The sequence below is a fragment of the Escherichia sp. HH091_1A genome, from assembly GCF_030295175.1.
Classification (GTDB): domain Bacteria; phylum Pseudomonadota; class Gammaproteobacteria; order Enterobacterales; family Enterobacteriaceae; genus Escherichia; species Escherichia coli_F.
In genome coordinates this window covers 5,003,041-5,118,383 of sequence record NZ_AP025747.1, presented here as the reverse complement: position 1 = coordinate 5,118,383, position 115,343 = coordinate 5,003,041, and the positions used below count along the sequence as shown (strand labels likewise).

Genomic DNA, 115,343 nt, shown 5'->3' with positions numbered 1-115,343 from the left:
GCCAGCTGGATAACCACGCCCTGGGACTCAAGGGCGTGAATCAGCGGCAACAGACGTTTATCTTCACGGCCTTTTAAAATAAAGACTTCCTGAAAACGTTCAGGGGCGCGCTCCAGCAGGGCCTGCACTGCGTGGATGCCGTAAATCATTTCGCTCATTAATGTACTCGTTGTTTACGTTTTGCCTGATGCGCTACGCTTATCAGGCCTACATGATCCCTGCAATGTATTGAATTTGCGTGATTATGTAGGCCGGATAAGGCGTTCACGCCGCATCCGGCATGAACAAAGCGCATTTTGTCAGCAATCTGACCCTCTTCTGTTTGAAGAGGGTAATGATCACTCTGCCACTTTTTTCTTCGCCGCACGCTTCGCTTTGGTCGCTGCGGCTATTTTCTGCGTTTTCGCCGATGGCTTTTTCGCTTTTCTCGCGTCTTTCTTCGCCGCTTTCGGCTTCGTTTTTTTCTCGCCGCGGAAAGCGCTGTCTGGCTCAAAGTTTACCTTTTTACCAACCTGACGACGCTTGCCGCCTTTTTTGCCTGCATCGCCTTTTTTCGCTTTCTCGCGCGCGGTTTTACCGACGTTGCGCGGTGCGCGTTCGCTGGAGATCAGGCTAAAGTCGATTTTGCGCTCGTCCATATTAACCGCTTCGACGCGCACTTCCACGCGATCGCCCAGGCGATAAGTCTGACCGCTGGATTCTCCCATCAGGCGTTGTCCCACTTGGTCAAAGCGATAGTAGTCGTTGTCCAGCGAAGAGACATGGACCAGACCATCGATGAACAAGTCATCCAGGCGAACAAAGAAGCCAAAGCCGGTAACGCTGGAAATTACGCCTTTAAAGACGTTACCTACCTGGTCGAGCATGAAGTCACACTTCAGCCAGTCAGCCACATCGCGCGTTGCTTCGTCGGCACGACGTTCCGCCATCGAACAGTGCTGACCCAGTTGCAGCATCTCTTCCATCGAATAATGGTAGCCGCCGGTTTCAGTGGTATTCCCCTGATGCCCCTGCTCTTTCGCCAGCAGATACTTAATGGCGCGGTGGAGCGTCAGGTCAGGATAACGACGAATCGGCGAAGTAAAGTGCGCATAGGACTGCAATGCCAGACCGAAGTGACCACGGTTTTCCGGATCGTAAATCGCTTGTTTCATCGAGCGCAACAGCATGGTTTGCAGCATTTCTGCGTCAGGACGGTCAGCAACCGATTCCAGCAGTTCCGCGTAGTCACGCGGTTCCGGCTTGTTACCGCCAGGCAATTCCAGCCCCAGTTCCGCCAGCACTGAACGGAAAGAGGTTATCGCTTCGGTGCTCGGCTTGTCGTGAATACGGAACAGTGCCGGTTCTTTGGCCTTCTCAACGAAACGCGCCGCCGAGATATTCGCCAGAATCATGCACTCTTCAATTAACTTGTGTGCGTCGTTACGCTGGGTCTGTTCGATACGCTCAATACGGCGTTCAGCGTTGAAAATGAACTTCGCTTCTTCGCTCTCAAACGAGATCCCGCCGCGTTCTTCACGGGCTTTATCCAGCACTTTATAGAGGTTATGCAGCTCTTCGAGGTGCTTAACCAGCGGGGAGTACTGCTCGCGCAGATCCTGATCACCCTGCAGAATATGCCAGACTTTGGTGTAGGTCAGACGCGCGTGAGAGCTCATCACCGCTTCATAGAATTTGTAGCCCGTCAGGCGACCTTTCGACGAAATGGTCATCTCACACACCATACACAGGCGGTCTACCTGCGGGTTGAGCGAGCACAGGCCGTTAGAGAGCACTTCCGGCAGCATCGGGATAACCTGCGAAGGGAAGTACACCGACGTACCACGGTTACGCGCTTCTCTGTCCAGCGGTGTTGGCGGACGCACATAGTAACTGACGTCGGCAATTGCGACCCACAAACGCCAGCCGCCGCCGCGTTTTTTCTCGCAGTAAACTGCATCGTCAAAGTCACGGGCGTCTTCGCCATCAATGGTGACCAGCGGTAAATCGCGCAGATCGACACGGCCAGCTTTCGCCTCTTCCGGTACTTCTTCTTTCAGCCCGGCAACCTGTTGCTCAACAGCCTGCGGCCAGATGTACGGAATTTCATGGGTACGCAGGGCGATATCAACCGCCATGCCGGTGCCCATATTATCGCCCAGCACTTCGACGATTTTACCCACCGCTTTGGTACGGCGAGTCGGGCGTTGGGTCAGTTCAACCACCACCACAAAGCCCATCCGCGCGCCCATGATCTGATCGGGCGGGATTAAAATATCGAAGCTCAAACGACTGTCGTCAGGAACCACAAAGCCGACACCCGCTTCGGTAAAGTAGCGACCAACAATCTGGCTGGTTTTTGGTACCAGTACGCGGACAATACGCGCTTCACGGCGGCCTTTACGGTCAGCGCCCAGCGGCTGTGCCAGCACCTGATCGCCATGAATGCAGGTTTTCATCTGCTCGCTGGAGAGATACAAATCATCTTTACGCCCTTCAACCCGCAGAAAGCCGTAGCCATCACGGTGGCCAATAACGGTACCTTTCACCAGGTCGAGGCGTTCCGGCAGCGCATAGCACTGACGGCGAGTGAAGACCAGTTGACCATCGCGCTCCATCGCGCGCAGGCGGCGACGCAGGCCTTCAAGCTGCTCTTCGCCTTCAATGTGCAGTTCTACCGCCAGCTCATCACGGCTGGCCGGTTTTTCACGTTTGGTTAAATGTTCGAGGATAAATTCCCGACTAGGGATGGGATTCGCGTATTTTTCAGCTTCGCGTTCCTGGAAAGGATCTTGTGACATCTCGGTTCCTCCGTTGTCATCTCTGATGAAGATTTTCGTCACTCCACCAGCAATAATTTATAAAGCGGTTGATTCTCTTCAACCAAATCGGCAAGCGTGTAGTTATCCAGTTCCATAAGAAAACTTTGCACGGCCTTAGAAAGTGCCTGTTTCAACCGACAGGCAGGTGTAATGTGGCAAAACTCACTGCTGCAATTCACCAGCGATAAAGGTTCCAGCTCGCGCACCACATCACCAATACGTATCGCACTCGCCGGTTTCCCCAGGCGAATGCCGCCATTTTTTCCACGAACAGCAGTCACGTAGCCGGCACGACTAAGTTGATTGATTATTTTGACCATATGATTACGGGAGACGCCGTAGACGTCAGTCACTTCAGAAATACTGGTCATCCGCCCTTCTGGCAATGACGCCATGTAGATCAGCGCACGTAATCCGTAATCAGTGAAACTCGTTAACTGCACATCAACCTCAAAAGGGAAATCGGGAAAAAATACATTTATATTGATGATAAACCAGCCACAAGCTGTGTCGCTAATTTATTTCAGTTCGGGGAAGGAAAAAAGCGAGGATTTAACACTGTGTCGGATAGCATAATGGCTAACCCGACACAGCAATGTATCACACTGTTAGCCCGGCAGGCAAAATATCTGCCAGGCGTACCAGAATTACGCGTCGAACGGGTCGCGCAGAATCATGGTTTCAGTACGATCCGGGCCGGTAGAGATGATATCGATCGGCACACCGGTCAGTTCTTCAATACGCTTGATGTAGTTCAGTGCCGCCTGCGGCAGACCGCTACGATCTTTCACGCCGAAGGTGGATTCAGACCAGCCCGGCATGGTTTCGTAAATCGGCTCTACACCTTTCCAGTCATCTGCTGCCAGCGGAGTGGTAGTCACTTCGCGACCATCCGGCATACGGTAAGCCACGCAGAGTTTCACCTCTTTCAGGCCATCCAGAACGTCCAGTTTGGTCAGGCAGAAGCCAGACAGGGAGTTCAGCTGTACCGCACGACGAACGGCAACGGTGTCCAGCCAGCCGGTACGACGACGACGACCCGTAGTTGCGCCGAATTCGTTACCCTGCTTGCAGAGGAACTCACCAGTTTCATCAAACAGTTCGGTCGGGAACGGACCTGCACCTACACGAGTGGAGTAAGCTTTGAGGATACCCAGAACGTAATCAACATAACGCGGGCCCAGGCCGGAACCGGTCGCCACGCCACCTGCAGTAGTGTTGGAAGAAGTTACGTACGGATAAGTACCGTGGTCGATATCCAGCAGCGTACCCTGCGCACCTTCGAACATGACGAAATCGCCACGCTGACGCGCCTGGTCGAGCAGGTCAGAAACGTCAACCACCATAGAAGTCAGGATGTCGGCAACAGCCATCGTATCATCCAGAACTTTCTGGTAATCAACCGCTTCAGCTTTGTAGTAGTTAACCAACTGGAAGTTGTGATATTCCATCACTTCTTTCAGTTTTTCAGCGAAGGTTTCTTTGTCGAAAAGGTCGCCAACACGCAGACCACGACGTGCCACTTTATCTTCATAAGCAGGCCCGATACCACGACCCGTGGTGCCGATCGCTTTCGCGCCGCGCGCTTTCTCACGCGCGTTATCCAGCGCAACGTGATAATCAAGGATCAGCGGACATGCTTCAGACAGCAGCAGACGCTCACGAACGGGGATGCCACGGTCTTCCAGTTCTTTCATCTCTTTCATCAGCGCGGCCGGAGACAGCACAACACCGTTACCGATGATGCTGGTTACATTCTCGCGGAGAATACCTGATGGAATAAGATGGAGAACGGTTTTTTCACCGTTGATTACGAGAGTATGGCCTGCGTTGTGACCGCCCTGGTAGCGTACAACATATTTAGCCCGTTCAGTCAGAAGATCGACGATCTTACCTTTACCTTCGTCACCCCATTGGGTGCCCAGTACGACGACGTTGTTACCCATTTTTCAAAATCACCGTTTGCTTAAAAATGGATTCTACCATCGCTTTTTCAGAGTTACAGCACTTTTTGCACTCAAAAATGACCTCGATCAGTCTGTTTTTTGTTCAGCCAATCGTTTTCCTCAACATGTAGTAGACCACAACGCCCGCAACCACAAGTCCACCGCCAAAACGACGTAAAATATTATCGGGCAAATTGGTCATCGCAGCGATCATCTTCTTCCATGCCTTCGGGTAAAGCATCGGCCCTAAACCTTCCAGCACCAAAACCAGGGCAAGCGCCAGCCAGATTGTCGAATTCATTCATTATCCTTATAGAAAAAGAAAACCACCGACATCCCTGAGGATGCGGTGGCTTTATTGACCTGTACCGCAGTCGTTATATTAACGCGTTGCGGAAGTCGGCGTCTTCATGTAGCGGAAGAAATCGCTGTCCGGGCTCATGACCATCACGTCCTGATTGCCAGAGAAGCTGTTCTCATAAGCACGCAGGCTACGGATGAATGCGTAGAAGTCCGGATCTTTACTGAATGCATCAGCAAACAGTTTGGCTGCTTCTGCATCGCCTTCACCACGCATGATGCGGCCCTGACGCTCAGCTTCTGCCAGCGTTCTGGTCACTTCATAGTCGGCAGTCGCGCGCAGTTTTTCCGCTTCTTCCTGACCTTGTGAACGGTGACGACGTGCTACCGCTTCACGCTCGGCGCGCATACGGTTGTAGATCGCTTCAGACACTTCGGTCGGCAGGTTGATCTGCTTGATACGCACATCGACAACTTCAATACCCAGCGCCGCCATACTGTTCGGGTTGATGACCGGTACTTTACCCTTCGTCTCAGCCGTTACGCGCTCTGCCGCTTCGGCAATGGCGTTATCTGCAGCCGGAGTAGTAACTTCATCTTCTGTACCCGCAGAACCGGAGTTTAGCGCGTCACGCACTTCCAGGGTCAGACGACCACGAGAATCGGTGACGATGTCTTTCACGTCCAGGCGACCAATTTCAGAACGCAGACGGTCAGAGAACTTACGTTTCAACAGCACTTCCGCTTGCGAAATGTCGCCACCGCCCGTTGCCAGGTAGTAACGGCTGAAATCACTGATGCGCCATTTGATGTAAGAGTCGACGATCAGGTCTTTCTTCTCTTTAGTCACAAAGCGGTCGGCCTGGTTGTCCATGGTCTGAATACGTGCATCAAGCATTTTCACCGTTTCAATGAACGGTATCTTGAAATGCAGACCCGGCTCATAAACCAGAGGTTTGTTGTCATCGTCACGCAGTACCTTACCAAAACGCAGCGTAATACCGCGCTCACCTTCTTTGACGACAAAGACAGACATGTAAAGCACTACCAGCACGATGATGATAATCGCGATAACTGACTTACGCATCGTTATTCCCCCTGACGCTGGTAGTCGTTACGCTGCGCGTTAGCGCGGCGTTGGTCCATAATATCGCCCTGACTGGTGGACGACGTGTTGCTTGCTCCACTGGTTGTGGAGGAAGAGGCTGGCGGCAGACGCAGCAGATTGCTGGCACCGTTATCGCTCTTCGCCGCAGGGGCGTTACCACCTTTCAGCATCTGGTCTAACGGCAGAACCATCAGGTTGCCACCTTTATCGTTAACCAGCACTTTGCGGGTGTTGCCCAACACTTTTTCCATCGTCTCGATATACAGACGCTCGCGGGTAATTTCCGGCGCAGCTTTATATTCCGGCAGAAGTTTAGCAAAGCGTGCCACTTCACCCTGAGCTTCCAGGATAGTCTGAGCCTTGTACGCACGCGCCTCTTCGAGGATACGTTGCGCCTGACCGTTCGCACGCGGCTGAACTTCGTTGGTATACGCTTCTGCTTCACGAATGTATTGCTGTTCGTTTTCACGCGCGGCAATCGCATCGTCAAACGCCGCTTTTACTTCTTCCGGCGGACGAGCTGCCTGGAAGTTGACGTCCAGCAGAGTGATACCCATGTCATACGGACGAATCGTCTCTTCCAGTTCGCGCTGAGTATCGCTACGAATCACGGTACGACCTTCCGTCAGAATGCGGTCCATGGTGTATTTACCGATAACCCCACGCAGGGCGCTGTCGGTAGCCTGACGCAGGCTGTCATCCGGGCTGGTCACGCTATATAGATATTTTTCCGGATTGGTGACGCGGTACTGTACGTTCATCTCAACGCGCACCACGTTTTCGTCCGACGTCAGCATCACACCGGAAGCAGCCAGTTCACGCACGGCTTCCACGTTCACCGGTTTGACTTCGTCGATAAACGTCGGTTTCCAGTTCAGACCCGGCTCAACCAGATGGCTGAATTTACCAAAGCGTGTTACCACGCCGCGTTCGGCTTCTTTAATGGTGTAGAAACCACTGGCCGCCCAAATAATGACAATCGCTGCCGCTGCGATGGTAACGACACGACCGCCAAGCTGCGGGCGCGGGCCTTGCGATGAATTACCACCGCCAGATCCGGTGCCTTTACCGCCGCCCAGACCACCGAGCTTTTTGCTCAGTTTGCGGAAGATATCATCTAAATCAGGTGGCCCTTGATCGCGACCGCCTTTGTTTCCATTTCCCTCAGAGTTGCCGCCAGGTTTGCTGCTTCCCCACGGGTCGCGGTCTTGTCCGTTATTACCGGGCTGATTCCACGCCATGTTTGTGCTCCATATTTGTTATGCGGTGATCCCTGTTGTCTTTCGACGCCAGAGGATATGACTCCACGCTTCAGACGCTACGCCGTTAGATCAAGTAATCGATCAACGCCGGTTCTTGTTTGCAGAGGCGACGCCAGTCAACGATCGGCATACGAACTTGCAGACTTACACTGCCGTCCTCCTCCATCCACTCTTTTTCTATTGCCTGAAGCTGATAAAAACGACTTCTCAGACGCCCTTCCTGCGGCGGCAGACGCAATGTATGCTGCGCCACCTCGCCGGAAAGACGCTCCGTCAAAGCCTGAAAAAGCTGTGGTATCCCCGCTCCGGTCTGCGCAGAAAGCCAGACACGGATCGGTTTGTTCTCTTCGTCCCGATCAATACGCGGTTCAAAATCTTCCAGCATATCGATCTTGTTCATCACCAGCAGGGTTGGGATCTCGTGAGCATCGATCTCTTCAAGAACCGTATTCACCGCTTCGATGTTTTCTTGTACTCGCACATCTGCCGCGTCAATGACGTGCAGCAGCAATGTGGCTTGCCGCGTCTCTTGTAACGTGGCTTTAAATGCCGCCACCAGATCGTGCGGCAGGTGGCGAATAAACCCTACGGTATCTGCCAGCACGGTTTCACCGACATCCGCGACGTCAATACGCCGCAACGTCGGGTCGAGGGTGGCAAACAACTGGTCTGCCGCATAGACCCGCGCTTCGGTGATGCGATTGAAAAGGGTAGATTTACCGGCGTTGGTATATCCCACCAGCGAAACAGTAGGAACGTCGGCTTTGATACGCGATTGCCGCCCCTGCTCACGCTGTTTTTCAACTCTTTCCAGGCGCGACTGTATCTGCACGATGCGATTACGCAACAAACGACGGTCGGTTTCGAGCTGGGTTTCACCCGGACCACGCAAACCGATCCCGCCTTTCTGTCTTTCAAGGTGGGTCCAGCCACGCACCAGGCGCGTAGCCAGATGGCGCAACTGCGCCAGCTCAACCTGCAACTTACCCTCATGGGTACGCGCACGTTGGGCGAAAATATCTAAAATAAGGCCGGTGCGGTCGATAACACGACACTCGCACAAACGCTCCAGGTTACGCTCTTGCGCCGGGCTCAGGGCATGGTCAAAAAGAACGACCGAAGCACCCGTCGCTTTGACAGCTTCCGCAATTTCAACTGCTTTACCTTCACCTACAAAATACTTTGGGTGCGGCGCTTTACGGCTACCGGTAATCACCTGCAATGCTTCGACACCGGCGGAAGAAACCAGAGATTCAAACTCCTGGAGGTCTTCCATATCTTTGTCTTGCGTAAAATAGATGTGTACCAGTACCGCCTGCTCACCAGCATCATAACGGTCAAACAAGCGTATAACCCTCTAAATAGATCAGCGGGGAACGCAGGATCGCTGGCTCCCCGTGTAAAAAAACAGCCCGAAACCTTATTCGGTTTCTTCGCTGTCCTGTTGCGCGGAAGTATTCTGCGCGCTGCTACCATGATGATAGTTACTGCTGGTACCGCCACCGGCGTTGTTACTGTGATGAGAAACCGGGCGAGACGGGACAACAGTAGAAATCGCGTGCTTGTAAACCATCTGGCTGACCGTGTTTTTCAACAGGATCACGAACTGATCAAAAGACTCGATTTGTCCTTGCAGCTTAATACCATTCACCAAATAAATAGAAACTGGAACACGTTCCCGACGCAGTGCGTTCAGGAACGGATCTTGTAAAGATTGCCCCTTAGCCATTCTCTCTTTTCCTTATATGCTTATTTGTACTTTGAACCTTTCGATTCTGAAAAAATTGCGCACGATACGTCTCAATTGTACACATTCAGCCTGCGATAGCACCAACAACCTGTAATACTTCGTCACGTGCCTGTTCTGGTTTTTCACTGTCAAGCCAGTGAACCCCTTCCCAACCACGCAGCCAGGTTATCTGCCGCTTCGCCAACTGTCTCGTGGCGCAAACACCTCGATAAACCATTTCATCGTATGAGATTTCGCCTTCAAGGTAAGACCACATCTGGCGATAACCCACACAACGAATGGAAGGCAAGTCCGTATGCAAATCTCCTCGGGCAAAAAGCGCCCGGACTTCTGCTTCAAAACCTGAAGCCAACATCTGATGAAAACGCTGCTCAATTCGTTGATGGAGCAGTTCACGGCTCGCCGGGGCGATGGCGAACTGATGCACCTGATACGGTAGAGCGTCTCCTGACGTTTGCGTCAGTTCCGTTAAAGTTTTACCCGAAATGAAAAAAACTTCCAGTGCCCGGGAAAGCCTTTGTGGATCATTTGGATGAATCCTTGCTGCCGCAACCGGATCGATCTCCTGAAGTTGACGATGCAATGACTCCCAACCTTGCTCTGCCGCCTGTTGCTCAATTCTGGCCCGCACTTCAGGGTCTGCCGACGGTAGCGGCGACAACCCTTCCAGCAATGCCTTGAAATACAACATCGTACCGCCCACTAATAGTGGGATCCGCCCCGCCGCGGTGATATCGGCCATTTCCGCCAGCGCATCGCGGCGAAAATCAGCGGCCGAATAAGCCTGCGACGGATCGCGAATATCCAGCAATCGGTGCGGCGCGGCGAGTAACTCTTCAGCGTTCGGCTTCGCCGTCCCGATATCCATCCCTTTGTAAATAAGGGCAGAATCAACGCTTATCAACTCTACTGGTAAAATTTTACGCAGCTCAATGGCTAACGCCGTTTTACCGGAGGCCGTCGGCCCCATCAAAAAAATCGCCTTAGGCAGGCTCGCCTTACTGATATCACTCATCTTTCAGGGCTTTTATCGCCGGATGTAAATCAACAGATTGTAACAGACCACCCGGCGGCGTTTTCACAAGTTGCGGACATAACCGTTCCACGTCCGCCAGCAGGGTGATGGCCTGTGCCATTGACCACTGCGCATGTTCGCTCATCAGATTTCGTGCAATCCACTGCGCAATATTGCCAGGTTCGAATACGGACTGCTTCGCCAGGTAGCCTATCAGTTCAGGAATCAAGATTTGTAAATTTTGTTGGCGTAAGGGTAAAGGCACGGCCCTGATGGTCACATACTGTGCATCGGACTGGAAATCAATACCCAATTCCGCCAGGGCAGACTGCGCTTTTTCTAATGCCGATTTTTCTTCGCCAGAAACTTTTAGCCGCAACGGAATAAGCAACGGCTGGGCGCAAACTGGCGTTTCACCCGGCGTCAACTGCGCCTGACGCAGCCAACGTTCTGCCACTGGCAGGGCTAAAAGTGAAATGTTGCCGTCGCGCTCCAGCAACGCACAGTCGGAATGGACGATAGTCAGTACCCGACCAAAACTCTGACTGTTCGCCGCAAGCGCTGGCTCCTGCGGTTCAGGTGCTTTTGGTTTTTGCATCGGCGCAGGCGTTTGCAAAAGCTGGCGATACACTTCACCTTGCTGTTTCTGGTAGCCTGGCTGCGCATTTGGCCAGGGGGCAGCCGGACGACTGCCTGAGGCGGGCGCAGGAGTGTAGCGCGGAGCTACTGGCTCACGAACTGCCGGTTCAGCAAAATGATTGCGCCCCGCCGCCACGCGGTTTTCCGGGATGGCGCGCGGTGCGGGTTGTGGTTCATCGTCCAGCGGTAGCGGCGTTTCCAGTTGCTGTTGTAGCACGCTCAGCACGCCCTGATAGATAAAGTCATGCACCAGACGCGACTGATGGAAACGCACTTCGTGTTTGGCAGGGTGCACGTTGACGTCCACCTGATGTGGGTCGATCTCCAGATACAGCACAAATGCCGGTTGCTGATCGGCCCCCAGTTTGTCTTCACAGGCCTGGCGGATCGCGTGATTGATCAGGCGATCGCGCATCATGCGACCATTCACGTAGCAATACTGAATTTCTGCCAGTGTGGGCGTGGTGTGGTTTGGATCTGCCACCCAACCGCGCAGCGTGAGATCGCCGTGCTGCCATTCAATCGCCAGCGCATGTTCGAGAAAAGCGGTGCCGCAAATCGCGCCTAAACGCCGTTCTTTTTGCCCGCCTTCCGGCACTGCGCGGTACTGGCGAACTATTTTGCCGTTATGCGACAGATTGATAGTGACGTCGAAACGCGCCAGCGCAATGCGGCGGATGATTTCATCAATATGGTTAAATTCGGTTTTCTCGGTACGCAGGAATTTGCGCCGCGCCGGGGTATTGTAGAACAGATCCAGCACTTCCAGCGTCGTTCCCACCGGATGCGCCGCAGGTTTAACCGTCACGTCCATATCGCGCCCTTCGGCATACGCTTGCCATGCCTCCTGCTGTTCTGCGGTGCGTGAAGTGAGCGTCAGGCGGGAAACCGAACTGATACTCGCCAGCGCCTCACCGCGAAAGCCCAGGCTGATAATGGCTTCGAGATCGTCCAGAGAGGCGATTTTACTGGTGGCATGACGAGCCAGCGCCAGCGCCAGCTCATCTTTTTTGATACCGCAGCCGTTATCACGAATGCGGATAAGTTTCGCCCCACCGCGTTCGATATCAATATCAATACGCGTCGCACCCGCATCGAGGCTGTTTTCCACCAGTTCTTTGACTACCGACGCAGGTCGCTCGACCACCTCACCTGCGGCAATCTGGTTCGCCAGTTGTGGCGGTAAGACCTGAATTGGCATCAATCATCCTTAGTTTGGCAGCGTGCGATCTGGCGTCGTCACCGTGCTGGCCGTTTGTGCCGTTGCCCCCTGCGGCGCAGATTGCATCGGATGCGCAAGGAAATAATTGCGCAGGCCTTTGTAAATGGCTTCTGCCAGCTGTTGTTGGTAATCGTCGCTCGCCAGCAAACGTTCTTCGCTGTTATTGCTGATAAAACCGGTTTCGACCAGTACTGATGGGATATCCGGCGAACGCAGAACGCCAAGGCTGGCATGTTCTGGTCGACGTTTATGTATTTCGCCAATGCGTTGCAACTGACTGATCATACTGGTCGCCACATCATACCCTACCCGCTGGGAATGACCGAACTGTAAATCCAGCACCGCCTGGCTTAAATAGGGGTCAGACTGACTGTTCGCCAGCACATCGCCCGCTCCGCCCAGCAGCTCCGACTGTTTCTCATGCTGCTCCAGCCAGCTGGCCATTTCGCTGTTGGCGCGACGGTTAGAGAGCACCCATACGGAAGCGCCAGTCGCACTGCGGTTCGGTGCGGCATCAGCGTGAATCGAGACGAGGAAATTGGCGTTTTGCTTACGTGCCACATCGCTGCGCCCCATTACCGAGATAAAGTAATCCCCGTCACGGGTTAAAACGCCCTTAAACATCGGATCATCATTGAGTAAAGTACGCAATTTACGTGCGATGGCGATGGTGACATTTTTCTCCCGCGTACCACTAGGGCCGATAGCGCCAGGATCCTGACCGCCGTGTCCGGCATCAATAGCGATGATAATTTTATCGCCTGTGTTAGCCGTCGCGCGCGCTGCCGGACGCGTTACCGTATTACTGCTGATAACACCCGTAGTGCGGTTACTTTCCGTTTTAAACGGATTGCGCGCCGGTTCGCTGACGCGCGGTGCGACAACCGCAGGCGTTTCAACGCGCTTCGCAACCACTGGCGGCGGTGGAGGCGGTGGCGGCGCATCAGCGTTAATCGTAAAGACGACAGTGTAATTGCTACCATTCTGCCGCTTCACCGCTTCGGTTTTACCGTTTTCGGTGAGATCGACCACCAGCCGTAGCGTTTGTGCATCTTTAGGCGTTCCAGAGCGAATCGCCTTCACCAGATTATTACCGCTGAACAACAACGGTAGCCCCTGAATCACGCCCGTTTGTTTGATATCGAGCGCCACGGTGCGTTTGTTTTGATGGCTAAACGCGTAATCAGGATCGCCAGTAAAACTCAATGTTATTCGCGCCTGTTGATTACCGTTAGAAACCTGAATATCAGAGAGCGTAGCGGCGCCAGCCTGCGCGCACAGCAGCAGCAACGTCGCTACCAACCAATTTCTGATGCGATACATCATCCCGCCACCTTTCAAAGGTTAACCGGCTAAACGCGCCAGCAACAATTCACCCGCAGAGGAAACCGCGCTCACGCGCGCCTCACGGCCTTGTGCCTGATAATCAATGTGTATTTCGACATCCGGGTCAGGAAGAACACCTGTACCTTGTTGTGGCCACTCCACCAGGCAGATGGCATCGTTGGCAAAATAATCGCGGATCCCCATAAACTCCAGCTCCTCGGGATCGGCAAGGCGGTATAAATCAAAGTGATACACCATTAAGTTTTCGAGCGTATAGGGTTCGACCAGCGTATAAGTGGGGCTTTTGACATTACCCTGATGGCCCAAAGCCTGTAAAAAGCCCCGACTAAAGGTGGTTTTACCTGCGCCTAAATCGCCATACAGATAGATTACGGTTGCGCCATCGCAGGCTTTCGCTACCCGCTCGCCCAGGTCTAATGTTGCCTGCTCATCAGGGAGCGGAATTACTCGATTCATCATGGTTTTTATCAGTCACTTCCGGGTTAACAATACGCTGTAGCGTGGAAAAGAGATCGGTTGCCAGCATCCCGCGCGTTCCAAAACGCGCCGCCAGTACGTCAGCTGCCGTACCGTGTGCGACACAGCCCGCGCACGCTGCATCATACGGCGACAGTTTTTGCCCAAGCAATGCGCCAATAATACCAGAGAGCACATCACCCATCCCGCCGCTCGCCATGCCTGCATTTCCGGCATCAATAATGCCTAAAGCGTCAGGATGCGCGGCCACTACGGTTCCGGCACCTTTCAGCACCGCTACGCCGCCATAACGTTGTACCAGACGTTGGGCGCAATGTAAGCGGTCACTTTCAATTTCTGCTACGGAACAGCCCAACAACCGTGCGGCCTCGCCAGGATGCGGCGTGATCACGCGATTGTGACGCTTATCAGGATTGATTGCCAGCAGGTTCAATGCATCGGCATCCCATAACATCGGTTTGCGAAAATTCTCAACTTTTTGCAGGGCTTTTTTCCCCCACTCTTGCTGGCCCAGACCGGGACCAATCACCACCACATCGGCCCATTCCAGGCTTTCGGTAAGAGAGTCCATAGTCAGTTCATGCACCATCAATTCCGGTCGTGCAGTCAGCAGCGGCGCAATGTTCTCACTGCGGGTCAGTACTCGGACTAAACCAGCACCAGCACGCAGTGCCGCTTCCCCCGTCATACGAATAGCCCCCGCCGTGCCGTGATCGCCACCAACAATCACCAGCCGCCCGTGATCGCCTTTATGCGAAGTCGGGCGACGCGGTTTCAGCCAGTGAGAAAGTTGTTCTGCCGAAAACCGCTGAATTTTCGTCTCCTGACCTGCCAACCAATTGTCCAGCCCCAGCGAGTCAAAATGCAGTTTTCCGGTAACATCCCGTGCTTTCCCGGTGAGCAAGCCAGGTTTCAGCGCAATAAAAGTGATGGTGTGATCGGCGTTGATTACCGCGCCTGGCGTAGCGCCGGTTTCAGCCAGCAGGCCGGAAGGGATATCAACCGCCACAATCGGCGCAGGGTGAGTATTAGCGTGGTCGATTAACTGGCTAATGGATACGCGGGGCGCGTGCTGCAATCCGGTACCGAGCAGCGCATCAACAATCAGATCTACCGACTCAGGCCAGACAATATTCGAAGCATGGATCTCGCCTCCCGCGTTTAACCATGCATCGCGTGCCTGCGCGGCCTCTTCCGGTAACGATTTGTCACTTTCCTGGGCCAGCAGCGTGACCTCAATGCCGACCGCTTTTGCCAGCCGCGCAATCACATAACCATCGCCGCCGTTATTGCCATGACCGCACAGCACCAGCCAGTGGAAGGCATCAGGATAAGCCGAACGACACACCTGAAATGCGGCTTCACCAGCGCGAAGCATCAGTTCATAGAGTGTAAGCCCCAACGAATCTGCCGCCTCGCGTTCGCCGCGGCGGATATCGTCGGCGTGCCAGACGGTGTGTGGTATACTTACGGGGTTTTTCTTCATTGTATGGTCCGTCATGTCAGAGCCCCTCGATCTCAATCAGTTAGCGCAAAAAATTAAACAGTGGGGGCTGGAACTGGGCTTTCAGCAGGTAGGTATTACCGATACCGATCTCAGCGCGTCCGAGCCCAAACTGCAAGCATGGCTGGACAAACAATACCACGGCGAAATGGACTGGATGGCGCGTCACGGTATGCTGCGCGCTCGCCCCCATGAGTTATTGCCTGGTACGCTGCGCGTCATCAGCGTGCGGATGAATTACCTTCCTGCTAACGCCGCATTTGCCAGCACGCTGAAAAACCCCAAACTCGGCTATGTAAGTCGTTATGCGTTGGGCCGTGACTATCACAAACTTCTGCGCAACCGACTCAAAAAGCTGGGCGAGATGATTCAGCAACATTGTGTTTCGCTGAATTTTAGACCGTTTGTCGATTCTGCGCCTATTCTCGAGCGCCCGTTAGCTGAAAAAGCAGGTCTTGGCTGGACAGGTAAGCACTCACTTATCCTCAATCGCGAGGCCGGTTCGTTCTTCTTTTTAGGTGAATTACTGGTCGATATTCCGCTGCCCGTGGATCAACCGGTCGAGGAAGGATGCGGTAAATGCGTGGCCTGTATGACGATTTGCCCGACCGGCGCCATCGTCGAGCCATATACCGTCGATGCTCGCCGCTGTATCTCTTATCTCACCATTGAACTGGAAGGGGCGATCCCGGAAGAGCTGCGTCCATTGATGGGAAACCGTATTTACGGTTGCGATGACTGCCAGCTTATCTGCCCGTGGAATCGCTATTCGCAACTCACTAAAGAAGACGATTTCAGCCCGCGCAAACCACTACACGCACCGGAACTCATTGAGTTATTCGCCTGGAGTGAAGAGAAGTTTTTAAAAGTCACGGAAGGTTCGGCGATTCGCCGTATAGGTCACCTGCGTTGGCTGCGTAATATCGCCGTGGCATTAGGCAATGCCCCCTGGGATAAAACGATTTTGACAGCGCTGGAAAGTCGTAAAGGTGAGCACCCACTTCTTGATGAGCACATAGCGTGGGCGATTGCGCAGCAAATCGAGAGGCGAAATGCGTGCGTCGTAGAGGTACAACTACCGAAAAAACAGCGTCTGGTTCGGGTGATTGAAAAAGGGTTACCGCGTGACGCCTGATTCATCCACAGCTTGTGAATAAAAATAAAAACGCATTGCAATTCAAGGCGAATAAAATCGTCAAGTGATCGACTCGACAAAACGAGATCTTAATTTTCAACCTATATATCAATAAGTTAAAAAAATACTATTCACCGTGCGAAGTTTCTTTGAAATTAAGATTACGACATGAGGCTGTGGATAACTCTGTTTACAAGAGTTTGTCAGAGACAACAAAAACCAGCAATAACGCATCGCGTCGCTGTGGATATTTTATTGAGAGAAGAATTTGGAGCGGGAAACGAGACTCGAACTCGCGACCCCGACCTTGGCAAGGTCGTGCTCTACCAACTGAGCTATTCCCGCTTGGGTGGTCTGTGCTTTGCAGCACTTTCAAATTTTGGAGCGGGAAACGAGACTCGAACTCGCGACCCCGACCTTGGCAAGGTCGTGCTCTACCAACTGAGCTATTCCCGCTTAATCTTCGTCTTTCGAACCGCTACTGCCTTGGCTGCCTTCACTCACCTTAGTCACTTACTTTTGTAAGCTCCCAAGGATTCGTTCAGTTGCCGCCTTGTCACAATTCGAAATACTGCGATTGGGTGGTCTGTGCTTTGCAGCACTTTTCAAATTTTGGAGCGGGAAACGAGACTCGAACTCGCGACCCCGACCTTGGCAAGGTCGTGCTCTACCAACTGAGCTATTCCCGCGTACTGCTTAATTTTGCTTTCGTAATTTTCGCATTTCTGCGTCGTTACGGGAGGCGCATTATACGAGAAATCTTTTCCTCTGCAACCCCCCTAAAAATTTTTTTTTGAGTTTTTATCTCAAGTGCTGAAATTATCAGCAAGACGTTCAATTTAGCGTCAAAATCACGCCGCCGCAAGTGGATTACGGCGCTTACGTGACCAGAACAAATTTTACAGCTTGATAAAATGCTCGCGGTAGTAAGCCAGCTCCGCCACCGACTCACGGATATCATCCATCGCCTGATGCGTCCCCTGCTTGGTAAAACCATCAAGAATTTCCGGCTTCCAGCGGCGCGCCAGCTCTTTCAGTGTGCTGACATCCAGATAACGGTAGTGGAAGTAGGCTTCCAGCTCCGGCATGTATTTAAACAAGAAGCGACGATCCTGGCCGATGCTGTTACCGCAAATCGGCGATTTTCCCGCAGGCACCCACTGTTTTAAAAATTCGAGCGTTGCCAGTTCAGCTTCCCGATCGCCCATCGTGCTCGCTTTCACGCGCTCCACCAGCCCGCTGGCGGTATGAGTACGGACATTCCAGTCATCCATCAGCGCCAGTTGTTCATCGGACTGGTGTACTGCAATGGTCGGCCCTTCTGCCAGAATATTCAGGTTGGCGTCGGTCACCAGCGTGGCAATCTCAATAATGCGATCGCGCTCGGGATCCAGACCGGTCATCTCAAGATCGATCCAAATCAGGTTGTTTTCATTGGCACTCATGCTATTTTCCACCCATTCACAGTGACTATATTGATCCACAATTGCGTGTATCATAGATGTTTTGCCCAACAGGGGCGACCAGGAGTCAGTACGATTGAGTAAAAATAAACTCTCCAAAGGCCAGCAGCGCCGCGTGAACGCCAATCACCAGCGTCGTCTTAAAACGTCTAAGGAGAAGCCCGACTACGACGACAATCTGTTTGGCGAGCCTGATGAAGGTATCGTCATCAGCCGCTTTGGTATGCACGCTGATGTGGAATCTGCCGATGGCGACGTTCACCGCTGCAATATTCGCCGTACCATCCGTTCGCTGGTGACCGGCGATCGCGTAGTCTGGCGTCCGGGTAAACCGGCGGCAGAAGGCGTAAATGTCAAAGGGATCGTGGAAGCGGTGCATGAGCGCACCTCAGTGTTGACGCGCCCGGATTTCTACGACGGTGTGAAACCCATTGCTGCCAACATTGACCAGATTGTCATTGTCTCCGCGATTTTGCCGGAGCTGTCGCTCAATATTATCGACCGTTACCTGGTGGCCTGCGAAACCTTGCAGATTGAGCCGATTATTGTGCTCAACAAGATAGACCTGCTGGACGACGAAGGCATGGAATTCGTCAACGAGCAGATGGATATCTACCGCAATATCGGTTATCGCGTATTGATGGTTTCCAGTCATACTCAGGATGGACTGAAACCGCTGGAAGAGGCGTTGACCGGGAGCATCAGTATTTTTGCCGGGCAGTCTGGCGTCGGCAAATCCAGCCTGCTGAACGCGTTGCTGGGGCTGCAAAAAGAGATCCTGACCAACGACGTCTCGGATAACTCGGGGCTTGGTCAGCACACCACGACTGCCGCGCGGCTGTATCACTTCCCGCACGGCGGTGATGTGATTGATTCCCCAGGTGTGCGTGAGTTTGGTCTCTGGCATCTGGAACCGGAACAAATTACTCGGGGTTTTGTCGAATTCCATGACTACTTAGGTCTGTGTAAATATCGCGATTGCAAACACGATACCGATCCGGGCTGCGCTATCCGGGAAGCGGTTGAGGAAGGGAAAATCGCGGAAACCCGTTTCGAAAACTATCACCGTATTCTGGAAAGCATGGCGCAGGTAAAAACGCGTAAAAACTTTTCTGATACGGATGACTGACAATTAAGCTAACCGTCGTTAGAATCGTCCCCTTTTTTTCAGGATCCGGCATGTAGGCCGGATCAGGAACGACAAAACAATGGCCTGGAGGCTACCTTGTTAAATTCATTTAAACTTTCGCTACAGTACATTCTGCCGAAATTATGGCTTACTCGCCTGGCGGGTTGGGGCGCAAGCAAGCGGGCAGGATGGCTGACAAAACTGGTTATCGATCTGTTCGTTAAATACTACAAGGTCGACATGAAAGAGGCGCAAAAGCCGGACACCGCCAGCTACCGCACCTTTAACGAATTCTTTGTCCGTCCGCTGCGTGACGAAGTACGCCCAATTGATACCGATCCTAATGTACTGGTCATGCCTGCCGATGGCGTTATCAGCCAGTTAGGTAAAATCGAAGAAGATAAAATCCTGCAAGCTAAAGGCCACAACTACAGCCTCGAAGCTCTGCTGGCAGGGAACTATCTGATGGCGGATCTTTTCCGTAACGGTACGTTTGTGACCACTTACCTCTCCCCGCGTGACTACCACCGCGTACACATGCCGTGCAACGGTATTCTGCGTGAGATGATCTATGTGCCGGGCGATCTCTTCTCCGTTAACCATCTCACCGCTCAGAACGTGCCGAATCTGTTTGCCCGTAACGAACGCGTGATCTGCCTGTTCGATACCGAATTTGGCCCGATGGCGCAGATTCTGGTCGGGGCGACGATTGTTGGCAGCATTGAAACTGTCTGGGCGGGCACCATTACGCCGCCGCGCGAAGGCATCATCAAGCGCTGGACCTGGCCTGCCGGAGAAAACGACGGTTCTGTGGCGCTGCTGAAAGGCCAGGAAATGGGTCGCTTTAAACTCGGCTCTACCGTTATCAACCTGTTTGCACCGGGTAAAGTTAATCTGGTTGAGCAACTGGAAAGCCTGTCTGTCACGAAAATTGGTCAGCCGCTGGCAGTATCTACCGAAACCTTTGTTACGCCAGACTCTGAACCTGCCCCGCTTCCTGCTGAAGAGATCGAGGCAGAACACGACGCCAGCCCATTGGTTGACGATAAAAAAGCCCAGGTCTAATCCATCAAAGGAAACGCTGACGTGCGCCTGATTATCACTTTTCTGATGGCCTGGTGCCTCAGTTGGGGGGCGTACGCCGCGACGGCCCCCGATAGCAAACAAATCACCCAGGAACTGGAGCAGGCAAAAGCGGCGAAACCCGCTCAGCCGGAAGTCGTAGAGGCACTCCAGTCCGCCTTAAATGCGCTTGAGGAACGAAAAGGTTCCCTTGAGCGCATCAAGCAATATCAAGAAGTCATTGATAATTACCCGAAACTCTCCGCTACTCTGCGCGCGCAATTAAACAACATGCGTGACGAGCCGCGCAGCGTATCGCCGGGAATGTCTACCGACGCGCTGAATCAGGAAATTCTCCAGGTCAGCAGTCAGTTACTGGATAAGAGCCGTCAGGCCCAGCAAGAGCAGGAGCGCGCCCGCGAGATTGCCGATTCGCTGAATCAACTGCCGCAACAGCAAACTGACGCCCGCCGCCAGTTGAATGAAATCGAGCGCCGCCTTGGAACGCTTACCGGCAATACCCCGCTTAATCAGGCGCAAAATTTTGCTTTGCAGTCTGACTCTGCGCGACTGAAGGCGCTCGTTGATGAACTGGAATTGGCGCAGCTGTCTGCCAATAACCGCCAGGAATTAGCACGTTTACGCTCAGAGCTGGCGGAAAAAGAGAGCCAGCAACTGGATGCGTATTTGCAGGCCTTGCGTAATCAGTTGAACAGCCAACGCCAGCTTGAGGCGGAGCGGGCGCTGGAAAGCACCGAACTTCTGGCAGAAAACAGCGCCGACTTGCCGAAAGATATCGTCGCGCAATTCAAAATTAACCGCGAGCTGTCGGCGGCGTTGAATCAACAGGCGCAGCGGATGGATCTCGTTGCCTCGCAACAGCGTCAGGCTGCCAGCCAGACGTTACAGGTCCGGCAGGCGTTGAATACGCTGCGTGAACAATCACAATGGCTGGGATCGTCCAACCTGCTCGGCGAAGCGTTGCGGGCGCAGGTGGCACGGCTGCCGGAAATGCCAAAACCACAACAGCTTGATACCGAAATGGCGCAGTTGCGTGTGCAACGGTTACGTTATGAGGATCTGCTTAATAAACAGCCGCTGCTACGACAAATCCATCAGGCCGACGGTCAGCCGCTGACCGCCGAGCAAAACCGTATTCTGGAAGCACAGCTACGCACTCAGCGTGAGTTGCTGAACTCATTGTTGCAGGGTGGCGACACGTTACTGCTGGAGCTGACCAAGCTGAAAGTCTCCAACGGGCAACTGGAAGATGCGCTGAAAGAAGTGAATGAAGCGACGCACCGCTACCTGTTCTGGACTTCTGACGTGCGCCCGATGACCATCGCCTGGCCGCTGGAGATCGCTCAGGATCTGCGTCGTCTCATTTCGCTGGACACCTTCAGTCAGTTGGGCAAAGCCAGCGTAATGATGCTGACCAGCAAAGAGACGATTTTGCCGCTGTTTGGCGCGTTGATTCTGGTCGGTTGCAGTATTTACTCACGCCGCTATTTCACCCGTTTTCTTGAACGTTCAGCGGCGAAAGTCGGCAAAGTGACTCAGGATCACTTCTGGCTGACGTTGCGCACCCTTTTCTGGTCGATTCTCGTCGCCTCGCCGCTACCGGTGCTGTGGATGACGCTGGGTTACGGCTTGCGCGAGGCGTGGCCTTATCCGCTGGCGGTCGCAATTGGTGATGGCGTAACGGCCACCGTACCGCTGCTGTGGGTAGTGATGATTTGCGCCACCTTTGCCCGTCCGAACGGCTTGTTTATCGCTCATTTCGGCTGGCCACGCGAACGGGTTTCCCGTGGGATGCGTTACTACCTGATGAGCATCGGGCTTATTGTGCCGCTGATTATGGCGCTGATGATGTTCGATAACCTCGATGACCGTGAATTCTCCGGTTCGCTGGGACGGCTTTGTTTTATCCTCATTTGCGGTGCGCTGGCGGTGGTCACCCTCAGCCTGAAAAAGGCCGGCATTCCGTTGTATCTCAACAAAGAAGGCAGCGGCGACAACATTACCAACCATATGCTGTGGAACATGATGATTGGCGCGCCGTTGGTTGCCATTCTGGCGTCGGCGGTGGGTTATCTGGCAACGGCGCAGGCGCTGTTAGCGAGGCTTGAAACCTCGGTTGCCATCTGGTTTTTGCTACTGGTGGTTTATCACGTTATCCGCCGCTGGATGCTGATCCAACGCCGCAGGCTGGCGTTTGACCGGGCGAAGCATCGCCGGGCAGAGATGTTAGCGCAGCGTGCGCGTGGCGAAGAGGAAGCGCATCATCACAGTAGCCCGGAAGGGGCAATTGAAGTCGATGAAAGCGAAGTCGATCTCGATGCCATCAGTGCGCAATCCTTGCGGCTGGTGCGCTCAATTTTGATGTTGATCGCCTTGCTTTCGGTCATTGTGCTGTGGTCAGAAATCCATTCCGCTTTCGGCTTCCTTGAAAATATTTCGCTGTGGGATGTCACTTCCACGGTACAGGGCGTAGAAAGTTTGGAGCCGATTACCCTCGGTGCGGTGCTGATTGCCATTCTGGTGTTTATCATCACCACGCAGCTGGTGCGCAACCTGCCCGCGCTGCTGGAACTGGCGATTTTGCAGCACCTCGATTTAACGCCGGGTACCGGCTACGCCATCACCACCATCACCAAATATCTATTGATGCTGATTGGCGGGCTGGTAGGTTTCTCGATGATTGGTATTGAGTGGTCGAAATTACAGTGGCTGGTCGCCGCGCTCGGTGTTGGTCTGGGCTTTGGTTTGCAGGAAATTTTCGCCAACTTTATCTCTGGCCTGATCATCCTGTTCGAAAAACCGATTCGCATTGGCGATACGGTGACGATCCGCGATCTCACCGGTAGTGTGACGAAAATTAACACCCGCGCCACCACCATCAGCGACTGGGACCGCAAAGAAATTATCGTGCCGAACAAGGCGTTTATTACCGAGCAGTTTATCAATTGGTCGCTCTCTGACTCGGTCACGCGCGTGGTGTTGACGATTCCGGCCCCTGCCGATGCCAACAGTGAAGAAGTGACGGAAATCCTGCTCACCGCAGCGCGTCGCTGCTCGCTGGTGATCGACAACCCGGCGCCGGAAGTCTTCCTGGTGGATCTGCAGCAGGGGATTCAGATTTTCGAGCTGCGTATTTACGCCGCTGAGATGGGTCACCGTATGCCGCTACGCCATGAGATCCACCAGCTGATTCTGGCTGGCTTCCACGCCCACGGTATCGATATGCCATTCCCGCCCTTCCAGATGCGTCTGGAAAGCCTCAACGGTAAACAAACGGGGAGAACATTAACTTCTGCGGGCAAAGGTCGTCAGGCAGGAAGTTTGTAAGGTCTTTGTGGCCGGATGACCCCATCCGGCTCACAAGCAAAACTGATAGCGCAGAAAAAACTGCCACAACCAGTAGCCGAAAATAGCCAGGGCGGTGGCGTACATAAACCAGCCGCGTTTTTTTCGCCACAAAGCGAACCAGAGAAAAGGGAAAAAGAGCGGTAACGTCATTATCACACCGACATCGCGAGTATCGTCATCTTCGAGATACATCAAAACATCACAGACGTTGTTAATCCCGCGTCCATCAATCATCCACTCTTTGTCCAGCGCGGAGGTAATGGTTATCCAGAGGAACGCCACAATGAACCAGATGCAGCACAAGACAAACATGCGCGCACTCATGAGATAATCGGTCGCTTAATTTCGCTATAGCGCATACGAAATCCCGCTAATTCCCTGTCATTGCGCCCTATCGTCAGGCAGACGATAGGGCATCGGGTTATTCCACCGCCCACTGCGGATTTTTTGCCACTCTGCTGCAATAGTTCTGGTAAATCGCCATCGCTAACAGCGAGAAGAAGACAGGGCCGCCAATCATCCACAATGTGCTGTCCCAGTCTCCGGCTTCAACCACAGGTTGAATGATGGTGAAGACGTTCGCAAATGTCACCACCAGTACGACAACCACTGTCGCAATCATTGCCGACATATGTGTTTTGAAAATCACAAACGGTCTGTCGAGATCCTGACGTGCTTTAAAGAATGGGAAAGCCAGCGCGAGGAACAAGTAAGGAAGCGTCATAGACACGTTCGCCATCAGCGTCAGCTTGTTAAAGAACGCCGATGCGGTACCGCCACCAAACGAAACCAGCAGGATGAAGATAGTAACCAACCCACACTGCATCCACATGGCGATAGACGGCATCCCCATCGCATTCAGGCGCGTCATCGGTTCTGGCCACAACGCTTTCGGCGTCCCTTGGATGATGGCTTTCAGCGGTGAATAGCAAAGCGTAAAGAACGCACCGGTATAAGCGAGGAACATCGAAAGCCCGGTAATACGCGCAAACCATACGCCCAGCGACAATGACGCTTCAGGTGACAAATGCAGTGCGTTACCCAGCGTCATCCCGAGGCTCTTCATCAGCACATAGGTAATATTGCCAAGGTTAACGGAACCATTACTTAATACCTGCTGCCAGTTTGTGCTGACGCCCCATAAAAATATTGCCAGCGAATAACCGATTGAAATAACAATAGCGGCAAAAACAATACCTTTGGCAAAGTTCTTTTCTGGATTTTCCGTTTTATCGACCAGACCACCAACCGCTTCAATTCCGCCATAGGCAAAAATGGCAAATACCACAAACGATAGCATTGCCAGACCGGACTGATAACCTGGATTCGGTGATGTCAGGAAATTAATATCCTGCGCGAAATGCCCACCATTTAATAACAAAATAGTAATGCTTACTAACAGTAATACTAAATTCAGGCACATTACTGCAATACCGCCCACCGCAGTAATGCGGGCAATTTTATTAATCCCTTTTGAAGCAACGACGGTGACCAGAATCATCCATGCCACTGCCAGCAGACCAACCACCTGCGTAGGTTCCAGTCCGGCAATACGCCAGTGCTGGGTCATGTCGCTACCATAGAGGAATGTTGAGAACGGTACCCAAACTTTCGCGGAGGTGCTCACCATCCAGATGATATAAGAGGAAAACCACATAAACGTACCAATGAAGGCAAAACGGGGTCCGACACTATTATTCATCCAGGAATAGATACCGCCTTCTTCTTTGCGATAAGCAGCTCCCATTTCAGCCATCATTAAGGCGAATGGAATAAAGAATAACAATGCAGAAAATATATAAAAGGGAATCGCACTATAACCCATTAAGTAATAAGCCGATGGGCTATTGGCAAATCCAAATACGGAAGTAAAGATCATCAATATGAGTCCTATCAGACTCATCTTTTTTATCGTGTGAGGCATGAAACCATCCTTCATTTCAGCGCGTGTATAAAACGCGCCCACTGAACTGCACTGCCCAACATAGAGCGGGCAGCGTAAAAACCAATACAGAATTGATACCTGGATGATATCAAATATCCAGTCTTAAATTGTGGCCTTTAGCGGAAAAATGAAAACATATGCTACAGAATGGCGCTCATCACGCCATTCTTCGCGGTTAATTCAGTAATTTTTCAGAATTATGCCCGGTCAACGCTAAAGGCGATGACTTCAGCCAGTGTCTCCGCGCCCAGCGCCAACATCACCAGACGATCAACGCCTAATGCCACGCCGGAACAGTCAGGCATACCGACTTTCAAGGCTTCAATAAGATTCTGGTCAATGGGGTGCTGCGGCAAACCGCGCGCCGCGCGCTTACGGTTATCTTGTTCAAAACGTTGTTGCTGCTCACGGGCATCCGTCAATTCATGGAAACCATTCGCCAGCTCAATACCTTTATAATAAACCTCAAAGCGTTCAGCGACCCGATGATCTTCGGTACTGATTTGCGCCAGTGATGCCTGGCTGGCCGGAAAGTGGTACACAAAGGTCGGTTTTTCTTTGCCAATATTTGGCTCTACGCCAAAGGTAAACAGCAGTTGTAGCAGCGTGTCGCGGTCTTCTTCGGTATCGGCAACGTTGCTCAAATCCAGTTTCGCTGCCACTTCCCGCAGTTGCGTTTTGTCGGCAGAGAGCGGGTCAATTTCCAGATAACGCAAGAAAGCTTGTTGATAAGAAAGACTTTCTGCTGCCGGGCAGTCAAGCACCTGTTGTAAGAGATCATCCACCTCGTTCATCAACCGGTACATATCATAGTGCGGTCGATACCACTCAAGCATAGTGAACTCAGGGTTGTGATAACGCCCCATCTCTTCATTACGGAAGCTGCGGCACAGCTGGAATACCGGCCCACAACCGGCAACCAGCAGGCGTTTCATATGGTATTCCGGGCTGGTCATTAACCAGAGATTCATCCCCTGCGAATGCCCGGGGCCAACGAAACGCGTCTCAAACGGGACCAAATGAATATCGGTTACCGTCGCCTGGCTCATACAAGGCGTCTCCACCTCCAGCACTCCACGATCGGCAAAGAAACGACGGATCTCCGCCATAATCGCCGCGCGTTTTAATAAGTTAGGAATGGATGCGCTCGGCTGCCAGGATGCCGTTTCGCTCATAGTTAAATCTCCATTTTTTGACAAGGGCACGAAGTCTACTCGCAACGCGGCGGCGAGACAAATTTTACGCAGGTATCAATCAACGGTGGGCGGTGACTAAAAAAAGCACGATCTGATGGTTTAGTAATTAAATTAATCATCTTCAGTGATAATTTAGCCCTCTTGCGCACTAAAAAAATCGATCTCGTCAAATTTCAGACTTATCCATCAGACTATACTGTTGTACCTATAAAGGAGCAGTGGAATAGCGTTCGCAGACCGTAACTTTCAGGCACTTACCATGAAGTACGGGGCTGTGGGATAAAAACAATCTGGAGGAATGTCGTGCAAACCTTTCAAGCCGATCTTGCCATTGTAGGCGCCGGTGGCGCGGGATTACGTGCTGCAATTGCTGCCGCGCAGGCAAATCCAAATGCAAAAATCGCACTAATCTCAAAAGTATACCCTATGCGTAGCCATACCGTAGCTGCAGAAGGGGGCTCCGCCGCTGTCGCGCAGGATCATGACAGCTTCGAATATCACTTTCACGATACAGTAGCGGGTGGCGACTGGTTGTGTGAGCAGGATGTCGTGGATTATTTCGTCCACCACTGCCCAACCGAAATGACCCAACTGGAACTGTGGGGATGCCCATGGAGCCGTCGCCCGGATGGTAGCGTCAACGTACGTCGCTTCGGCGGCATGAAAATCGAGCGTACCTGGTTCGCCGCCGATAAAACCGGCTTCCATATGCTGCACACGCTGTTCCAGACTTCTCTGCAATTCCCGCAGATCCAGCGTTTTGACGAGCACTTCGTACTGGATATTCTGGTTGATGATGGTCATGTTCGCGGCCTGGTAGCAATGAACATGATGGAAGGCACGCTGGTGCAGATCCGCGCTAACGCGGTCGTTATGGCTACCGGCGGTGCGGGTCGCGTTTATCGTTACAACACCAACGGCGGTATCGTTACCGGTGACGGTATGGGTATGGCGCTAAGCCACGGCGTTCCGCTGCGTGACATGGAATTCGTTCAGTATCACCCAACCGGTCTGCCAGGTTCCGGTATCTTGATGACCGAAGGCTGCCGCGGTGAAGGCGGTATTCTGGTCAACAAAAATGGCTACCGTTATCTGCAAGATTACGGCATGGGCCCGGAAACTCCGCTGGGCGAGCCGAAAAACAAATATATGGAACTGGGTCCACGCGACAAAGTTTCTCAGGCCTTCTGGCACGAATGGCGTAAAGGCAACACCATCTCCACGCCACGTGGCGATGTGGTTTACCTCGACCTGCGTCACCTCGGCGAGAAAAAACTGCATGAACGTCTGCCGTTCATCTGCGAACTGGCGAAAGCGTACGTTGGCGTCGATCCGGTTAAAGAACCGATTCCGGTACGTCCGACCGCGCACTACACCATGGGCGGTATCGAAACCGATCAGAACTGTGAAACCCGCATTAAAGGTCTGTTCGCCGTGGGTGAATGTTCCTCTGTTGGTCTGCACGGCGCAAACCGTCTGGGCTCCAACTCCCTGGCGGAACTGGTGGTCTTCGGTCGTCTGGCCGGTGAACAAGCGACAGAGCGTGCAGCAACTGCCGGTAATGGCAACGAAGCGGCAATTGAAGCGCAGGCAGCTGGCGTTGAACAACGTCTGAAAGATCTGGTTAACCAGGATGGCGGCGAAAACTGGGCGAAGATCCGCGACGAAATGGGCCTGGCTATGGAAGAAGGTTGCGGTATCTACCGTACGCCGGAACTGATGCAGAAAACCATCGACAAGCTGGCTGAGCTACAGGAACGCTTCAAGCGCGTGCGCATCACCGACACCTCCAGCGTGTTCAACACCGACCTGCTCTACACCATTGAACTGGGTCACGGTCTGAACGTTGCTGAATGTATGGCGCACTCCGCAATGGCACGTAAAGAGTCCCGCGGCGCGCACCAGCGTCTGGACGAAGGTTGCACCGAGCGTGACGATGTCAACTTCCTCAAACACACCCTCGCCTTCCGCGATGCTGATGGCACTACTCGCCTGGAGTACAGCGACGTGAAGATTACTACGCTGCCGCCAGCTAAACGTGTTTACGGTGGCGAAGCGGATGCAGCCGATAAGGCGGAAGCAGCCAATAAGAAGGAGAAGGCGAATGGCTGAGATGAAAAACCTGAAAATTGAGGTGGTGCGCTATAACCCGGAAGTCGATACCGCACCGCATAGCGCATTCTATGAAGTGCCTTATGACGCAACTACCTCATTACTGGATGCGCTGGGCTACATCAAAGACAACCTGGCACCGGACCTGAGCTACCGCTGGTCCTGCCGTATGGCGATTTGTGGTTCCTGCGGCATGATGGTTAACAACGTGCCAAAACTGGCATGCAAAACCTTCCTGCGTGACTACACCGACGGTATGAAGGTTGAAGCGTTAGCTAACTTCCCGATTGAACGCGATCTGGTGGTCGATATGACTCACTTTATCGAAAGTCTGGAAGCGATCAAACCGTACATCATCGGCAACTCCCGCACCGCGGATCAGGGTACGAACATCCAGACCCCGGCGCAGATGGCGAAGTATCACCAGTTCTCCGGTTGCATCAACTGTGGTCTGTGCTACGCCGCGTGCCCGCAGTTTGGCCTGAACCCAGAGTTCATCGGTCCGGCTGCCATTACGCTGGCGCATCGTTATAACGAAGATAGCCGCGACCACGGTAAGAAGGAGCGTATGGCGCAGTTGAACAGCCAGAATGGCGTATGGAGCTGTACTTTCGTGGGCTACTGCTCCGAAGTCTGCCCGAAACACGTCGATCCGGCTGCGGCCATTCAGCAGGGCAAAGTAGAAAGTTCGAAAGACTTTCTTATCGCGACCCTGAAACCACGCTAAGGAGTGCAACATGACGACTAAACGTAAACCGTATGTACGGCCAATGACGTCCACCTGGTGGAAAAAATTGCCGTTTTATCGCTTTTACATGCTGCGCGAAGGCACGGCAGTTCCGGCTGTGTGGTTCAGCATTGAACTGATTTTCGGGCTGTTTGCCCTGAAAAATGGCCCGGAAGCCTGGGCGGGATTCGTCGACTTTTTACAAAACCCGGTTATCGTGATCATTAACTTGATCACTCTGGCAGCAGCTCTGCTGCACACCAAAACCTGGTTTGAGCTGGCACCGAAAGCGGCCAATATCATTGTAAAAGATGAAAAAATGGGACCAGAGCCAATTATCAAAAGCCTCTGGGCGGTAACTGTGGTTGCCACCATCGTAATCCTGTTTGTTGCCCTGTACTGGTAAGGAGCCTGAGATGATTAATCCAAATCCAAAGCGTTCTGACGAACCGGTATTCTGGGGCCTCTTCGGGGCCGGTGGTATGTGGAGCGCAATTATTGCGCCGGTGATGATCCTGCTGGTGGGTATTCTGCTGCCACTGGGGCTGTTTCCGGGTGACGCACTGAGCTACGAGCGCGTTCTGGCGTTCGCGCAAAGCTTCATTGGTCGCGTATTCCTGTTCCTGATGATCGTTCTGCCACTGTGGTGTGGTTTACACCGTATGCACCACGCGATGCACGATCTGAAAATCCACGTACCTGCGGGCAAATGGGTTTTCTACGGTCTGGCTGCTATCCTGACAGTTGTCACACTGATTGGTGTCGTTACAATCTAACGCATCGCCAATGTAAATCCGGCCCGCCTATGGCGGGCCGTTTTGTATGGAAACCAGACCCTATGTTCAAAACGACGCTCTGCGCCTTATTAATTACCGCCTCTTGCTCCACATTTGCTGCCCCTCAACAAATCAACGATATTGTGCATCGCACAATTACCCCGCTTATAGAGCAACAAAAGATCCCCGGTATGGCGGTGGCGGTAATTTATCAGGGTAAACCTTATTACTTTACCTGGGGCTATGCGGACATCGCCAAAAAGCAGCCCGTCACACAGCAAACGTTGTTTGAGTTAGGTTCGGTCAGCAAAACATTTACGGGCGTGCTTGGTGGCGACGCTATTGCGCGAGGGGAAATCAACCTAAGCGATCCCGCGACAAAATACTGGCCTGAACTTACCGCTAAACAGTGGAATGGGATCACACTATTACATCTTGCGACCTACACCGCTGGCGGCCTGCCATTACAGGTGCCGGATGACGTTAAATCCTCAAGCGACTTGCTGCGCTTCTATCAAAACTGGCAGCCTGCATGGGCTCCAGGAACACAACGTCTGTATGCCAACGCCAGTATTGGGTTGTTCGGCGCACTGGCTGTGAAACCATCCGATTTGAGCTTTGAACAGGCGATGCAAACTCGTGTTTTCCAGCCACTCAAACTCAACCATACGTGGATTAATGTGCCGCCCGCAGAAGAAAAGCATTACGCCTGGGGATATCGCGAAGGTAAGGCAGTGCATGTTTCGCCAGGGGCATTAGACGCTGAAGCTTATGGTGTGAAGTCGACCATTGAAGATATGGCCCGCTGGGTGCAAAGCAATTTAACCCCCCGTGATATCAATGAGAAAACACTTCAACAAGGGATACAACTGGCACAATCTCGCTACTGGCAAACCGGCGATATGTATCAGGGCCTGGGCTGGGAAATGCTGGACTGGCCGGTAAATCCTGACATTATCATTAACGGCAGTGACAATAAAATTGCACTGGCAGCACGCCCCGTAAAAGCGATTACGCCCCCAACTCCTGCAGTACGCGCATCATGGGTACATAAAACGGGGGCGACCGGCGGATTTGGTAGCTATGTCGCGTTTATTCCAGAAAAAGAGCTGGGTATCGTGATGCTGGCTAACAAAAATTATCCCAATCCAGCGAGAGTCGCCGCCGCCTGGCAGATTATCAACGCTCTACAGTAAAATTTCATCGGGTCCGAATTTTCGGACCTTTTCTGCGCTTTTCCTTGCTGTCATCTACACTTAGAAAAAAACCAGTAAGGAAACATTTATGCGCCTGCTCCCTCTCGTTGCCGCAGCGACAGCTGCATTTCTGGTCGTTGCCTGCAGTTCTCCTACGCCGCCGCGTGGCGTGACAGTAGTGAATAATTTCGACGCTAAACGCTATCTCGGTACCTGGTATGAGATTGCCCGTTTTGATCACCGCTTTGAACGTGGACTGGAAAAAGTCACCGCAACATACAGCCTACGAGATGACGGCGGCCTGAATGTCATTAATAAAGGCTATAACCCTGACAGAGAAATGTGGCAGCAGAGTGAAGGGAAAGCGTACTTTACCGGCGCGCCTACCCGCGCTGCGCTGAAAGTGTCATTCTTTGGTCCTTTCTATGGCGGTTATAACGTTATTGCACTCGATCGGGAATACCGCCATGCGCTGGTTTGCGGCCCGGACCGCGACTACCTGTGGATACTCTCCCGCACGCCAACCATTTCTGACGAAGTGAAACAGGAGATGCTGGCAGTCGCGACCCGGGAAGGGTTTGATGTCAGTAAGTTTATTTGGGTACAGCAGCCCGGTAGTTAGTGAGTGCTAAGTTTCAGGCCAATAATCCCCAATACGATTAACGCCAGACTCGCCAGGCGCATCGGATTAGCGGACTCACCGAGCAGCACAATGCCGGTGATAGCCGCGCCGACTGCGCCAATCCCCGTCCACACAGCATAAGCCGTCCCCACCGGTAACGATTTCATCGCCCAGGCAAGTAACGCCATACTGACAATCATCGCCGTCACGGTAATAACACTTGGCGTCAAACGACTAAAGCCGTGGGTATATTTCAGGCCAACGGCCCATACCACTTCCAGCAGACCAGCAATAACTAAGATAATCCAGGACATATCAGGCTCCGGAGAATTGGGGCCGTCCCCGGTGAAAAGATGCGTTTGCAGGTCGTCCTGCAAAGCTAATGGTTGAACGGGTATTTTGCCAGGTGGCAGGGGAATTTCAACTATTACCTTAGTGACTATCGCAAAAAAACAAACGGCACGACACAGCTGTCGTACCGTTATTGCTTATTGCTGTGCTTTTGTTGCTGCACCAGAAATCGCGTTACCGCCATCAGAGATATCTTCACCAACGCCACGCGTGGTGTTGCAAGCAGTTAATACTGTTGAAAGCACCAGAACAGAAAAGATCGCTGCAATTGTCTTCTTCACCATAACGTCTTCCTTTTAGGTAATGTTATTTATGTTTGCCTATAGCAAATTAATAATAGACAACATCGCCAAAAATGATGGAAATCTGATGATTTTTCGGAAGAGAAGAAAAATTAGCTGGCAGCGCGGGAGATGGAGTTGCCGAGATGTTTGATATCTTCGCCGAAACCGCGAGCGGTGTTACAGCCCGTGAGCAGCGTGCTGGCAAGCAAAACAAGAACGATAAGGCGTTTCATCATCTCTGACCAGAATAAGTGATGGTGCAGCCAACAGGCCGCACCAAAACCGCATTACTTCACGCGAGAGACGTATTCACCAGAGCGGGTATCCACTTTGATGACTTCGCCGATCTGCACGAACAGCGGAACTTTAACCACAGCGCCAGTAGACAGGGTAGCCGGTTTGCCGCCAGTACCTGCGGTATCACCTTTCAGGCCTGGATCGGTATCAACGATTTCCAGTTCAACAAAGTTCGGCGGAGTAACGGAGATCGGCTGACCATTCCACAGAGTTACGATACACTCTGCCTGATCCAGCAACCATTTAGCGTTGTCGCCAATTGCTTTTGCATCAGCAGACAGTTGCTCGAAAGTTTCGTTGTTCATGAAGTGCCAGAACTCACCGTCGTTGTACAGGTAAGTCAGGTTCATATCGACAACATCAGCGCCTTCAGCGGAATCAGTAGATTTGAAGGTTTTTTCTACGCGAGTACCGGTCAGCAGACGACGCAGTTTAACGCGAGCAAATGCCTGGCCTTTACCCGGTTTTACGAATTCACTCGCTTCAACCGCGTAAGGTTCGCCGTCTAACATGATTTTAAGACCAGCACGAAAATCGTTGCTATAGTACGTTGCCATAAGGCCCTCTGAAATTTGTTAATTGGTAGCTAAGCCACAAAATGGCGCATATTGTAACCCTAAATACCCCATCCAGAGAAGATTGGTTAACGCAACTTGCCGATGTTGTGACCGATCCTGATGAACTTCTGCGTCTTTTGAATATAGACGCGGACGAAAAACTGTTGGCCGGACGCAGCGCCAAAAAGCTGTTTGCCCTGCGTGTTCCCCGCTCATTTATCGATCGCATGGAGAAAGGCAATCCGGACGATCCACTTTTGCGTCAGGTACTTACCTCGCAAGATGAGTTTGTCGTCGCGCCCGGATTCTCCACCGACCCGCTGGAAGAACAGCACAGCGTAGTGCCTGGTTTGTTGCATAAATACCACAACCGGGCGCTATTGCTGGTCAAAGGCGGCTGTGCGGTAAATTGCCGTTATTGCTTTCGTCGCCATTTCCCGTATGCCGAAAATCAGGGCAACAAGCGAAACTGGCAGACGGCACTTGAGTATGTTGCAGCGCATCCGGAACTGGACGAGATGATTTTCTCCGGCGGCGATCCGCTGATGGCGAAAGATCACGAGCTGGACTGGTTGCTCACACAACTGGAAGCCATCCCGCATATCAAACGTCTGCGGATTCACAGCCGTCTGCCGATTGTGATCCCGGCACGCATCACAGATGCGCTGGTCGAACGCTTTTCACATTCTACGCTGCAAATCTTGCTGGTGAATCACATCAACCATGCCAATGAGGTAGATGAAACATTCCGCCAGGCGATGGCTAAGTTGCGCCGGGTAGGCGTTACTTTGCTGAACCAGAGCGTTCTGTTACGTGGTGTGAACGATAACGCACAAACGCTGGCAAACCTGAGTAATGCGTTGTTCGATGCGGGCGTGATGCCGTATTACCTGCATGTGCTCGATAAAGTGCAGGGCGCGGCGCATTTTATGGTGAGTGATGACGAAGCACGGCAGATTATGCGTGAGTTGCTGACGCTGGTGTCGGGATATCTGGTGCCGAAACTGGCGCGCGAGATTGGCGGCGAACCCAGTAAAACGCCACTGGATCTCCAGCTACGCCAGCAGTAACTGATTAAACAGGGAAGTTTAATCTTTGCACGTTGCATAACCTTTAATTATTCATATATATTGCTGTTATTACTTTTTATATAACCAACACCAATAATTAACCTTTCTTTTCTGTTTATATAGAGTGAGCACGGCTATTTATGTTATTTTAACAACTATTACTACCAAGCCCATTTATCTGGCTTATAAATTAAAATTAATTATTTAATTGAGAAATGGTTAGGGAGAACCTACATGGCCATAAGCATCAAGGGTGTTAATACCGGTGTTATTCGCAAGAGTAATAATTTCATTGCACTGGCGCTGAAAATTAAAGAGCCTCGCAATAAAGAATCGTTGTTCTTTCTGTCTGTCATGGAACTGCGCGACCTGCTGATTGCGCTGGAAAGCCGTCTGCATCAAAAGCATAAACTGGATGCTGCAGCACGCCTTCAGTATGAGCAAGCTCGCGATAAAGTCATTAAGAAAATGGCAGAAAATATCCCAGAAATTCTGGTTGATGAGCTTAAAAATGCCGATATTAATCGTCGAGTTAACACGCTGGAACTTACCGATAATCAGGGTGAAAATCTTACCTTCGTATTAACGCTACATGACGGTAGCAAATGTGAGTTAGTCATCAATGAGTTGCAGATTGAAATGCTGGCGCGAGCAATCATTCATGCAATTAATAATGCGGAAATGCGTGAACTGGCATTACGTATTACCTCACTGTTAGATTTCCTGCCGTTATACGACGTTGACTGCCAGGACAATGGCAATCTGGAATATGACACCTATTCCCAACCAGAATGGAAACATAACTTGTTCAACCATTATCTGGCAGTGCTTTATCGCTTTAAAGATGAAAATGGCAAAGAGCAATTTAGCGGCGCGGTGGTGAAAACGCGTGAAGCAACGCCGGGTAAAGAAGTGGAGGCGATCACTCGCCGAATGCTTGATTTCAGCCCTAGACTGAAAAAACTCGCGGGTGTGCCATGTCAGGTCTATGTTCGCACCGTAGCGGCAAATAACACCCAACCGCTAACCCAGGATCAATGCTTACGCGCGCTGCATCACTTACGTGTTCAGTCCATCAGCAAAAGTGCACCACAAGCGAAATAATCTCATCTTTGCTAATGCGAGGCTGGAGTCATCCAGCCTCTGAATCACATCAATTCGGGCACTTATATACCTGGCCGATAATCTGGCTATCCGTCGGGACAAAACTGGACAACATTCCCTGCGACGGGCTGCTGATACCATAAATCACGTTACCACCCATTGCCGCTGCCTGGTTGCGCAGATCGTTTGCCGCACCACGCATAGAACCGCCTTCTTCACCGTGTTGCCCGGAAAGCCAGTTACTTTGCTTACCTGTCGCAGTACCAATCAACTGGCACTCTGCGCCTGGCTGCTCGTCCACAATGCGTACACTCTGACCGGCAGCACTCAATTCGTTGCTGGAGCTACAACCCGCCATCAGTAGCGCGGCACCGACAATCCCTGCTAAGTATTTTACGTGCATGTTATTCCCCATAATCAATGAGCTGGACGCCACTCGCGTCGTCCGTGTCTGAATCTTATACTAGAAAGATGACCAAAAGAAAAACCCCCAGACATTTCTGCCCGGGGGTTTGTTTATTTCTGCGAGGTGCAGGGCAATTACATCATGCCGCCCATGCCACCCATGCCGCCCATACCGCCAGCAGCGCCTAAGTCAGCTGCATCGTTTTTCGGCAGGTCGGTAACCATGCACTCGGTGGTGATCATCAGGCCAGCCACAGAAGCCGCGTACTGCAGAGCAGAGCGGGTTACTTTGGTTGGGTCCAGGATACCCATGTCGATCATGTTGCCGTATTCTTCGGTTGCTGCGTTGTAACCGTAGTTGCCGTCGCCGCCTTTAACGGTGTTAGCAACAACAGACGGTTCTTCGCCGCAGTTCAGGACGATCTGACGCAGCGGAGCTTCCATTGCACGCAGTGCAACTTTGATACCTACGTTCTGGTCTTCGTTCTGACCACGCAGGTCTGCCAGTTTAGACGCTACGCGGATCAGCGCAACACCACCACCAGCAACCACGCCTTCTTCTACCGCAGCACGGGTCGCGTGCAGGGCGTCTTCAACGCGTGCTTTTTTCTCTTTCATTTCAACTTCGGTAGCAGCACCAACTTTGATAACTGCAACGCCGCCTGCCAGTTTCGCTACGCGCTCCTGCAGTTTTTCACGGTCGTAGTCAGAAGTTGCTTCTTCAATCTGCTGACGGATCTGAGCAACACGGCCCTGGATTGCAGCTTCTTCACCCACGCCATCGATGATAGTGGTGGTGTCTTTGTTGATCACAACACGTTTAGCCTGACCCAGGTCTTCCAGGGTTGCTTTTTCCAGCTCCATACCGATCTCTTCAGAGATCACGGTACCGCCAGTCAGGGTTGCGATATCCTGCAGCATAGCTTTACGACGATCGCCGAAGCCCGGAGCTTTAACCGCAGCAACTTTCACGATGCCACGCATGGTGTTAACAACCAGAGTTGCCAGCGCTTCGCCTTCTACATCTTCAGCGATGATCAGCAGCGGTTTGCCTGCTTTGGCAACAGCTTCCAGAACCGGCAGCATTTCGCGGATGTTGGAGATTTTCTTGTCAGCCAGCAGGATGAACGGGCTTTCCAGTTCTACTGCGCCAGTTTCCGGCTTGTTGATGAAGTAAGGTGACAGGTAGCCACGGTCGAACTGCATACCTTCAACCACGTCCAGTTCATCCTGCAGACCGGTACCGTCTTCAACGGTGATAACGCCTTCTTTACCGACTTTGTCCATCGCTTCAGCGATCAGTTTACCTACGGTTTCGTCGGAGTTAGCGGAGATGGTACCAACCTGAGCAATCGCTTTAGAGTCAGAGCACGGTACGGACAGGGCTTTCAGTTCTTCAACTGCAGCGGTAACGGCTTTGTCGATACCACGTTTCAGGTCCATCGGGTTCATGCCCGCAGCAACAGCTTTCAGGCCTTCAGTGATGATAGCCTGAGCCAGTACGGTTGCGGTGGTGGTACCGTCGCCTGCAGCGTCGTTCGCTTTAGAGGCAACTTCTTTCACCATCTGCGCACCCATGTTTTCGAACTTGTCTTCCAGTTCGATTTCACGAGCAACGGAAACACCATCTTTGGTGATGGTCGGTGCACCGAAAGATTTATCCAGAACTACGTTACGGCCTTTCGGACCGAGGGTAACTTTCACTGCATCTGCCAGTACGTTTACGCCGCGCAGCATTTTCACACGAGCGTCGTTACCGAATTTTACGTCTTTAGCTGCCATTATCTTTATTCCTTAAATTCGTATGTTCAGTGTCGTGCGCGGATTACGCTTCAACAATTGCCAGAATGTCGCTTTCGGACATGATCAACACTTCTTCATTGTCGATCTTCTCAGATTTCACACCGTAGCCATCGTTGAAAATAACGATGTCGCCAACTTTCACGTCCAGCGGCTTCACTTCGCCATTTTCAAGGATACGGCCATTGCCGACAGCCAGCACTTCGCCACGGGTAGATTTAGCCGCTGCAGAGCCGGTCAGAACGATGCCGCCAGCAGATTTAGTTTCAACTTCTTTACGCTTGACGATCACGCGATCATGCAATGGACGAATATTCATTGATAACTCTCCTTTGAGAAAGTCCGTATCTGTTATGGGTGACGCCGGACCTTAAGTGGTTTCCCGGCTGGTGACCAGAGAAATGGGGGTGAGGCTTCGCCCCTTCAAGGGGGAAAATGAAAAAAAATTCTGATCAGCACAAAATCGGGTGAAAACACTGATTCACCTCACATTTCATCGCAATTTATTCATCGCCGTCATAAGCGAATCTGATTGTGCTACCATCGAAAATCTACGCAGTTGCCCAAGATTTGGGCGCAATCGGACATCAACCCATGAGTGGACTCAAACAAGAACTGGGGCTGGCCCAGGGCATCGGCCTGCTATCGACGTCATTATTAGGCACTGGCGTGTTTGCCGTTCCTGCGTTAGCTGCACTGGTAGCAGGCAATACCAGCCTGTGGGCGTGGCCCGTTTTGATTATCTTAGTGTTCCCGATTGCAATTGTGTTTGCGATTCTGGGTCGCCACTATCCCAGTGCAGGCGGCGTCGCACACTTCGTCGGTATGGCGTTTGGTTCGCGGCTTGAGCGAGTCACCGGCTGGTTATTTTTATCGGTCATTCCCGTGGGTTTGCCTGCCGCGCTACAAATTGCTGCCGGGTTCGGCCAGGCGATGTTTGGCTGGCATAGCTGGCAACTGTTGTTAGCAGAACTCGGTACGCTGGCGTTGGTGTGGTATATCGGTACTCGCGGTGCCAATTCCAGTGCTAATCTACAAACAGTTATTGCCGGACTTATCGTCGCGCTGATTGTCGCTATCTGGTGGGCGGGTGATATCCAACCTGCGAATATCCCCTTCCCTGCACCTGGTAATATCGAACTTACCGGGTTATTTGCTGCGTTATCAGTGATGTTCTGGTGCTTTGTCGGTCTGGAAGCATTTGCCCATCTTGCCTCGGAATTTAAAAATCCAGAGCGTGATTTTCCTCGCGCGTTGATGATTGGTCTGCTGCTGGCAGGATTAGTCTACTGGGGCTGTACGGTAGTCGTCTTACACTTCGACGCCTACGGTGAAAAAATGGCAGCGGCAGCATCGCTTCCAAAAATTGTGGTGCAGCTGTTCGGTGTAGGGGCGTTATGGATTGCCTGCGTGATTGGCTATCTGGCCTGCTTTGCCAGTCTCAACATTTATATACAGAGTTTCGCCCGCCTGGTCTGGTCACAAGCGCAACATAATCCTGACCACTACCTGGCACGCCTCTCTTCTCGTCATATTCCGCGTAATGCCCTCAATGCGGTGCTCGGCTGCTGCGTGGTGAGCACGTTGGTGATTCATGCTTTAGAGATCAATCTGGACGCACTTATCATCTATGCCAATGGCATCTTTATTATGATTTATCTGTTATGCATGCTGGCAGGCTGTAAATTATTGCAAGGACGTTATCGACTACTGGCGGTGGTTGGCGGGCTGTTATGCGTTCTGTTACTGGCAATGGTCGGCTGGAAAAGTCTCTATGCGCTGATCATGCTGGCGGGGTTATGGCTGTTTCTGCCAAAACGAAAAACGCCGGAAAATGGCATAACCACATAATCCGGCGTTTCGGCATTAATCCTGGCGATCGTCTTTATGATCAAGGCGGTCGCGCTCATCATCCTTTCGCTGGTACTCACCATCAAAAGTATTACCGCCACCGGTCCCGGCGCTAAAACCGCCGCCTGGCATGCGAGAAAAGCGCAAATGCGGCATCAACTTCACCGTCAGATGCTTTTGCACCGGCGGTAATAAAAGCAGAAGGCCGAGGAAGTCGGTGAAAAAGCCCGGTAATAAAAGCAGCAAACCGGCAATGATCAGCGAAACACTTTTAATCATCTCCGCCGCTGGGTTTTCACCTGCCGCCATTTTTTGCTGCATCAGCACGAAATTCTTAAAGCCCTGGTTACGTACCAGTGACATACCGATAACTGACGTGAATATAACCAGCACGAGGGTCAGCAATACCCCCAATACATGGGCAACCTGAATAAAGATTGAAATCTCAATATAGACATAAAGGAAAATGGCAATAAAAGGTAACCAGCGCAAAGGTTTCTCCTGTAATAGCAGCCGGTTAAACCCGGCTACCTGAATGGGTTGCGAATCGCGTTCAGCTTATATTGTGGTCATTAGCAAAATTTCAAGATGTTTGCGCAACTATTTTTGGTAGTAATCCCAAAGCGGTGATCTATTTCACAAATTAATAATTAAGGGGTAAAAACCGACACTTAAAGTGATCCAGATTACGGTAGAAATCCTCAAGCAGCATATGATCTCGGGTATTCGGTCGATGCAGGGGATAATCGTCGGTCGAAAAACATTCGAAACCACATATATTCTGTGTGTTTAAAGCAAATCATTGGCAGCTTGAAAAAGAAGGTTCACATGTCAAACAACATTCGTATCGAAGAAGATCTGTTGGGTACCAGGGAAGTTCCAGCTGATGCCTACTATGGTGTTCACACTCTGAGAGCGATTGAAAACTTCTATATCAGCAACAACAAAATCAGTGATATTCCTGAATTTGTTCGCGGTATGGTAATGGTTAAAAAAGCCGCAGCTATGGCAAACAAAGAGCTGCAAACCATTCCTAAAAGTGTAGCGAATGCCATCATTGCCGCATGTGATGAAGTCCTGAACAACGGAAAATGCATGGATCAGTTCCCGGTAGACGTCTACCAGGGCGGCGCAGGTACTTCCGTAAACATGAACACCAACGAAGTGCTGGCCAATATCGGTCTGGAACTGATGGGTCACCAGAAAGGTGAATATCAGTACCTGAACCCGAACGACCATGTTAACAAATGTCAGTCCACTAACGACGCCTACCCGACCGGTTTCCGTATCGCAGTTTACTCTTCCCTGATTAAGCTGGTAGATGCGATTAACCAACTGCGTGAAGGCTTTGAACGTAAAGCTGTCGAATTCCAGGACATCCTGAAAATGGGTCGTACCCAGCTGCAGGACGCAGTACCGATGACCCTCGGTCAGGAATTCCGCGCTTTCAGCATCCTGCTGAAAGAAGAAGTGAAAAATATTCAACGTACCGCTGAGCTGCTGCTGGAAGTTAACCTTGGCGCAACAGCAATCGGTACTGGTCTGAACACGCCGAAAGAGTACTCTCCGCTGGCAGTGAAAAAACTGGCTGAAGTCACTGGCTTCCCATGCGTACCGGCTGAAGACTTGATCGAAGCGACCTCTGACTGCGGCGCTTATGTTATGGTTCACGGCGCGCTGAAACGCCTGGCTGTGAAGATGTCCAAAATCTGTAACGACCTGCGCTTGCTCTCTTCTGGCCCACGTGCCGGCCTGAACGAGATCAACCTGCCGGAACTGCAGGCGGGCTCTTCCATCATGCCAGCTAAAGTAAACCCGGTTGTTCCGGAAGTGGTTAACCAGGTATGCTTCAAAGTCATCGGTAACGACACCACTGTTACCATGGCAGCAGAAGCAGGTCAGCTGCAGTTGAACGTTATGGAGCCGGTCATTGGCCAGGCCATGTTCGAATCCGTTCACATTCTGACCAACGCTTGCTACAACCTGCTGGAAAAATGCATTAACGGCATCACGGCTAACAAAGAAGTGTGCGAAGGTTACGTTTACAACTCTATCGGTATCGTTACTTACCTGAACCCGTTCATCGGTCACCACAACGGTGACATCGTGGGTAAAATCTGTGCCGAAACCGGTAAGAGTGTACGTGAAGTCGTTCTGGAACGCGGTCTGTTGACTGAAGCGGAACTTGACGATATTTTCTCCGTACAGAATCTGATGCACCCGGCTTACAAAGCAAAACGCTATACTGATGAAAGCGAACAGTAATCGTACAGGGTAGTACAAATAAAGAAGGCACGTCAGATGACGTGCCTTTTTTCTTGTGAGCAGTAACTTAAAAATAACAACCTAATATCAACTTGTTAAAAAACAAGGAAGGCTAATATGCTAGTTGTAGAACTCATCATAGTTTTGCTGGCGATCTTCTTGGGCGCCAGATTGGGGGGAATAGGTATTGGTTTTGCAGGCGGATTGGGGGTACTGGTTCTTGCCGCTATTGGCGTAAAACCTGGTAACATCCCGTTCGATGTCATTTCCATTATCATGGCGGTTATCGCCGCTATTTCTGCCATGCAGGTTGCTGGCGGTCTGGACTATCTGGTTCATCAGACAGAAAAGCTGCTGCGCCGTAACCCGAAATACATCACGATCCTCGCACCGATCGTGACCTATTTCCTGACTATCTTTGCTGGTACTGGCAACATCTCTCTGGCGACACTGCCAGTTATCGCTGAAGTTGCGAAGGAACAAGGCGTTAAACCTTGCCGTCCGCTGTCTACTGCAGTGGTATCCGCGCAGATTGCGATCACCGCATCGCCAATCTCAGCGGCCGTGGTTTACATGTCTTCCGTAATGGAAGGTCATGGCATCAGCTACCTCCATCTGCTCTCCGTGGTCATCCCGTCCACCCTGCTGGCGGTTCTGGTGATGTCCTTCCTGGTCACTATGCTGTTCAACTCCAAACTCTCTGACGATCCGATTTATCGCAAACGTCTGGAAGAGGGCCTGGTTGAACTGCGCGGTGAAAAGCAGATTGAAATCAAATCCGGTGCAAAAACTTCCGTCTGGCTGTTCCTGCTGGGCGTAGTTGGCGTGGTTATCTATGCAATCATCAACAGCCCGAGCATGGGCCTGGTTGAGAAACCGCTGATGAACACCACTAACGCAATCCTGATCATCATGCTCAGCGTTGCAACTCTGACCACCGTTATCTGTAAAGTTGATACCGACAACATCCTCAACTCCAGCACCTTCAAAGCAGGTATGAGCGCCTGTATTTGTATCCTGGGTGTTGCGTGGCTGGGCGATACTTTCGTTTCCAACAACATCGACTGGATCAAAGATACCGCTGGTGAAGTGATTCAGGGTCATCCGTGGCTGCTGGCCGTCATCTTCTTCTTTGCTTCTGCTCTGCTGTACTCTCAGGCTGCAACCGCAAAAGCACTGATGCCGATGGCTCTGGCACTGAACGTTTCTCCGCTGACCGCTGTTGCTTCTTTCGCTGCGGTGTCTGGTCTGTTCATTCTGCCGACCTACCCGACGCTGGTTGCTGCGGTTCAGATGGATGACACGGGTACTACCCGTATCGGTAAATTCGTCTTCAACCATCCGTTCTTCATCCCGGGTACTCTGGGTGTTGCCCTGGCCGTTTGCTTCGGCTTCTTGCTGGGTAGCTTCATGCTGTAATGACCAATCGCGGGGCTTCAGGCCCCGCTTTCTTTCCCGCCGACTAACATCCTTCCCCCGTCCGTTGTATAGTGACCTCTCTCTTGCGGTTCCATCTGTTCTTGCGAGGTGTTTATGCTTGATGAAAAAAGTTCGAATACCGCGTCTGTCGTGGTGCTATGTACGGCACCGGATGAAGCGACAGCCCAGGATTTAGCCGCCAAAGTGCTGGCGGAAAAACTGGCGGCCTGCGCGACCTTGATCCCCGGCGCTACCTCTCTCTATTACTGGGAAGGTAAGCTGGAGCAAGAATACGAAGTGCAGATGATTTTAAAAACTACCGTATCTCTCCAGCAGGCACTGCTGGAATGCCTGAAGTCTCATCATCCATATCAAACCCCGGAACTTCTGGTTTTACCTGTTACACACGGAGACACAGATTACCTCTCATGGCTCAACGCATCTTTACGCTGATCCTGCTACTTTGCAGCACTTCCGTTTTTGCCGGATTATTCGACGCGCCGGGACGTTCACAATTTGTCCCCGCGGATCAAGCCTTTGCTTTTGATTTTCAGCAAAACCAACATGACCTGAATCTGACCTGGCAGATCAAAGACGGTTACTACCTCTACCGTAAACAGGTCCGCATTACGCCGGAACACGCGAAAATTGCCGACGTGCAGCTGCCGCAAGGCGTCTGGCATGAAGATGAGTTTTACGGCAAAAGCGAGATTTACCGCGATCGGCTGACGCTTCCCGTAACCATCAACCAGGCGAGTGCGGGAGCGACGTTAACTGTCACCTACCAGGGCTGTGCTGATGCTGGTTTCTGTTATCCGCCAGAAACCAAAACCGTTCCGTTAAGCGAAGTGGTCGCCAACAACGCAGCGTCACAGCTTGTGTCTGTTCCGCAGCAAGAGCAGCCCACCGCGCAATTGCCCTTTTCCGCGCTCTGGGCGTTGTTGATCGGTATTGGTATCGCCTTTACGCCATGCGTGCTGCCAATGTACCCACTGATTTCTGGCATCGTGCTGGGCGGTAAACAGCGGCTCTCCACTGCCAGAGCATTGTTGCTGACCTTTATTTATGTGCAGGGGATGGCGCTGACTTACACTGCACTGGGTCTGGTGGTTGCCGCCGCAGGGTTACAGTTCCAGGCGGCGCTACAGCACCCATACGTGCTCATTGGCCTCGCTATCGTCTTTACCTTGCTGGCGATGTCAATGTTTGGCTTGTTTACCCTGCAACTCCCCTCTTCGCTGCAAACGCGCCTCACGCTGATGAGCAATCGCCAACAGGGCGGCTCACCTGGCGGTGTATTTGTTATGGGGGCGATTGCCGGACTGATCTGTTCACCATGCACCACCGCACCGCTTAGCGCGATTCTGCTGTATATCGCCCAAAGCGGGAACATGTGGCTGGGCGGCGGCACGCTTTATCTCTATGCGTTGGGCATGGGCCTGCCGCTGATGCTAATTACCGTCTTTGGTAACCGCTTGCTGCCGAAAAGCGGCCCGTGGATGGAACAAGTCAAAACCGCGTTTGGTTTTGTGATCCTCGCACTGCCGGTCTTCCTGCTGGAGCGAGTGATTGGTGATATATGGGGATTACGCTTGTGGTCGGCGCTTGGTGTCGCATTCTTTGGCTGGGCCTTTATCACCAGCCTACAGGCCAAACGCGGCTGGATGAGCGTAGTGCAAATAATTCTGCTGGCAGCAGCATTGGTTAGCGTGCGCCCACTTCAGGATTGGGCATTTGGTGCGACGCATACCGCGCAAACTCAGACGCATCTCAACTTTACACAAATCAAAACGGTAGATGAGTTAAATCAGGCGCTCGTTGAAGCCAAAGGCAAACCAGTGATGTTAGATCTCTATGCCGACTGGTGCGTCGCCTGTAAAGAGTTTGAGAAATACACCTTCAGCGACCCGCAGGTGCAAAAAGCGTTAGCAGACACGGTATTACTTCAGGCCAACGTCACTGCCAACGACGCCCAAGATGTGGCGCTGTTAAAGCATCTTAATGTCCTTGGCCTACCGACAATTCTCTTTTTTGACGGACAAGGCCAGGAGCATCCACAAGCACGCGTCACGGGCTTTATGGATGCTGAAACCTTCAGTGCACATTTGCGCGATCGCCAACCGTGAACGACACTTGCAGTGGGAAAGACGGAGGAAAATAGCGTGCAACGTGAAGATGTACTGGGAGAAGCCCTGAAATTATTAGAATTACAAGGGATTGCCAACACCACGCTGGAGATGGTTGCTGAACGTGTGGATTATCCACTGGACGAGCTACGCCGCTTCTGGCCAGACAAAGAGGCAATCCTCTATGATGCGCTGCGCTATCTTAGCCAACAGATAGATGTCTGGCGTCGTCAGCTGATGCTGGACGAAACGCAAACCGCCGAACAAAAGCTGCTGGCACGTTATCAGGCGTTATCGGAGTGCGTTAAAAACAACCGCTATCCGGGCTGTCTGTTTATCGCTGCCTGTACGTTTTATCCCGATCCTGGCCACCCTATTCATCAACTGGCCGATCAGCAAAAAAGCGCGGCCTACGATTTCACCCACGAACTGTTAACCACGCTGGAAGTTGACGATCCGGCGATGGTAGCAAAGCAGATGGAACTGGTGCTGGAAGGCTGTTTAAGCCGAATGCTGGTGAATCGTAGCCACGCGGATGTCGACACCGCACATCGGCTGGCAGAAGATATCCTGCGCTTCGCTCGCTGCCGCCAGGGTGGCGCACTGACCTGACAGAAACACAGAAAAGAAGCGATTTGCCGCAATCTTAAGCAGTTGAATCGCTTTTACTGAAATTAGGTTGACGAGATGTGCAGATTACGGTTTAATGCGCCCCGTTGCCCGGATAGCTCAGTCGGTAGAGCAGGGGATTGAAAATCCCCGTGTCCTTGGTTCGATTCCGAGTCCGGGCACCAAATTCATATAAACGGACCTCCACGGAGGTCCGTTTTTCGTTTCAGGACGCCATGTGATTTAAGCGTTCTGCCTTCAAATCATTTCTAACAATCTCAACCAAATTTTCCCACATCGCCAGCATGTTGCGGGTATACCCCAGCTCTGGGAAATTTATCCCTAAGCTATGAATGACTCTCACGAAATGTCGTGCGGCTGCGTGATGCAGTTGAAAATCAAATGATGTCATCAAGAGCTTAACGGTATCGTTGCCGATGACATATATAAAGCACAACATCGGGCAGAACGCCGACTGATGAGATTTTCTGAATGAGAACAAAGAGAAATGTATCAGTCCGCTTGCTCATGCAAAGACTAACAATCCATTAAAATAGTAAGCGCTCCGGGCAATTTTCCATAGATTATTTTCTGCACATTTTTCTTTGGCAAAGATGATGAATAATGATGGTAAGGTAAATTACTTCTGGTGCTCATTAAACTCCTTTCGTAATACTATGTAATCAAGAAGTTTATGGCGGGTAAAAATAACGTCTTACATTCACCAATAATATGTAAATAAACCCATCTATAGATGGTAAAAATAGGTCATGGCAATTATCATTGCATCATTCCCTTTTCGAATGAGTTTCTATTATGCAACAACCTGTAGTTCGCGTTGGCGAATGGCTTGTTACTCCGTCCATAAACCAAATTAGCCGCAATGGGCGTCAACTTACCCTTGAGCCGAGATTAATCGATCTTCTGGTTTTCTTTGCTCAACACAGTGGCGAAGTACTTAGCAGGGATGAACTTATCGATAATGTCTGGAAGAGAAGTATTGTCACCAATCACGTTGTGACGCAGAGTATCTCAGAACTACGTAAGTCATTAAAAGATAATGATGAAGATAGTCCTGTCTATATCGCTACTGTACCAAAGCGCGGCTATAAATTAATGGTGCCGGTTATCTGGTACAGCGAAGAAGAGGGAGAGGAAATAATGCTATCTTCGCCTCCCCCTATACCAGAGGCGGTTCCTGACACAGATTCTCCCTCCCAAAGTCTTAACATTCAAAACACCGCAACACCACCTGAACAATCCACAGTTAAAAGCAAACGATTCACTACCTTTTGGGTATGGTTTTTTTTCCTGTTGTCGTTAGGTATCTGTGTAGCACTGGTAGCGTTTTCAAGTCTTGATACACGTCTTCCTATGAGCAAATCGCGTATTTTGCTCAATCCACGCGATATTGACATTAATATGGTAAATAAAAGTTGTAACAGCTGGAGTTCCCCGTATCAGCTCTCTTACGCGATAGGCGTGGGTGATTTGGTGGCGACATCACTTAACACCTTCTCCACCTTTATGGTGCATGACAAAATCAACTACAACATTGATGAACCGAGCAGTTCCGGTAAAACATTATCTATTGCGTTTGTTAATCAGCGCCAATACCGTGCTCAACAATGCTTTATGTCGGTAAAATTGGTAGACAATGCAGATGGTTCAACCATGCTGGATAAACGTTATGTCATCACTAACGGTAATCAGCTGGCGATTCAAAATGATTTACTGGAGAGTTTATCAAAAGCGTTAAACCAACCGTGGCCACAACGAATGCAGGAGATGCTCCAGCAAATTTTGCCGCATCGTGGTGCGTTATTAACTAATTTTTATCAGGCTCATGATTATTTACTGCATGGCGATGATAAATCATTGAACCGTGCCAGTGAATTACTAGGTGAGATTGTTCAATCATCCCCAGAATTTACCTACGCAAGAGCAGAAAAAGCATTAGTTGATATCGTGCGCCATTCTCAACATCCTTTAGATGAAAAACAATTAGCAGCACTGAATACAGAAATAGATAACATTGTTACACTGCCGGAATTGAACAACCTGTCCATTATATATCAAATAAAAGCGGTCAGTGCTCTGGTAAAAGGTAAAACAGATGAGTCTTACCAGTCGATAAATACTGGCATTGATCTTGAAATGTCCTGGCTAAATTATGTGTTGCTTGGCAAGGTTTATGAAATGAAGGGGATGAACCGGGAAGCAACTGATGCATATCTCACCGCCTTTAATTTACGCCCAGGGGCAAACACCCTTTACTGGATTGAAAATGGTATATTCCAGACTTCTGTTCCTTATGTTGTACCTTATCTCGACAAATTTCTCGCTTCAGAATAAGTGACTCCCGGGTTGACTCATGCTCGGGAATATTTGTTGTTGATTTTTTGTATGTTATTGTTGGTATAATATGTTGCGGCAATTTATTTGTCGCATATTTTTTATAACAGAAATTTAACCGAAAAACATTTCTTAATTCATTGTAAATATTGAATGTTTATCTTTTCATGATATCAACTTGCGATCCTGATGTGTTAATAAAAAACCTCAAGTTCTCACTTACAGAAACTTTTGTGTTATTTCACCTAATCTTTAGGATTAATCTTTTTTTTTGAGTAATCTTGTCGCCAGTTTGGTCTGGTCAGTAAATAGTTACGCATCATGACCCGGACTCCAAATTCAAAAATGAAATTAGGAGAAGAGCATGAGTTCTGCCAAGAAGATCGGGCTATTTGCCTGTACCGGTGTTGTTGCCGGTAATATGATGGGGAGCGGCATTGCATTATTGCCTGCGAACCTTGCAAGTATCGGTGGTATTGCTATCTGGGGTTGGATTATCTCTATTATTGGTGCAATGTCGTTGGCTTATGTATATGCCCGACTGGCAACAAAAAACCCGCAACAAGGTGGCCCAATTGCTTATGCCGGAGAAATTTCTCCTGCATTTGGTTTTCAGACAGGTGTTCTTTATTACCATGCTAACTGGATTGGTAACCTGGCGATTGGTATTACCGCTGTATCTTATCTTTCCACCTTCTTCCCTGTATTAAATGATCCTGTTCCGGCGGGTATCGCTTGTATTGCTATCGTCTGGGTATTTACCTTTGTAAATATGCTCGGCGGTACCTGGGTAAGCCGTTTAACCACTATTGGTCTGGTGCTGGTTCTTATTCCTGTAGTTATGACTGCTATTGTTGGCTGGCATTGGTTTGATGCTGCAACTTATGCTGCTAACTGGAATACCGCAGGTACTACTGATGGTCATGCGATCATTAAAAGTATTCTGCTCTGCCTGTGGGCCTTCGTGGGTGTTGAATCCGCAGCGGTAAGTACTGGTATGGTTAAAAACCCGAAACGTACCGTTCCGCTGGCAACCATGCTGGGTACTGGTTTAGCAGGTATTGTTTACATCGCTGCGACTCAGGTGCTTTCCGGTATGTATCCGTCTTCTGTAATGGCAGGCTCCGGTGCTCCGTTTGCAATCAGTGCTTCAACTATCCTCGGTAACTGGGCTGCGCCGATGGTTTCTGCATTCACCGCTTTTGCGTGCCTGACTTCTCTGGGTTCCTGGATGATGCTGGTAGGTCAGGCAGGTGTACGTGCCGCTAACGACGGTAACTTCCCGAAAGTTTATGGTGAAGTCGACAGCAACGGTATTCCGAAAAAAGGTCTGCTGCTGGCTGCAGTGAAAATGACTGCCCTGATGATCCTCATCACTCTGATGAACTCTGCCGGTGGTAAAGCATCTGACCTGTTCGGTGAACTGACCGGTATCGCAGTACTGCTGACTATGCTGCCGTACTTCTACTCTTGCGTTGACCTGATTCGTTTTGAAGGCGTTAACATCCGCAACTTTGTCAGCCTGATCTGCTCTGTACTGGGTTGCGTGTTCTGCTTCATCGCGCTGATGGGCGCAAGCTCCTTCGAGCTGGCAGGTACCTTCATCGTCAGCCTGATTATCCTGATGTTCTACGCTCGCAAAATGCACGAGCGCCAGAGCCACTCAATGGATAACCACACAGCGTCTAACGCACATTAATTAAAAGTATTTTCCGAGGCTCCTCCTTTCATTTTGTCCCATGTGTTGGGAGGGGCCTTTTTTACCTGGAGATATGACTATGAACGTTATTGCAATATTGAATCACATGGGGGTTTATTTTAAAGAAGAACCCATCCGTGAACTTCATCGCGCGCTTGAACGTCTGAACTTCCAGATTGTTTACCCGAATGACCGTGACGACTTATTAAAACTGATCGAAAACAATGCGCGTCTGTGCGGTGTTATTTTTGACTGGGATAAATATAATCTCGAGCTGTGCGAAGAAATTAGCAAAATGAACGAGAACCTGCCGTTGTACGCGTTCGCTAATACGTATTCCACTCTCGATGTCAGCCTGAATGACCTGCGTTTACAGATTAGCTTCTTTGAATATGCGCTGGGTGCTGCTGATGATATTGCTAACAAGATCAAGCAGACCACTGACGAATATATCAACACTATTCTGCCTCCGCTGACCAAAGCACTGTTTAAATATGTTCGTGAAGGTAAATATACTTTCTGTACTCCTGGTCACATGGGCGGTACTGCATTCCAGAAAAGCCCGGTAGGTAGCCTGTTCTATGATTTCTTTGGTCCGAACACCATGAAATCTGATATTTCCATTTCAGTATCTGAATTGGGTTCTCTGCTGGATCACAGCGGTCCGCACAAAGAAGCAGAACAGTACATCGCTCGCGTATTTAACGCAGATCGCAGCTACATGGTGACCAACGGTACTTCCACTGCGAACAAGATTGTTGGTATGTACTCTGCTCCGGCAGGCAGCACCATTCTGATTGACCGTAACTGCCACAAATCGCTAACCCACCTGATGATGATGAGCGATGTTACGCCAATCTATTTCCGCCCGACCCGTAACGCTTACGGTATTCTTGGTGGTATCCCACAGAGTGAATTCCAGCACGCTACCATTGCTAAGCGCGTGAAAGAAACACCAAACGCGACCTGGCCGGTACATGCCGTAATTACTAACTCTACCTATGATGGTCTGCTGTACAACACCGACTTCATCAAGAAAACACTGGATGTAAAATCCATCCACTTTGACTCCGCGTGGGTGCCTTACACCAACTTTTCACCGATTTACGAAGGTAAATGCGGTATGAGCGGTGGCCGTGTAGAAGGGAAAGTGATTTACGAAACCCAGTCTACTCACAAACTGCTGGCGGCGTTCTCTCAGGCTTCCATGATCCACGTTAAAGGTGATGTAAACGAAGAAACCTTTAACGAAGCCTACATGATGCACACCACCACTTCTCCGCACTACGGTATCGTGGCGTCCACTGAAACCGCTGCGGCGATGATGAAAGGTAATGCTGGTAAGCGTCTGATCAACGGTTCCATTGAACGTGCGATCAAGTTCCGTAAAGAGATCAAACGCCTGAGAACGGAATCTGATGGCTGGTTCTTTGATGTATGGCAGCCGGATCATATCGATACCACTGAATGCTGGCCGCTGCGTTCTGACAGCTCCTGGCACGGCTTCAAGAACATCGACAATGAGCACATGTATCTTGACCCGATTAAAGTCACCCTGCTGACCCCGGGGATGGAAAAAGACGGCACCATGAGCGACTTTGGTATTCCGGCCAGCATCGTGGCGAAATACCTCGACGAACATGGCATCGTTGTTGAGAAAACCGGCCCGTATAACCTGCTGTTCCTGTTCAGCATCGGTATTGATAAGACCAAAGCATTGAGCCTGCTGCGTGCTCTGACTGACTTCAAACGTGCGTTCGACCTGAACCTGCGTGTGAAAAACATGCTGCCGTCTCTGTATCGTGAAGATCCTGAATTCTATGAAGATATGCGTATTCAGGAACTGGCTCAGAATATCCACAAACTGATTGTTCACCACAATCTGCCGGATCTGATGTATCGCGCATTTGAAGTGCTGCCGACAATGGTAATGACTCCGTATGCTGCATTCCAGAAAGAGCTGCACGGTATGACCGAAGAAGTTTACCTCGACGAAATGGTAGGTCGTATTAACGCCAATATGATCCTTCCGTATCCGCCGGGAGTTCCTCTGGTAATGCCGGGTGAAATGATCACCGAAGAAAGCCGTCCGGTGCTGGAGTTCCTGCAGATGCTGTGTGAAATCGGCGCTCACTATCCGGGCTTTGAAACCGATATTCACGGTGCATACCGTCAGGCTGATGGTCGCTATACCGTTAAGGTATTGAAAGACGAAAGCAAAAAATAATTAGCTCGTACAAGGGAAGTGGCTTGCCACTTCCCTTTTTTGCTCATAAGGAGAACACATGAAAACACCCTCACAGCCGCGCGCGATATACTATATCGTGGCGATCCAAATCTGGGAGTACTTCAGTTTTTACGGCATGCGTGCCTTACTCATTCTCTACCTCACCCATCAGCTTGGTTTTGATGATAACCATGCCATCAGTCTGTTCAGCGCATATGCTTCTCTGGTTTACGTTACCCCTATTCTCGGCGGCTGGCTTGCCGACCGCCTGCTCGGCAACCGCACTGCAGTGATTGCCGGCGCGCTGTTAATGACCCTTGGCCATGTGGTGCTGGGCATTGATACAAATTCAACCTTTAGCCTGTATCTGGCGCTGGCAATCATTATTTGTGGCTACGGTTTATTCAAATCGAACATCAGCTGTTTGCTTGGCGAGCTCTATGCCCCTGACGATCATCGACGTGATGGCGGTTTTTCGCTGCTGTATGCTGCGGGCAATATCGGTTCTATCGCAGCCCCCATCGCCTGCGGTCTGGCTGCTCAGTGGTATGGATGGCATGTTGGCTTTGCCCTTGCGGGTGGTGGCATGTTTATCGGTTTGTTGATTTTCTTAAGCGGTCATCGTCATTTCCAGTCAACGCGTAGTATGGATAAAAAAGCGCTCACTCGCGTGAAATTTGCCTTACCGGTATGGAGCTGGTTAGTGGTGATGCTCTGTTTAGCCCCAGTATTTTTTACCCTACTGCTGGAGAACGACTGGTCCGGATATTTGCTGGCGATCGTTTGCCTTATTGCTGCACAAATCATTGCCCGCATGATGATCAAATACCCCGAACACCGTCGTGCTCTTTGGCAAATAGTATTGTTGATGCTTGTCGGAACGTTGTTCTGGGTACTGGCACAACAGGGCGGCAGCACCATCAGCTTGTTTATCGATCGCTTTGTGAATCGTCAGGCATTCAATATTGAAGTGCCGACTGCGCTATTCCAGTCAGTGAATGCGATTGCAGTGATGCTCGCTGGGGTTGTTCTGGCCTGGCTGGCGTCGCCAGAAAGCCGCGGCAATTCAGCATTGCGCGTCTGGCTGAAGTTTGCCTTTGGCTTACTGCTGATGGCTTGTGGCTTTATGTTGCTGGCATTTGATGCCCGACATGCAGCAGCTGGCGGTCAAGCGTCAATGGGCGTGATGATATCCGGGCTGGCGCTAATGGGCTTTGCCGAACTCTTTATTGACCCGGTGGCGATTGCGCAAATCACGCGTCTGAAAATGTCTGGCGTATTAACCGGTATTTATATGCTGGCAACAGGCGCGGTCGCCAACTGGCTGGCAGGCGTCGTGGCACAGCAGACGACAGAGTCGCAAATTAGCGGAATGGCAATTGCAGCTTACCAGCGATTCTTTTCTCAGATGGGAGAGTGGACGTTGGCTTGTGTCGCGATCATCGTGGTATTGGCCTTTGCTACCCGTTTTCTGTTTAGCACGCCGACGAATATGATACAGGAGAGCAACGATTAACTGTCGTAAAAACAATTTGTTATGAATAAATTAACTTTCAGTTTATCACACTAGCAAATCGAGATTAATAAGTCATTTAAACCATTTTTATGGTTATTTATTAGTGATATCAACTTGAGGTAAGCGTTAGTTTCGATAAGATAAACTGAGTTATTAATAGTCGAGGCAGATAATACAGTGTACCGATCTGTCTCTTTATCTACGCTAAATTGAAAGCTGGATTTAGAGGAACCAAAATGTCTGAACGAGAAACACGGGGAGCCAATGAGGCTATTGATTTTAACGATGAACTGAGAAATCGCCGCGAAAAACTGGCGGCACTGCGTCAGCAAGGTGTGGCGTTTCCTAATGATTTTCGCCGCGACCATACCTCTGACCAGTTGCACGAAGAGTTTGATGCGAAGGATAACCAGGAACTGGAATCCTTAAACATTGAAGTCTCGGTTGCTGGCCGAATGATGACCCGTCGTATCATGGGGAAAGCCTCCTTTGTAACGTTGCAGGATGTCGGTGGCCGTATTCAACTGTATGTTGCACGAGATAGCCTGCCAGAAGGTGTTTATAACGATCAGTTTAAAAAATGGGACCTCGGCGACATTATCGGTGCCCGCGGTACGCTGTTTAAGACGCAAACGGGTGAGCTTTCCATTCACTGTACTGAGTTACGCCTGCTGACTAAGGCACTGCGTCCATTGCCGGATAAATTCCATGGCTTACAGGATCAGGAAGTCCGTTATCGTCAACGTTATCTGGACCTCATCGCTAACGATAAATCCCGTCAAACGTTTGTTGTCCGTTCAAAAATTCTGGCCGCTATCCGTCAGTTCATGGTCGCTCGCGGTTTTATGGAAGTAGAAACCCCAATGATGCAGGTAATTCCAGGTGGGGCATCTGCTCGCCCGTTTATTACCCATCATAATGCTCTGGATTTGGATATGTACCTGCGTATTGCGCCGGAGCTATATCTGAAACGTCTGGTTGTAGGTGGTTTTGAACGGGTATTCGAAATCAACCGTAACTTCCGTAATGAAGGTATTTCTGTTCGTCATAATCCTGAGTTCACGATGATGGAACTCTACATGGCGTATGCGGATTACCACGATTTGATTGAACTGACGGAATCACTGTTCCGCACTCTGGCACAAGAGGTACTGGGTACCACTAAAGTCACTTATGGCGAGCATGTGTTTGATTTCGGCAAACCGTTTGAAAAACTCACCATGCGCGAAGCAATCAAAAAATATCGTCCAGAAACCGATATGGCGGACCTGGATAATTTTGATGCTGCTAAAGCATTAGCTGAATCTATCGGAATTACGGTAGAGAAAAGCTGGGGGCTGGGACGTATTGTCACGGAGATCTTTGATGAAGTGGCAGAAGCACATCTGATTCAGCCAACCTTTATTACGGAATATCCGGCAGAAGTGTCACCGCTGGCGCGCCGTAATGATGTTAACCCGGAAATCACCGACCGTTTTGAATTCTTCATCGGTGGTCGTGAAATTGGTAATGGTTTTAGCGAATTAAACGACGCAGAAGATCAGGCGGAACGTTTCCAGGAACAGGTTAACGCTAAAGCTGCAGGTGACGACGAAGCCATGTTCTATGACGAAGATTACGTGACTGCGCTGGAATATGGTCTGCCGCCAACCGCGGGTCTGGGTATTGGTATCGACCGAATGATTATGCTGTTTACTAACAGTCATACTATTCGCGACGTTATTCTCTTCCCGGCGATGCGTCCACAGAAATAAATTTCATTTTAACGAACGAAGCAGTCAGACGACTGCTTCGTTCGTCGTTCCACAAATCCAGTTTCGAGGAGAGACGCTTCGTTTCAAGATAACCAGCGGGTCCACTCAACTACAGCTCCTAAAAGAGAGAAAAAAGTAATGCCACAGGCAGGCTCATTGGCCAGGTTATTCCGACCAGAAATGCACTAAGTAAACGAATATGTGTTTTCTCATGTGAGATAAACCAGATAATGACAAAGGATATGTTCACACCAATCACATAAAAAATTAATATTTTAGAGAATAGTGCCATTTTTTATGTTCTTCTTATCCTTCCTGACTACTTGTAAAACTGACGGAAATAGTCATCAACTGTCATAATGTTGAGGTCAAAATCAATATCCGGTAAGTCTAAGCATTTGAGCCTGATTAAATCTTCGATTTCACTTGCGGCTAACGATGTCGTTATTGCGAAGGAATTTTCATTCAATTGTCGTGGTATCCCATATTCATCAGCCACGATAGAGGAGAAATTCATATCATACATCAATGATCTTAACCTTAAGAACACTGAGGAATAAGATGATGGATAATCAAAAGAAACAACATAAGTATTGAACTTGTTTTTACCTTCCATAATATGACTCCTATCAATATTAAACGATCTGGGGACGCACAACTTATTAACCCCGATCGATGATTCTCATATAGGAGATATTCTTTTTTTTTTGCTCAGTAAAGGGGATTGGATTTGCCCCTATATTTCCAGACATCTGTTATCACTTAACCCATTACAAGCCTGCTGCCGCAGATATTCCCGTGGCGAGCGATAACCCAGCGCACTATGCGGATGCCATTCGTTATAATGCTCGAACGCCTCTGCAAGGTTCTTTGCTGCCGTTAACCCGTCTGGTTTGGGCATGATACTGATGTAGTCACGCTTTATCGTTTTCACGAAGCTCTCTGCTATTCCGTTACTCTCCGGACTCCGCACCGCCGTGTTCTTCGGTTCAAGTCCCAACATCCGGGCGAACTGGCGTGTTTCATTAGCCCGGTAGCATGAACCATTATCCGTCAGCCACTCCACTGGAGACGACGGAAGATCGTTGCCGAAGCGGCGTTCCACCGCTCCCAGCATGACGTCCTGTACTGTTTCACTGTTGAAGCCGCCGGTAGTGACCGCCCAGTGCAGTGCCTCACGATCACAGCAGTCCAGCGCGAACGTGACACGCAGTCTCTCTCCGTTATCACAGCAGAACTCGAACCCGTCAGAGCACCATCGCTGATTGCTTTCTTTCACGGCCACTCTGCCTGTATGTGCCCGTTTCGATGGCGGTACAGCAGGTTTTCGCTCAAGCAACAGCGCATTCTGGCGCATGATCCGGTAAACACGTTTGGCATTGATCGCAGGCATACCATCAAGTTCTGCCTGTCTGCGAAGCAGCGCCCATACCCGACGATAACCATACGTGGGCAGCTCTCCGATAACATGGTGTATACGGAGAAGCACATCCGTATCATCAGTGTGACGACTGCGGCGGCCATCCATCCAGTCATCGGTTCGTCTGAGAATGACGTGCAACTGCGCACGCGACACCCGGAGACAACGGCTGACTAAGCTTACTCCCCATCCCCGGGCAATAAGGGCGCGTGCGCTATCCACTTTTTTGCCCGTCCATATTCAACGGCTTCTTTGAGGAGTTCATTTTCCATCGTTTTCTTGCCGAGCAGGCGCTGGAGTTCTTTAATCTGCTTCATGGCGGCAGCAAGTTCAGAGGCAGGAACAACCTGTTCTCCGGCGGCGACAGCAGTAAGACTTCCTTCCTGGTATTGCTTACGCCAGAGAAATAACTGGCTGGCTGCTACACCATGTTGCCGGGCAACGAGGGAGACCGTCATCCCCGGTTCAAAGCTCTGCTGAACAATTGCGATCTTTTCCTGTGTGGTACGCCGTCTGCGTTTCTCCGGCCCTAAGACATCAATCATCTGTTCTCCAATGACTAGTCTAAAAACTAGTATTAAGACTATCACTTATTTAAGTGATACTGGTTGTCTGGAGATTCAGGGGGCCAGTCTAGGGATGACTTGGGACAAGAAAACGCTCTCTCTGACCATTCTTTGTGCATCCCCCTACCCTTCAGATTCTCTCCTGCATCACACCGCGGAGAGCATGAAAAATATCGTGACTCTGTACTCTCCCATCAACTGCGAATATCATCATACTCACGCGTTTTATCAAATTCGTGTTTCGCAAAGGGGCATAGTGGGATAATTTTTCGTTTTTCCCGACGCATTTTTTCCACGACTTTCGCAACCAGCTGTTTACCAATCCCTTGCCCTTTCAGGCTTTCATCGACATCGGTATGTTCGATAATCGCTAAATTCTTGCCGGTCGGCACAAAGACAATTTCAGCAATTTGCTTGCCTTGTTCGTCATTAATGTAAAATTTATTGTAGCCTTCGCGTATTTCCATTTTACCCTCGCTTATTTATGACGGTATTTCAGCGCGCCGCTCGGGCACATATCAATCACTTTCACTACAGTGGTGACGTCAACTTCATCCGGCATGATCCACGGCTTACGTTTGAGACTAAATAACCTGCCGTTGCCACGTACGCAATTGCCAGAATTTGTAGAGATGTGATGGGCACCTCTTCCCAAGGTAATCAGAGCCATGCCTTTACTAGCTGCATTAATCCGGGAGTAATATCACTACAGGCCCCTTTTCAGGGGCCTCTCCTTGTCAGAACATATACCGGAAATTCGCGTTTATCGCGTTATCCACGTTGTATTTACCAAAGGCGGATTTCTCAAACTCCAGCCCAAAGCGCATGTTGTCCTTTATCTGTGCGTTCATGCCGACATTGAACAACATCCTGCTGTCCTTCTCCCCTTTAATCCGTTTTTCTCCAGAGGCATCACGAAGAACCGTCTCGCCATTATTCAGCAGGTCAAACTGCCAGCTGGTTCCGGCACGGGCTGTCACACTCCAGTCCTTACCACTGAATGTTTTGCCCAGTTCAATCCCTGTTCTGCCAATCAACGGGCTGAAATCCTTGTTCTTCATACTCAGGTCCATCTCACCGTCTTTCCAGCGGAATGTTTTCCCGGACACGGCGCCGTAAACCAGTTCGGCCTGAGGCTCAATAAATGTGTCTTCCGTCAGGTGATAACGGTAACCCGTTTCCGCTCCGGCATACCAGGAGTGAGTTCCGTAGTGCTTCGTACCCAGACCGGCAAAGTTGCCTGTGTAATCATTGTCATGGTGAATATATTTACCAATCAAATCAATGTAGGCACCGGAGTTAAACAGTGCGGAAGCATACAGACCGCCCCCCACGGATTTTGTTTTCCCGCTGAACGCATCACTGTCTGCACTGCTGTCGGTATAGGTCATCGTGACACCGGTGAACAGGTCCACGCCATCCAGCACATGTTTTTTGTCAAAGCCGACCTGAACGTGAGTGTAATTATCACTGTACCCGCCATCGGCTGAACCGGCGCCGTTCATGATACGGGCCCAGGCACCGGCATCACCGTTCGTATCACGCAGTTCACCCATACGTTTGTTCAGGTTGTTAACTTCCGTCATAAAGTTTTTGTAGCCGGCATTCATGAAACTGTCCGCCTTCGCTGCAGCCGCTTTATCGGCTTCCGTCCTGAAACCATCCAGAATCCACTTCGTACTGCCCCCCGTGGTGTCGACATGCAGCGTCGGCGTCACACGACTGAAGCCAGTCACCCGGGTGCCAGCCTTAAAGATATCTCCTGATGTTCCGGCCGGTGCACTGACCAGCGGAATATTCAGGGACTGCCCCGGAGTCGGGTTCTTCATAAAACTGACGTTCAGGGTGTTATCTGAACCGCTGGCTTTTTTGGTCACATGAATTTTATCTGCATTTTTCAGGTCAGTGCGCAGGACAAAATCACTGCCCGTGGCATCAAGTGTATTAACCGTCAGGGTACGGAAGGCCCCCTTTTCTTCAGACTGAACCCGGCTGTTACGGGTCGTCAGACTGTTGATACCGGAATCTCCGGTCAGCTGCCACAGGCCATTATTCATACTGACGTTTCCCTTACCGCCGGTGATGGCACCGTAGTACGCCGCGTTATACCCGCTGAACACCCCGGCAGCCAGAACAGGGGAGACAGAAGAGGAAACTGAGCCCGGGTTTTCAGAGCCAATACGAATTGTGGATGAACTGGTTGCATGAACATCCCCGGAAACATGCGCCTGCTGGCTGATGTCCAGCGTGGCGTTATCACCGGTTAAATCGTAGCCTTCCGTCATGTATGTCAGAACAGGCATCCAGGTATTATCCGCACCATTCTCCGGCGTGCCGCTCAGGGAAAGCGTACCGTTCTTTCCAATCTGAACCCGGCCATCACTGTAGAGCCCTTTTTGTGCCGTCAGATGACCGCCGTCACGGACAGAAAGGGGGGAATTCACGAAAACACCGCTGTTCTGCAGCACGGCATCCGGTGAGGTGACATTTACCTTACTGTCATAGGCTTCAATCCCGCCAGTGAAGCGGTTGTTGATGTCCAGCGTGGAGCCTTTCTGCAGTGTAATATTGCCCGTATAGCTGCTACTGCCATCATCTGCTGAGCGTCCTTCACGAACGTCCTGGCGGAAGCCAAAACCATTACCGGTAATATTGATGCCATCATACATATCAATGAATACCGGAACATCGCCCCCCAGTTTCAGCGTTGAATTCGATGCGATAATATCACCCTCAACAACTGAGTTACGTGCAGTTGTGAATTCTGCGTTTTCCAGATTCAGTGTCTTAAATCGAAAATGTCGGGTTTCCCAGTCGGGCTGGTCAAAGGAAGCCACCTGGTTATTTGTTTTATAGGCACTGTTATTTTTTTTGTTTGCCTCACTCTCCAGTCTGGCGAAATCAGCGACAAAATCTTTGTCACAAAGGACTCCCGGTACATAGCAGTGCCGGGGACCATCACGAAAAATGGCATGTGTTGTGGCATGTCCCTGTAACCGAAGCTGGGAATTCCGTACAGTAATGTCATTGTGCGTATTAATGTTTCCGTCAATAATCAGGCTACTGTCAGCACTTTTCTGTGTTCCAGTGTGTTCGATATTCGTATTTCCCGTGATACTACCGTGATAGACATAACGGGAAGGGTTTTGTAGAGAAAGGGTCGCTGTTTTATCAGAAGTATTGGTGATAATGGTACCAACATCAGTTGCCGCAATCTTCTTAAACGACTGGCTGAACCCGTTTAAATCCAGAGTCCCTCCACGGCTGGTAAAATAAATACCTCTGTAATCACTATTTTTATCCAGCGCATCGGCCTGCCCCAGTTTGACCGTTCCACGGCCACTGGCAACATAGATAGCATTGAAAGCCTTTTCTGCATTAAGAAAAACGGTACCGTCACCTGTTTTCAGGTTATTCCCCTGGGCCACATTGACATTCAGTGTCCCGGCCCCTGTTTTGTGCAGGTTATCGTTTGCCGCTCCTTTTACCGACCAGTCAACAACCGTACCTTTTCCGATCTCAACACCCGCCCCTTTATAGGTTTTATCTTTCCCAATAACCGAATAATGTTGTCCCTCATCAAAAATCAGTCCTCCGGTTCCTGAGTTCAGATTATCGGTAAGTTCAATGCTCCCGCCACCATGAAATTTCAAATCTTTATTTTTATTATTCCTGGTCAGTTCAATAGCGGTTGTATTACCGTTAACAGTAATATTTTTATTATTGGCGGTCATTTTCTGACCATTGAGGTTCACCTCCTGAGTAAAAGTATTTTTCAGGTTATCGACAGTGTTCTGATCATATCGGGCAAAAAAGGCCCAGGTATCCTTACTGGAGAATGCTTTACCATATGTTGTTCCAAGAATGACCCATTTTTTTCTCTGATTGTCATAAAGATAAAATCCGGAACCGCTGTCTCCTCCTGTCACTTCATTATAAAATCCACCTGTATTATTCGTGGCTAACATATTGTTCCAGTTTAACTGAAACATAGAGGCACTGCGTAATAATGGATTATATGCCTGTCCCACCCCATAAGATGTAACACCGGTTGCTCCGGATCCGACCCGAAAACCGATTATCTGTTTCTTTCCATTGAACTCAATACCATAACGCTCTAGTGCTTCTGCTGCTGATAAGTTGAAATCAGCATGCTCTGTTGCACCCGCTGTTTCAACAACAAACTTATCCAGACGCTGGACCGCAAAGTCACCTTTGGTCACCCGATCAACATAATGATAGTCTGACTGTCCCCATGTCTGAGTTTTAACGGCATGGTGAATAGTGCCATTATGGCTTGCGGTAACACTGTAGGCATTACCAATAGCAGTTGTTGCAACTTTAGCGGATACTGGAGAAAAATCAGGAATCGTTACTTCAGGAAAACTGAATTCACCACCATTTTTTAATGGCGTTTTCACCCCGTATGCTCCAGGCTGAAATACACCTTTATTCTGTGCCAAATCAAGATAATCACGGATCCAGAAATTTCGGGTATCCATCTGCGCTGCATAGGCATGTTCAGCAGCACCATAAGACAAGGCGGAAACTATAAATGTAGCGAGAAGTTTTCGACCGGTTTTAGAGGATACTCGGGATGCTAATTCTGATACAGCTATAAGCCCTTGAGTAAGGTGACAATACTTAAGTGAATATATTCTGTTCACGGGTAAGACTCCATAACGTTTATAACATAATACAAACCAATAGAACTATGCCTTTATTAACAAAAAGCTTCCAGTTTCCTTTATTAATTGCAGTTAAAAAACAAAATTGAACCCGCGCCTGTAAGAAATACATTTACAATACAGATTGTATAGTAGTGTAATAAGCATACTTACATTGCAATAATTAAATTGCATTGCGCCGTCCAAAAGTATTTAGAATATAATAACGACTCCATACCCACATTGCATAATGAAGGATAAAGCTACAAAAATAAAATCAATAAATAAAAAAATCATATGGCGTTTAAGTGTTTTTGCATTTATTGTTTTTTATTTTATATCATTGTGCGGCGGAATTCTTCATTTATTCCACGCGTTAACATTATTGTATCGTATTCTTTTATTTTTTTGGAAAACAATAATGCTTTTAACATGTGGATGTTTTTATATTCGAAGATTAATTGAGCACATGGGTAAATAATTCGTTATTATTTGAGTAATTCTCTAAATATGTAGATAATGGCGAGTTAACGTATCACCTGACACACTTCTCTCCGAGATTAAGAAGTATTTGACACATCAAGCCAATAAATGTGTATAGAATGATTATACGGAATAGTTACAAGTTCACCGATACGGTGCAGGACTCAATGGCGATGTCGGTGGGAGCGTTTGCGTCGGGATATGATGGACGTCCCTTCTTAATGCAGTCAGTGCCATACTTTTACTGACTGCATTAATCCGGGAGTAACATCACATGAACACGATCAGGGTTGTTGGTATCAATATTGCCAAGCCTGTTTTTCAGGCCTACACATCTGGATTAATGATGATTCTGTTGCATAGGATAGAAACACCTCATGCTCCAAATTGCAGGATATCGTTCAACGATTCGAGTCCGGAACACTATTCGCTATAGAGGCATGTTCAACTTCTCGTTCTGGGGAATGAACGTTCAGGACTATGGAATATCTCCTGACTATTCCCTGCGCAACATCATCATTTTTGGTTAAAAAATAACATTATTCTTAATATATAGAAAAGGAACTCGTCCTGGACGGGGCCTATTAAAAATGCATATCATATTCACCTCACCGGAAAACGATTAAAAATCAGTAAGAACTGCTTCTGCCTATAATATATATGTAATATATATTATGATTTCCTTTTCACTTTCAAGGAAAACTGTTTTGGTGTTATACCAAAATAACTTTTAAAGTTACGGATAAAATATGATGTGCTAACATATCCAACCTCATCAGATATACTATTAATATGTTTTTCAGTCGTCGTTATCAATCTTGCTGCATGTTGCATTCTAATATCCAGAATCAAATTGTTAAAATTATTATTTTCTTTTTCAAGTTTTTTCAGAATTGAGACTTCAGACATATGTAAAACATTTGCCAGATCAACTAATCGCCATGATTTTGACAGATCAGATTCTATTATTGACTTTAATTTTTCTGTGAAAGTAGAGTCTGTTGAAACAGATAATGAGCAAACCAAAGATTCAATATCATCAACTTTAGATAACAAATAAGTAATGTTATAAATTAGTCTATGATGTGGGACATTCGCCTCTGTTATTATTTTAAATATTTCTGTATCTGTCTTATCCGCCGTGCAATTAAAAATTCTACTTCGCATAGAACCAACTTTATGTGGATTCAGTAACAATGGTTCCATTACTTTGCAGATACAGCTTAATATATTGTTGTCTATGTGGAAAATATCATAAGGCATGCCTTTACCTAACACGTTAAGTGTAACATCAATGACTGTATTTTTCTCAATATAACATATTGATTCAGGAGGAATATTAATAACCCCCCCATCTATTGTTTTAACCAGTAATTGGGCATTGCGAAGATAAATAATAGCACAATTGTAGAATCTAATCTTTTTAAGAACCAATGTAGAGTGACAGGATATCTCCCCTCTAACAGCAAGCCTCATATTACTTAAAGCATTTTGACTATTCATACAGTCACCCCCATGCTTTGTAACAATATAGTTTCATGGGATATCCACTCTGTAAACTCGGAAATAACGCAAAGATGAATACTTCCCGGTAAAAAGTTTCGCATCGACATATCAACTAATTTCATAGACTATAAATAGTTAGTCACTATGGTGATAAAATTAATTGACTCTGATAATAGTTACGTCATGAAAAAAATGAAAATCAAATCAGTTGATGTTACAGATAACATCTAAAAAGAATTGGAAGCTTCCGTGTCGTTTCAGCGCCAAATTTAATTTTTATCATTCTTATTCTATAATAAATCTTACTTACGCTTAAACATGTAATATTTGAAATTTCTTTTATTTTTCTCCGTTTAATAAAATAGAGGTAAAGAATCTCTCGTTCAGTATTATTAAGAGATCGAAGAATTTGTTCTGGTGGATGCGTATAATCAATTGATAACCGATTTCCATATTGGATAGTTATATTATCAACACATATGCATTTAACAGGTCCCCCTGAAAAAAGAAGGCTGTATAAAAAATAATTATTATTATCGCAAACTATATAAACATAATTATATTGCTGAACGGCCTCATATACAGAGGCTCGGCCACTGAACTCAAAACATTTATACTCTTCATCCTGACTTGAAAAATATAAGAGACCATTTTTTAAATAAATATCTTTTGTAACCATTATTAGAGCAACGGTCATAGCACATATAAAATATTAGAAATCTGAACTGAATCCAACTATAAGCTAAAGTAAAGAATAAAACCACCCTAAAAAATAGCAGCATAAGATAAAATTTTACACTTCAGAATATCCAATAGATAAGCATATTTGACTAGCTATAACAACAAATCAATAAGAAAACCTGAACAATATGTTCAGGTTTTCTTTTTTATCTACTCTTCTACTCAGAATGTATAACGAATATTAGCATTTATTAGCTTGTCAATATTGTAAGAACCGAACTCAGAACGCTCCACATTCAGACTTATCCTAGTGTTTTCTTTAATTTTAGTATTTAACCCGACATTGAATACCACTCTGCTATCTTTACCATTATTAATATATGTATCACCTGCCAGATCCTTGAATGCTGTCACAGTAGGCTTAAATAAATCGTACTGATAATTAACCCCAGTCAATGCTGTCATTTCCCAGTCTTTGCCGCTGAATGTTTTGCCAAATTCAATTCCTGTGCGACCAATCAATGGTTGCATCTGCTTACGTTGCATATTGATCTCGACCCCATTGAATTGCCAGGCTAACTGATTCTCAGATACAGTACCGTAGATCAACTCTGTTTGCGGCTGTATATATGTTTCGTCAGGTAAGGAAAAACGCCAACCGGCCTCAGCGCCCAAATACCATGAGTGCGAGCCATAATCTTGTTCTGGCATTCCTAACGCACTTGATGAGTAATGATTGTCATGACGCACATATTTCCCGATAGTATCTACATAGAGTCCAGAGTCAAACATAGCTGAAGCGTACACACCAATACCCGTTGATTTGGTTCTTCCTGACCAACCAGTACCCCGGTTATTACTGTTTGTAAATGTCGCCGTTACTCCAGTAAATAACTCTCCGCCTTCAATTATATGCTTCCTGTCTGCCCCAATTTGCAAGTGCGTATAACTTCCGGTAAATCCATCAGTAGCTGAGCCCGAACCACTGTTAAGTCTAGCCCATGCCCCAGTTTCACCATGGGTATGACGTAAGTCGCCCATTCGATCATTCAGATTATTAATTTCTGTAAGAAAGTTTTTATAACCGAGATCCATAAAACTCTTGCCTGTCCGCAAAGCGGCTTTATCAGGCTGTATGTAAAATCCCTCCAGACGCCATTGTTTATTAACATCGGTCTCCAACACATCAAGTTGCGGTGTGAAACTATGGAACCCCGCATTTATTGAAACCGGGTTAAGTGTAAATATATCGCTTTGTGTATTTTTCGGGGCAGTAACCAATGCCACAGGGTAACCGCCCTGTTTTACTGAATTTGTCGTAGGAATAACAACCAGTGTGTTATTCGCCCCTGTCAATGCCTGATTTACCGTCACTGTATCTGCTGCTTTACCATCGGCATTGATAATGAATGAGCTGTTAGTGGCCTCTAGCGTATCTGACGTCAGCCCCCCCTGCCCGAAACGATTAAAGCTCAGTGTTGAACCATTCAAAGTGAGCGACTTAACCACCGACTGCTTGTTTGCCTGCCAGGCAGTGTCCTTCATTGTTACACTTGCCAACGGCGCGTTGATATCTCCATAGTAATTTGTGGATTGGTTAATATCAGTCGTGCCAAACCTAATGCTTGCCGCATCATTGGCATTGATATCTCCAGTGATGATCCCACCTGCGCCAACATTTAAGCTCGTGCTTTGCCCGCTAAGTTCCCAGCTTTTGGCGGAATACATCGTTCCAGGCTGGTCTGATAGCAAGGTAAGGCTCGTCCTGGCATTACTGCTTACCGTCCCGTCAGAAAGCAATCCGGCTGTAGCGGTCAATTTTGCCCCTTCACCTAATGACAAAGAAGATTGAGTGAAACGACTGAGCTGATTAAGTGTGGTATCTGTAGAGGTTATCGTCGTCGCACTATCTGTACTATCAATACCACCGACAAAATGTTCATTAATAGTTAGTGTCGATCCTTGTTTCAACTGTACATGTCCATTGAAACGACTCTGATCATCTTCTGCGGTTGCCTTTGACTTACCCAATGTTGGTTTGGTTGCCACGCCATTACCGTCATTGAGATCAATATAAAGATCCTCACTACCTAATGTAACGGTAGAATGATCGGCATTAATTCTCGTATTAAGGCTGGCGTTTCTTGCAAGGTAAAATTCAGCATTTTGTAAGTTAAGCTCAGCCATACTGAACTGTCGATTTTCCCAATCGTTCTGAGTAAATGACACTGGTTGGGTCAGTACTGAATTGTCACCCAGCGCCTTTAACTTATTTGCTACGTCCTGGCTGCTGACGGCGTGAACAACCGGATGTCCTTGCATAAATAGCCGACCATTTTGCTGAGTTACACTCCCCTGAGTATCCACTCCACCATCAATAACGAAATCATTCTGTGTGCCTGCGGTAACCTCATTAATGATATTTACATTACCGGTGAAATGGCCGTGCCAGATATTAGCAATCGTGGCTGTTGTATCTGGGCTGTTGAAATCCAGATTAACATTAGCCATGGAGCCACTGTTAGTCAGTATGGCTCCATCATCAGCCCCGTTAAGTTTATGAAAAGTCAAACCGTTTCCATTAATGTCGAGCTTGCCGCCATGATAGCCCCATTTGATATTATCCGGATTAATTTGTTTGTCGTCGCTTAGCACCAGAGTAGGGCGCCCACTTACAATACTGACAGAACTGAACGCCTGGCTCAGTCCGTTATTATCAGCACGCTGCGCCAATATAACGGTTCCGTCTCCCACACTTAAGCTTCCTGGGTTTACACCGGTACCGTTAATTTTTAACGTACCCGTACCCAGTTTATGCAAACTATCACCAGTAACCCCATTAATCTGCCAGTCGACAAGATGCTCACCATTAACAATAATTCCGCCACCTTTCCATGTCTGAGTATCAACGGGCTTGACAATATAATCATCATCAAAAGTAAGTGTGCCAGCCCCCTGATTTACAGTATTTTCTAACACTACAGTACCGCCGCCCTGAAAAGTTAGATCTTTACCACTATTAAGCGAAGCAGGCCATGTTGTTCCCAAATTCCCATGCATTGCCCATGATGCGCTTCCCTGAGTTAATGAACCAAGTCCCGTTTTTTCGTCATATGACCAATGAATATCTCCTTCACCTTGTTTTGTATTTACCGGTGCATCGACATCTTGTTTCATCGTATTTTTTACATCACCGGCAGGAATTATTGTGTACCAGTTAGTATTGCCATTGACTCCTGCATATGAATTGAGAACTGCTAACAAAACCCATTTATTTTGGTCTGCATCCCAGGCAAAAAGAGGAGAACCGCTGTCACCGGGAGTACCGTAGGTTGAGAGTGGAGTATTAGTGGTATTCGTGACAAAACTCCAGTCAGATATAGCCGGCGTATTCACTATTCCACCTGTTTTATAAGTATACGCTCCCATTAAATGGAAAATTTTTCCGTTGGTATCTTTTACATATTGAGTCCCCGCACCAACTCGATAGAACACAGGGAAACGATCAGCATTTTGATAGGTTCCATTAGCAGTGCCCGCATTGGTTATATCCAGCGGTGTAACCTCAGTAACAATTTTGTTGAGACGAGGAGTGTGGAAATCTCTCCAGTGGTTATTTTTATCAACAAGGGTATAGGAGGAATCATCGGTATAACCAAATTTCACATATTGATAACCAACATTGTGTTTAACGCTGACGACATACTGTGGCGAAACCAGTGTTGCAACCCCAGTCGAGTCATTAGAGCTGAAGTCAATCATGGGGGCTTTACTTAAGCTTGTAACGACATTGCCCTGTTTATCATAAAAAGATATGTTCACGGTGCCTGGTTTAAAAAGACCTTTATTTTCAGCAAAATCACGATAGGTCTGATAAGGAATATAGTTTGTCGTCACCGAAGCCCGTGATGAGGCAGAACATAATAACCATAATCCAATCATTAACAGGATGTTTAACGATAGTCGTGAAGTAACACTCTTCCTTATGCCTTCACTAACTTCTGAAACGACAACCGCCTCGCCCTTTTTGTTCTTTTTTATTGCATATATTTTATTCACTTTATCTCCTGATAACTATCTTCTTAAATAATTGACATTCAAATAAACATCGGTAGCTGTCAATAAAAAAAGGTTTCATTTTTATTTTTATATCTCGAAGAGATATCACTAATAATTGGTTGATTACCCCCCACCCTTTATTTTAACCGATTAATAAAAACAAAAGGATTAGTGTCAATAAGTTGAATTTTTATGAGTTGTTATATTAAAAAATAAAAAAATATGATAGAAAAATAACGAATGATTATTTGGTATTTGATTGTGAACTTCCAGTGCAATATATTCTGCATCGCTCATTAAGATGGTTGTGAGCAAATTTAAGAATCAAGCCTAAGCCAATTATTTATTTATGGAGTATAAAATGAAAAAGCTGATTTTAGGTACGGCAATTATGGCAGTTCTGGGTGTGGCATCTAATGCCATGGCTGCACCAAACTCCGGTACTGTAAACTTTACGGGTAGCGTTTCTAGTGCAACCTGTGAACTTAAGCTTCAAGATAGTAGCGGTGGGAATATTTCAGATGTTAATTTAGGTGTATTGTCAACAGCAAATACTGCTAATGGTACCGCCGTAGTCTTTAAATTGGTTCCATCAGCTCAAGACTGCCTTAGTAAATCTGCCGCTAGTATTAACTGGACGTCTCCTACCCTAAACCCGGCAGGTATCACTAACTCCACAACTACTGGAGGTACGTCAGCTTATCTTCAGGTAAAAGCAACCAATTCCACGAATACGGCTGATACCATGATTAAACAAGGAAATACGTCCTTCAATTATACTAATCCTAAATCATTTGACTATACTGCCCAACTAGTTAGACCTAGTAATGGTGCAACCCCAGGGTTGTTTACCGCATCTGCAAGTTATGTAGTCACATATAAATAATTCGCCTTAGTCAAAGGAAGTAAGTTTACTTCCTTTATTGAAGGATAACTTACGTCGGCAAGGTTTTAAAATGAAGATAAAAGTATTATGTATCGCTATCATTTTTCATTTATGGTCAAATGAAATTCTTGCCGACGAATTCAATTATAATTTTATCCGCGGCGGTAGCAAAGAAGTGCCAGAGGTACTGAAGAATAGAGGGCAAAACATACCTGGGAAATACGTTGTTGATCTGCTATTTAATGGTTCTAAAATGGCTAATTCTGTACAATTAACAATTAGCGATGATGATGCTGAACATATTTGCCTTTCAGATGAATGGTTACAGGAAAAAGGTATTAGTATAAATAAGGAATTCTATAAAGAGTTTCTTAATCCAGCACGAAACTGCTACTTTATTGATAAAGATAAAAACAGTCGGGTAAAATTTGATTCTTCCCTGCAAGAGCTTTCAATCGATATGCCACAGGCAGGTTTTATCGATACCCAAAAAGAGGGTGGCCCTTGGGATTATGGCACTCCCGGTTTCAAACTCGCTTATGATCTGAATACTTCAAAATCCAGCAACCAGGAGCGGACAACATACGGTAATATTGACGGTCAGGTTAACATTGGCGAATGGGTCCTGCTTGGCAGGGGATACGCGTATCAGGGAGAAAAATTTCAGAGCAATAACCTGCTGTTAATGCATGCAATTAAATCGATTAAATCAGATATTCTGATTGGTAAAACCCAGTCCTACAATACTCTGAATAACGGATTTACCTTTTATGGCGCACAATTAAAGTCCAATCAGGATATGTATCCCTGGGACTCACAATCCTATGCCCCGGTAATCAACGGCATTGCCAGAACGCATGCCCGCGTCACTGTCGAACAAGGCGGGTACACATTGAAATCATTCGTGGTTCCGCCAGGTCCTTTTGTGATCAACGATCTGACTGGTGTGTATTCCGGCGATATTATTTTAAAGGTCTATGAAGAGGACGGCACGGTCAAAGAACAGCGCTTCCCGGTTGCCGTTCTGCCGAATTTATTGAAACCTGGTAATTATAATTACAATATTGCCGTAGGTAGCAAAGTTGACCAGTACAGTGACAAGCGTGATGAGGATAGCTTATTCGCGCAAATGACCTATGATTACGGTTTTGTACCCTTTACGCTTAACACATCTGCGTTAGTGGACAAAAACTACACTAACGTTGGTCTGGGGTTTATCCGTTCTTTTGGCTGGTTTGGCGCAGTCGCGATGAGCGGCAACCTGTCGCAAGCCAAATATCATAACGGCAAAGCCATGAATGGTTTTAGCGCATCGGTAAAATATGCCCGTGCCTTAGGGGAAAACGCGAATTTACAGCTAATCGGTTATCGTTTTAACTCCGAGAATTATATTGATTATTCAGATTTCAACTATCGTTATTACAGCCTGTTAAACAACAGACCTAAACAGCGGTATGAATCAATTATTACCTATCAATTACCGGAAATGAATGTATTCTTAAATATGTCGGCCTGGAAGGAGGACTACTGGGACCGTTCCAGTGAATTAGGTGCAAACTTAAATCTTAGTAAGAGCTTTAATAATATTTCGGTATCTCTGAATGCCGGATATTCCCGACTTCAGGGCATGGAAAACGATTATAACGCCGGACTCTCCATTAGCGTGCCCTTTAGCGTGTTTGATAAATCACAATATAGTTTCTCGGGTATAAACTATGATCGCCGTAACGGTACCAATTTCAACACCGGCGTTTCCGGAAGTATTAATTCACGTTTAAGCTATAACGCATCCATCAACCAGTCACGCAACATTACAGGAAGCGCAGTTTCTGCTTCTTATCTGTTTGATGGCTTACAAACCTCGGCAAGCTATTCGCAAATGGGGAGCACATCGAGTTCATCATTCCAGGTTGGCGGCAGTATTATCGGAGTGCCTGATGCAGGTATCCTTTTTACGCCTGTGAAAAATGATGAAATTGCAGTTGTCCAGATGGAAAATATTCCTGGCGTCAGATTTAATGGTTCCATGCCTGGCGATAAAAAAGGACGCGCGGTCATACCGCTAACGGCATATAACAATAATACCATCACGGTCAATGCGGACAACCTGCCGCAGAGCGTTGAATTAACTGAAAACGCAATCAATGTAACGCCAACAGAAAACGCGATTATCTATAAAAAGGTGAAATACAGAAAAATCAACACCTATATTGTTAAAGTCATCAGCGGTAATGGTTTCGTTATTCCAATGGGGAGTATTGCTAAAAACGCGGAAAATCAGGAAATCGGCTACGTCAACAACGGCGGTATTCTATTAATGAATCTGGAAGAAAAAGATGAAGGGATAATTTCTGTCGGTGATTGCAAATTCGACTCTCGATCGCTGAAGAAAGATATGGGTAAAGTACAGGAGATTAAGTGTGGCTAAGAAAAATACACTACAGAAATTATTCATGTTCGCATCACTGTGTTTATTTACGGCATCAAGTCATGCGGCTTTCGTCCTTAACAGCACACGTTATGTTTTTGATGAAAAAAGAGAGAATATCTCTGTGCAGGTTGATAACCAGTCTACTCAGGAATATGGTGGGCAAATATGGATTGAAAACCAGGATCAGAACGATAAAAACGTCTATTTTGTGCCCAGTCCTACATTTTTTAAAGTGACTGAACAGCATAAACAAATCCTGCGTATTCTGAAAATTAATGATGCGCTTCCAAAGGACAAAGAATCGCTGTTCTGGATCAATGTTCAGGAGATCCCAAAAGCGCCGAAAGACGGCGCTAATACTTTAGCGATTGCACTGCATACTCAGGTCAAAATGTTTTATCGTCCTGACACATTGAAAGAGAAAAGGGAAAACGCCGAGCAGAATATTAAGGCGATAAGCAGTGAGGGGAACACCGTTCTCTGGAATGACACCCCCTACTACTTTGCAATAATCAGTGTTAAACAAAATGGAACAGCCATAAAAGTTAGCGAGGATATTAAAGATAAACTATCTGTATTTGCTCCGGGTGAAAAAGTATCGTTGGGTAAGTCAGTCACCAACAACAGTCTGAGTATAGTGGCATTCGATGATTATGGTGTTGATAAAGAGTATAAATTAACTAAATCCTGAGGTGCATAAGGTTTTTGCCATGTATAAATTTGTGCTTGCTCTTTTCTTTGTTTTTGCATCACTCAGTTCCGTACCCGCTATGGCAGCAAACTGTAGTGGGGGAGGAATAGCTTTTCAAATTGATCCCAATGATTCTCGCTATTTTATGAAAGGCTACACGTCGGCAGATAATGCCCCATTGTTACTTATGAATCTAACTCTACCTAATAGCATTGATTGTGAACCGGATTATATAGAAAATGCTGTCGGAAAGAGTAAAATGACCATAAGAATGACTGGTGGAGGAAGCTGTAAAACCCCGACCACCATAACGACGCCCTATCCAAACATTGAATGGCAACTGGAGGGGATGACGTGCAGTAGTGGATTCATTTACTCTAACAACATTATATCTACCGGCTGGGATGGAAAAGCCCACTGGCCTGCAGGTACCAACTTGGGAAAAGCCAGACTTGTGGTAAATGATCAATACTGGATACAAAATGCACAAATCGGTGAGTATACTGTTAATATACCGATACCCTCTGCAGGCAAGACACTAGTTAACAGTCCCGCAATAAATATCAGTGCTCAATTGGGGGAAATGATGACTTTTGTTTTTAATGATATTGGCACTTGCTCGATGTCTTTGTATCCTGAGAATATTGATTTTGGTAAATTAACTCCAAATGATGTTAATAATGGACGTATATATAAAGAAATTATGGTTTCTTATTCTTGTAAAAACAAAGCAATGATTAATGGCTTGTATATCCGTTTTGAACCAGAGAATGTGGTTGATAATACAAATGGTATGTTTAGTGCCAACGATGCTGATGGAAAGAGGTTAAACTTCCAGATAACCAGACTATATGGATCTGAAATGACAGTTCCTCTAAATACTAATTATCAGGTTTATACGCCAACTAAAATCGATCTTGATGCTTCGGAACGCTTCAGAATCAACGTCAAACCTTCAACTCCGCTTCCTGTCGGTAAGGTTTCAACGTACCTCAATATTTCGCTAATATACAGATAGGCTGGATGACGTTATGCATAGATGGCTAATATTTTTTTTGATACTTTTTTCATTTAATAACGCCTCTGCGTCGAAATCAGTGCTGAGGAGAGCGATAATAAACGCCGAGTTAGCCGTAAACACATGTGCATTGTCACTCTCTCCGGCAAACCTTAACTTTCAACATGTCAGCTTTAGTCAGTTTGAAAATAGCGCAACAACGGCTCAGACCGTCGATTTGAATATTTCCTGCAGTTGGCCTGCAACGGGGATCTCTATCAAATTTTCACCAGCCGCAGGCGTTGCTGCGAGTAGTAACAGTCTGATGAAAACGGGTTTATCTGGCGTTGGGCTTGCGCTGTCATGGAAAAATGCAGCCAGCACAAGTTTTGCACCGCTTGAATTGAATAAGCCTCTTGTACCAGCATTAACTTCATTAAGTAATAATAGTGAAATGCTTGGCCAGTTTCAGCTTTTACCCAAACAAATTCCCGGAGAAACGCTCCAGGCAGGGAATGTTAATACCAGTTTGACAGTCGAGGTGACCTATGATTGATAAGCGTTATCTCCTTTTTCCCTTGCTTATGGGACTCTTAAGCGCATCCATGCCGCTAGCGGGTTATGCAGCGCAAAAAGCAAACGTTAGCTTGCCCATCACCATGACCGTGACCAATCCACAATGTCAGATTAATAATGGAACTGGTCTGCCTGTAAATGTTCAGCTTCCCCTTATAACGACATCAGGCGCGATATTAGGCGACAATAATGTTGAAGTCCCTATTGTAATAAACTGTTTAAATGATATTACCAAATTTGAAGTGACGTTTTCCGGGGGCAATGATTCTAAACTCACGACCTCCAACAGTATGGTAGATCTTACGCTGTCATGGAAAAAAAGCAGTGAAGCCGTTACATTTGGCTCACCGGTTGAGTTGAGTAAAGCCCCTTTTCTTGTGAGTCCAAAACAGTTTGACGGAAGTTTACTGGTCAGAGTTTCACCGCATACAGGGACAATTCCTGCCGGGAGTTACACCGCCAGTTTGCCGGTTACATTTACCTATTATTGAGATGGTATAAATACAAGCCGGGAACGCTGGGCTGCACCCCAAAAGTTGGACACCCAACTGATTAAGGTGCAGTTTTCTATGGCAAAGTCAAAATATTCTCTCGAAACCAGATTAGCTGTCGTTAATCATTATCTTGCCGGACACGATGGCGCACGTCGTACCGCTGTACGTTTTGGTGTTGAAGAAACATCAGTGCGACGCTGGGTAAGAGCCTGGCAACTCCACGGTATTGATGGTATTACATGGAAAAATGACCGCCACTCTCCTGAGTTTCGACTGACGGTTGTCCTGAAGGCTGTGAGTCAAGAACTTACCATGCGCGAGGCCGCCGTACGGTTTAATATCTCAAATGAATCCGTTGTCCGGCACTGGGTGAAGGTCTACAAAGACACTGGTGAAGAAGGACTTCTGAACATAAAACCTGGCCGGAGCAAGGACATGACAAAACCTCAAAAAACACCTCCACTTACCGATGCAGAACTGGAAAAGTTATCTCCCGAAGAACTGCGGGCGAAACTCCGTTACCTTCGCGCAGAGAATGCCTGTCTAAAATAGCTGAGGGCCTTATTCAAAGCGAGAAAACGGCAGAAAGCCAGGATAATCAGTGGGCAAAGGCTGAAGCATGCGCTCGGTGATCTTCTGCGTGCAGCGGGTATGCCCCGCAGTACGTGGTATCACAATATAAATGCCCTGAAGCGAGTGGACAGGCATACCGGACTGAAATACAAAATCAGAGAGATTTATCACTATCACAACGGGCGTTATGGCTACCGCAGAATCACGCTCTCACTGAGAAAACAGGGCGTGTTGGTACACATGAACTGTCCAACTTTATGGGTCAGCCCAGAAACTGGCCCCTGATAGATTGAGTAATGACTCATGCTAATGTCGCATGTGATAATACCCAGCCAGAAAGGTTGGGTATTTCCATACATTTTTATGAATAATGTTTGTTGTGAATATTACTCTTGCAATATGATGTTGTTCTATCTAAATACAAGATCTTATCTGCAATTCGTAGTGCTTCACCTTTATGGCTTATAATAATTTTTGCACAGGGAATAGTGGCAATATAATCAATAAGTTGTGTTTCAGATTCATGGTCAAGATTACTCGTTGCTTCATCAAGGATAAGCAAAGCTGGTTTTCTGTATATAGCCCTGGCAAGTAAAATACGCTGAATCTGACCAACCGACAAAAAGGCATTAATATCTGTCACCTGGGAGTAATATCCCATCGGTAGGCTATTGATTACCTCATGTATTCCCAGCCCTTTTGTAATATGAATAACATCATCAAGAGAAACTGTATTATCAAAGGAAATATTATAAAGCAGAGAGCCACTAAGAAGAGAATCTCCTTGTAAAACAGTACCAGTAATTTTCCTGAAGGACTGAATATTATGCTCCAAAATATTCACACCATTGCATATAATGTGTCCTCCAGTAGGCGGTAATAAGCCAAGAATTATTTTTACTAAGGTACTTTTACCGCAACCTGATTTACCAGAGATGAGTAATACTTCACCGGGATCAAGTTTAAATGAGAGACTGGATAATATTACAGATTTTGTGGAATAGGAAAAAGAGATGTTATTTAATTCCAGAGAAATTCCATTTGTATATTTGGATGAAAAAAATTGTGCAGGGGATTCAGTTTCTGGGGGGGCTGTTATAACTTCGTTGATACGTTCAATATGCACTCCAGACATATAGCCCTGCATCAGGAAATCAATTATTTTCATCGAGCGGCGGCAAAATTGTTCAGAGTATGAAATAAAAGCAACCAACATGCCAATACTAAAATTCCCTGACATGACCTGAATGCCTCCGAAATACAAAATAAAAATATTTTTCAAAGATGATAGAAATAAATTTGCGCCGGTAAAAATGATCTGAATATAACCTACTTTTGCCTGATTGTTTACAACATCAACAAGGCTCTGAGAAAAATTCCCTCTAACCCCTCGACATTCAGAATATAATTTTAAAAGTTGATGATTCTTAACACTTTCAATAACAGCGCCATTCTGCCTCGCTTTTGATTTAAGCGTACTCACATTACAATACTTATAAATTTTATATGAAAAAAATTTAGTGAGTGCATACAGAAATAGCATGAGCATCACTATTAATGCTAAGGACTTATCATAAATCATCAACATAATAAATGATGCTGACATCATGATAGAGTCCAGTACTGTAGTCAGCAATTGCGTCGTTGTAGTATTTTTTATAAAATCAACCGAGTCAAATCTTGATATAAGGTCCCCAAGCGTTCTTGAGTTAAAAAAAGAAACAGGTAACGCCATTAATTTATTGTAAAAGCTAAGAGGAAGTTGATATCCGAGATGGGCGCTTATCCATATAAAGATAACATCTTTGGCAGAAGTGACAACTATTTGTATTAAACTTAGAAAAAAATACCCTAATGTCGCAACAATCAGGAGATGCATATCACTATTCACAATAACGTCATCTATGATTAGTTGTGTCACCTGCGGCAAACAAATATTAATAAACTCGATGATAAATAATAATATCAATATAAAGAAAACTGGTGACTGGCACTGCCTCAGCAACGAAACGAAAAAACTCAAATTATTAGAGACAGAATATTTTTTCTCCTTGCCAGAAAGCAGATTTGTTGATGGCAGATCCGGGATGACAAGTCTGGGAATGGATTCAACAATAATACCAGAAAAATGTTCAAAAAATTTCACATAACCAAGTGTAAGCATGCCTCGTTCTGGATCATGAACAATAAATTTATCCCTTTTTATTTTTCTCAAAACAACAAAGTGGTCACAATCCCAATGAAGTATGCATGGCAACTTCACTTTCCCTAGCTCATCATTATCAACAGACAAAACTCTAACATTCAATCCAGTAGAAGAAAGAATGTCATAGACATCATTCAGGTTCATCCCCCCTTTATATTGAGGATAATTACTCTTCAGTTGAGACAAACTTAATGAAATACCATGAAAATTAGCAATCATAGCGATACAAGAAAGAGCACAATCTGTTCTTTCCGTCTGGAATATGAGTGGAAGATGTTTTTTTCTCAAAAAAACATTTTGATTCAGTATATTATGCATCTATATCTTTATCTCTAAAGAAAGGGAATATCCATTTAATGATGGATGTTTTTCTTGTCGGTATATCAACCTTAAGACTCATACCTGGGATAATATTAATTCGTTTCTTTTTTTCAGTAATTTTAATCACAATCCTGTAACAAGCATTTTCAAATTTAATACCAAAGTTTGTATAGATATCTTCAGGTTGAAGTGGAACCCTGGATATATCAATGATAATACCATGTTCAAACCCAAATCGTTGATAGGGATAAGAATCATATTTCAACGCAACTCTCGTACCTTGCTTTATTTCACCAATGAACTCTGGTGATATAAAGGCCACAATCTGGTTTACACTTCCTTGCGGAATTACTGTAAGTATAGTATCACCCGCGTTAACAAAACTTCCTGTCTTCTCAACAACTTCTGCAATTTTTCCTGCAGAAGGCGCGCGAAGGATAGATTCTGAATCAGAAGCAACACCATACATTTTTATTAACGAATCGATATTCTCTTTTTCATTTTCATTCTGAATATTTTTTATTCTGTCTATGGTATCCTCTAATTCCTTTTTGAGACTTATAATTTGTCCCTCTTTGGAGGAAATTTCATTATTAAGTGATTGTAACTGCATTTTCTTATCAATTAACTGCATCTCAGCATTGTTTTTCTCAACATCTGAAACATACCGCTTTTTATAGGCATCCTGTATTTTACCAAATGATATTTGCTGAGAATGTATCGCTGCATTAAGCAATCTGATTTGACGCTCCATAATCGCCTTGCTGTTTTTAGTTTGAATAATCTGTTCCTCTGTTAATTTCTTTTTTGCTTCCAATGCAGTTATATTATTCTGTGTTTCCAGGCTACTAATCGATCTTAATTTTGATAACATCTCCCGATAATTTTCTTCATTGTTTTTGAAATAATGGGTTGATGATGATGCGTCGATTGCAAGCAATTTTTCGCCTGAGTTAATATAATCTCCACTTTTTACATAAAGTGCTGACAAAGTACCTGATTGTTTGCTTTTAATACTAATAATCCCTTTATCTGGGTAAACAATCCCATTGACATTTCTTTTTTGTGTATATTCTGCGAAAGACATAAACAGAATAATACAAATAAAAATAATAACAGAGCATACAGTAATAGCACGCTGAGAAAATGTGGTGGCGATAATCACGTCACCAAAATTAGAACGATGATTTTTTTCAATAAAATCTTGCATGGATTTTAAGAGGGGGTATCCCCCCTCTCTCTATCATATTACCCGACAACAAATTTATTTTGTTCAACAGAAAAATGATATGCCCCTTCTCTTGTGCTGTTCTGTATAGACTCAAGGGCATTGTGTGCTACTGATGCATCAGAAGAATGCACATCCTGTACGTCTTTATTCATTCCCTGTTCAATAAATTGTTTTACATCAGGATCTTTAATTTCATCTGGAGAAAATGCCCCTTCACCTGGCGTACCGCCCAGAGACTCAAAATGATTTGATAAAGGATTAAAATAAACCCGCCCATCATTTTGTAAATTATGAATAGCATCTTCACGCATAGTATCTGTAATTTGATCGCTGCCGGTATGCGTCTGTATCTCATGCATATAGGTATTCGCAATATTGACATCCATATTCAATAATTGCGGATCTGATGTGTATTTTGGTGTAGATTTTTCTGGAGGTTCAAACAACCCAAGGGCATCGGCCAGCTGAATCCCCCCTTCTGCCCCATGGGCAAAATCTTCACCGAATTCTCCCAGTCCCCGTAATGCCGGAGCAATATTTATACCACAGCCATATATTCTCTCACAATCTTCTCTATTTAACTCTTTCATTCTGTCACCATTTACTTAAGTTATATCACATCGATTATGAAATTACGCATCCTAAAAAATTATTCAAGGGGTGTTTTCTTTCTGATTATAAATATAGGTTTCTTATTGTAAAAATATAAGAAAAGGATAAAATACTAATAACAAGACAACATTTATGAGCATCTATCTGTTTATCATATAAAGTATAAATAATGCTTTGAAAAAGTATAAACTCATATGAATATAACTATAATATAATAATAAAGTTTAAGTTTAATGATAAATTTCGATATAAGGTAGCCTAAGTATCCCGCATAATCGTGCTATTCTCATTTAGAGATTCTCCGGCATCATCAATCTGTCAATGACAGTGATCGCTACGTGTAGTGGGTCGGTAATGCAGGACACCTCGACATCCTGTCAATGTTAAAACAGTGAAAATGAGGTGATGCATACTCAAAACTCGTCGGACTAAACCCGGAGTTCAGGCTCGAAGCTATCGAGCAGGTGGTTAAATACCAGCGTGATGTCAGAGAAGCCGCGCAGGCACTCGAGCTCAACCCTGACCATTTGCGCAAATGGATACGCCTGTATAAGCAAGAACTTCAGGGTATTGAGCCCACTGGTAATGCCATTACCCCTGAACAACGCGAAATTCAGCAGCTAAAAGCGCAGATAAAGCGCCTTGAGATGGAAAAAGAAATACTAAAGCAGGCTGCCGTGCTGATGAGCGAAATCCCCGGGAAACTGTCGCGCTAATCACACGGCTGAAAGCAAAGTGGTCAGTGCGGGTTCTTTGTCATTTATTCGGTATTTACCGTAGCGTTTATTACGCGCAGGTGACGCGTCCTGTTAATGTGCAAAGAATTGAATTACGAAGTCGGGTGAGGGCTTTCCATGCTCTCAGTCGTGGCGCAGCCGGTAGCCGGGCAATCAGTCAGATGTTGCGCCAGAGTGGCGTTGATGCAGGCCGGTGGCTGGCATGACGACTGATGCGGGAATGCGGGCTGACAAGTCGACAGCCGGTTAAACATCACTACCGGGTAAACCAAGACAAAAGTCCGCCATTGCCAAATTTACTGAATCGGCAATTTAACCCCGCCGCACCAAACCGCGTCTGGTGCGGCGACATCAGTTTTATTCGCCTGCAGGACAAATGATGTTATCTCGCGCTCGTTGTTGATCTATATTCACGTCGGATTATCGGTTCAGCCCTTTCATTAACCGCTGATGCTGAGTTGGCGTGCAGGGCTTTGCGTAATGCTCTGGAAACACGACCGCGTGATGGCCGTCTGCTGTTTCATTCAGATCAAGGTGTTCAATATAAAAGCAATAAATACAGAAGGTTACTCTGGCGTTATGGGGTAATGCAAAGTATGAGTCGCAGAGGGAATTGCCTGGATAATTCGCCGATGGATAGACTCTTTCGCCGCTTTAAAAGTGAATGGCTTCCGAAAGGTGGTTATGGTGATTTTTGCCATGCAGTACGCGATATAAACCGGTGGATAAATGGTTATTACAACGTTTATCGACCTCATACAAACAATGGTGGTTTATCGCCTTGCTTGCATGAAGAAAAGTGGAAACAGGTTATTCCGTTGTCTTGATTTTGTGATCCACTACACTTTCATTACAGTGGTGACGTCAATTTCATCCGGCATGATTCACGGCTTTCGTTTGAGATTAAATAACCTGCCGTTACCACGTACGCAATTGCCAGAATGCTGACATATCGCAGTGTTGAAATAGACATCGATCTTTTCGCCGGTATAACAGCGATAACCCCCGTCCAGTAGCGCCTGATCCATGACCTTCCCTCTCTCATCAGTATGGTTTTCACTATAAGCATAGCCCCGGAATCTTCATACAGCACTGGCAGTTTCCGTTCCCAGAGTCTCTTCCCCTATATAGCCAATCATTCTTACTCCCTTTGAATTACCCGCCTCATCAGAGATAATGCTTAAGAAATTTGTCACACAAGGAAGCTGATGAGACATTCATTGCCCTACCGTATGTTACGCAAACGTCCGATGAAATTGAGTACCACTGTGATCTTAATGGTCAGTGCGGTACTGTTCTCGGTGCTATTGGTGGTGCATCTGATTTACTTCTCGCAAATCAGTGATATGACGCGAGACGGGCTAGCCAACAAGGCGCTGGCAGTGGCGCGTACCCTCGCCGACTCGCCGGAAATCCGTCAGGGCTTGCAGAAAAAACCGCAGGAGAGTGGTATCCAGGCCATCGCGGAAGCCGTACGCAAACGCAACGATCTGCTATTTATTGTCGTTACTGATATGCAAAGTCTTCGCTACTCGCATCCTGAAACCCAGCGTATTGGTCAGCCATTTAAAGGTGATGACATCCTTAAAGCGCTGAATGGCGAGGAAAATATCGCTATTAATCGCGGTTTTCTGGCGCAGGCTTTACGCGTATTTACCCCCATCTACGATGAAAATCATAAACAAATTGGCGTGGTGGCGATCGGCCTTGAGTTAAGCCGCGTGACTCAACAGATCAATGACAGTCGCTGGAGCATCATCTGGTCGGTATTATTTGGCATGCTGGTCGGACTGATCGGCACCTGCATTCTGGTTAAAGTACTGAAAAAAATCCTTTTCGGCCTGGAACCCTACGAAATCTCCACGCTTTTTGAGCAGCGCCAGGCCATGTTGCAGTCGATCAAAGAAGGCGTCGTTGCCGTGGACGATCGCGGCGAGGTCACACTGATCAACGATGCCGCACAAGAATTGCTGAATTACCGTAAGTCGCAGGACGATGAGAAACTGTCGACGCTAAGCCACGCGTGGTCACAGGTGGTAGATGTCTCGGAAGTGTTACGCGACGGTACCCCGCGGCGCGACGAAGAGATTACGATTAAAGACCGGCTATTACTGATCAACACCGTTCCGGTGCGCAGTAATGGCGTTATCATCGGTGCCATTTCAACCTTCAGGGACAAAACTGAAGTACGTAAACTGATGCAGCGACTCGACGGTCTGGTCAACTATGCTGACGCACTTCGTGAACGATCCCACGAATTTATGAATAAATTGCATGTGATTCTCGGATTATTGCATCTGAAGAGTTATAAGCAGTTGGAAGATTACATTCTCAAAACAGCCAATAACTATCAGGAAGAGATTGGCTCTCTGCTGGGTAAGATCAAATCTCCAGTTATCGCTGGTTTTTTAATCAGCAAGATTAACCGCGCGACCGATTTAGGCCATACGCTGATTTTAAACAGCGAAAGCCAGTTGCCAGACAGCGGCAGTGAAGACCAGGTCGCGACGCTGATTACCACGCTGGGAAATCTGATAGAAAACGCGCTGGAGGCATTAGGGCCGGAACCCGGTGGCGAAATTAGCGTAACATTGCACTACCGTCACGGCTGGCTGCACTGTGAAGTTAACGATGATGGACCGGGGATCGCACCCGACAAAATCGATCACATTTTTGACAAAGGTGTCTCGACAAAAGGAAGCGAGCGAGGCGTCGGTTTAGCACTTGTCAAACAACAGGTAGAAAATCTCGGCGGCAGCATCGCCGTGGAATCGGAACCCGGGATTTTCACACAATTTTTTGTCCAGATACCCTGGGATGGGGAGAGGTCGAACAGATGATCAATGTATTAATTATTGATGACGACGCAATGGTCGCGGAGCTGAATCGTCGATACGTGGCACAAATCCCAGGCTTTCAATGCTGTGGAACGGCCTCGACGCTGGAGAAAGCCAAAGAGATTATCTTCAATAGCGATACGCCTATCGACCTGATATTGCTCGATATCTATATGCAAAAAGAGAACGGGCTCGATTTACTGCCTGTTCTGCATAATGCGCGTTGCAAAAGTGATGTGATTGTTATCTCTTCCGCTGCCGATGCCGCAACCATTAAAGATTCGCTGCATTACGGAGTCGTGGATTACCTGATCAAACCCTTCCAGGCTACCCGCTTTGAAGAGGCGCTCACCGGCTGGCGGCAAAAGAAAATGGCGCTGGAAAAACATCAGTATTATGACCAGGCCGAGCTTGATCAGCTAATCCACGGCAGCAGCTCCAACGAGCAGGATCCTCGTCGCTTGCCAAAAGGCTTAACACCACAGACGTTACGCACGCTGTGCCAGTGGATTGACGCGCATCAGGACTATGAGTTTTCAACCGACGAGCTGGCTAATGAGGTTAACATCTCGCGTGTTTCCTGCCGTAAATATCTCATCTGGCTGGTCAACTGCCACATCTTGTTCACCAGTATCCATTATGGCGTCACAGGTCGTCCGGTTTATCGTTATCGTATTCAGGCAGAACATTACTCACTACTTAAACAATATTGCCAATAACGATCACGGTTATCTGTAAGTAATAATTATTACAGTAATGCAAAATACCCCTGGCACAAGTTACATCGTTCATCAGTAAAACTTGTGCCAGATCAAATATAATTCCCCCTCTCTCACCGCTGAAAATTAATATCTCTTCGGATGAACGGTGTTTTTAATTTCAAAACGCTAACAAAAGTTAATTAACTATTATGTCGCCCACATTATGTGTATTTTTACCCACAAATGGGTAGTTAAGAATAATCTATAAACCTGATGATACCTACCCTGAGAACAAAAATTATACCAATAAGTATCAATAAGATAGCAGCAAACAAAACATTAACATCTGCGTAGTACAAACTATAAACCCATCGCCAGAGAGTATTTCTCTCTGAAAAAACCGCTTATCACAGTGCATAAATTTGCCGCTGCTTTAATCAGCCAATATTCACTGTGAGGTATTTACTCAAGCCGGTAACGACCAAACGGATATTTAGTCAAGCTCTGAAAACAGTTCATACAAAACAGAACGTGACTGTGATCTATTCAGCAAAAATTTAAATAGGATTATCGCGAGGGTTTACACATGTTATTTACTATCCAACTTATCATAATACTGATATGTCTGTTTTATGGTGCCAGAAAGGGCGGTATCGCGCTGGGTTTATTAGGCGGTATCGGCCTGGTCATTCTGGTCTTTGTCTTCCACCTTCAGCCAGGTAAACCACCGGTTGATGTCATGCTGGTTATCATTGCGGTGGTGGCGGCATCGGCGACCTTGCAAGCTTCGGGCGGTCTTGATGTCATGCTGCAAATTGCCGAGAAGCTGCTGCGCCGCAATCCGAAATATGTCTCCATTGTCGCACCGTTTGTAACCTGCACGCTGACCATTCTTTGCGGTACGGGCCACGTGGTTTACACCATTCTGCCGATCATCTACGACGTTGCTATTAAGAACAACATCCGTCCGGAACGTCCGATGGCGGCAAGTTCTATCGGTGCACAGATGGGGATTATCGCAAGCCCAGTGTCGGTTGCGGTCGTATCTCTGGTTGCGATGCTGGGTAATGTCACCTTTGATGGTCGCCATCTTGAGTTCCTCGACCTGCTGGCAATCACCATTCCATCGACGTTAATCGGTATCCTGGCGATCGGTATCTTCAGTTGGTTCCGCGGTAAAGATCTGGATAAAGATGAAGAGTTCCAGAAATTCATCTCCGTACCGGAAAACCGTGAGTATGTTTACGGTGATACCGCGACGCTGCTGGATAAAAAACTGCCGAAAAGCAACTGGCTGGCAATGTGGATCTTCCTCGGGGCAATCGCTGTAGTTGCACTTCTTGGTGCTGATTCGGACCTGCGTCCATCCTTCGGTGGCAAACCGCTGTCGATGGTACTGGTTATTCAGATGTTTATGCTGCTAACCGGGGCGCTGATTATTATCCTGACCAAAACCAATCCTGCGTCTATCTCAAAAAACGAAGTCTTCCGTTCCGGTATGATCGCCATCGTGGCGGTGTACGGTATCGCATGGATGGCGGAAACCATGTTCGGTGCGCATATGTCTGAAATTCAGGGCGTACTGGGTGAAATGGTGAAAGAGTATCCGTGGGCCTATGCCATTGTTCTGCTGCTGGTTTCCAAGTTTGTAAACTCTCAGGCCGCGGCGCTAGCGGCGATTGTTCCGGTCGCGCTGGCGATCGGCGTTGACCCGGCATACATCGTGGCTTCAGCACCGGCTTGCTATGGTTATTACATCCTGCCGACTTATCCGAGCGACCTGGCAGCGATTCAGTTTGACCGTTCCGGCACCACCCACATCGGTCGCTTCGTCATCAACCACAGTTTTATTCTGCCGGGGTTGATTGGTGTGAGCGTATCGTGCGTCTTCGGCTGGATCTTCGCTGCGATGTACGGGTTCTTATAAATGCACTTTGCGTGCCGCCCGTGACTGCGCGGCACGCCATTTTCGAATAACAAATACAGAGTTACAGGCTGGAAGCTATGTCAAACAAACCCTTTATCTACCAGGCACCTTTCCCGATGGGGAAAGACAATACCGAATACTATCTCCTCACGTCCGATTACGTTAGCGTTGCCGACTTCGACGGCGAAACAATCCTGAAAGTGGAACCAGAAGCCCTGACTCTGCTGGCGCAGCAAGCCTTCCACGACGCTTCTTTCATGCTCCGCCCGGCACACCAGAAACAGGTTGCTGCAATTCTTCACGATCCAGAAGCCAGCGAAAACGACAAGTACGTGGCGCTGCAATTCTTAAGAAACTCAGAAATCGCCGCCAAAGGCGTGCTGCCAACCTGCCAGGACACCGGCACCGCGATCATCGTCGGTAAAAAAGGTCAGCGCGTGTGGACCGGCGGCGGTGATGAAGAAGCGCTGTCGAAAGGCGTCTATAACACCTATATCGAAGATAACCTGCGCTATTCACAGAATGCGGCGCTGGACATGTACAAAGAGGTCAACACCGGCACTAACCTGCCTGCGCAAATCGACCTGTACGCGGTAGATGGCGATGAGTACAAATTCCTCTGCGTCGCCAAAGGCGGTGGCTCTGCCAATAAAACGTATCTCTACCAGGAAACCAAAGCCCTGCTGACTCCCGGCAAACTGAAAAACTTCCTCGTTGAGAAAATGCGTACCCTCGGTACTGCAGCCTGCCCGCCGTACCATATCGCGTTTGTGATTGGCGGTACGTCTGCGGAAACCAACCTGAAAACCGTCAAGTTAGCAAGCGCTCACTATTACGATGAACTGCCGACCGAAGGGAACGAACATGGTCAGGCGTTCCGAGATGTCCAGCTTGAACAGGAACTGCTGGAAGAGGCCCAGAAACTCGGCCTTGGCGCGCAGTTTGGCGGTAAATACTTCGCGCACGACATCCGCGTGATCCGTCTGCCACGTCACGGCGCATCCTGCCCGGTAGGTATGGGCGTCTCCTGCTCCGCTGACCGTAACATTAAAGCGAAAATCAACCGCGAAGGTATCTGGATCGAAAAACTGGAACACAATCCAGGCCAGTACATTCCACAAGAACTGCGTCAGGCTGGTGAAGGCGAAGCGGTGAAAGTCGACCTTAACCGCCCGATGAAAGAGATCCTCGCCCAGCTTTCGCAATACCCGGTATCCACCCGTTTGTCGCTCACCGGCACTATTATCGTGGGTCGCGATATTGCACATGCCAAGCTGAAAGAGCTGATTGACGCCGGTAAAGAACTGCCGCAGTACATCAAAGATCACCCGATCTACTACGCGGGTCCGGCGAAAACGCCTGCCGGTTATCCATCAGGTTCACTTGGCCCAACCACCGCAGGTCGTATGGACTCCTACGTGGATCTGCTGCAATCCCACGGCGGCAGCATGATCATGCTGGCGAAAGGTAACCGCAGTCAGCAGGTCACCGACGCGTGTCATAAACACGGCGGCTTCTACCTCGGTAGTATCGGCGGTCCGGCGGCGGTACTGGCGCAGCAGAGCATCAAGCATCTGGAATGCGTCGCTTATCCGGAGCTGGGTATGGAAGCTATCTGGAAAATCGAAGTAGAAGATTTCCCGGCGTTTATCCTGGTCGATGACAAAGGCAACGACTTCTTCCAGCAAATCGTCAACAAACAGTGCGCGAACTGCACTAAGTAACCTCTACGGCCCAGCGCCTGGCAGCATGCTGCCAGGTGATCCCCCTGGGCCACCTCTTTTGCGATTGTAATTTCACGCTTGCTGGTGAATAGTCAGTATTTTCCCTGACTTGCGAACTCACCATGACCCGCACACTCAAGCCGTTAATTCTTAACACCGGCGCACTGGCGCTAACGTTAATCCTGATTTATACCGGCATTTCGGCCAATGACAAACTCACCTGGCTGATGGAAGTGACACCGGTGATTATTGTCGTGCCGCTACTGCTTGCCACCGCTAAACGTTATCCGTTAACGCCGCTGCTCTATACGCTCATTTTCTTTCACGCCATCATCCTGATGGTCGGCGGGCAATACACCTACGCGAAAGTCCCCGTTGGTTTTGAGGTGCAGGAATGGCTGGGGTTGAGCCGTAATCCGTATGACAAGCTGGGGCATTTTTTCCAGGGGCTGGTGCCTGCACTGGTGGCGCGAGAAATTCTCGTTCGCGGGATGTACGTGCGCGGACGTAAAATGGTGGCGTTTCTGGTCTGCTGCGTGGCGCTGGCGATAAGCGCGATGTATGAATTAATCGAGTGGTGGGCAGCGCTGGCAATGGGTCAGGGAGCGGATGATTTTCTCGGTACCCAGGGCGACCAATGGGACACACAATCCGATATGTTCTGCGCGCTGCTTGGTGCATTAACTACGGTGATATTCCTTGCTCGCTTTCATTGCCGCCAGCTACGGCGCTATGGCTTAATCACCAGAGCGCCGGAAGCGATTACCTCTTAACGGTGTAACCAGCCTGGCAGCCAGTCGCCGTGGGCGGCAATCAGGTCGTCAATAAGAGCATAGATTTCATCAATGCCCAGCACGGCAGCGGTATGTGGGTCCATCATCGCGGCATGGTAAACACGGTCGCGATTTTCTGTGAGAATGGCTTCCGTCAGCAGCGTCTGTACGTTGATATTGGTTTGCATCAGGGCGGCCAGATGCGAAGGTAGCGTACCGACTTTGGTCGGCTGAATGCCATTAGCATCAACTAAACAGGCCACTTCCACGCAACATCCTTGTGGCAGGTTATCAATCAAACCATCGTTACGGACGTTGCCATAAATCACACTCGGCTCGCCAGTCCAGATAGCGTTCATGATTGTGCTGGCATATTCCCGTGACGGTTTAATATCAATCCGGGAGGCGTTCTTATACTCCTCCAGCTCTTTATGCCAGTTTGCCAATTGTTCGACGCAGCGTTTCGGGTACTCATCCAGCGGCACTTTATAACGCTCAATCAAATCCTCACGACCAGGCTTAATAAACCACGGTGTGTATTCAGCAAAATGTTCTGACGATTCCGTGACGAAGTAGCCCAGCTTTTTGAACATTTCATAACGCACAATATTCTGGCAGCGAGTATTGCCATGAATATTCGGCTTCGGTGCCTGCCCTGCGTCATACGCTGCCAGCAGTTCTGGGTAGAGATTCACGTAACTGCCGTCGGCGGTTTTGCGCTCCAGTTCCAGGTAAAACGCCATATGGTTGATACCCGCGCAACGGTAACGCAACGTAGCTGGGTCGATATTGAGATCACGCGCCAGCTCTTCCGCCGTTCCCTGCACCGAATGGCACAGCCCTACCTGTTTGATATGCGGATAGCGGGCATACATCGCCCAGGTATTCATCGCCATTGGGTTAACATAGTTGAGCATAGTGGCATCGGGGCAGACTTCCGTCATGTCCTCGCAAATTTGCCACAGGTGCGGAATGGTACGTAGCGCGCGCATAATACCGCCCGGCCCCAACGTATCGGCAATGGTTTGTTCCAGACCGTGGCGCTTACAGACCTCAAAATCAGTCACCGTGCAAGGTTCATAACCGCCAATCTGAAATGCCACTACGACAAAATCGGCATCCTGTAAGGCTTCTTTCTGTTGGGTGTGGCAGGTGATTTTGCCACTGGCCCCCGCTGAATCCATCAGCTTGCGCACCACAATGTGCGACTCTTCCAGGCGGATGGGATCAATGTCCATCAGGGCAATATGCGCCGTTTTTAGCGCCTCGCGATGGAACACATCACCAAGAATATTTTTAACGAAAATCGTCGAACCAGCGCCGATAAATGTAATTTTAGGTGCAGACATCATGCAGATCTCCTGGCTTGCTTGAATAACTTCATCATGGCAGGCGAATCTGCAGAAAACCTCCGGCTTCCAGGCTGAGCATTCCCATTAACTCAGATCCTGTGTGAAGCATCAGAAAATCTGAGTTTATGGGAATAAATTAGCTGAAAAGCAGAGTTTTCGGCCTCATGGTACTCGGATGATCCCTTCGCCCCTCAGGCAAGAGGGCGAAAACCGTGCTCCCACTCGCAGTCATATTCCTACACTCCTGCCATAATTCTGATATTCCAGGAAAGAGAGTCATCCATGAATACAGATACTTTTATGTGTAGCAGCGACGAAAAACAGACCCGCAGTCCGCTGTCGCTGTATTCGGAATACCAGCGGATGGAGATTGAGTTTCGCGCACCGCATATCATGCCCACCAGCCACTGGCATGGTCAGGTCGAAGTGAATGTGCCTTTCGATGGCGATGTGGAATACCTGATCAACAATGAAAAAGTGAGTATCAATCAGGGACATATCACGCTGTTCTGGGCCTGTACACCGCACCAACTAACAGATACCGGAACCTGTCAGAGCATGGCGATTTTTAATCTGCCGATGCATCTGTTTCTCTCCTGGCCGCTGGATAAAGACCTGATTAACCACGTCACTCACGGCATGGTGATCAAATCACTGGCGACACAGCAACTTAGCCCGTTTGAAGTGCGCCGCTGGCAGCAGGAATTGAACAGTCCGAATGAGCAAATCCGCCAACTCGCCATTGATGAAATTGGCATGATGCTCAAGCGATTTAGCCTCTCTGGTTGGGAACCGATTCTGGTCAATAAAACCTCGCGCACACACAAAAACAGCGTCTCGCGCCATGCGCAATTTTATGTCAGCCAGATGCTGGGCTTTATTGCCGAAAACTATGATCAGGCGCTGACCATCAACGATGTGGCTGAGCACGTCAAACTTAACGCCAACTATGCAATGGGGATATTCCAGCGGGTCATGCAATTGACGATGAAACAGTACATTACTGCGATGCGCATCAACCACGTTCGTGCGTTACTGAGCGATACCGATAAAAGTATTCTCGATATTGCCCTGACGGCAGGCTTTCGTTCGAGTAGCCGTTTTTACAGCACGTTCGGCAAATATGTCGGCATGTCACCGCAACAATACCGCAAACTTAGCCAACAGCGCCGCCAGACGTTTCCCGGCTAAAGACGATATCAGTATCAGCCAAAAAAATAGTTTAGCCGTCGATAATAAGCAGTGAAAATAAATCAAAATAATCACATAACATATTGTTTATAAAAATGAATATTTAAAAAATGTTTGTTTTTCATGCGCTTTACAGCCCGAAAAGGCCGGAAGATACTTGCCCGCAACTAAGATTCCTTCATAACCGGGTAAGCAATGATGAAAGTATTAATTGTTGAAAGCGAGTTTCTCCATCAGGACACCTGGGTCGGTAACGCCGTTGAGCGTCTGGCAGAGGCTTTAAGCCAGCAAAATGTTACCGTGATTAAATCCACCTCCTTTGATGATGGCTTTGCCATTCTCTCTTCAAACGAAGCCATTGACTGCCTGATGTTCAGCTATCAAATGGAACATCCGGACGAACATCAAAACGTCAGACAATTGATCGGTAAGCTTCATGAGCGCCAACAAAACGTGCCGGTCTTCCTGTTGGGCGATCGGGAAAAAGCCCTCGCCGCAATGGACCGAGATCTGCTGGAGCTTGTCGATGAATTCGCCTGGATTCTGGAAGATACCGCCGACTTTATCGCCGGACGCGCCGTTGCCGCAATGACCCGCTACCGCCAGCAGCTGTTGCCGCCACTGTTCAGCGCGCTGATGAAATATAGCGACATCCATGAATATTCCTGGGCAGCGCCAGGCCACCAGGGCGGCGTTGGCTTTACCAAAACACCCGCCGGACGTTTCTACCATGACTACTATGGTGAAAATCTGTTCCGCACCGACATGGGCATCGAACGGACTTCCCTCGGTTCTTTGCTTGACCATACTGGCGCATTTGGCGAAAGCGAAAAATATGCCGCACGCGTATTTGGTGCCGATCGCTCCTGGTCGGTAGTCGTCGGTACTTCCGGCTCTAACCGTACCATCATGCAGGCTTGCATGACCGATAACGATGTAGTGGTCGTTGACCGTAACTGCCATAAATCCATCGAACAAGGCTTGATGCTGACAGGCGCGAAACCGGTCTACATGGTGCCAAGCCGCAACCGCTACGGCATTATCGGGCCAATTTATCCGCAGGAAATGCAACCTGAAACCTTGCAGAAGAAAATCAGTGAAAGCCCGCTGACCAAAGACAAAGTCGGGCAAAAACCGTCTTACTGCGTGGTGACCAACTGCACCTATGACGGCGTGTGTTATAACGCTAAAGAAGCGCAGGATCTGCTGGAAAAAACTTCCGATCGTCTGCACTTTGACGAAGCCTGGTACGGCTATGCACGTTTCAACCCGATCTATGCCGATCACTATGCCATGCGCGGTGAACCTGGCGATCACAACGGTCCTACCGTTTTCGCCACCCACTCAACCCACAAACTGCTGAATGCGCTGTCACAGGCCTCTTACATTCATGTGCGTGAAGGTCGTGGGGCGATTAACTTCTCCCGCTTCAACCAGGCATACATGATGCATGCCACCACATCCCCGCTGTATGCCATCTGTGCATCTAACGACGTGGCGGTGTCGATGATGGACGGCAACAGCGGCCTGTCACTGACCCAGGAAGTGATCGACGAAGCGGTTGATTTCCGTCAAGCGATGGCACGGCTGTATAAAGAGTTCACCCATGACGGTAGCTGGTTCTTCAAACCGTGGAACAAAGAAGTGGTCACCGATCCACAAACCGGCAAAACCTACGACTTTGCTGACGCGCCAACCAAACTGCTGACCACCGTTCAGGACTGCTGGGTAATGCATCCGGGCGAAAGCTGGCACGGCTTCAAAGATATTCCGGATAACTGGAGTATGCTCGACCCAATTAAAGTCAGCATTCTCGCACCGGGAATGGGTGAAGATGGTGAACTGGAAGAAACCGGTGTTCCGGCGGCGCTGGTCACTGCCTGGCTTGGTCGCCACGGCATTGTGCCTACCCGCACCACTGACTTCCAAATTATGTTCCTGTTCTCTATGGGCGTAACCCGTGGGAAATGGGGAACTCTGGTTAACACCCTTTGCTCCTTCAAACGCCACTACGACGCCAACACACCGCTGGCGCAGGTCATGCCGGAACTTGTTGAACAATATCCTGACACTTACGCGAATATGGGGATTCACGATCTGGGTGACACCATGTTTGCCTGGCTAAAAGAAAATAACCCTGGCGCACGGTTGAACGAAGCCTATTCCGGCCTGCCGGTGGCGGAAATCACCCCGCGTGAAGCGTACAACGCAATTGTCGATAACAATGTCGAACTGGTATCCATTGAAAATCTGCCTGGACGCATCGCGGCAAACTCAGTTATCCCGTATCCGCCAGGAATCCCGATGCTACTGTCTGGTGAAAACTTCGGCGATAAAAACAGTCCACAGGTAAGTTATTTACGCTCCCTGCAATCCTGGGACCATCATTTCCCTGGATTTGAACACGAAACTGAAGGGACTGAAATTATTGACGGTATTTACCACGTCATGTGTGTGAAAGCGTAACCACTATTCCGCTGAAGGCGTAATTGTTAAATAACATTACGCCGCCTGGCTTGAGGCCTTTTTAGTATGGCAACGTTTTCATAAAAATTGCTGCAAACAAAAATGTCATACTTTTTGCGCGGTCCCACCCCGCGCTTTTTTTCGCCTGTTATTTATCCTGTAAAAAAATATGTACATGAGAAATTACTATAAAAATTTGTAATATTAGTAAAACTCGTTATTTTTATGCATGTTTATATTCATCATACAATTATATAACCATTTCCCGGTATCGCTTTGCTTTAGCGAGAACTGGTCTTTTATTCGCACTCAGGAGTACATGTATGAGGATTTGCAGCGACCAACCTTGTATTGTTTTATTGACTGAAAAAGATGTCTGGATAAGGGTGAATGGGAAAGAACCTATTAGCCTTAAAGCTAACCATATGGCGTTATTAAATTGTGAAAATAATATTATCGACGTCTCCTCTCTTAATAACACTTTGGTTGCTCATATTAGTCACGACATCATCAAAGATTACCTCCGGTTTCTGAATAAAGATCTCTCGCAAATACCAGTATGGCAACGTAGTGCTACGCCCATCCTCACCCTGCCATGCCTGACGCCAGACGTCTTTCGCGTTGCCGCGAAACATAGCATGATGCCCGCTGAAACTGAGTCAGAAAAGGAACGAACACGTGCATTATTATTCACTGTGCTATCCCGTTTTCTCGACAGTAAAAAATTCCTTTCATTAATGATGTATATGTTACGTAATTGTGTAAGTGACAGCGTTTATCAAATTATTGAAAGCGATATCCACAAAGACTGGAATCTTAGTATGGTAGCCAGTTGTTTATGTCTTAGCCCAAGTCTGTTAAAGAAAAAGCTGAAAAGCGAAAACACCAGTTATAGCCAAATAATCACCACCTGCCGCATGCGTTATGCCGTCAATGAATTAATGATGGACGGTAAAAATATCTCTCAGGTCTCACAGTCGTGTGGCTACAACAGTACATCGTACTTTATTTCTGTCTTTAAAGACTTCTACGGTATGACGCCTCTGCATTATGTTAGTCAGCACAGAGAACGCACTGTCGCCTGATTTTTAACCTTAACGAAGAGCTATATTAATAACGGCATCAGCGATAACCCGGTCGATAATAATTCAACTATCGAATGCAGGCGTATGATATGACGTAATTTATTGTCACGAAGCTCGCCTTCGCAGGAGTTTAATTATGTCTTCGGATGCTGATGCTCACAAAGTGGGCTTAATCCCCGTCACCCTGATGGTGTCGGGGAATATTATGGGGTCAGGTGTTTTTCTGTTACCTGCAAACCTGGCCTCCACTGGCGGGATTGCCATTTATGGATGGTTGGTGACGATTATCGGTGCGCTGGGGCTCTCGATGGTATACGCCAAAATGTCGTTCCTCGACCCAAGCCCTGGTGGTTCTTACGCTTACGCCCGCCGCTGCTTTGGCCCGTTTCTCGGTTATCAAACTAACGTCCTCTACTGGCTGGCCTGCTGGATCGGCAATATCGCCATGGTGGTCATTGGCGTTGGATATTTAAGTTACTTCTTCCCGATTCTGAAAGATCCACTGGTATTAACCATCACCTGCGTCGTGGTGCTGTGGATCTTCGTCCTGCTGAACATTGTCGGTCCGAAAATGATCACCCGCGTGCAGGCCGTTGCCACCGTGCTGGCGCTGATCCCCATCGTCGGGATTGCCGTATTTGGCTGGTTCTGGTTCCGTGGTGAAACCTATATGGCGGCATGGAACGTCAGCGGCCTGGGCACCTTCGGCGCGATTCAAAGTACCCTTAACGTTACGCTGTGGTCGTTCATCGGTGTGGAAAGTGCCTCCGTTGCCGCAGGTGTGGTGAAAAACCCGAAACGCAACGTCCCTATCGCCACCATTGGTGGGGTATTGATTGCCGCCGTTTGCTATGTACTTTCTACCACCGCGATTATGGGGATGATCCCTAATGCCGCACTGCGCGTTTCTGCTTCGCCATTCGGTGATGCCGCACGGATGGCGCTGGGTGACACCGCCGGGGCCATTGTTTCTTTCTGCGCAGCTGCGGGTTGCTTAGGTTCACTGGGCGGCTGGACATTGCTGGCGGGTCAAACGGCGAAAGCCGCTGCCGATGACGGGCTGTTCCCACCGATTTTTGCTCGTGTAAACAAAGCGGGTACGCCAGTGGCGGGGCTGATTATCGTCGGAATTTTGATGACCATCTTCCAGCTCAGCAGCATTTCGCCAAACGCGACCAAAGAATTCGGTCTGGTTTCTTCCGTGTCGGTCATCTTTACACTGGTGCCATATCTTTACACCTGTGCGGCGTTACTGCTGCTCGGCCACGGCCACTTTGGTAAAGCACGCCCGGCATATCTGGCTGTTACTACCATTGCCTTCCTCTACTGCATCTGGGCCGTAGTAGGGTCCGGCGCGAAAGAGGTTATGTGGTCATTTGTCACCCTGATGGTCATCACCGCCATGTATGCGCTGAATTACAACCGGCTGCATAAAAACCCGTATCCCTTAGATGCACCAATAAGCAAAGATTAATTCCCCTTAATCCAGCAAACATAAAAGCCAACCTTAAGAACTTAAGGTTGGCTTAATTTTGCTTTGCGAGCATATGCGCACTTTGTTCGATGGAAACACCGTGATGTTGAAGCGCCTACTAAAAAGACCCTCTTTGAATTTACTCGCCTGGCTATTGTTGGCCGCTTTTTATATCTCTATCTGCCTGAATATTGCCTTTTTTAAACAGGTGTTGCAGGCGCTGCCGCTGGACTCGCTGCATAACGTACTGGTTTTCTTGTCGATGCCGGTCGTCGCCTTCAGCGTGATTAATATTGTCCTGACACTAAGCTCTTTCTTATGGCTTAATCGACCGCTGGCCTGCCTGTTTATTCTGGTTGGCGCGGCTGCACAATATTTCATAATGACTTACGGCATCGTCATCGACCGCTCGATGATTGCCAATATTATTGATACCACCCCAGCAGAAAGTTATGCGCTGATGACACCGCAAATGTTATTAACGCTGGGATTCAGCGGCGTGCTTGCTGCGCTGATTGCCTGCTGGATTAAAATCAAACCTGCCACCTCGCGTCTGCGCAGTGTTCTTTTCCGTGGTGCCAATATTCTGGTTTCTGTACTGCTGATTCTGCTGGTCGCCGCACTGTTTTATAAAGACTACGCCTCGCTGTTTCGCAACAACAAAGAGCTGGTGAAGTCCTTAAGCCCCTCTAACAGCATTGTTGCCAGCTGGTCATGGTACTCCCATCAGCGACTGGCAAATCTGCCGCTGGTGCGAATTGGTGAAGACGCGCACCGCAACCCGTTAATGCAGAACGAGAAACGTAAAAATTTGACCATTTTGATTGTCGGCGAAACCTCGCGGGCGGAGAACTTCTCCCTCAACGGCTACCCGCGTGAAACGAACCCGCGGCTGGCGAAAGATAACGTGGTCTATTTCCCCAATACTGCGTCTTGCGGCACGGCAACGGCAGTTTCAGTACCATGCATGTTCTCGGATATGCCGCGTGAGCATTACAAAGAAGAGTTGGCACAGCACCAGGAAGGCGTGCTGGATATCATTCAGCGGGCGGGCATAAACGTGCTGTGGAATGACAACGATGGTGGCTGCAAAGGCGTCTGCGATCGCGTGCCTCACCAGAACGTCACTGCGCTGAACCTGCCTGGTCAGTGTATCAACGGCGAATGTTATGACGAAGTGCTTTTCCACGGGCTGGAAGAGTACATCAATAACCTGCAAGGTGATGGCGTAATTGTCTTACACACCATCGGCAGTCACGGCCCGACCTATTACAATCGCTATCCGCCACAGTTCAGGAAATTTACCCCTACCTGCGACACCAACGAGATCCAGACCTGTACCCAAGAGCAACTGGTAAACACTTACGACAATACGCTGGTCTACGTCGACTATATTGTTGATAAAGCAATTAATCTACTGAAAGAACATCAGGATAAATTTACCACCAGCCTGGTTTATCTTTCTGACCACGGTGAATCGTTAGGTGAAAATGGCATCTATCTGCACGGTCTGCCTTATGCCATCGCCCCGGATAGCCAAAAACAGGTGCCGATGCTGCTGTGGCTGTCTGAGGATTATCAAAAACGGTATCAGGTTGACCAAAGTTGCCTACAGAAACAGGCGCAAACGCAACACTATTCACAAGACAATTTATTCTCCACGCTATTGGGATTAACTGGCGTTGAGACGAAGTATTACCAGGCTGCGGATGATATTCTGCAAACTTGCAGGAGAGTGAGTGAATGAAAATTCTGATTGTTGAAGACGATACGCTGTTATTGCAGGGATTGATTCTGGCGGCGCAAACCGAAGGCTACGCGTGCGATGGCGTGACAACCGCGCGGATGGCGGAACAAAGCCTTGAGACCGGTCATTACAGCCTGGTGGTACTGGATTTAGGCTTACCCGATGAAGATGGGCTGCATTTTCTCGCCCGTATCCGGCAGAAAAAATATACCCTGCCGGTACTGATCCTCACCGCTCGCGATACGCTGACCGACAAAATCGCCGGGCTGGATGTCGGTGCCGATGACTATCTGGTGAAGCCTTTTGCGCTGGAAGAGTTACATGCCCGTATCCGCGCCCTGCTACGACGCCATAATAATCAGGGCGAAAGTGAGCTGATTGTTGGCAATCTGACGCTGAATATGGGTCGCCGTCAGGTATGGATGGACGGTGAAGAGTTGATTCTGACGCCCAAAGAATATGCTCTGCTATCACGGTTAATGCTTAAAGCAGGCAGTCCGGTGCATCGGGAAATTCTCTACAACGACATCTATAACTGGGACAACGAACCCTCGACCAACACCCTGGAAGTGCATATCCACAATTTGCGCGACAAAGTGGGCAAAGCCCGTATCCGCACCGTGCGCGGCTTTGGCTATATGCTGGTCGCGAATGAGGAAAACTAATTGAATCTGATGCGTTTTCTGCGCCGACCAATATCGCTGCGCCAACGGCTGATATTGACCATCGGGGCCATTTTGTTGGTGTTTGAGCTGATCAGCGTCTTCTGGCTATGGCATGAAAGTACCGAGCAGATTCAGCTGTTTGAGCAGGCGCTACGCGACAATCGTAACAACGATCGCCACATCATGCGTGAGATCCGCGAGGCGGTCGCCAGCCTGATTGTCCCTGGCGTCTTTATGGTCAGCCTGACGCTATTTATCTGCTATCAGGCGGTACGCCGCATCACCCGCCCGCTGGCGGAGCTGCAAAAAGAGCTGGAAGCACGCACCGCCGACAACTTAACACCCATTGCCATTCACAGCGCCACCCTCGAAATCGAAGCGGTGGTTTCAGCGTTAAACGATCTGGTCAGTCGCCTGACCAACACGCTGGATAACGAAAGGTTGTTTACCGCTGACGTCGCGCACGAACTGCGAACGCCACTGGCAGGGGTGCGTTTGCATCTGGAACTGCTGGCGAAAACGCATCACATTGATGTAGCACCGTTAGTGGCAAGGCTTGATCAGATGATGGATAGCGTCTCCCAGTTGTTACAACTGGCACGTGCCGGACAGTCATTTTCTTCCGGTAATTATCAACATGTAAAACTGCTGGAAGATGTCATTCTCCCCTCGTATGACGAACTCAGTACCATGCTCGACCAGCGCCAGCAAACCCTGCTATTGCCAGAGAGCGCCGCCGACATCACCGTTCAGGGTGATGCAACCCTGCTGCGGATGTTATTGCGAAACCTGGTAGAAAATGCCCATCGTTACAGCCCGCAAGGCAGCAACATTATGATTAAGCTGCAAGAAGATGGCGGAGCGGTCATGGCCGTTGAAGATGAAGGACCGGGTATTGATGAGAGTAAATGCGGGGAGTTGAGTAAAGCGTTTGTACGTATGGACAGCCGTTATGGCGGGATTGGTCTGGGGTTAAGTATTGTCAGCCGCATTACACAGTTGCATCACGGGCAGTTTTTCCTGCAAAACCGGCAAGAGACTTCCGGCACGCGGGCCTGGGTACGGCTGAAGAAAGATCAGTACGTGGCAAACCAGATATAAAGAAAGCTGCTGACCACCAGCACGCTGAACACGGTAGTTAAACTTTCATAAACACGGTTTTTCATTGCACTCTCCTCCGTTAACCTGGAGGAGAGTATGCGCGTCAGAGATTAAGTGAACCTTAAGAGTTCAATTGGCCTGATAAGACAGCGTCACATCAGGCCATCCGTTTCAGCTTATTCATCAATTCGCGGATGCTGCTGCACCAGGCGGGTACGTTTCGCCTGCAAATCGGCAATCTCGTGGTCAATATCATCGATTTTCTGCTCGATATTATCGTAATGCTCGACGAGAATTTCCTTCGCTTCCTGTATATCTGACGCCGCCGGTGTCGCACCTTTCAACGGACGATTCGCCGTCTCTTTCATGGTTACGCCGGTGATTAAACCAACCACCGCCACTACCATCAGGTAATAGGCAGGCATCATCAGATTCTGCGAGCTTTCGACCAGCCAGGCCGCCAACGTTGGCGTCAGACCGGCAACCAGCACCGAAATATTAAATGCCGCCGCCAGCGCGCTGTATCGGATATGCGTCGGGAACATCGCTGGCAAGGTAGAAGCCATAACGCCCGTAAAGCAGTTAAGGATCACCGCCAGCATCAGTAACCCGGCAAAAATCAGGCCGATGACGTTACTGTTAATCAGAATAAACGCCGGGATCGCCAACACAAACAGTGCAACACTACCAAGTAGCACAAACGGACGACGGCCAAAACGGTCACTCAGCAAGCCCATCACCGGCTGGACAAACAGCATACCGATCATAATGGCGATAATAATCAGCACCCCGTGGTCTTCGGAGTAATGCAGGTTATGCGACAAATAACTCGGCATATAGGTCAGCAACATGTAGTAAGTCACGTTGGTGGCAATTACCAGACCAATACATGTCAACAGGCTGCGCCAGTATTTAGTGGCAATCTCTTTAAACGAGACTTTCGGGCCATCCTGCAAACCTTCGCGGTCGCCCTGTTCCAGTTTATCAACATGCTGCTGGAACGCCGGAGTTTCTTCCAGCGCATGGCGCAGGTAAAGCCCGATAATCCCTAACGGCAGAGCAATAAAGAACGGAATACGCCAGCCCCAGTCGAGGAAGTTCGCTTCGCCGACAATGGTCGAAATTAACACCACCACGCCCGCACCCAGCACAAACCCGGCAATAGAACCGAAGTCCAGCCAGCTGCCCATAAAGCCACGTTTACGGTCAGGGGAGTATTCCGCAACAAATATCGACGCCCCGGTATATTCACCGCCGACCGAGAAACCTTGTGCCATCTTACAGATCAACAGCAGAATCGGTGCCCAAATACCAATCGTGTCGTAGGACGGTATTAAGCCAATACAGAACGTACTGATCGACATAATCACAATAGTGATAGCGAGGATCTTCTGGCGACCATATTTATCGCCCAACATACCAAAGAAGAGTCCGCCAAGCGGTCGAATCAGAAAGGGAACGGAGAAAGTGGCAAGTGCAGCAACCATCTGCACGCTGGGGTCAGCCCCCGGGAAAAAAACTTTACCTAATGCGTAAGCAACAAAACCATAAACACCAAAATCGAACCATTCCATTGCATTACCCAGTGATGCTGCGGTAATGGCTTTACGCAGTTTACCGTCATCAATAATAGTGACATCACGAAGGGTAATCGGTTTTACTTTTTTCCTTTTCAGCATAGCTTTCCTCGCAGAGTTGGCCCATTTCCGCAAACGCCAGAAAAATCAGCGCGACGGCCGCAAAAGGGGAGCGGGAATTGCAGGATGCAATCTCTGTAACAAGCGTAGCGGGTTTGCTTACACCCTCCGGTTAAGGAATGTACAATCAAACCAGTTGACGCCTGAATTGGGCAGTTAATGACCTTTTTACCCTACCAGTGTTTAAATTTGTGATCAACTTCACACATGGATTTCGTTTAGGACTCATTGATGTAACTGATTATTTACGCCAAATTTACAGAGAAGATTTCCTCGACCATTGCCCCCACCAAACGCTGCGCTGAACAGAGTCGTGGCATCCCCAGCGCGACAGTTTGCCAGCGTTGGGTCACTGACCAGCAAACGGGTTGTTTATCTGCCGTGGACCACTTTCCCAGCCAACTTAAAAAATCAGCATGATCCCCACCCGTCGGGGCGGTTGAAGAGGTAAACCACTGATGGTAATAGTGACGCGTGGTCGTTGCCGCATTAATACTCTCTGCCAGATGTTGTGTCGCTTTCTCGCGCAAATCACCCAGCAACAACGCCACCGCTTGCGGGCTTCCCAGACGGCAGGCATCGCCAAATGCCCCCCAGCGCAGTTCCTCCAGAACGATAAAACAGCGCCCAGGCAACGACCAGGCGTTATACGCACCAGCACGCCAGCGGGTAAAAATTTGCTCACTCTGATCACCGGCCTGTACCAGTAATCCTCGTTGCGTTAACGCCTTTTCCTTCCAGCGACAACGGGCTGAAAACAACTCATACAAGGCGGCAATTTGCTGGGGGAGCTCCGGGAAAGCAGAGTGCTGGCGGTGATCCATTTTTTGCAGCAGCGCCAGATGCTGCGCGATCTGCGTCAGCGCCAGATGACCGGGATCCAGCATCGACGCCAGTTTTTCCACCAATGTCAGACGCAGGCTAAGCGGCGCATTTAACATGCCGCCGTTCGTCCATGCCTGAAGCTGCACGCGCGCAAGAAGTTCCTGCATCAGTCGTTCACGAAACTGCTGCTGATGGGCTTGTGGATGGCGGGCATCATCGCCCTGCGCCAGATCCACTAAAAAGCGGGAATGAATCGACTCCAGCACGCGACCGGGGCCGTCCAGTAACGTCTTGGTCAATATCGTTCTGCCGTGAAAAGTGTTTGAATATCATCGCGTAACAGCTGAGCGTCGGTGTAAATCCAGCCATGAGTCATCACAGTCTGCTGCAATTGCTGCTGCATCAGCCTGACCACCGATTCATTTTGTTGACGCAGAGCCAGACTTTCGCATAAACGCGTCTGTAATTCCGTCAAACATGAAGCGAACTCAGCGAAAAAAGTATTCATGCCTGCCGTAACAGATTCATCGACCTGCTCTGCCAGAACTTTAGCCATTTGTTGGCAATAAAGATCGACTTCTGCGCTTAATGCTCGTTGCAACGCACTGTAATCAACCGTCTCTATCGGGGATTTCTCATTTCCCCGTCCCCAGTCGGGCTGATTCAACCAGCGCGAAAAAGTCTCACGCACAACGCCTAAACGCGTGCTCTGCTCGTCCATTGCGTCCTGGCGCGAAATGACTTCACTGAACAGCTGGCGAGTGTTGAAGTGGGGAACTGCGCCGTGAAAAACAGGAAAATGAAACCCAGGACGAAACCCTGACTCGCTCAATTCCATTTTGACTTGTTGCTCAATGGGCCGAATAACATCGGTTAACACCCGGCAAAGAGTGGATTCAAGCTCGGCAAAACGCAGCGTAAAGTCGCGACTGATGGTGTTCTGCGCCGTCTGTAACAGTGTCTCACAGCAGGTACGAATCTCGCTTAATGACCCCGAATCATCCTGAAACAACGCGGCTAACTGGGCATTCACCGCATCTTGCTGTTGACGCAGAAAGAGGTTGGCGGAGGTCAGGGCCAGCTCGATTTCATGTTTAATCTCGCCGCTCACCTGAGCCTGATTGAGTTGAAATAGCTGCAAACTTTCTTCGATCTGGTGGATATTTTGCCGCAATTGTTCACAAGCGACGTTTAACCCGTGCGCACGAAAATCCAGGTATTCCCGCGCCTGCTGCGCGTAATTCAACAGTTTATGCGCGGCAGATCGCAGAGCATACAACGAGGCGTTAGCGTAAGCGGCATGAAGCAACGCCTGAATTGGCTGGGCGAACAGCGAATCTTCCCACAACTGATCGGCAGCATGACGAATATGTTCGAGGTCCGCCAGGTCGGCATGACGCCAGCGCCTGCCGAGCGCGGCATGGGCAAAATCCTCCACCCAGCGTTGTTGCTCTGGCGCGGGTAACTTACCTTTGTTGGCTAACTCATTACGCGCCCGATTCGCCAGGTAGCCCCACATCGACGACACTGGAAATATCTGCTGTGGCGTAATACAGCCTTTCATCAGCGTCCCGGAAATCAGTGCCCGCACCTGGTCGGCGTCGTCACTGTTACGATCCTGTTGATCGAACTTATTGACCAGCACATACAGCGGCACCGATTGCCCCACCGCCAAAATCGCCTCACGGACCTCTTCATCGGAGATCGATTTCAGTTGCGTATAATCCAGCACCGCCAGTACCGCCGAGGCGCGAGCCAGCTGCTGGTTAAGCATTTTTTGCAGATGCGGTTGCCCGGCTTCATTTGGCCCAGGGGTATCCAGTAACGTCAACTGACCGGGATAACTCTCCAGCCCCGCCAGATGGACAAACTCCACTTCAATCACGGGAATATGCTCAATGGCGGCGTAAGCAGAAAAAGGAAAATCGACGTCCAGCGCCTTCGCCAGTCGCACCAAATCATTCAAACTTTTCAGACAATGAAAAATAGGCTGGGCACCCAGATAATATTTTTCGAAAGCGACGCCATTTTCGATCCGCTGCATAAGCGCACGCATATCTTTATCTATTTCCAGCACATCGGTCAGATGCTTAATATCGCAATCACGCAGGCGCTGTTGTAATTGTTGAATTAAACCATCGATTGGCGCGACATGTGAAAAATGCAGTACCGGTTCTTTTTGCCCGGGCGTATGACGAATAAGCGTCGGCAGCGCAGTCATTGGACGATTGCGATTAGGCAAAACCTCTGTACCAACAATGGCATTAATGGTGGTTGATTTCCCTGCTTTCATGGTGCCGACAATCGCCAGCACCATTTCCAGTCGGGAAATTTTACGCAACTCATTATTCAGCATCGCGTGACGCTCGATGATATTAGGCTGACTCCAGGGTAAAGTCAGCTGTGGCGCATCGTCTCCGGGTATAGAGAGAGGCATTTTTTCCAGTAACTGCAACTGTTGACGAGAAAGCTGCAACAGGCGTTCAGCCTCCTGACTTAACTCATACAGGGTCTGTGTGTACATAGAAAATTTTTCCTTAAAGCAAATTTAATTACTTTTATTTAGCCAGATTGTTTTTGAGTTCTGTTTTCGGCTTTTATAATTACTGCAAGAAATAATTTTATATTTAGAGTGTTGTTTTTTATTAGAATAAATAACGTCTTCCGATACGTTTAAAACGTCAGAAAGATAAAAATATCATTTGAATTAAAAAAAGACCAAGTAGAACATTAACCTTATCTTAAATAATAAATGGAGGCAAAAAGATTATTTTCTTTTTGCGTTTCCTTTCAAATGAAAACGATCGTCGTCTAAAATCAGCAGTACCCCCGACAAACTCAGGGGTTTTGTGTATAATTGCGGCCTTTTTCGGCAATCTGCCGTTTTTTGGCGCTTTTGCCCTGCTGACTTTTGAGGAAATCCACATGTCATTACCACACTGCCCAAAATGCAACTCCGAATACACCTACGAAGATAACGGCATGTACATCTGCCCGGAATGTGCCTACGAATGGAACGACGCAGAACCTGCACAGGAAAGCGATGAACTGATCGTTAAAGATGCAAACGGCAATCTTCTGGCTGATGGCGACAGCGTTACCATCATTAAAGATCTGAAGGTGAAAGGTAGCTCTTCGATGCTGAAGATCGGTACCAAAGTGAAAAACATTCGCCTGGTTGAAGGCGACCACAACATCGATTGCAAAATCGACGGTTTTGGTCCGATGAAACTGAAATCTGAGTTTGTGAAAAAGAACTGATTGTATTGCTCAATGTAATATTGGCACATGATCGGTAGGCCGGATAAGGCGCTCGCGCCGCATCCGGCTACGGTGCCGACTGCCTGATGCGACGCTCGCGCGTCTTATCAGGCCTACAAATTCTCGCACCATCCGGCAACGGTGCCTAATGCGACGCTTACCGAGTCTTATCAGCCCCCGCTCATCTGTATAATTTTCGAACTACACTTAACTGGCTTCTCTTAACTGAGGTCACCATCATGCCGTTAAGTCCCTACCTCTCTTTTGCTGGTAACTGTTCCGATGCGATTGCCTATTATCAACGCACGTTGGGCGCGGAACTGCTTTATAAAATCAGCTTCGGCGAAATGCCGAAATCAGCGCAGGACAGCGCCGAGAACTGCCCTTCCGGTATGCAATTTCCCGATACCGCTATCGCCCATGCTAACGTGCGTATTGCCGGAAGCGATATCATGATGAGCGATGCCATACCGTCAGGAAAAGCCAGCTACTCCGGTTTTACACTGGTACTCGATTCGCAACAGGTCGAAGAAGGAAAACGCTGGTTTGATAACCTTGCTGCTAACGGAAAAATCGAAATGGCCTGGCAGGAAACTTTCTGGGCGCATGGCTTCGGCAAAGTCACCGATAAATTTGGCGTGCCGTGGATGATTAATGTCGTCAAACAACAACCAACGCACTAACCCGCCGGGAGGCCCGCCCTCCCGCACTGTCATCGAATTCCCGTTAACTCTTCATCTGTTAGTCACTTTTAGTTAACAAAATCGTCACGATAATCCGCCACGATGGAGCCACTTTTTTAGGGAGGCTGCATCATGCAAACGATTATCCGTGTCGAGAAGCTCGCCAAAACCTTCAATCAGCATCAGGCGCTGCATGCGGTTGATCTGAACATTCATCACGGTGAAATGGTGGCTCTGCTTGGGCCGTCCGGTTCCGGCAAATCCACCCTTTTACGTCATTTAAGCGGTTTGATTACCGGCGATAAATCTGCCGGTAGCCATATCGAGCTGCTGGGCCGCACAGTCCAGCGCGAAGGCCGTCTGGCCCGCGATATCCGCAAAAGCCGCGCCCATACCGGCTACATCTTCCAACAATTCAACCTGGTGAATCGCCTGAGCGTACTGGAGAACGTGCTGATTGGCGCGCTCGGCAACACGCCGTTCTGGCGTACCTGTTTTAGTTGGTTCACCCGCGAGCAGAAACAGCGCGCGTTACAGGCGCTGACTCGCGTCGGTATGGCGCACTTTGCATACCAACGCGTTTCCACGCTCTCCGGCGGCCAGCAGCAGCGTGTGGCGATTGCCCGCGCGCTGATGCAGCAGGCGAAGGTGATTCTGGCCGATGAACCCATCGCCTCGCTGGACCCGGAATCGGCGCGCATCGTGATGGACACCCTGCGCGACATTAACCAGAACGACGGCATTACCGTGGTCGTCACGCTGCATCAGGTGGATTACGCCCTGCGCTACTGCGAACGCATCGTCGCCCTGCGCCAGGGGCACGTCTTCTACGACGGCAGCAGCCAACAGTTTGATAACGAACGTTTTGACCATCTCTACCGCAGCATTAACCGCGTCGAAGAGAACGCGAAAGCTGCCTGACATCCCCATCATTGAGGAAAACGAATGAACGCTAAGATAATTGCCTCGCTGGCCTTCACCAGCATGTTCAGCCTCAGCACCCTGTTCAGCCCGGCGCACGCCGAAGAGCAGGAAAAGGCGCTGAATTTCGGCATTATTTCAACGGAATCACAGCAAAACCTGAAACCGCAATGGACGCCGTTCTTACAGGATATGGAAAAGAAGCTTGGCGTAAAGGTCAACGCCTTCTTTGCCCCGGACTACGCGGGCATTATCCAGGGAATGCGCTTCAACAAAGTGGACATCGCCTGGTACGGCAACTTGTCGGCGATGGAAGCGGTGGATCGCGCCAACGGTCAGGTCTTCGCCCAGACGGTCGCGGCGGATGGATCGCCGGGTTACTGGAGCGTGTTGATCGTCAACAAAGACAGTCCGATCAACAACCTGAACGATCTGCTGGCGAAGCGTAAAGATCTCACCTTTGGCAATGGCGATCCTAACTCCACCTCTGGCTTCCTCGTCCCCGGCTACTACGTCTTCGCCAAAAACAATATCTCCGCCAGCGACTTCAAGCGCACCGTCAACGCCGGGCATGAAACCAACGCGCTGGCCGTCGCCAACAAGCAGGTGGATGTGGCGACCAACAACACCGAGAACCTCGACAAGCTGAAAACCTCCGCACCGGAGAAGCTCAAAGAACTGAAGGTGATCTGGAAATCGCCGCTGATCCCAGGCGATCCGATCGTCTGGCGCAAAAATCTTTCCGAAACCACCAAAGACAAGATCTACGACTTCTTTATGAACTACGGCAAAACGCCGGAAGAGAAAGCGGTGCTGGAACGCCTGGGCTGGGCGCCGTTCCGCGCCTCCAGCGACCTGCAACTGGTGCCAATTCGCCAGCTCGCACTGTTTAAAGAGATGCAAAGCGTGAAGGACAACAAAGGGCTGAACGAACAGGACAAGCTCGCGAAAACCACCGAGATACAGGCGCAACTGGATGACCTGGATCGCCTGAACAACGCGTTAAGCGCGATGAGTTCGGTGAGTAAAGCGGTGCAGTAATGTGCTCGATCGGTCCCCTCTCCCTTGAGGGAGAGGGTTAGGGTGAGGGGGGAAATACGCACGCTGATGCCCTCACCCCGGCCCTCTCCCACAGGGAGAGGGAGAAAACATTAAACGGAGCCAAACATGCAAACCATCACCATCGCCCCACCCAAGCGCAGCTGGTTCTCGCTTCTGAGCTGGGCCATTGTTCTCGCCGTGCTGGTCGTCTCGTGGCAGGGCGCGGAAATGGCCCCGCTCACGCTGATTAAAGACGGCGGCAACATGGCGACGTTCGCCGCCGACTTCTTCCCGCCCGATTTCAGCCAGTGGCAGGATTACCTCACCGAAATGGCCGTCACGCTGCAAATCGCCGTCTGGGGCACCGCGCTGGCAGTCGTTCTCTCCATCCCCTTCGGCCTGATGAGCGCCGAAAACCTGGTGCCGTGGTGGGTTTACCAGCCCGTTCGCCGCCTGATGGACGCCTGCCGCGCCATTAACGAGATGGTCTTCGCCATGCTGTTCGTGGTCGCCGTCGGTCTCGGTCCGTTCGCTGGCGTACTGGCGCTGTTTATCCACACCACCGGCGTGCTCTCCAAACTGCTTTCCGAAGCGGTAGAAGCAATTGAACCCGGCCCGGTGGAAGGCATTCGCGCCACCGGTGCCAACAAGCTCGAAGAGATCCTCTATGGCGTGCTGCCGCAGGTGATGCCGCTGCTAATCTCCTACTCCCTCTATCGCTTCGAATCCAACGTCCGTTCGGCGACTGTCGTCGGCATGGTCGGCGCGGGCGGAATTGGCGTCACGCTGTGGGAAGCGATTCGCGGTTTCCAGTTCCAGCAAACCTGTGCCCTGATGGTGCTGATTATCGTCACGGTCAGCCTGCTGGATTTCCTCTCTCAACGGTTGCGTAAGCACTTTATCTGATAAGCGAGGCATTGATATCTATGCACTTGTCTACACATCCGACCAGCTACCCAACACGCTATCAGGAGATAGCCGCAAAACTTGAGCAGGAGCTTCGTCAACACTACCGCTGCGGCGACTATCTTCCCGCCGAGCAGCAACTGGCAGCGCGCTTTGAGGTGAATCGCCACACCCTGCGCCGTGCCATCGACCAACTGGTGGAAAAAGGCTGGGTACAGCGCCGTCAGGGCATCGGCGTACTGGTGCTGATGCGCCCGTTCGATTACCCGCTCAACGCCCAGGCGCGTTTTAGCCAGAACCTGCTGGATCAGGGTAGCCATCCCACCAGCGAAAAACTGCTGTCCGTGCTGCGCCCGGCCTCCGGTCACGTCGCTGACGCGCTGGGGATAACCGAGGGCGAGAACGTTATCCACCTGCGCACCCTGCGCCGGGTCAACGGCGTCGCGCTCTGTTTAATCGACCACTACTTTGCGGACCTCACTCTCTGGCCGACGCTGCAACGCTTCGACAGCGGCTCGCTGCACGATTTTTTGCACGAGCAAACGGGGATTGCGCTGCGCCGCAGCCAGACGCGGATCAGCGCCCGCCGCGCCCAGGCCAAAGAGTGCCAGCGTCTTGAAATCCCGAATATGTCGCCGCTGCTGTGCGTGCGCACCCTTAACCACCGTGACGGTGAAAGCAGCCCGGCGGAGTACTCCGTCAGCCTGACGCGCGCCGACATGATTGAATTCACTATGGAGCACTGAATGCACGCAGATACCGCGACCCGCCAGCACTGGATGTCCGTACTGGCACACAGCCAACCGGCTGAACTGGCAGCCCGCCTGAAGGCGCTGAACATCACCGCCGACTATGAGGTGATCCGCGCCGCTGAAACCGGCCTGGTGCAGATTCAGGCGCGGATGGGTGGCACCGGCGAACGCTTTTTTGCCGGCGACGCCACGCTCACCCGCGCCGCCGTACGCCTGACTGACGGCACGCTCGGCTACAGCTGGGTGCTGGGGCGCGACAAACAGCACGCCGAACGCTGCGCGCTGATTGACGCGCTGATGCAGCAATCTCGCCACTTTCAAAACTTATCAGAAACTCTTATTGCCCCGCTGGACGCTGACCGTATGGCACGCATTGCCGCACGCCAGGCCGAAGTGAACGCCAGTCGGGTCGACTTCTTTACGATGGTTCGCGGAGACAACGCATGACCCTGGAAACCGCTTTTATGCTTCCCGTGCAGGATGCCCAGCACAGTTTTCGTCGCCTGTTAAAGGCCATGAGCGAGCCGGGCGTGATTGTCGCCCTGCATCAGCTCAAACGCGGCTGGCAGCCGCTGAATATCGCCACCACCAGCGTGCTGCTCACGCTGGCCGATAACGACACGCCGGTGTGGCTTTCCGCGCCATTAAGTAACGATATCGTCAGCCAGAGCCTGCGTTTTCATACCAACGCCCCGCTGGTCAATCAGCCGGAACAGGCGACCTTCGCAGTGACGGATGAGGCGATTGCCAGCGAGCAGCTCAACGCCCTTTCCACCGGCACCGCCGTTGCGCCGGAAGCCGGTGCGACGTTGATTTTACAGGTCACCAGCCTGAGCGGCGGACGCATGCTGCGCCTCACCGGCGCGGGTATTGCCGAAGAACGGATGATCGCCCCGCAACTGCCGGAGTGCATTCTGCACGAACTCACCGAGCGCCCGCACCCGTTCCCGCTCGGCATCGACCTGATCCTGACCTGCGGCGAGCGCCTGCTGGCTATTCCGCGAACCACTCATGTGGAGGTGTGCTGATGTACGTTGCCGTGAAAGGGGGCGAGAAGGCGATCGACGCCGCCCACGCCCTGCAAGAGAGCCGACGCCGGGGCGATACCGATTTGCCTGAACTGAGCGTCGCCCAGATTGAACAGCAGCTTAATCTCGCGGTGGATCGCGTGATGACCGAAGGCGGCATTGCCGACCGCGAACTGGCCGCACTGGCGCTGAAACAGGCCAGTGGCGATAACGTTGAAGCAATTTTCCTGCTGCGCGCCTACCGCACGACGCTGGCAAAACTGGCGGTAAGCGAGCCGCTCGACACCACCGAGATGCGTCTCGAACGCCGTATCTCCGCCGTTTATAAAGACATTCCTGGCGGCCAGCTGCTTGGCCCGACCTACGACTACACCCATCGCCTGCTCGATTTCACCCTGCTGGCGAATGGCGAAGCGCCGACGCTGACCACCACCGACAGCGAGCAAGCCCCATCGCCGCACGTTTTCAGCCTGCTGGCGCGTCAGGGGCTGGCGAAGTTTGAAGAGGATAGCGGCGCACAGCCGGATGACATCACCCGTACACCGCCGGTTTACCCTTGCTCTCGCGCCTCCCGCCTGCAACAGCTCATGCGCGGCGACGAAGGCTATTTGCTGGCGCTGGCCTACTCCACCCAGCGTGGTTACGGACGCAATCACCCGTTCGCAGGCGAAATCCGCAGTGGCTATATCGACGTGTCTATTGTGCCGGAAGAGCTGGGATTTGCGGTGAACATCGGCGAACTAGTGATGACCGAGTGTGAAATGGTCAACGGTTTTATCGACCCGCCGGATGAGCCGCCGCACTTCACGCGCGGCTACGGGCTGGTGTTCGGCATGAGCGAGCGCAAAGCGATGGCAATGGCGCTGGTTGACCGCGCTCTACAAGCCCCGGAGTACGGCGAGCACGCGACAGGCCCGGCGCAGGATGAAGAGTTCGTGCTGGCGCATGCCGACAACGTCGAAGCCGCAGGCTTTGTCTCGCACCTCAAACTCCCGCACTACGTCGATTTCCAGGCCGAGCTGGAGCTACTCAAACGTCTGCAACAGGAGCAGAACCATGGCTAATCTGAGCGGCTACAACTTTGCGTACCTCGACGAGCAGACCAAACGCATGATCCGCCGCGCCATCTTAAAAGCGGTGGCGATCCCCGGCTATCAGGTGCCGTTTGGCGGGCGCGAGATGCCGATGCCATACGGCTGGGGAACTGGTGGTATCCAGCTTACCGCCAGTGTGATTGGCGAAAGCGACGTGTTGAAGGTGATTGACCAGGGCGCGGATGACACCACCAACGCCGTATCAATTCGCAACTTTTTCAAGCGCGTGACCGGGGTAAACACCACTGAACGTACGGACGATGCGACGCTTATCCAGACGCGCCACCGCATCCCCGAAACGCCGCTGACCGAAGATCAGATCATTATTTTCCAGGTGCCGATCCCCGAACCGCTGCGCTTTATCGAGCCGCGCGAAACGGAGACCCGCACTATGCACGCGCTGGAGGAGTACGGCGTGATGCAGGTGAAACTGTATGAAGATATCGCCCGCTTCGGTCATATCGCCACCACCTACGCCTATCCGGTGAAGGTGAACGGACGCTACGTCATGGACCCATCGCCGATCCCGAAATTTGATAACCCGAAAATGGACATGATGCCCGCCCTGCAACTGTTCGGCGCGGGGCGCGAGAAGCGTATTTATGCGGTGCCGCCGTTTACCCGCGTGGAAAGCCTCGATTTCGACGATCACCCGTTCACCGTTCAGCAGTGGAATGAACCCTGCGCGATTTGCGGATCAACCCACAGCTATCTCGATGAAGTGGTGCTGGATGACGCCGGAAACCACATGTTTGTCTGTTCCGATACCGATTACTGCCGCCAACAGAGCGAGGCGAAAAGCCAATGAATCAACCGTTACTTTCGGTCAATAACCTGACCCACCTTTACGCGCCGGGCAAAGGCTTTAGCGATGTCTCTTTTGATTTATGGCCGGGGGAAGTGCTGGGCATCGTCGGGGAATCCGGCTCCGGGAAGACCACGCTGCTGAAATCAATCTCCGCGCGCCTGACGCCGCAGCAGGGGGAGATTCGCTATGAAAACCGCTCCCTCTATGGCATGAGCGAAGCCGACCGCCGTCGCCTGCTGCGCACCGAATGGGGCGTGGTGCATCAGCATCCGCTCGACGGCCTGCGCCGTCAGGTGTCAGCAGGCGGCAATATCGGCGAACGGCTGATGGCGACCGGGGCGCGTCATTACGGCGATATTCGCGCCACCGCGCAGAAGTGGCTGGAAGAGGTGGAGATTCCCGCCAACCGTATCGACGACCTGCCGACCACTTTTTCCGGCGGTATGCAGCAGCGTTTGCAGATTGCCCGCAACCTGGTGACGCATCCGAAGCTGGTGTTTATGGATGAACCGACCGGCGGGCTGGATGTATCAGTGCAAGCGCGCCTGCTCGACCTGCTGCGCGGCCTGGTGGTGGAACTGAACCTGGCGGTGGTGATTGTCACCCATGATTTAGGCGTCGCCCGCCTGCTGGCGGACCGTTTGCTGGTGATGAAGCAGGGGCAGGTGGTGGAGAGTGGGTTAACCGACCGCGTACTCGACGACCCGCATCATCCGTATACCCAGTTGCTGGTGTCATCGGTTTTGCAGAATTGAGTTGCAACACTTTGCGCACTGATCCCCTCACCCCGGCCCTCTCCCGGAGGGAGAGGGAGAAAACCGGCGCAATATTCAACACCGTGCACAAGCGGTCCCCTCGCCCCTTTGGGGAGAGGGTTAGGGTGAGGGGCAATGTGCGCACCGCTCCCAAACATGCGAACCACGAGGCGAAAAATGATTAACGTACAAAACGTCAGTAAAACCTTCATCCTGCACCAGCAAAACGGCGTGCGCCTGCCCGTCTTACAACGCGCCTCGCTCACCGTCAACGCGGGCGAATGCGTGGTGCTCCACGGTCACTCCGGCAGCGGCAAATCAACTCTGCTACGCTCGCTGTACGCCAACTATCTGCCCGACGAAGGGCAAATCCAGATCAAACACGGTGACGAATGGGTAGACCTGGTCACCGCGCCAACGCGCAAAGTGGTGGAAATCCGCAAAACCACTGTCGGCTGGGTAAGCCAGTTTCTGCGCGTCATCCCGCGTATTTCGGCACTGGAAGTGGTGATGCAGCCGCTGCTCGATACCGGCGTTCCGCGTGAAGCCTGCGCCGCTAAAGCCGCCCGATTACTGACGCGCCTGAACGTGCCTGAACGCCTGTGGCACCTGGCACCATCGACCTTCTCCGGCGGCGAACAGCAGCGCGTCAACATCGCCCGTGGCTTTATCGTCGACTATCCGATTCTGCTGCTGGATGAACCCACCGCCTCGCTGGACGCTAAAAACAGCGCCGCCGTAGTGGAACTGATCCGCGAAGCCAAAGCCCGCGGCGCGGCCATCGTCGGTATCTTCCATGACGAAGCCGTACGCAATGACGTCGCCGACCGCCTGCACCCAATGGGAGTCTCTTCATGATTATCAATAACGTCAAACTGGTGCTGGAAAATGAAGTGGTGCACGGTTCACTGGAAGTACAGGATGGCGAAATTCGCGCCTTTGCCGAAAGCCAGAGCCGCCTGCCAGAGGCGATGGACGGCGAAGGCGGCTGGCTGCTGCCGGGGCTGATTGAGCTGCATACCGACAACCTCGATAAATTCTTCACTCCGCGCCCAAAAGTGGACTGGCCTGCCCACTCGGCGATGAGCAGCCACGACGCGCTGATGGTGGCGAGCGGCATCACCACCGTGCTGGATGCCGTGGCGATTGGCGACGTGCGCGACGGCGGCGATCGGCTGGAGAATCTGGAGAAGATGATCAACGCCATCGAAGAGACGCAGAAACGCGGCGTCAACCGCGCCGAGCACCGTCTGCACCTGCGCTGTGAACTGCCACATCACACCACGCTGCCGCTGTTTGAAAAACTGGTGCAGCGCGAGCCGGTCACGCTGGTGTCGCTGATGGACCACTCACCGGGCCAGCGCCAGTTCGCCAATCGCGAGAAGTATCGCGAATATTACCAGGGCAAATACTCGCTCACCGATGCGCAGATGCAGCAGTACGAAGAGGAACAACTGGCGCTTGCCGCACGCTGGTCGCAGCCGAATCGCGAAACCATCGCCGCAATGTGCCGCGCGCGACAAATTGCCCTCGCCAGCCACGATGACGCCACGCACGCGCACGTTGCCGAATCCCACCAGCTTGGCAGCGTAATCGCCGA

The 115,343-nt window shown here is 49.3% G+C and carries 96 protein-coding genes, 4 tRNA genes and 4 pseudogenes (2 of these 104 only partly in view); 57 read left to right on the top strand and 47 right to left on the bottom strand.

What is annotated here, in order from left to right; translation table 11 throughout:
* The 14 genes from rlmB to nnr form a co-directional block, all read right to left on the bottom strand.
* On the bottom strand, positions 1–158 hold the start of the coding sequence (gene rlmB, locus QUF14_RS25265) for a 23S rRNA (guanosine(2251)-2'-O)-methyltransferase RlmB (protein WP_001293285.1). It extends 574 nt beyond the left edge of the window; the window shows 158 of its 732 coding nt (coding positions 1–158); it begins with the start codon at positions 156–158; its stop codon lies beyond the left edge, outside the window.
* A gap of 180 nt (positions 159–338) precedes the next feature.
* Entirely contained in the window at positions 339–2,780 is a 2,442-nt protein-coding gene (gene rnr / locus QUF14_RS25255) for a ribonuclease R (protein ID WP_000076292.1), read from the bottom strand.
* Between the two features lie 38 nt (positions 2,781–2,818).
* Entirely contained in the window at positions 2,819–3,244 is a 426-nt protein-coding gene (nsrR, locus tag QUF14_RS25250; protein ID WP_001177637.1) for a nitric oxide-sensing transcriptional repressor NsrR, read from the bottom strand.
* 204 nt (positions 3,245–3,448) lie between these two features.
* Positions 3,449–4,747, bottom strand: coding sequence for an adenylosuccinate synthase (purA, locus tag QUF14_RS25245; protein ID WP_000527955.1), 1,299 nt, complete (start codon positions 4,745–4,747; stop codon positions 3,449–3,451).
* A gap of 103 nt (positions 4,748–4,850) precedes the next feature.
* A complete protein-coding gene (locus QUF14_RS25240; RefSeq protein ID WP_001089292.1) occupies positions 4,851–5,048 on the bottom strand; it encodes a DUF2065 domain-containing protein in 198 nt (65 codons plus the stop codon).
* An 81-nt stretch (positions 5,049–5,129) separates the two neighbouring features.
* On the bottom strand, positions 5,130–6,134 hold the full coding sequence (hflC, locus tag QUF14_RS25235) for a protease modulator HflC (protein WP_001232412.1): 1,005 nt from the start codon (positions 6,132–6,134) through the stop codon (positions 5,130–5,132).
* A 2-nt stretch (positions 6,135–6,136) separates the two neighbouring features.
* Entirely contained in the window at positions 6,137–7,396 is a 1,260-nt protein-coding gene (gene hflK, locus QUF14_RS25230; protein WP_000312477.1) for an FtsH protease activity modulator HflK, read from the bottom strand.
* 85 nt (positions 7,397–7,481) lie between these two features.
* Complete coding sequence (gene hflX, locus QUF14_RS25225) at positions 7,482–8,762, bottom strand: ribosome rescue GTPase HflX (protein ID WP_000460360.1); 1,281 nt, start codon at positions 8,760–8,762, stop codon at positions 7,482–7,484.
* Positions 8,763–8,837: 75 nt separating this feature from the next.
* The gene (gene hfq, locus QUF14_RS25220; RefSeq protein ID WP_001051883.1) at positions 8,838–9,146 is read right to left on the bottom strand and encodes an RNA chaperone Hfq; all 309 of its coding nucleotides are present in this window, start codon (positions 9,144–9,146) and stop codon (positions 8,838–8,840) included.
* Between the two features lie 85 nt (positions 9,147–9,231).
* Positions 9,232–10,182, bottom strand: coding sequence for a tRNA (adenosine(37)-N6)-dimethylallyltransferase MiaA (gene miaA / locus QUF14_RS25215; RefSeq protein ID WP_001280339.1), 951 nt, complete (start codon positions 10,180–10,182; stop codon positions 9,232–9,234).
* Positions 10,175–12,022 carry a DNA mismatch repair endonuclease MutL gene (gene mutL / locus QUF14_RS25210; protein WP_001355096.1) on the bottom strand — a complete coding sequence of 616 codons (1,848 nt, stop codon included), beginning with the start codon at positions 12,020–12,022 and terminating at the stop codon, positions 10,175–10,177. The genes miaA and mutL overlap by 8 nt, the downstream gene beginning before the upstream one ends.
* A 9-nt stretch (positions 12,023–12,031) precedes the next feature.
* Entirely contained in the window at positions 12,032–13,369 is a 1,338-nt protein-coding gene (amiB, locus tag QUF14_RS25205; RefSeq protein ID WP_000990285.1) for an N-acetylmuramoyl-L-alanine amidase AmiB, read from the bottom strand.
* An 18-nt stretch (positions 13,370–13,387) separates the two neighbouring features.
* Entirely contained in the window at positions 13,388–13,849 is a 462-nt protein-coding gene (gene tsaE, locus QUF14_RS25200; RefSeq protein ID WP_000981981.1) for a tRNA (adenosine(37)-N6)-threonylcarbamoyltransferase complex ATPase subunit type 1 TsaE, read from the bottom strand.
* Positions 13,821–15,368, bottom strand: a complete 1,548-nt coding sequence (nnr, locus tag QUF14_RS25195; protein WP_077630126.1) for a bifunctional ADP-dependent NAD(P)H-hydrate dehydratase/NAD(P)H-hydrate epimerase — start codon at positions 15,366–15,368, stop codon at positions 13,821–13,823. The genes tsaE and nnr overlap by 29 nt, the downstream gene beginning before the upstream one ends.
* On the opposite strand from nnr, the gene queG reads away from it, so the two are divergent.
* Positions 15,367–16,506, top strand: a complete 1,140-nt coding sequence (gene queG / locus QUF14_RS25190) for a tRNA epoxyqueuosine(34) reductase QueG (RefSeq protein ID WP_001294196.1) — start codon at positions 15,367–15,369, stop codon at positions 16,504–16,506. The genes nnr and queG overlap by 2 nt on opposite strands.
* Here queG and QUF14_RS25185 read toward each other — a convergent pair.
* The 5 genes from QUF14_RS25185 to orn all read right to left on the bottom strand — a co-directional run bounded on the left by QUF14_RS25185 (position 16,489) and on the right by orn (position 17,951).
* Positions 16,489–16,542: a hypothetical protein gene (locus QUF14_RS25185; RefSeq protein WP_010723271.1), complete on the bottom strand. Its 54-nt coding sequence runs from the start codon at positions 16,540–16,542 to the stop codon at positions 16,489–16,491. The genes queG and QUF14_RS25185 overlap by 18 nt on opposite strands.
* Before the next feature lie 233 nt (positions 16,543–16,775).
* Positions 16,776–16,851: transfer RNA gene (locus QUF14_RS25180), tRNA-Gly, on the bottom strand.
* 35 nt (positions 16,852–16,886) lie between these two features.
* Positions 16,887–16,962: transfer RNA gene (locus QUF14_RS25175), tRNA-Gly, on the bottom strand.
* Between the two features lie 157 nt (positions 16,963–17,119).
* A tRNA-Gly gene (locus tag QUF14_RS25170) sits at positions 17,120–17,195 on the bottom strand.
* A gap of 210 nt (positions 17,196–17,405) precedes the next feature.
* Positions 17,406–17,951: an oligoribonuclease gene (gene orn / locus QUF14_RS25165; RefSeq protein WP_001295188.1), complete on the bottom strand. Its 546-nt coding sequence runs from the start codon at positions 17,949–17,951 to the stop codon at positions 17,406–17,408.
* A gap of 94 nt (positions 17,952–18,045) precedes the next feature.
* On the opposite strand from orn, the gene rsgA reads away from it, so the two are divergent.
* The 3 genes from rsgA to mscM all read left to right on the top strand — a co-directional run bounded on the left by rsgA (position 18,046) and on the right by mscM (position 23,508).
* The gene (rsgA, locus tag QUF14_RS25160; RefSeq protein WP_100733632.1) at positions 18,046–19,098 is read left to right on the top strand and encodes a small ribosomal subunit biogenesis GTPase RsgA; all 1,053 of its coding nucleotides are present in this window, start codon (positions 18,046–18,048) and stop codon (positions 19,096–19,098) included.
* Positions 19,099–19,194: 96 nt separating this feature from the next.
* On the top strand, positions 19,195–20,163 hold the full coding sequence (gene asd, locus QUF14_RS25155; RefSeq protein ID WP_000934928.1) for an archaetidylserine decarboxylase: 969 nt from the start codon (positions 19,195–19,197) through the stop codon (positions 20,161–20,163).
* A 21-nt stretch (positions 20,164–20,184) separates the two neighbouring features.
* Positions 20,185–23,508 (top strand): miniconductance mechanosensitive channel MscM, encoded by a 3,324-nt coding sequence (mscM, locus tag QUF14_RS25150; protein ID WP_001236835.1) that lies wholly within the window; start codon positions 20,185–20,187, stop codon positions 23,506–23,508.
* A gap of 30 nt (positions 23,509–23,538) precedes the next feature.
* On the opposite strand, the gene QUF14_RS25145 is transcribed toward mscM, so the two are convergent.
* The 3 genes from QUF14_RS25145 to epmA form a co-directional block, all read right to left on the bottom strand.
* The gene (locus tag QUF14_RS25145; RefSeq protein ID WP_001276175.1) at positions 23,539–23,853 is read right to left on the bottom strand and encodes a YjeO family protein; all 315 of its coding nucleotides are present in this window, start codon (positions 23,851–23,853) and stop codon (positions 23,539–23,541) included.
* Positions 23,854–23,950: 97 nt separating this feature from the next.
* Positions 23,951–25,453, bottom strand: coding sequence for a glutamate/gamma-aminobutyrate family transporter YjeM (yjeM, locus tag QUF14_RS25140; protein WP_100733633.1), 1,503 nt, complete (start codon positions 25,451–25,453; stop codon positions 23,951–23,953).
* Between the two features lie 218 nt (positions 25,454–25,671).
* Positions 25,672–26,649, bottom strand: a complete 978-nt coding sequence (gene epmA, locus QUF14_RS25135; RefSeq protein ID WP_000004771.1) for an elongation factor P--(R)-beta-lysine ligase — start codon at positions 26,647–26,649, stop codon at positions 25,672–25,674.
* 324 nt (positions 26,650–26,973) lie between these two features.
* Between epmA and frdA the strand changes: the two genes are divergently transcribed.
* The 6 genes from frdA to blc all read left to right on the top strand — a co-directional run bounded on the left by frdA (position 26,974) and on the right by blc (position 32,103).
* On the top strand, positions 26,974–28,782 hold the full coding sequence (gene frdA / locus QUF14_RS25130) for a fumarate reductase (quinol) flavoprotein subunit (RefSeq protein ID WP_001192973.1): 1,809 nt from the start codon (positions 26,974–26,976) through the stop codon (positions 28,780–28,782).
* Positions 28,775–29,509 (top strand): fumarate reductase iron-sulfur protein, encoded by a 735-nt coding sequence (gene frdB / locus QUF14_RS25125; protein ID WP_000829498.1) that lies wholly within the window; start codon positions 28,775–28,777, stop codon positions 29,507–29,509. The genes frdA and frdB overlap by 8 nt, the downstream gene beginning before the upstream one ends.
* Before the next feature lie 10 nt (positions 29,510–29,519).
* Positions 29,520–29,915, top strand: coding sequence for a fumarate reductase subunit FrdC (frdC, locus tag QUF14_RS25120; protein WP_000208757.1), 396 nt, complete (start codon positions 29,520–29,522; stop codon positions 29,913–29,915).
* Positions 29,916–29,925: 10 nt separating this feature from the next.
* Positions 29,926–30,285, top strand: a complete 360-nt coding sequence (frdD, locus tag QUF14_RS25115) for a fumarate reductase subunit FrdD (protein WP_000609663.1) — start codon at positions 29,926–29,928, stop codon at positions 30,283–30,285.
* A gap of 62 nt (positions 30,286–30,347) precedes the next feature.
* Positions 30,348–31,481, top strand: a complete 1,134-nt coding sequence (locus tag QUF14_RS25110) for a BlaEC family class C beta-lactamase (protein ID WP_100733634.1) — start codon at positions 30,348–30,350, stop codon at positions 31,479–31,481.
* A gap of 88 nt (positions 31,482–31,569) precedes the next feature.
* A complete protein-coding gene (blc, locus tag QUF14_RS25105) occupies positions 31,570–32,103 on the top strand; it encodes a lipocalin Blc (protein ID WP_001238369.1) in 534 nt (177 codons plus the stop codon).
* On the opposite strand, the gene sugE is transcribed toward blc, so the two are convergent.
* The 4 genes from sugE to efp all read right to left on the bottom strand — a co-directional run bounded on the left by sugE (position 32,100) and on the right by efp (position 33,592).
* Positions 32,100–32,417, bottom strand: coding sequence for a quaternary ammonium compound efflux SMR transporter SugE (gene sugE, locus QUF14_RS25100; RefSeq protein ID WP_000118482.1), 318 nt, complete (start codon positions 32,415–32,417; stop codon positions 32,100–32,102). The two genes, blc and sugE, sit on opposite strands and share 4 nt — an antisense overlap.
* Before the next feature lie 174 nt (positions 32,418–32,591).
* Positions 32,592–32,738 (bottom strand): lipoprotein toxin entericidin B, encoded by a 147-nt coding sequence (gene ecnB / locus QUF14_RS25095; protein WP_000239596.1) that lies wholly within the window; start codon positions 32,736–32,738, stop codon positions 32,592–32,594.
* Positions 32,739–32,848: 110 nt separating this feature from the next.
* Positions 32,849–32,974 (bottom strand): lipoprotein antitoxin entericidin A, encoded by a 126-nt coding sequence (gene ecnA, locus QUF14_RS25090; RefSeq protein ID WP_000977757.1) that lies wholly within the window; start codon positions 32,972–32,974, stop codon positions 32,849–32,851.
* A 51-nt stretch (positions 32,975–33,025) separates the two neighbouring features.
* Positions 33,026–33,592, bottom strand: coding sequence for an elongation factor P (efp, locus tag QUF14_RS25085; protein ID WP_000257278.1), 567 nt, complete (start codon positions 33,590–33,592; stop codon positions 33,026–33,028).
* Positions 33,593–33,633: 41 nt separating this feature from the next.
* Between efp and epmB the strand changes: the two genes are divergently transcribed.
* Together epmB and QUF14_RS25075 are read left to right on the top strand one after the other, a co-directional pair.
* Positions 33,634–34,662 carry an EF-P beta-lysylation protein EpmB gene (epmB, locus tag QUF14_RS25080; protein ID WP_000940516.1) on the top strand — a complete coding sequence of 343 codons (1,029 nt, stop codon included), beginning with the start codon at positions 33,634–33,636 and terminating at the stop codon, positions 34,660–34,662.
* Positions 34,663–34,896: 234 nt separating this feature from the next.
* Positions 34,897–35,766 carry a YjeJ family protein gene (locus QUF14_RS25075; RefSeq protein WP_001008024.1) on the top strand — a complete coding sequence of 290 codons (870 nt, stop codon included), beginning with the start codon at positions 34,897–34,899 and terminating at the stop codon, positions 35,764–35,766.
* A gap of 49 nt (positions 35,767–35,815) precedes the next feature.
* Here QUF14_RS25075 and QUF14_RS25070 read toward each other — a convergent pair whose 3' ends face one another.
* The 3 genes from QUF14_RS25070 to QUF14_RS25060 all read right to left on the bottom strand — a co-directional run bounded on the left by QUF14_RS25070 (position 35,816) and on the right by QUF14_RS25060 (position 38,290).
* Positions 35,816–36,169: a DUF4156 domain-containing protein gene (locus QUF14_RS25070; protein ID WP_000558209.1), complete on the bottom strand. Its 354-nt coding sequence runs from the start codon at positions 36,167–36,169 to the stop codon at positions 35,816–35,818.
* Positions 36,170–36,306: 137 nt separating this feature from the next.
* Entirely contained in the window at positions 36,307–37,953 is a 1,647-nt protein-coding gene (gene groL, locus QUF14_RS25065) for a chaperonin GroEL (protein WP_000729117.1), read from the bottom strand.
* Between the two features lie 43 nt (positions 37,954–37,996).
* Positions 37,997–38,290 carry a co-chaperone GroES gene (locus QUF14_RS25060; RefSeq protein ID WP_001026276.1) on the bottom strand — a complete coding sequence of 98 codons (294 nt, stop codon included), beginning with the start codon at positions 38,288–38,290 and terminating at the stop codon, positions 37,997–37,999.
* A gap of 275 nt (positions 38,291–38,565) precedes the next feature.
* Between QUF14_RS25060 and yjeH the strand changes: the two genes are divergently transcribed.
* Positions 38,566–39,822, top strand: coding sequence for an L-methionine/branched-chain amino acid transporter (yjeH, locus tag QUF14_RS25055; RefSeq protein ID WP_000015862.1), 1,257 nt, complete (start codon positions 38,566–38,568; stop codon positions 39,820–39,822).
* 15 nt (positions 39,823–39,837) lie between these two features.
* On the opposite strand, the gene QUF14_RS25050 is transcribed toward yjeH, so the two are convergent.
* Positions 39,838–40,314 carry an FxsA family protein gene (locus QUF14_RS25050; protein WP_001267448.1) on the bottom strand — a complete coding sequence of 159 codons (477 nt, stop codon included), beginning with the start codon at positions 40,312–40,314 and terminating at the stop codon, positions 39,838–39,840.
* Positions 40,315–40,650: 336 nt separating this feature from the next.
* On the opposite strand from QUF14_RS25050, the gene aspA reads away from it, so the two are divergent.
* The 11 genes from aspA to lysS all read left to right on the top strand — a co-directional run bounded on the left by aspA (position 40,651) and on the right by lysS (position 55,792).
* Entirely contained in the window at positions 40,651–42,087 is a 1,437-nt protein-coding gene (gene aspA / locus QUF14_RS25045) for an aspartate ammonia-lyase (RefSeq protein ID WP_000069437.1), read from the top strand.
* Between the two features lie 117 nt (positions 42,088–42,204).
* Positions 42,205–43,506 (top strand): anaerobic C4-dicarboxylate transporter DcuA, encoded by a 1,302-nt coding sequence (dcuA, locus tag QUF14_RS25040; RefSeq protein WP_000961957.1) that lies wholly within the window; start codon positions 42,205–42,207, stop codon positions 43,504–43,506.
* A gap of 114 nt (positions 43,507–43,620) precedes the next feature.
* A complete protein-coding gene (cutA, locus tag QUF14_RS25035) occupies positions 43,621–43,959 on the top strand; it encodes a divalent cation tolerance protein CutA (protein WP_000883405.1) in 339 nt (112 codons plus the stop codon).
* A complete protein-coding gene (gene dsbD, locus QUF14_RS25030) occupies positions 43,935–45,632 on the top strand; it encodes a protein-disulfide reductase DsbD (RefSeq protein ID WP_032185730.1) in 1,698 nt (565 codons plus the stop codon). Before cutA ends, dsbD begins: the two co-directional genes overlap by 25 nt.
* Before the next feature lie 36 nt (positions 45,633–45,668).
* Entirely contained in the window at positions 45,669–46,244 is a 576-nt protein-coding gene (locus tag QUF14_RS25025; RefSeq protein ID WP_001317578.1) for a transcriptional regulator, read from the top strand.
* Between the two features lie 106 nt (positions 46,245–46,350).
* Positions 46,351–46,426 (top strand) — tRNA-Phe (locus tag QUF14_RS25020).
* A gap of 631 nt (positions 46,427–47,057) precedes the next feature.
* Positions 47,058–48,596, top strand: a complete 1,539-nt coding sequence (gene cadC / locus QUF14_RS25010) for a lysine decarboxylation/transport transcriptional activator CadC (protein WP_100733635.1) — start codon at positions 47,058–47,060, stop codon at positions 48,594–48,596.
* 364 nt (positions 48,597–48,960) lie between these two features.
* Positions 48,961–50,295, top strand: coding sequence for a cadaverine/lysine antiporter (cadB, locus tag QUF14_RS25005; RefSeq protein ID WP_000092915.1), 1,335 nt, complete (start codon positions 48,961–48,963; stop codon positions 50,293–50,295).
* 79 nt (positions 50,296–50,374) lie between these two features.
* Positions 50,375–52,522: a lysine decarboxylase CadA gene (gene cadA, locus QUF14_RS25000; protein ID WP_001353520.1), complete on the top strand. Its 2,148-nt coding sequence runs from the start codon at positions 50,375–50,377 to the stop codon at positions 52,520–52,522.
* A 58-nt stretch (positions 52,523–52,580) separates the two neighbouring features.
* On the top strand, positions 52,581–54,038 hold the full coding sequence (gene dtpC / locus QUF14_RS24995) for a dipeptide/tripeptide permease DtpC (protein WP_000856811.1): 1,458 nt from the start codon (positions 52,581–52,583) through the stop codon (positions 54,036–54,038).
* Positions 54,039–54,274: 236 nt separating this feature from the next.
* The gene (lysS, locus tag QUF14_RS24990) at positions 54,275–55,792 is read left to right on the top strand and encodes a lysine--tRNA ligase (RefSeq protein WP_000003806.1); all 1,518 of its coding nucleotides are present in this window, start codon (positions 54,275–54,277) and stop codon (positions 55,790–55,792) included.
* A gap of 118 nt (positions 55,793–55,910) precedes the next feature.
* Here lysS and ghoT read toward each other — a convergent pair whose 3' ends face one another.
* The 8 genes and pseudogenes from ghoT to QUF14_RS24950 form a co-directional block, all read right to left on the bottom strand.
* A complete protein-coding gene (gene ghoT / locus QUF14_RS24985; RefSeq protein ID WP_001173343.1) occupies positions 55,911–56,084 on the bottom strand; it encodes a type V toxin-antitoxin system toxin GhoT in 174 nt (57 codons plus the stop codon).
* Between the two features lie 27 nt (positions 56,085–56,111).
* Positions 56,112–56,408 carry a type V toxin-antitoxin system endoribonuclease antitoxin GhoS gene (gene ghoS, locus QUF14_RS24980; RefSeq protein WP_000398619.1) on the bottom strand — a complete coding sequence of 99 codons (297 nt, stop codon included), beginning with the start codon at positions 56,406–56,408 and terminating at the stop codon, positions 56,112–56,114.
* Between the two features lie 120 nt (positions 56,409–56,528).
* A protein-coding gene (locus QUF14_RS24975; protein WP_097494069.1) for an IS3-like element IS2 family transposase occupies positions 56,529–57,757 on the bottom strand; the annotation gives its coding sequence in 2 pieces (ribosomal slippage) (positions 56,529–57,442 and positions 57,442–57,757; 1,230 coding nt in all).
* A gap of 215 nt (positions 57,758–57,972) precedes the next feature.
* Positions 57,973–58,245, bottom strand: coding sequence for a GNAT family N-acetyltransferase (locus QUF14_RS24970; RefSeq protein ID WP_000405654.1), 273 nt, complete (start codon positions 58,243–58,245; stop codon positions 57,973–57,975).
* Positions 58,246–58,256: 11 nt separating this feature from the next.
* Positions 58,257–58,412: pseudogene (yjdI, locus tag QUF14_RS24965) on the bottom strand (4Fe-4S mono-cluster protein YjdI); the annotation flags it as partial.
* Between the two features lie 103 nt (positions 58,413–58,515).
* Positions 58,516–62,445 (bottom strand): autotransporter outer membrane beta-barrel domain-containing protein, encoded by a 3,930-nt coding sequence (locus tag QUF14_RS24960; protein WP_286333132.1) that lies wholly within the window; start codon positions 62,443–62,445, stop codon positions 58,516–58,518.
* A 1,155-nt stretch (positions 62,446–63,600) separates the two neighbouring features.
* Positions 63,601–64,431, bottom strand: a complete 831-nt coding sequence (locus QUF14_RS24955) for an AraC family transcriptional regulator (protein ID WP_100733991.1) — start codon at positions 64,429–64,431, stop codon at positions 63,601–63,603.
* A gap of 906 nt (positions 64,432–65,337) precedes the next feature.
* Positions 65,338–69,174 carry a S6 family peptidase gene (locus tag QUF14_RS24950; protein ID WP_001033998.1) on the bottom strand — a complete coding sequence of 1,279 codons (3,837 nt, stop codon included), beginning with the start codon at positions 69,172–69,174 and terminating at the stop codon, positions 65,338–65,340.
* 361 nt (positions 69,175–69,535) lie between these two features.
* Between QUF14_RS24950 and QUF14_RS24945 the strand changes: the two genes are divergently transcribed.
* The 7 genes and pseudogenes from QUF14_RS24945 to QUF14_RS24915 all read left to right on the top strand — a co-directional run.
* Positions 69,536–70,060, top strand: coding sequence for a fimbrial protein (locus QUF14_RS24945; protein WP_000733567.1), 525 nt, complete (start codon positions 69,536–69,538; stop codon positions 70,058–70,060).
* Positions 70,061–70,130: 70 nt separating this feature from the next.
* Positions 70,131–72,488 (top strand): PefC/AfrB family outer membrane usher protein, encoded by a 2,358-nt coding sequence (gene pefC / locus QUF14_RS24940; RefSeq protein WP_000695772.1) that lies wholly within the window; start codon positions 70,131–70,133, stop codon positions 72,486–72,488.
* Entirely contained in the window at positions 72,481–73,182 is a 702-nt protein-coding gene (locus QUF14_RS24935) for a fimbrial chaperone (protein ID WP_001085421.1), read from the top strand. The genes pefC and QUF14_RS24935 overlap by 8 nt, the downstream gene beginning before the upstream one ends.
* A gap of 19 nt (positions 73,183–73,201) precedes the next feature.
* Positions 73,202–74,200 (top strand): hypothetical protein, encoded by a 999-nt coding sequence (locus QUF14_RS24930; protein WP_000276412.1) that lies wholly within the window; start codon positions 73,202–73,204, stop codon positions 74,198–74,200.
* Between the two features lie 13 nt (positions 74,201–74,213).
* Positions 74,214–74,735, top strand: a complete 522-nt coding sequence (locus QUF14_RS24925) for a fimbrial protein (protein WP_000555118.1) — start codon at positions 74,214–74,216, stop codon at positions 74,733–74,735.
* Positions 74,728–75,246 (top strand): fimbrial protein, encoded by a 519-nt coding sequence (locus QUF14_RS24920; RefSeq protein ID WP_000565946.1) that lies wholly within the window; start codon positions 74,728–74,730, stop codon positions 75,244–75,246. Before QUF14_RS24925 ends, QUF14_RS24920 begins: the two co-directional genes overlap by 8 nt.
* 78 nt (positions 75,247–75,324) lie before the next feature.
* A pseudogene (locus QUF14_RS24915) lies at positions 75,325–76,062 on the top strand (transposase); the annotation flags it as partial.
* A 121-nt stretch (positions 76,063–76,183) separates the two neighbouring features.
* Here QUF14_RS24915 and QUF14_RS24910 read toward each other — a convergent pair.
* The 3 genes from QUF14_RS24910 to QUF14_RS24900 are packed head-to-tail and all read right to left on the bottom strand — an operon-like array spanning position 76,184 to position 80,170.
* A complete protein-coding gene (locus tag QUF14_RS24910) occupies positions 76,184–78,346 on the bottom strand; it encodes a peptidase domain-containing ABC transporter (RefSeq protein ID WP_100733829.1) in 2,163 nt (720 codons plus the stop codon).
* Positions 78,339–79,559 carry an HlyD family secretion protein gene (locus QUF14_RS24905; RefSeq protein WP_001150580.1) on the bottom strand — a complete coding sequence of 407 codons (1,221 nt, stop codon included), beginning with the start codon at positions 79,557–79,559 and terminating at the stop codon, positions 78,339–78,341. Before QUF14_RS24905 ends, QUF14_RS24910 begins: the two co-directional genes overlap by 8 nt.
* Positions 79,560–79,597: 38 nt before the next feature.
* Positions 79,598–80,170 carry a hypothetical protein gene (locus QUF14_RS24900; protein WP_000661409.1) on the bottom strand — a complete coding sequence of 191 codons (573 nt, stop codon included), beginning with the start codon at positions 80,168–80,170 and terminating at the stop codon, positions 79,598–79,600.
* 477 nt (positions 80,171–80,647) lie between these two features.
* Here QUF14_RS24900 and QUF14_RS24895 point away from each other — a divergent pair.
* A pseudogene (locus tag QUF14_RS24895) lies at positions 80,648–81,756 on the top strand (IS3 family transposase).
* 60 nt (positions 81,757–81,816) lie between these two features.
* Here QUF14_RS24895 and yjdI (QUF14_RS24890) read toward each other — a convergent pair.
* Positions 81,817–81,957, bottom strand: a pseudogene (yjdI, locus tag QUF14_RS24890) (4Fe-4S mono-cluster protein YjdI); the annotation flags it as partial.
* A gap of 180 nt (positions 81,958–82,137) precedes the next feature.
* Between yjdI (QUF14_RS24890) and QUF14_RS24885 the strand changes: the two are divergent.
* From QUF14_RS24885 to QUF14_RS24865, 5 genes are all read left to right on the top strand, one after another.
* On the top strand, positions 82,138–83,769 hold the full coding sequence (locus tag QUF14_RS24885) for a sensor histidine kinase (RefSeq protein WP_001216492.1): 1,632 nt from the start codon (positions 82,138–82,140) through the stop codon (positions 83,767–83,769).
* The gene (gene dcuR, locus QUF14_RS24880; RefSeq protein WP_000611290.1) at positions 83,766–84,485 is read left to right on the top strand and encodes a two-component system response regulator DcuR; all 720 of its coding nucleotides are present in this window, start codon (positions 83,766–83,768) and stop codon (positions 84,483–84,485) included. Before QUF14_RS24885 ends, dcuR begins: the two co-directional genes overlap by 4 nt.
* A gap of 568 nt (positions 84,486–85,053) precedes the next feature.
* Positions 85,054–86,394 carry an anaerobic C4-dicarboxylate transporter DcuB gene (dcuB, locus tag QUF14_RS24875; protein ID WP_000899522.1) on the top strand — a complete coding sequence of 447 codons (1,341 nt, stop codon included), beginning with the start codon at positions 85,054–85,056 and terminating at the stop codon, positions 86,392–86,394.
* A 77-nt stretch (positions 86,395–86,471) separates the two neighbouring features.
* Positions 86,472–88,118 (top strand): class I fumarate hydratase, encoded by a 1,647-nt coding sequence (gene fumB / locus QUF14_RS24870; RefSeq protein WP_000066681.1) that lies wholly within the window; start codon positions 86,472–86,474, stop codon positions 88,116–88,118.
* A gap of 122 nt (positions 88,119–88,240) precedes the next feature.
* Positions 88,241–88,891 carry a DUF2238 domain-containing protein gene (locus tag QUF14_RS24865; protein WP_000198764.1) on the top strand — a complete coding sequence of 217 codons (651 nt, stop codon included), beginning with the start codon at positions 88,241–88,243 and terminating at the stop codon, positions 88,889–88,891.
* On the opposite strand, the gene melA is transcribed toward QUF14_RS24865, so the two are convergent.
* On the bottom strand, positions 88,888–90,243 hold the full coding sequence (melA, locus tag QUF14_RS24860; RefSeq protein ID WP_000986594.1) for an alpha-galactosidase: 1,356 nt from the start codon (positions 90,241–90,243) through the stop codon (positions 88,888–88,890). The genes QUF14_RS24865 and melA overlap by 4 nt on opposite strands.
* Positions 90,244–90,501: 258 nt before the next feature.
* Here melA and melR point away from each other — a divergent pair, with 258 nt between their 5' ends.
* From melR to pmrB, 7 genes are all read left to right on the top strand, one after another.
* Positions 90,502–91,434, top strand: a complete 933-nt coding sequence (gene melR / locus QUF14_RS24855) for a transcriptional regulator MelR (RefSeq protein WP_272942094.1) — start codon at positions 90,502–90,504, stop codon at positions 91,432–91,434.
* Positions 91,435–91,632: 198 nt separating this feature from the next.
* Positions 91,633–93,900, top strand: a complete 2,268-nt coding sequence (adiA, locus tag QUF14_RS24850) for an arginine decarboxylase (RefSeq protein ID WP_077630167.1) — start codon at positions 91,633–91,635, stop codon at positions 93,898–93,900.
* Positions 93,901–94,223: 323 nt separating this feature from the next.
* Positions 94,224–94,985: a DNA-binding transcriptional activator AdiY gene (gene adiY / locus QUF14_RS24845; RefSeq protein WP_097178436.1), complete on the top strand. Its 762-nt coding sequence runs from the start codon at positions 94,224–94,226 to the stop codon at positions 94,983–94,985.
* Positions 94,986–95,121: 136 nt separating this feature from the next.
* Entirely contained in the window at positions 95,122–96,459 is a 1,338-nt protein-coding gene (adiC, locus tag QUF14_RS24840) for an arginine/agmatine antiporter (RefSeq protein ID WP_000093154.1), read from the top strand.
* Between the two features lie 103 nt (positions 96,460–96,562).
* On the top strand, positions 96,563–98,206 hold the full coding sequence (gene eptA / locus QUF14_RS24835; protein ID WP_024212223.1) for a phosphoethanolamine transferase EptA: 1,644 nt from the start codon (positions 96,563–96,565) through the stop codon (positions 98,204–98,206).
* Positions 98,203–98,871: a two-component system response regulator BasR gene (basR, locus tag QUF14_RS24830; protein WP_032185719.1), complete on the top strand. Its 669-nt coding sequence runs from the start codon at positions 98,203–98,205 to the stop codon at positions 98,869–98,871. Before eptA ends, basR begins: the two co-directional genes overlap by 4 nt.
* Positions 98,872–99,972: a two-component system sensor histidine kinase PmrB gene (pmrB, locus tag QUF14_RS24825; protein ID WP_001052124.1), complete on the top strand. Its 1,101-nt coding sequence runs from the start codon at positions 98,872–98,874 to the stop codon at positions 99,970–99,972.
* Here pmrB and pmrR read toward each other — a convergent pair.
* The 4 genes from pmrR to crfC form a co-directional block, all read right to left on the bottom strand.
* Positions 99,948–100,037 (bottom strand): LpxT activity modulator PmrR, encoded by a 90-nt coding sequence (gene pmrR / locus QUF14_RS24820; RefSeq protein WP_000797657.1) that lies wholly within the window; start codon positions 100,035–100,037, stop codon positions 99,948–99,950. The genes pmrB and pmrR overlap by 25 nt on opposite strands.
* Positions 100,038–100,148: 111 nt before the next feature.
* A complete protein-coding gene (gene proP / locus QUF14_RS24815) occupies positions 100,149–101,651 on the bottom strand; it encodes a glycine betaine/L-proline transporter ProP (protein ID WP_001298520.1) in 1,503 nt (500 codons plus the stop codon).
* 263 nt (positions 101,652–101,914) lie between these two features.
* Positions 101,915–102,793: a diguanylate cyclase regulator RdcB family protein gene (locus tag QUF14_RS24810; RefSeq protein ID WP_000169138.1), complete on the bottom strand. Its 879-nt coding sequence runs from the start codon at positions 102,791–102,793 to the stop codon at positions 101,915–101,917.
* Complete coding sequence (gene crfC / locus QUF14_RS24805) at positions 102,790–105,018, bottom strand: clamp-binding protein CrfC (protein WP_100733579.1); 2,229 nt, start codon at positions 105,016–105,018, stop codon at positions 102,790–102,792. The genes QUF14_RS24810 and crfC overlap by 4 nt, the downstream gene beginning before the upstream one ends.
* Positions 105,019–105,419: 401 nt before the next feature.
* On the opposite strand from crfC, the gene QUF14_RS24800 reads away from it, so the two are divergent.
* The 13 genes from QUF14_RS24800 to phnM all read left to right on the top strand — a co-directional run.
* A complete protein-coding gene (locus tag QUF14_RS24800) occupies positions 105,420–105,755 on the top strand; it encodes a zinc ribbon domain-containing protein YjdM (RefSeq protein ID WP_001300891.1) in 336 nt (111 codons plus the stop codon).
* Between the two features lie 239 nt (positions 105,756–105,994).
* Positions 105,995–106,438 (top strand): VOC family metalloprotein YjdN, encoded by a 444-nt coding sequence (gene yjdN / locus QUF14_RS24795; protein ID WP_001131334.1) that lies wholly within the window; start codon positions 105,995–105,997, stop codon positions 106,436–106,438.
* Between the two features lie 132 nt (positions 106,439–106,570).
* On the top strand, positions 106,571–107,359 hold the full coding sequence (phnC, locus tag QUF14_RS24790; protein WP_001193382.1) for a phosphonate ABC transporter ATP-binding protein: 789 nt from the start codon (positions 106,571–106,573) through the stop codon (positions 107,357–107,359).
* Between the two features lie 24 nt (positions 107,360–107,383).
* Positions 107,384–108,400, top strand: coding sequence for a phosphonate ABC transporter substrate-binding protein (gene phnD, locus QUF14_RS24785; protein ID WP_000991974.1), 1,017 nt, complete (start codon positions 107,384–107,386; stop codon positions 108,398–108,400).
* A 126-nt stretch (positions 108,401–108,526) separates the two neighbouring features.
* The gene (gene phnE, locus QUF14_RS24780) at positions 108,527–109,306 is read left to right on the top strand and encodes a phosphonate ABC transporter, permease protein PhnE (RefSeq protein WP_001193496.1); all 780 of its coding nucleotides are present in this window, start codon (positions 108,527–108,529) and stop codon (positions 109,304–109,306) included.
* Positions 109,307–109,326: 20 nt separating this feature from the next.
* A complete protein-coding gene (gene phnF / locus QUF14_RS24775; RefSeq protein WP_024212278.1) occupies positions 109,327–110,052 on the top strand; it encodes a phosphonate metabolism transcriptional regulator PhnF in 726 nt (241 codons plus the stop codon).
* The gene (gene phnG / locus QUF14_RS24770) at positions 110,053–110,505 is read left to right on the top strand and encodes a phosphonate C-P lyase system protein PhnG (RefSeq protein WP_000542765.1); all 453 of its coding nucleotides are present in this window, start codon (positions 110,053–110,055) and stop codon (positions 110,503–110,505) included. It begins immediately after the preceding gene.
* The gene (gene phnH / locus QUF14_RS24765) at positions 110,502–111,086 is read left to right on the top strand and encodes a phosphonate C-P lyase system protein PhnH (RefSeq protein WP_000171620.1); all 585 of its coding nucleotides are present in this window, start codon (positions 110,502–110,504) and stop codon (positions 111,084–111,086) included. The genes phnG and phnH overlap by 4 nt, the downstream gene beginning before the upstream one ends.
* Positions 111,086–112,150 carry an alpha-D-ribose 1-methylphosphonate 5-triphosphate synthase subunit PhnI gene (phnI, locus tag QUF14_RS24760; protein WP_024212277.1) on the top strand — a complete coding sequence of 355 codons (1,065 nt, stop codon included), beginning with the start codon at positions 111,086–111,088 and terminating at the stop codon, positions 112,148–112,150. The genes phnH and phnI overlap by 1 nt, the downstream gene beginning before the upstream one ends.
* A complete protein-coding gene (gene phnJ / locus QUF14_RS24755; protein ID WP_000002287.1) occupies positions 112,143–112,988 on the top strand; it encodes an alpha-D-ribose 1-methylphosphonate 5-phosphate C-P-lyase PhnJ in 846 nt (281 codons plus the stop codon). The genes phnI and phnJ overlap by 8 nt, the downstream gene beginning before the upstream one ends.
* Positions 112,985–113,743, top strand: coding sequence for a phosphonate C-P lyase system protein PhnK (phnK, locus tag QUF14_RS24750; protein WP_001075536.1), 759 nt, complete (start codon positions 112,985–112,987; stop codon positions 113,741–113,743). The genes phnJ and phnK overlap by 4 nt, the downstream gene beginning before the upstream one ends.
* A gap of 177 nt (positions 113,744–113,920) precedes the next feature.
* Complete coding sequence (phnL, locus tag QUF14_RS24745) at positions 113,921–114,601, top strand: phosphonate C-P lyase system protein PhnL (RefSeq protein WP_000611431.1); 681 nt, start codon at positions 113,921–113,923, stop codon at positions 114,599–114,601.
* Positions 114,598–115,343, top strand: the 5' portion of a protein-coding gene (gene phnM / locus QUF14_RS24740) for an alpha-D-ribose 1-methylphosphonate 5-triphosphate diphosphatase (protein ID WP_000586293.1). It continues 391 nt past the right edge of the window; the window shows 746 of its 1,137 coding nt (coding positions 1–746); its start codon is at positions 114,598–114,600; its stop codon lies off the right edge, out of view. Before phnL ends, phnM begins: the two co-directional genes overlap by 4 nt.

Excerpts from the sequence above, each read along its gene's own strand:
- rnr (WP_000076292.1), bottom strand. The coding sequence starts at position 2,780 with ATGTCACAAGATCCTTTCCAGGAACGCGAAGCTGAAAAATACGCGAAT.
- purA (WP_000527955.1), bottom strand. The coding sequence starts at position 4,747 with ATGGGTAACAACGTCGTCGTACTGGGCACCCAATGGGGTGACGAAGGT.
- QUF14_RS25240 (WP_001089292.1), bottom strand. The coding sequence starts at position 5,048 with ATGAATTCGACAATCTGGCTGGCGCTTGCCCTGGTTTTGGTGCTGGAA.
- hflC (WP_001232412.1), bottom strand. The coding sequence starts at position 6,134 with ATGCGTAAGTCAGTTATCGCGATTATCATCATCGTGCTGGTAGTGCTT.
- hflK (WP_000312477.1), bottom strand. The coding sequence starts at position 7,396 with ATGGCGTGGAATCAGCCCGGTAATAACGGACAAGACCGCGACCCGTGG.
- hfq (WP_001051883.1), bottom strand. The coding sequence starts at position 9,146 with ATGGCTAAGGGGCAATCTTTACAAGATCCGTTCCTGAACGCACTGCGT.
- miaA (WP_001280339.1), bottom strand. The coding sequence starts at position 10,182 with ATGAGTGATATCAGTAAGGCGAGCCTGCCTAAGGCGATTTTTTTGATG.
- mutL (WP_001355096.1), bottom strand. The coding sequence starts at position 12,022 with ATGCCAATTCAGGTCTTACCGCCACAACTGGCGAACCAGATTGCCGCA.
- amiB (WP_000990285.1), bottom strand. The coding sequence starts at position 13,369 with ATGATGTATCGCATCAGAAATTGGTTGGTAGCGACGTTGCTGCTGCTG.
- tsaE (WP_000981981.1), bottom strand. The coding sequence starts at position 13,849 with ATGATGAATCGAGTAATTCCGCTCCCTGATGAGCAGGCAACATTAGAC.
- queG (WP_001294196.1), top strand. The coding sequence starts at position 15,367 with ATGTCAGAGCCCCTCGATCTCAATCAGTTAGCGCAAAAAATTAAACAG.
- nnr (WP_077630126.1), bottom strand. The coding sequence starts at position 15,368 with ATGACGGACCATACAATGAAGAAAAACCCCGTAAGTATACCACACACC.
- orn (WP_001295188.1), bottom strand. The coding sequence starts at position 17,951 with ATGAGTGCCAATGAAAACAACCTGATTTGGATCGATCTTGAGATGACC.
- QUF14_RS25145 (WP_001276175.1), bottom strand. The coding sequence starts at position 23,853 with ATGAGTGCGCGCATGTTTGTCTTGTGCTGCATCTGGTTCATTGTGGCG.
- yjeM (WP_100733633.1), bottom strand. The coding sequence starts at position 25,453 with ATGCCTCACACGATAAAAAAGATGAGTCTGATAGGACTCATATTGATG.
- epmA (WP_000004771.1), bottom strand. The coding sequence starts at position 26,649 with ATGAGCGAAACGGCATCCTGGCAGCCGAGCGCATCCATTCCTAACTTA.
- frdB (WP_000829498.1), top strand. The coding sequence starts at position 28,775 with ATGGCTGAGATGAAAAACCTGAAAATTGAGGTGGTGCGCTATAACCCG.
- frdC (WP_000208757.1), top strand. The coding sequence starts at position 29,520 with ATGACGACTAAACGTAAACCGTATGTACGGCCAATGACGTCCACCTGG.
- frdD (WP_000609663.1), top strand. The coding sequence starts at position 29,926 with ATGATTAATCCAAATCCAAAGCGTTCTGACGAACCGGTATTCTGGGGC.
- QUF14_RS25110 (WP_100733634.1), top strand. The coding sequence starts at position 30,348 with ATGTTCAAAACGACGCTCTGCGCCTTATTAATTACCGCCTCTTGCTCC.
- blc (WP_001238369.1), top strand. The coding sequence starts at position 31,570 with ATGCGCCTGCTCCCTCTCGTTGCCGCAGCGACAGCTGCATTTCTGGTC.
- sugE (WP_000118482.1), bottom strand. The coding sequence starts at position 32,417 with ATGTCCTGGATTATCTTAGTTATTGCTGGTCTGCTGGAAGTGGTATGG.
- ecnB (WP_000239596.1), bottom strand. The coding sequence starts at position 32,738 with ATGGTGAAGAAGACAATTGCAGCGATCTTTTCTGTTCTGGTGCTTTCA.
- ecnA (WP_000977757.1), bottom strand. The coding sequence starts at position 32,974 with ATGATGAAACGCCTTATCGTTCTTGTTTTGCTTGCCAGCACGCTGCTC.
- efp (WP_000257278.1), bottom strand. The coding sequence starts at position 33,592 with ATGGCAACGTACTATAGCAACGATTTTCGTGCTGGTCTTAAAATCATG.
- epmB (WP_000940516.1), top strand. The coding sequence starts at position 33,634 with ATGGCGCATATTGTAACCCTAAATACCCCATCCAGAGAAGATTGGTTA.
- QUF14_RS25075 (WP_001008024.1), top strand. The coding sequence starts at position 34,897 with ATGGCCATAAGCATCAAGGGTGTTAATACCGGTGTTATTCGCAAGAGT.
- QUF14_RS25070 (WP_000558209.1), bottom strand. The coding sequence starts at position 36,169 with ATGCACGTAAAATACTTAGCAGGGATTGTCGGTGCCGCGCTACTGATG.
- groL (WP_000729117.1), bottom strand. The coding sequence starts at position 37,953 with ATGGCAGCTAAAGACGTAAAATTCGGTAACGACGCTCGTGTGAAAATG.
- QUF14_RS25060 (WP_001026276.1), bottom strand. The coding sequence starts at position 38,290 with ATGAATATTCGTCCATTGCATGATCGCGTGATCGTCAAGCGTAAAGAA.
- yjeH (WP_000015862.1), top strand. The coding sequence starts at position 38,566 with ATGAGTGGACTCAAACAAGAACTGGGGCTGGCCCAGGGCATCGGCCTG.
- aspA (WP_000069437.1), top strand. The coding sequence starts at position 40,651 with ATGTCAAACAACATTCGTATCGAAGAAGATCTGTTGGGTACCAGGGAA.
- dcuA (WP_000961957.1), top strand. The coding sequence starts at position 42,205 with ATGCTAGTTGTAGAACTCATCATAGTTTTGCTGGCGATCTTCTTGGGC.
- cutA (WP_000883405.1), top strand. The coding sequence starts at position 43,621 with ATGCTTGATGAAAAAAGTTCGAATACCGCGTCTGTCGTGGTGCTATGT.
- dsbD (WP_032185730.1), top strand. The coding sequence starts at position 43,935 with ATGGCTCAACGCATCTTTACGCTGATCCTGCTACTTTGCAGCACTTCC.
- cadC (WP_100733635.1), top strand. The coding sequence starts at position 47,058 with ATGCAACAACCTGTAGTTCGCGTTGGCGAATGGCTTGTTACTCCGTCC.
- cadB (WP_000092915.1), top strand. The coding sequence starts at position 48,961 with ATGAGTTCTGCCAAGAAGATCGGGCTATTTGCCTGTACCGGTGTTGTT.
- cadA (WP_001353520.1), top strand. The coding sequence starts at position 50,375 with ATGAACGTTATTGCAATATTGAATCACATGGGGGTTTATTTTAAAGAA.
- dtpC (WP_000856811.1), top strand. The coding sequence starts at position 52,581 with ATGAAAACACCCTCACAGCCGCGCGCGATATACTATATCGTGGCGATC.
- lysS (WP_000003806.1), top strand. The coding sequence starts at position 54,275 with ATGTCTGAACGAGAAACACGGGGAGCCAATGAGGCTATTGATTTTAAC.
- ghoT (WP_001173343.1), bottom strand. The coding sequence starts at position 56,084 with ATGGCACTATTCTCTAAAATATTAATTTTTTATGTGATTGGTGTGAAC.
- ghoS (WP_000398619.1), bottom strand. The coding sequence starts at position 56,408 with ATGGAAGGTAAAAACAAGTTCAATACTTATGTTGTTTCTTTTGATTAT.
- QUF14_RS24970 (WP_000405654.1), bottom strand. The coding sequence starts at position 58,245 with ATGGAAATACGCGAAGGCTACAATAAATTTTACATTAATGACGAACAA.
- QUF14_RS24955 (WP_100733991.1), bottom strand. The coding sequence starts at position 64,431 with ATGAATAGTCAAAATGCTTTAAGTAATATGAGGCTTGCTGTTAGAGGG.
- QUF14_RS24945 (WP_000733567.1), top strand. The coding sequence starts at position 69,536 with ATGAAAAAGCTGATTTTAGGTACGGCAATTATGGCAGTTCTGGGTGTG.
- pefC (WP_000695772.1), top strand. The coding sequence starts at position 70,131 with ATGAAGATAAAAGTATTATGTATCGCTATCATTTTTCATTTATGGTCA.
- QUF14_RS24930 (WP_000276412.1), top strand. The coding sequence starts at position 73,202 with ATGTATAAATTTGTGCTTGCTCTTTTCTTTGTTTTTGCATCACTCAGT.
- QUF14_RS24925 (WP_000555118.1), top strand. The coding sequence starts at position 74,214 with ATGCATAGATGGCTAATATTTTTTTTGATACTTTTTTCATTTAATAAC.
- QUF14_RS24920 (WP_000565946.1), top strand. The coding sequence starts at position 74,728 with ATGATTGATAAGCGTTATCTCCTTTTTCCCTTGCTTATGGGACTCTTA.
- QUF14_RS24910 (WP_100733829.1), bottom strand. The coding sequence starts at position 78,346 with ATGCATAATATACTGAATCAAAATGTTTTTTTGAGAAAAAAACATCTT.
- QUF14_RS24905 (WP_001150580.1), bottom strand. The coding sequence starts at position 79,559 with ATGCAAGATTTTATTGAAAAAAATCATCGTTCTAATTTTGGTGACGTG.
- QUF14_RS24900 (WP_000661409.1), bottom strand. The coding sequence starts at position 80,170 with ATGAAAGAGTTAAATAGAGAAGATTGTGAGAGAATATATGGCTGTGGT.
- QUF14_RS24885 (WP_001216492.1), top strand. The coding sequence starts at position 82,138 with ATGAGACATTCATTGCCCTACCGTATGTTACGCAAACGTCCGATGAAA.
- dcuR (WP_000611290.1), top strand. The coding sequence starts at position 83,766 with ATGATCAATGTATTAATTATTGATGACGACGCAATGGTCGCGGAGCTG.
- dcuB (WP_000899522.1), top strand. The coding sequence starts at position 85,054 with ATGTTATTTACTATCCAACTTATCATAATACTGATATGTCTGTTTTAT.
- fumB (WP_000066681.1), top strand. The coding sequence starts at position 86,472 with ATGTCAAACAAACCCTTTATCTACCAGGCACCTTTCCCGATGGGGAAA.
- QUF14_RS24865 (WP_000198764.1), top strand. The coding sequence starts at position 88,241 with ATGACCCGCACACTCAAGCCGTTAATTCTTAACACCGGCGCACTGGCG.
- melA (WP_000986594.1), bottom strand. The coding sequence starts at position 90,243 with ATGATGTCTGCACCTAAAATTACATTTATCGGCGCTGGTTCGACGATT.
- adiA (WP_077630167.1), top strand. The coding sequence starts at position 91,633 with ATGAAAGTATTAATTGTTGAAAGCGAGTTTCTCCATCAGGACACCTGG.
- adiY (WP_097178436.1), top strand. The coding sequence starts at position 94,224 with ATGAGGATTTGCAGCGACCAACCTTGTATTGTTTTATTGACTGAAAAA.
- adiC (WP_000093154.1), top strand. The coding sequence starts at position 95,122 with ATGTCTTCGGATGCTGATGCTCACAAAGTGGGCTTAATCCCCGTCACC.
- eptA (WP_024212223.1), top strand. The coding sequence starts at position 96,563 with ATGTTGAAGCGCCTACTAAAAAGACCCTCTTTGAATTTACTCGCCTGG.
- basR (WP_032185719.1), top strand. The coding sequence starts at position 98,203 with ATGAAAATTCTGATTGTTGAAGACGATACGCTGTTATTGCAGGGATTG.
- pmrR (WP_000797657.1), bottom strand. The coding sequence starts at position 100,037 with ATGAAAAACCGTGTTTATGAAAGTTTAACTACCGTGTTCAGCGTGCTG.
- proP (WP_001298520.1), bottom strand. The coding sequence starts at position 101,651 with ATGCTGAAAAGGAAAAAAGTAAAACCGATTACCCTTCGTGATGTCACT.
- crfC (WP_100733579.1), bottom strand. The coding sequence starts at position 105,018 with ATGTACACACAGACCCTGTATGAGTTAAGTCAGGAGGCTGAACGCCTG.
- QUF14_RS24800 (WP_001300891.1), top strand. The coding sequence starts at position 105,420 with ATGTCATTACCACACTGCCCAAAATGCAACTCCGAATACACCTACGAA.
- yjdN (WP_001131334.1), top strand. The coding sequence starts at position 105,995 with ATGCCGTTAAGTCCCTACCTCTCTTTTGCTGGTAACTGTTCCGATGCG.
- phnC (WP_001193382.1), top strand. The coding sequence starts at position 106,571 with ATGCAAACGATTATCCGTGTCGAGAAGCTCGCCAAAACCTTCAATCAG.
- phnD (WP_000991974.1), top strand. The coding sequence starts at position 107,384 with ATGAACGCTAAGATAATTGCCTCGCTGGCCTTCACCAGCATGTTCAGC.
- phnE (WP_001193496.1), top strand. The coding sequence starts at position 108,527 with ATGCAAACCATCACCATCGCCCCACCCAAGCGCAGCTGGTTCTCGCTT.
- phnF (WP_024212278.1), top strand. The coding sequence starts at position 109,327 with ATGCACTTGTCTACACATCCGACCAGCTACCCAACACGCTATCAGGAG.
- phnG (WP_000542765.1), top strand. The coding sequence starts at position 110,053 with ATGCACGCAGATACCGCGACCCGCCAGCACTGGATGTCCGTACTGGCA.
- phnH (WP_000171620.1), top strand. The coding sequence starts at position 110,502 with ATGACCCTGGAAACCGCTTTTATGCTTCCCGTGCAGGATGCCCAGCAC.
- phnI (WP_024212277.1), top strand. The coding sequence starts at position 111,086 with ATGTACGTTGCCGTGAAAGGGGGCGAGAAGGCGATCGACGCCGCCCAC.
- phnJ (WP_000002287.1), top strand. The coding sequence starts at position 112,143 with ATGGCTAATCTGAGCGGCTACAACTTTGCGTACCTCGACGAGCAGACC.
- phnK (WP_001075536.1), top strand. The coding sequence starts at position 112,985 with ATGAATCAACCGTTACTTTCGGTCAATAACCTGACCCACCTTTACGCG.
- phnL (WP_000611431.1), top strand. The coding sequence starts at position 113,921 with ATGATTAACGTACAAAACGTCAGTAAAACCTTCATCCTGCACCAGCAA.